Source organism: Sphingopyxis sp. GW821-FHT10B01, assembly GCF_059415685.1.
Window position 1 is genome coordinate 224,983 of record NZ_JBWKNS010000007.1, and the last position, 100,151, is coordinate 325,133.

The 100,151-nt window shown below is 63.0% G+C and carries 95 protein-coding genes, 6 tRNA genes and 1 pseudogene (1 of these 102 running past the window's edge); 60 read left to right on the forward strand and 42 right to left on the reverse strand.

The window, feature by feature from the left end:
• Positions 1-59: the beginning of an MFS transporter gene (locus AC07NV_RS20220; RefSeq protein ID WP_495168190.1), read on the reverse strand. It extends 1,183 nt beyond the left edge of the window; the window shows 59 of its 1,242 coding nt (coding positions 1-59); its start codon is at positions 57-59; its stop codon lies off the left edge, out of view.
• Positions 60-155: 96 nt separating this feature from the next.
• On the opposite strand from AC07NV_RS20220, the gene AC07NV_RS20225 reads away from it, so the two are divergent.
• The 5 genes from AC07NV_RS20225 to AC07NV_RS20245 all read left to right on the forward strand — a co-directional run bounded on the left by AC07NV_RS20225 (position 156) and on the right by AC07NV_RS20245 (position 4,059).
• Positions 156-920, forward strand: coding sequence for an AraC family transcriptional regulator (locus AC07NV_RS20225; RefSeq protein WP_495168191.1), 765 nt, complete (start codon positions 156-158; stop codon positions 918-920).
• Between the two features lie 141 nt (positions 921-1,061).
• The gene (locus tag AC07NV_RS20230) at positions 1,062-1,706 is read left to right on the forward strand and encodes a PepSY-associated TM helix domain-containing protein (protein ID WP_495168192.1); all 645 of its coding nucleotides are present in this window, start codon (positions 1,062-1,064) and stop codon (positions 1,704-1,706) included.
• Positions 1,707-1,716: 10 nt separating this feature from the next.
• Entirely contained in the window at positions 1,717-2,247 is a 531-nt protein-coding gene (locus AC07NV_RS20235) for a DUF2271 domain-containing protein (protein WP_495168193.1), read from the forward strand.
• A gap of 19 nt (positions 2,248-2,266) precedes the next feature.
• Complete coding sequence (locus AC07NV_RS20240) at positions 2,267-3,100, forward strand: DUF4198 domain-containing protein (protein WP_495168194.1); 834 nt, start codon at positions 2,267-2,269, stop codon at positions 3,098-3,100.
• Between the two features lie 26 nt (positions 3,101-3,126).
• Complete coding sequence (locus AC07NV_RS20245; RefSeq protein WP_495168195.1) at positions 3,127-4,059, forward strand: FAD:protein FMN transferase; 933 nt, start codon at positions 3,127-3,129, stop codon at positions 4,057-4,059.
• On the opposite strand, the gene AC07NV_RS20250 is transcribed toward AC07NV_RS20245, so the two are convergent.
• The 5 genes from AC07NV_RS20250 to AC07NV_RS20270 form a co-directional block, all read right to left on the reverse strand.
• Positions 4,056-4,739 (reverse strand): Fe2+-dependent dioxygenase, encoded by a 684-nt coding sequence (locus AC07NV_RS20250; protein ID WP_495168196.1) that lies wholly within the window; start codon positions 4,737-4,739, stop codon positions 4,056-4,058. The two genes, AC07NV_RS20245 and AC07NV_RS20250, sit on opposite strands and share 4 nt — an antisense overlap.
• Before the next feature lie 69 nt (positions 4,740-4,808).
• Complete coding sequence (locus tag AC07NV_RS20255; RefSeq protein ID WP_495168197.1) at positions 4,809-5,576, reverse strand: tetratricopeptide repeat protein; 768 nt, start codon at positions 5,574-5,576, stop codon at positions 4,809-4,811.
• A 6-nt stretch (positions 5,577-5,582) separates the two neighbouring features.
• Positions 5,583-8,072, reverse strand: a complete 2,490-nt coding sequence (locus AC07NV_RS20260) for a TonB-dependent receptor (RefSeq protein WP_495168198.1) — start codon at positions 8,070-8,072, stop codon at positions 5,583-5,585.
• Between the two features lie 130 nt (positions 8,073-8,202).
• Positions 8,203-8,925, reverse strand: coding sequence for an energy transducer TonB (locus tag AC07NV_RS20265; RefSeq protein WP_495168199.1), 723 nt, complete (start codon positions 8,923-8,925; stop codon positions 8,203-8,205).
• Positions 8,926-8,971: 46 nt separating this feature from the next.
• On the reverse strand, positions 8,972-9,841 hold the full coding sequence (locus AC07NV_RS20270) for an alpha/beta fold hydrolase (protein WP_495168200.1): 870 nt from the start codon (positions 9,839-9,841) through the stop codon (positions 8,972-8,974).
• A 105-nt stretch (positions 9,842-9,946) separates the two neighbouring features.
• Between AC07NV_RS20270 and AC07NV_RS20275 the strand changes: the two genes are divergently transcribed.
• The gene (locus AC07NV_RS20275; RefSeq protein WP_495168201.1) at positions 9,947-10,738 is read left to right on the forward strand and encodes an SDR family oxidoreductase; all 792 of its coding nucleotides are present in this window, start codon (positions 9,947-9,949) and stop codon (positions 10,736-10,738) included.
• Between the two features lie 60 nt (positions 10,739-10,798).
• Here AC07NV_RS20275 and AC07NV_RS20280 read toward each other — a convergent pair.
• Positions 10,799-10,873, reverse strand: a tRNA-Val gene (locus tag AC07NV_RS20280).
• A gap of 71 nt (positions 10,874-10,944) precedes the next feature.
• Positions 10,945-11,322, reverse strand: a complete 378-nt coding sequence (gene cpdR / locus AC07NV_RS20285; protein WP_294036215.1) for a cell cycle two-component system response regulator CpdR — start codon at positions 11,320-11,322, stop codon at positions 10,945-10,947.
• Positions 11,323-11,462: 140 nt separating this feature from the next.
• Here cpdR and AC07NV_RS20290 point away from each other — a divergent pair, with 140 nt between their 5' ends.
• Entirely contained in the window at positions 11,463-12,338 is an 876-nt protein-coding gene (locus tag AC07NV_RS20290) for an N-formylglutamate amidohydrolase (RefSeq protein ID WP_495168202.1), read from the forward strand.
• Between the two features lie 183 nt (positions 12,339-12,521).
• Here AC07NV_RS20290 and AC07NV_RS20295 read toward each other — a convergent pair.
• Both AC07NV_RS20295 and AC07NV_RS20300 read right to left on the reverse strand, forming a co-directional pair.
• A tRNA-Pro gene (locus AC07NV_RS20295) sits at positions 12,522-12,598 on the reverse strand.
• Positions 12,599-12,705: 107 nt separating this feature from the next.
• Positions 12,706-13,134: a JAB domain-containing protein gene (locus tag AC07NV_RS20300; protein WP_495168203.1), complete on the reverse strand. Its 429-nt coding sequence runs from the start codon at positions 13,132-13,134 to the stop codon at positions 12,706-12,708.
• Between the two features lie 142 nt (positions 13,135-13,276).
• Between AC07NV_RS20300 and thyA the strand changes: the two genes are divergently transcribed.
• The 4 genes from thyA (at position 13,277) to AC07NV_RS20320 (ending at position 17,920) form a co-directional block, all read left to right on the forward strand.
• Positions 13,277-14,212: a thymidylate synthase gene (thyA, locus tag AC07NV_RS20305; protein WP_495168204.1), complete on the forward strand. Its 936-nt coding sequence runs from the start codon at positions 13,277-13,279 to the stop codon at positions 14,210-14,212.
• Between the two features lie 93 nt (positions 14,213-14,305).
• A complete protein-coding gene (locus AC07NV_RS20310; protein ID WP_495168205.1) occupies positions 14,306-15,601 on the forward strand; it encodes a 3-methyl-2-oxobutanoate dehydrogenase (2-methylpropanoyl-transferring) subunit alpha in 1,296 nt (431 codons plus the stop codon).
• Between the two features lie 32 nt (positions 15,602-15,633).
• Entirely contained in the window at positions 15,634-16,638 is a 1,005-nt protein-coding gene (locus AC07NV_RS20315; protein ID WP_495168280.1) for an alpha-ketoacid dehydrogenase subunit beta, read from the forward strand.
• A 4-nt stretch (positions 16,639-16,642) separates the two neighbouring features.
• On the forward strand, positions 16,643-17,920 hold the full coding sequence (locus AC07NV_RS20320) for a dihydrolipoamide acetyltransferase family protein (RefSeq protein ID WP_495168206.1): 1,278 nt from the start codon (positions 16,643-16,645) through the stop codon (positions 17,918-17,920).
• 76 nt (positions 17,921-17,996) lie between these two features.
• Here the strand turns inward: AC07NV_RS20320 and AC07NV_RS20325 are convergent, their stop codons facing one another.
• The 4 genes from AC07NV_RS20325 to AC07NV_RS20340 form a co-directional block, all read right to left on the reverse strand.
• Entirely contained in the window at positions 17,997-23,108 is a 5,112-nt protein-coding gene (locus AC07NV_RS20325; protein ID WP_495168207.1) for a hypothetical protein, read from the reverse strand.
• 67 nt (positions 23,109-23,175) lie between these two features.
• Positions 23,176-24,267: a hypothetical protein gene (locus tag AC07NV_RS20330; RefSeq protein ID WP_495168208.1), complete on the reverse strand. Its 1,092-nt coding sequence runs from the start codon at positions 24,265-24,267 to the stop codon at positions 23,176-23,178.
• A gap of 75 nt (positions 24,268-24,342) precedes the next feature.
• On the reverse strand, positions 24,343-24,807 hold the full coding sequence (locus AC07NV_RS20335) for a hypothetical protein (RefSeq protein WP_495168209.1): 465 nt from the start codon (positions 24,805-24,807) through the stop codon (positions 24,343-24,345).
• An 11-nt stretch (positions 24,808-24,818) separates the two neighbouring features.
• Positions 24,819-25,820 (reverse strand): hypothetical protein, encoded by a 1,002-nt coding sequence (locus AC07NV_RS20340; protein ID WP_495168210.1) that lies wholly within the window; start codon positions 25,818-25,820, stop codon positions 24,819-24,821.
• A 168-nt stretch (positions 25,821-25,988) separates the two neighbouring features.
• Between AC07NV_RS20340 and AC07NV_RS20345 the strand changes: the two genes are divergently transcribed.
• Positions 25,989-27,215, forward strand: a complete 1,227-nt coding sequence (locus AC07NV_RS20345) for an AI-2E family transporter (RefSeq protein WP_495168211.1) — start codon at positions 25,989-25,991, stop codon at positions 27,213-27,215.
• 43 nt (positions 27,216-27,258) lie between these two features.
• Positions 27,259-27,335 (forward strand) — tRNA-Asp (locus AC07NV_RS20350).
• Between the two features lie 80 nt (positions 27,336-27,415).
• Here the strand turns inward: AC07NV_RS20350 and AC07NV_RS20355 are convergent.
• The 4 genes from AC07NV_RS20355 to AC07NV_RS20370 all read right to left on the reverse strand — a co-directional run bounded on the left by AC07NV_RS20355 (position 27,416) and on the right by AC07NV_RS20370 (position 29,112).
• On the reverse strand, positions 27,416-27,646 hold the full coding sequence (locus AC07NV_RS20355; RefSeq protein WP_495168212.1) for a DUF2842 domain-containing protein: 231 nt from the start codon (positions 27,644-27,646) through the stop codon (positions 27,416-27,418).
• Positions 27,643-28,236, reverse strand: a complete 594-nt coding sequence (locus AC07NV_RS20360) for a 5-formyltetrahydrofolate cyclo-ligase (protein ID WP_495168213.1) — start codon at positions 28,234-28,236, stop codon at positions 27,643-27,645. The genes AC07NV_RS20355 and AC07NV_RS20360 overlap by 4 nt, the downstream gene beginning before the upstream one ends.
• A 233-nt stretch (positions 28,237-28,469) precedes the next feature.
• Positions 28,470-28,913: a cell division protein ZapA gene (locus tag AC07NV_RS20365; RefSeq protein WP_495168214.1), complete on the reverse strand. Its 444-nt coding sequence runs from the start codon at positions 28,911-28,913 to the stop codon at positions 28,470-28,472.
• Positions 28,906-29,112, reverse strand: a complete 207-nt coding sequence (locus AC07NV_RS20370; protein WP_495168215.1) for a hypothetical protein — start codon at positions 29,110-29,112, stop codon at positions 28,906-28,908. The genes AC07NV_RS20365 and AC07NV_RS20370 overlap by 8 nt, the downstream gene beginning before the upstream one ends.
• A gap of 168 nt (positions 29,113-29,280) precedes the next feature.
• Here AC07NV_RS20370 and tkt point away from each other — a divergent pair, with 168 nt between their 5' ends.
• From tkt to AC07NV_RS20395, 5 genes are all read left to right on the forward strand, one after another.
• Complete coding sequence (tkt, locus tag AC07NV_RS20375) at positions 29,281-31,248, forward strand: transketolase (protein ID WP_495168216.1); 1,968 nt, start codon at positions 29,281-29,283, stop codon at positions 31,246-31,248.
• Between the two features lie 36 nt (positions 31,249-31,284).
• Positions 31,285-32,292 carry a type I glyceraldehyde-3-phosphate dehydrogenase gene (gene gap / locus AC07NV_RS20380; RefSeq protein ID WP_495168217.1) on the forward strand — a complete coding sequence of 336 codons (1,008 nt, stop codon included), beginning with the start codon at positions 31,285-31,287 and terminating at the stop codon, positions 32,290-32,292.
• 16 nt (positions 32,293-32,308) lie between these two features.
• Positions 32,309-33,505, forward strand: coding sequence for a phosphoglycerate kinase (locus tag AC07NV_RS20385; RefSeq protein ID WP_495168218.1), 1,197 nt, complete (start codon positions 32,309-32,311; stop codon positions 33,503-33,505).
• A 76-nt stretch (positions 33,506-33,581) separates the two neighbouring features.
• The gene (locus AC07NV_RS20390; protein WP_495168219.1) at positions 33,582-34,472 is read left to right on the forward strand and encodes a fructose bisphosphate aldolase; all 891 of its coding nucleotides are present in this window, start codon (positions 33,582-33,584) and stop codon (positions 34,470-34,472) included.
• Positions 34,473-34,475: 3 nt separating this feature from the next.
• A complete protein-coding gene (locus AC07NV_RS20395; RefSeq protein ID WP_495168220.1) occupies positions 34,476-35,132 on the forward strand; it encodes an O-methyltransferase in 657 nt (218 codons plus the stop codon).
• Here the strand turns inward: AC07NV_RS20395 and AC07NV_RS20400 are convergent.
• On the reverse strand, positions 35,129-35,530 hold the full coding sequence (locus AC07NV_RS20400; RefSeq protein ID WP_495168221.1) for a hypothetical protein: 402 nt from the start codon (positions 35,528-35,530) through the stop codon (positions 35,129-35,131). The genes AC07NV_RS20395 and AC07NV_RS20400 overlap by 4 nt on opposite strands.
• A gap of 35 nt (positions 35,531-35,565) precedes the next feature.
• Between AC07NV_RS20400 and thiE the strand changes: the two genes are divergently transcribed.
• From thiE to AC07NV_RS20420, 4 genes are all read left to right on the forward strand, one after another.
• Positions 35,566-36,204, forward strand: a complete 639-nt coding sequence (gene thiE / locus AC07NV_RS20405) for a thiamine phosphate synthase (protein ID WP_495168222.1) — start codon at positions 35,566-35,568, stop codon at positions 36,202-36,204.
• A 298-nt stretch (positions 36,205-36,502) separates the two neighbouring features.
• Positions 36,503-38,461: an OPT family oligopeptide transporter gene (locus AC07NV_RS20410; RefSeq protein WP_495168223.1), complete on the forward strand. Its 1,959-nt coding sequence runs from the start codon at positions 36,503-36,505 to the stop codon at positions 38,459-38,461.
• Positions 38,462-38,569: 108 nt separating this feature from the next.
• Entirely contained in the window at positions 38,570-39,133 is a 564-nt protein-coding gene (gene efp, locus AC07NV_RS20415) for an elongation factor P (protein WP_495168224.1), read from the forward strand.
• Positions 39,134-39,229: 96 nt separating this feature from the next.
• The gene (locus AC07NV_RS20420) at positions 39,230-40,048 is read left to right on the forward strand and encodes an inositol monophosphatase family protein (protein ID WP_495168225.1); all 819 of its coding nucleotides are present in this window, start codon (positions 39,230-39,232) and stop codon (positions 40,046-40,048) included.
• Between the two features lie 39 nt (positions 40,049-40,087).
• On the opposite strand, the gene AC07NV_RS20425 is transcribed toward AC07NV_RS20420, so the two are convergent.
• Positions 40,088-40,570 (reverse strand): YbjN domain-containing protein, encoded by a 483-nt coding sequence (locus AC07NV_RS20425; protein ID WP_495168226.1) that lies wholly within the window; start codon positions 40,568-40,570, stop codon positions 40,088-40,090.
• A 227-nt stretch (positions 40,571-40,797) separates the two neighbouring features.
• On the opposite strand from AC07NV_RS20425, the gene AC07NV_RS20430 reads away from it, so the two are divergent.
• The 20 genes from AC07NV_RS20430 to AC07NV_RS20525 are packed head-to-tail and all read left to right on the forward strand — an operon-like array spanning position 40,798 to position 59,220.
• Positions 40,798-41,172: an NADH-quinone oxidoreductase subunit A gene (locus AC07NV_RS20430; protein ID WP_062180201.1), complete on the forward strand. Its 375-nt coding sequence runs from the start codon at positions 40,798-40,800 to the stop codon at positions 41,170-41,172.
• Positions 41,169-41,723: a NuoB/complex I 20 kDa subunit family protein gene (locus tag AC07NV_RS20435; protein ID WP_058537972.1), complete on the forward strand. Its 555-nt coding sequence runs from the start codon at positions 41,169-41,171 to the stop codon at positions 41,721-41,723. The genes AC07NV_RS20430 and AC07NV_RS20435 overlap by 4 nt, the downstream gene beginning before the upstream one ends.
• Positions 41,723-42,628 (forward strand): NADH-quinone oxidoreductase subunit C, encoded by a 906-nt coding sequence (locus AC07NV_RS20440; RefSeq protein WP_495168227.1) that lies wholly within the window; start codon positions 41,723-41,725, stop codon positions 42,626-42,628. The genes AC07NV_RS20435 and AC07NV_RS20440 overlap by 1 nt, the downstream gene beginning before the upstream one ends.
• Positions 42,625-43,881, forward strand: coding sequence for an NADH-quinone oxidoreductase subunit D (locus tag AC07NV_RS20445; RefSeq protein WP_495168228.1), 1,257 nt, complete (start codon positions 42,625-42,627; stop codon positions 43,879-43,881). Before AC07NV_RS20440 ends, AC07NV_RS20445 begins: the two co-directional genes overlap by 4 nt.
• A gap of 23 nt (positions 43,882-43,904) precedes the next feature.
• Positions 43,905-44,210 (forward strand): nuclear transport factor 2 family protein, encoded by a 306-nt coding sequence (locus AC07NV_RS20450; protein ID WP_495168281.1) that lies wholly within the window; start codon positions 43,905-43,907, stop codon positions 44,208-44,210.
• The gene (locus tag AC07NV_RS20455) at positions 44,210-44,878 is read left to right on the forward strand and encodes a complex I 24 kDa subunit family protein (RefSeq protein WP_495168229.1); all 669 of its coding nucleotides are present in this window, start codon (positions 44,210-44,212) and stop codon (positions 44,876-44,878) included. Before AC07NV_RS20450 ends, AC07NV_RS20455 begins: the two co-directional genes overlap by 1 nt.
• Before the next feature lie 3 nt (positions 44,879-44,881).
• Positions 44,882-46,171: an NADH-quinone oxidoreductase subunit NuoF gene (nuoF, locus tag AC07NV_RS20460; protein WP_495168230.1), complete on the forward strand. Its 1,290-nt coding sequence runs from the start codon at positions 44,882-44,884 to the stop codon at positions 46,169-46,171.
• Positions 46,171-48,183: an NADH-quinone oxidoreductase subunit NuoG gene (gene nuoG, locus AC07NV_RS20465; protein WP_495168231.1), complete on the forward strand. Its 2,013-nt coding sequence runs from the start codon at positions 46,171-46,173 to the stop codon at positions 48,181-48,183. The genes nuoF and nuoG overlap by 1 nt, the downstream gene beginning before the upstream one ends.
• Entirely contained in the window at positions 48,180-48,317 is a 138-nt protein-coding gene (locus AC07NV_RS20470) for a hypothetical protein (RefSeq protein ID WP_495168232.1), read from the forward strand. Before nuoG ends, AC07NV_RS20470 begins: the two co-directional genes overlap by 4 nt.
• Entirely contained in the window at positions 48,314-49,363 is a 1,050-nt protein-coding gene (nuoH, locus tag AC07NV_RS20475) for an NADH-quinone oxidoreductase subunit NuoH (RefSeq protein WP_495168233.1), read from the forward strand. Before AC07NV_RS20470 ends, nuoH begins: the two co-directional genes overlap by 4 nt.
• Complete coding sequence (gene nuoI / locus AC07NV_RS20480; RefSeq protein ID WP_037510831.1) at positions 49,360-49,848, forward strand: NADH-quinone oxidoreductase subunit NuoI; 489 nt, start codon at positions 49,360-49,362, stop codon at positions 49,846-49,848. The genes nuoH and nuoI overlap by 4 nt, the downstream gene beginning before the upstream one ends.
• 12 nt (positions 49,849-49,860) lie before the next feature.
• Positions 49,861-50,472 carry an NADH-quinone oxidoreductase subunit J gene (locus AC07NV_RS20485; protein ID WP_495168234.1) on the forward strand — a complete coding sequence of 204 codons (612 nt, stop codon included), beginning with the start codon at positions 49,861-49,863 and terminating at the stop codon, positions 50,470-50,472.
• On the forward strand, positions 50,469-50,774 hold the full coding sequence (gene nuoK, locus AC07NV_RS20490; RefSeq protein ID WP_495168235.1) for an NADH-quinone oxidoreductase subunit NuoK: 306 nt from the start codon (positions 50,469-50,471) through the stop codon (positions 50,772-50,774). The genes AC07NV_RS20485 and nuoK overlap by 4 nt, the downstream gene beginning before the upstream one ends.
• A 4-nt stretch (positions 50,775-50,778) precedes the next feature.
• Positions 50,779-52,821, forward strand: coding sequence for an NADH-quinone oxidoreductase subunit L (nuoL, locus tag AC07NV_RS20495; RefSeq protein ID WP_495168236.1), 2,043 nt, complete (start codon positions 50,779-50,781; stop codon positions 52,819-52,821).
• Complete coding sequence (locus tag AC07NV_RS20500) at positions 52,818-54,371, forward strand: NADH-quinone oxidoreductase subunit M (RefSeq protein WP_495168237.1); 1,554 nt, start codon at positions 52,818-52,820, stop codon at positions 54,369-54,371. The genes nuoL and AC07NV_RS20500 overlap by 4 nt, the downstream gene beginning before the upstream one ends.
• A complete protein-coding gene (gene nuoN, locus AC07NV_RS20505; RefSeq protein ID WP_495168238.1) occupies positions 54,368-55,801 on the forward strand; it encodes an NADH-quinone oxidoreductase subunit NuoN in 1,434 nt (477 codons plus the stop codon). Before AC07NV_RS20500 ends, nuoN begins: the two co-directional genes overlap by 4 nt.
• 17 nt (positions 55,802-55,818) lie before the next feature.
• A complete protein-coding gene (locus AC07NV_RS20510) occupies positions 55,819-56,526 on the forward strand; it encodes a biotin--[acetyl-CoA-carboxylase] ligase (protein ID WP_495168282.1) in 708 nt (235 codons plus the stop codon).
• Positions 56,527-56,528: 2 nt separating this feature from the next.
• Positions 56,529-57,314 (forward strand): type III pantothenate kinase, encoded by a 786-nt coding sequence (locus tag AC07NV_RS20515; protein ID WP_495168239.1) that lies wholly within the window; start codon positions 56,529-56,531, stop codon positions 57,312-57,314.
• Positions 57,311-58,945, forward strand: a complete 1,635-nt coding sequence (locus AC07NV_RS20520) for a ribonuclease J (protein WP_495168240.1) — start codon at positions 57,311-57,313, stop codon at positions 58,943-58,945. Before AC07NV_RS20515 ends, AC07NV_RS20520 begins: the two co-directional genes overlap by 4 nt.
• Before the next feature lie 14 nt (positions 58,946-58,959).
• Entirely contained in the window at positions 58,960-59,220 is a 261-nt protein-coding gene (locus AC07NV_RS20525) for a DUF1467 family protein (RefSeq protein WP_495168241.1), read from the forward strand.
• A 445-nt stretch (positions 59,221-59,665) separates the two neighbouring features.
• On the opposite strand, the gene AC07NV_RS20530 is transcribed toward AC07NV_RS20525, so the two are convergent.
• Positions 59,666-61,876 carry a coiled-coil domain-containing protein gene (locus tag AC07NV_RS20530; RefSeq protein ID WP_495168242.1) on the reverse strand — a complete coding sequence of 737 codons (2,211 nt, stop codon included), beginning with the start codon at positions 61,874-61,876 and terminating at the stop codon, positions 59,666-59,668.
• Between the two features lie 215 nt (positions 61,877-62,091).
• Between AC07NV_RS20530 and AC07NV_RS20535 the strand changes: the two genes are divergently transcribed.
• Together AC07NV_RS20535 and AC07NV_RS20540 are read left to right on the forward strand one after the other, a co-directional pair.
• Entirely contained in the window at positions 62,092-62,388 is a 297-nt protein-coding gene (locus tag AC07NV_RS20535) for an Hpt domain-containing protein (protein WP_495168243.1), read from the forward strand.
• A gap of 189 nt (positions 62,389-62,577) precedes the next feature.
• Positions 62,578-63,897, forward strand: a complete 1,320-nt coding sequence (locus AC07NV_RS20540; protein WP_495168244.1) for a tetratricopeptide repeat protein — start codon at positions 62,578-62,580, stop codon at positions 63,895-63,897.
• 72 nt (positions 63,898-63,969) lie between these two features.
• On the opposite strand, the gene AC07NV_RS20545 is transcribed toward AC07NV_RS20540, so the two are convergent.
• Entirely contained in the window at positions 63,970-64,443 is a 474-nt protein-coding gene (locus tag AC07NV_RS20545) for an Lrp/AsnC family transcriptional regulator (protein WP_192645538.1), read from the reverse strand.
• A gap of 199 nt (positions 64,444-64,642) precedes the next feature.
• On the opposite strand from AC07NV_RS20545, the gene AC07NV_RS20550 reads away from it, so the two are divergent.
• From AC07NV_RS20550 to AC07NV_RS20565, 4 genes are all read left to right on the forward strand, one after another.
• Positions 64,643-66,268: a histidine kinase dimerization/phospho-acceptor domain-containing protein gene (locus AC07NV_RS20550; protein ID WP_495168245.1), complete on the forward strand. Its 1,626-nt coding sequence runs from the start codon at positions 64,643-64,645 to the stop codon at positions 66,266-66,268.
• 29 nt (positions 66,269-66,297) lie between these two features.
• On the forward strand, positions 66,298-67,311 hold the full coding sequence (locus AC07NV_RS20555; protein ID WP_495168246.1) for a polysaccharide deacetylase family protein: 1,014 nt from the start codon (positions 66,298-66,300) through the stop codon (positions 67,309-67,311).
• A 66-nt stretch (positions 67,312-67,377) separates the two neighbouring features.
• Positions 67,378-67,453: transfer RNA gene (locus tag AC07NV_RS20560), tRNA-Ile, on the forward strand.
• A 70-nt stretch (positions 67,454-67,523) separates the two neighbouring features.
• Positions 67,524-68,999 carry a M20 family peptidase gene (locus AC07NV_RS20565; RefSeq protein WP_495168247.1) on the forward strand — a complete coding sequence of 492 codons (1,476 nt, stop codon included), beginning with the start codon at positions 67,524-67,526 and terminating at the stop codon, positions 68,997-68,999.
• A 42-nt stretch (positions 69,000-69,041) separates the two neighbouring features.
• On the opposite strand, the gene AC07NV_RS20570 is transcribed toward AC07NV_RS20565, so the two are convergent.
• From AC07NV_RS20570 to AC07NV_RS20580, 3 genes are all read right to left on the reverse strand, one after another.
• Positions 69,042-69,118, reverse strand: a tRNA-Pro gene (locus tag AC07NV_RS20570).
• A 16-nt stretch (positions 69,119-69,134) separates the two neighbouring features.
• A complete protein-coding gene (locus AC07NV_RS20575) occupies positions 69,135-69,560 on the reverse strand; it encodes a hypothetical protein (RefSeq protein WP_495168248.1) in 426 nt (141 codons plus the stop codon).
• A 157-nt stretch (positions 69,561-69,717) separates the two neighbouring features.
• Positions 69,718-71,127, reverse strand: coding sequence for a M28 family peptidase (locus AC07NV_RS20580; RefSeq protein ID WP_495168249.1), 1,410 nt, complete (start codon positions 71,125-71,127; stop codon positions 69,718-69,720).
• A 139-nt stretch (positions 71,128-71,266) separates the two neighbouring features.
• Here AC07NV_RS20580 and ettA point away from each other — a divergent pair, with 139 nt between their 5' ends.
• Both ettA and AC07NV_RS20590 read left to right on the forward strand, forming a co-directional pair.
• The gene (ettA, locus tag AC07NV_RS20585) at positions 71,267-72,946 is read left to right on the forward strand and encodes an energy-dependent translational throttle protein EttA (protein ID WP_495168250.1); all 1,680 of its coding nucleotides are present in this window, start codon (positions 71,267-71,269) and stop codon (positions 72,944-72,946) included.
• A 5-nt stretch (positions 72,947-72,951) separates the two neighbouring features.
• Positions 72,952-73,401, forward strand: coding sequence for a PaaI family thioesterase (locus AC07NV_RS20590; RefSeq protein WP_495168251.1), 450 nt, complete (start codon positions 72,952-72,954; stop codon positions 73,399-73,401).
• On the opposite strand, the gene AC07NV_RS20595 is transcribed toward AC07NV_RS20590, so the two are convergent.
• From AC07NV_RS20595 to AC07NV_RS20605, 3 genes are all read right to left on the reverse strand, one after another.
• Entirely contained in the window at positions 73,398-74,099 is a 702-nt protein-coding gene (locus AC07NV_RS20595; RefSeq protein WP_495168252.1) for a DUF899 family protein, read from the reverse strand. The genes AC07NV_RS20590 and AC07NV_RS20595 overlap by 4 nt on opposite strands.
• A gap of 99 nt (positions 74,100-74,198) precedes the next feature.
• The gene (locus tag AC07NV_RS20600) at positions 74,199-74,783 is read right to left on the reverse strand and encodes a hypothetical protein (protein ID WP_495168253.1); all 585 of its coding nucleotides are present in this window, start codon (positions 74,781-74,783) and stop codon (positions 74,199-74,201) included.
• A gap of 13 nt (positions 74,784-74,796) precedes the next feature.
• Positions 74,797-75,435, reverse strand: coding sequence for a carbonic anhydrase (locus tag AC07NV_RS20605; protein WP_495168254.1), 639 nt, complete (start codon positions 75,433-75,435; stop codon positions 74,797-74,799).
• A gap of 62 nt (positions 75,436-75,497) precedes the next feature.
• Here AC07NV_RS20605 and lipA point away from each other — a divergent pair, with 62 nt between their 5' ends.
• Both lipA and AC07NV_RS20615 read left to right on the forward strand, forming a co-directional pair.
• Positions 75,498-76,442: a lipoyl synthase gene (gene lipA, locus AC07NV_RS20610; RefSeq protein ID WP_495168255.1), complete on the forward strand. Its 945-nt coding sequence runs from the start codon at positions 75,498-75,500 to the stop codon at positions 76,440-76,442.
• Positions 76,443-76,450: 8 nt separating this feature from the next.
• The gene (locus tag AC07NV_RS20615) at positions 76,451-76,930 is read left to right on the forward strand and encodes a type II toxin-antitoxin system RatA family toxin (RefSeq protein WP_495168256.1); all 480 of its coding nucleotides are present in this window, start codon (positions 76,451-76,453) and stop codon (positions 76,928-76,930) included.
• Here the strand turns inward: AC07NV_RS20615 and AC07NV_RS20620 are convergent.
• Together AC07NV_RS20620 and AC07NV_RS20625 are read right to left on the reverse strand one after the other, a co-directional pair.
• The gene (locus tag AC07NV_RS20620; protein ID WP_495168257.1) at positions 76,873-77,430 is read right to left on the reverse strand and encodes a CinA family protein; all 558 of its coding nucleotides are present in this window, start codon (positions 77,428-77,430) and stop codon (positions 76,873-76,875) included. The genes AC07NV_RS20615 and AC07NV_RS20620 overlap by 58 nt on opposite strands.
• A 2-nt stretch (positions 77,431-77,432) precedes the next feature.
• Entirely contained in the window at positions 77,433-78,611 is a 1,179-nt protein-coding gene (locus AC07NV_RS20625) for a bifunctional 2-C-methyl-D-erythritol 4-phosphate cytidylyltransferase/2-C-methyl-D-erythritol 2,4-cyclodiphosphate synthase (protein WP_495168258.1), read from the reverse strand.
• Positions 78,612-78,705: 94 nt separating this feature from the next.
• On the opposite strand from AC07NV_RS20625, the gene dusB reads away from it, so the two are divergent.
• The 7 genes and pseudogenes from dusB to hflX all read left to right on the forward strand — a co-directional run bounded on the left by dusB (position 78,706) and on the right by hflX (position 87,928).
• Positions 78,706-79,704 carry a tRNA dihydrouridine synthase DusB gene (gene dusB, locus AC07NV_RS20630; RefSeq protein ID WP_495168259.1) on the forward strand — a complete coding sequence of 333 codons (999 nt, stop codon included), beginning with the start codon at positions 78,706-78,708 and terminating at the stop codon, positions 79,702-79,704.
• The gene (locus AC07NV_RS20635; protein WP_495168260.1) at positions 79,701-80,792 is read left to right on the forward strand and encodes a two-component system sensor histidine kinase NtrB; all 1,092 of its coding nucleotides are present in this window, start codon (positions 79,701-79,703) and stop codon (positions 80,790-80,792) included. The genes dusB and AC07NV_RS20635 overlap by 4 nt, the downstream gene beginning before the upstream one ends.
• Positions 80,789-82,207 carry a sigma 54-interacting transcriptional regulator gene (locus AC07NV_RS20640; protein ID WP_495168261.1) on the forward strand — a complete coding sequence of 473 codons (1,419 nt, stop codon included), beginning with the start codon at positions 80,789-80,791 and terminating at the stop codon, positions 82,205-82,207. The genes AC07NV_RS20635 and AC07NV_RS20640 overlap by 4 nt, the downstream gene beginning before the upstream one ends.
• A gap of 30 nt (positions 82,208-82,237) precedes the next feature.
• Positions 82,238-84,592, forward strand: a complete 2,355-nt coding sequence (locus AC07NV_RS20645) for a sensor histidine kinase (protein ID WP_495168262.1) — start codon at positions 82,238-82,240, stop codon at positions 84,590-84,592.
• The gene (gene ntrX / locus AC07NV_RS20650) at positions 84,582-85,961 is read left to right on the forward strand and encodes a nitrogen assimilation response regulator NtrX (RefSeq protein ID WP_495168263.1); all 1,380 of its coding nucleotides are present in this window, start codon (positions 84,582-84,584) and stop codon (positions 85,959-85,961) included. The genes AC07NV_RS20645 and ntrX overlap by 11 nt, the downstream gene beginning before the upstream one ends.
• 93 nt (positions 85,962-86,054) lie before the next feature.
• Positions 86,055-86,579, forward strand: a pseudogene (gene hfq / locus AC07NV_RS20655) (RNA chaperone Hfq); the annotation flags it as partial.
• A gap of 59 nt (positions 86,580-86,638) precedes the next feature.
• Entirely contained in the window at positions 86,639-87,928 is a 1,290-nt protein-coding gene (gene hflX, locus AC07NV_RS20660; RefSeq protein WP_495168264.1) for a GTPase HflX, read from the forward strand.
• Here hflX and mazG read toward each other — a convergent pair.
• The 10 genes from mazG to AC07NV_RS20710 form a co-directional block, all read right to left on the reverse strand.
• Complete coding sequence (mazG, locus tag AC07NV_RS20665) at positions 87,906-88,679, reverse strand: nucleoside triphosphate pyrophosphohydrolase (protein WP_495168265.1); 774 nt, start codon at positions 88,677-88,679, stop codon at positions 87,906-87,908. The two genes, hflX and mazG, sit on opposite strands and share 23 nt — an antisense overlap.
• A 75-nt stretch (positions 88,680-88,754) precedes the next feature.
• A complete protein-coding gene (locus tag AC07NV_RS20670; RefSeq protein ID WP_495168266.1) occupies positions 88,755-88,931 on the reverse strand; it encodes a hypothetical protein in 177 nt (58 codons plus the stop codon).
• Positions 88,928-89,692 carry an MBL fold metallo-hydrolase gene (locus AC07NV_RS20675; protein ID WP_495168267.1) on the reverse strand — a complete coding sequence of 255 codons (765 nt, stop codon included), beginning with the start codon at positions 89,690-89,692 and terminating at the stop codon, positions 88,928-88,930. Before AC07NV_RS20675 ends, AC07NV_RS20670 begins: the two co-directional genes overlap by 4 nt.
• A gap of 13 nt (positions 89,693-89,705) precedes the next feature.
• A complete protein-coding gene (locus AC07NV_RS20680; RefSeq protein WP_495168268.1) occupies positions 89,706-90,482 on the reverse strand; it encodes a TatD family hydrolase in 777 nt (258 codons plus the stop codon).
• A complete protein-coding gene (metG, locus tag AC07NV_RS20685) occupies positions 90,482-92,068 on the reverse strand; it encodes a methionine--tRNA ligase (protein WP_495168269.1) in 1,587 nt (528 codons plus the stop codon). Before metG ends, AC07NV_RS20680 begins: the two co-directional genes overlap by 1 nt.
• 38 nt (positions 92,069-92,106) lie before the next feature.
• Positions 92,107-93,087, reverse strand: coding sequence for a DNA polymerase III subunit delta' (locus AC07NV_RS20690; protein WP_495168270.1), 981 nt, complete (start codon positions 93,085-93,087; stop codon positions 92,107-92,109).
• Complete coding sequence (tmk, locus tag AC07NV_RS20695) at positions 93,084-93,704, reverse strand: dTMP kinase (protein WP_495168271.1); 621 nt, start codon at positions 93,702-93,704, stop codon at positions 93,084-93,086. Before tmk ends, AC07NV_RS20690 begins: the two co-directional genes overlap by 4 nt.
• Complete coding sequence (locus AC07NV_RS20700) at positions 93,701-94,885, reverse strand: D-alanyl-D-alanine carboxypeptidase family protein (RefSeq protein ID WP_495168272.1); 1,185 nt, start codon at positions 94,883-94,885, stop codon at positions 93,701-93,703. The genes tmk and AC07NV_RS20700 overlap by 4 nt, the downstream gene beginning before the upstream one ends.
• Positions 94,886-94,935: 50 nt before the next feature.
• Positions 94,936-95,949: a septal ring lytic transglycosylase RlpA family protein gene (locus AC07NV_RS20705; RefSeq protein ID WP_495168273.1), complete on the reverse strand. Its 1,014-nt coding sequence runs from the start codon at positions 95,947-95,949 to the stop codon at positions 94,936-94,938.
• Positions 95,933-96,928: a lytic murein transglycosylase gene (locus AC07NV_RS20710; RefSeq protein ID WP_495168283.1), complete on the reverse strand. Its 996-nt coding sequence runs from the start codon at positions 96,926-96,928 to the stop codon at positions 95,933-95,935. The genes AC07NV_RS20705 and AC07NV_RS20710 overlap by 17 nt, the downstream gene beginning before the upstream one ends.
• Before the next feature lie 213 nt (positions 96,929-97,141).
• Between AC07NV_RS20710 and AC07NV_RS20715 the strand changes: the two genes are divergently transcribed.
• Positions 97,142-97,231, forward strand: a tRNA-Ser gene (locus AC07NV_RS20715).
• Positions 97,232-97,761: 530 nt separating this feature from the next.
• Here AC07NV_RS20715 and AC07NV_RS20720 read toward each other — a convergent pair.
• The gene (locus AC07NV_RS20720; protein ID WP_495168274.1) at positions 97,762-98,298 is read right to left on the reverse strand and encodes a hypothetical protein; all 537 of its coding nucleotides are present in this window, start codon (positions 98,296-98,298) and stop codon (positions 97,762-97,764) included.
• Between the two features lie 8 nt (positions 98,299-98,306).
• Positions 98,307-100,151, reverse strand: a 1,845-nt coding sequence (locus tag AC07NV_RS20725) for a hypothetical protein (protein ID WP_495168275.1), incomplete at its 5' end; no start/stop codon positions are given.

Below are 100,151 nucleotides of genomic sequence, written 5' to 3' on the forward strand. Positions count from 1 at the left end.
GGCGCGGCGGGAGGAAGGATGTCGGGGGAGGCGGTCAGGCTGGCGGTGGCATCGGTCATTGCAGGGGCTTTCGGTTTTCTGGAAGCAGGCCTCTAGCAGGGGCCCATTTTTCCCGCTTTGTTGTATGAGCCAATCATTTCTGCGATTGGGACATCATGGAATTTTATCCCGACGAGAATGATCATGTGGCCCGGCCGCTCGTTGCGATCGGTCACGACTATCCCGACTCGTTCGAACTGGCCGAGCATCGGCACCGCCGCAGTCAGTTTCTCTATGCTGCGACCGGCGTGATGGCGGTAAGCACGCCAACGGGCGCGTGGGTCGCGCCGCCCGAGCGTGCCGTCTGGATTCCCGGCGGCACGCCGCATTCGGTGCGCATGGTGGGTGCGGTGCAGACCCGCAGCGTTCTCGTTGAACCGGGCGAATGTCGCGTGCTTGCAGCCGAGTGTCAGGTCGTCGGTGTGTCGCCGTTACTTCGCCAGCTGCTTTCTGCCGCAGCCCATGTGCTGCCCGAATATGATGTCACCGGCCGCGACGGCCTGGTCATGCATCTGCTGATGGCGGAAATCGACATTGCGCCGCTGATCCCGCTAGCGGTTCCTTTCCCGTCGCATCCTGTGCTCGCCAAGCGATGTCACGCGTTTCTCGAACGGCCCGATGCTGCCGCGACGATTGACGAGTGGGCGAATGCCATGGGGATTAATCGCCGCAGTTTCACCCGGCTTTTCCGGCGCGAAACGGCGATGAGCTTTGCTGAATGGCGTCAGCAGGCCTGCCTGTCGGTCGCGCTTCCAAAACTCGCGGCGGGAGAGCCGGTGACGTCGATCGCCTATGATCTCGGCTATGACGGCCCAGGCAATTTTTCGACGATGTTCAAGCGCGTACTTGGCGTTCCGCCGAGCCGCTATCGGTTGCCGTGATATGCTCGAGATCGAGGGTGGCTGGTGGCAATGGACCACCTTGGCACGGTGTTATTCCTCCAGCAGCAATGCCAGAATGATATTGTAATTGCGAATCGTTCTCGATAATGCCCGTCGACCTTTCCTTTTCAGAATTTTCCTATGCATGCACCAATTCCCTCGCGACCGGCGACCAAGAAGAGCCGGAAAGCCTTTTGGCTGAAGCAGCTCCACATGTGGCACTGGATGAGTTCGGCCGTCAGCCTGATCGGGCTGCTGTTGTTCGCGATCACCGGCTTCACGCTCAACCATGCCGCCGACATCGAAGGCTCGCCTGCCGTCACCCAAAAGTCGGCGCAAATGCCGTCCGCGCTGCTCGCGAGTCTCAAAAAGGCTGCGCCGCCCGCTGAAAAGGCACCGCTGCCGCGCGCCGTGGCTGACTGGGTCGAGGAGAGTTTTCCGGTCAAGGCGTCGGCCGATGCCGAATGGTCGGCAGACGAAGTCTATCTTCCCGCGCCGCGTCCGGGCGGCGATGCGTGGGTCGCGATCGATCTCGCAACCGGAGCGGCGTCGAGCGAGGTCACCAGCCGTGGCTGGATTTCCTATCTCAACGATCTCCACAAAGGGCGCAATTCGGGCGGCGAATGGAGCCTGTTTATCGACATCTTCTCCTTCGCCTGCCTTGTCTTCGCGATCACCGGCCTGTTCCTGCTCCAGCTTCACTCCGCGAAGCGCAAGAGCACCTGGCCACTCGTCGGCATGGGGCTCGCGATTCCCGCTGCCATCGCCGTCATCTTCATTCATTAGGGAGACCATCATGCAGCTTTCCACCCCTGCGCGCATCCTCGGCGGCACAATCGGCCTTGGCGCGGTGCTCGCTGCGCCCGCAATCGCTGCGGATCCCGGCACGATGGACGTGACGATCAACATTCCGCGGCTGAAGGTCGCCGAATATCACAAACCCTATGTCGCGATCTGGGTCGAGAAGGCGGGCGGCACGGCAAAGACCGTTGCAGTCTGGTACGACTATGACATGAAGGCGAACGAAGGCACCAAGTGGCTTCGCGACGTGCGCCAGTGGTGGCGCGCGGCGGGCCGCTCGATGACCTTCCCCGCCAACGGCATCACCGGTGCGACCCGCGCGCCCGGCGCGCACAAGGTTTCCTTCTCACGCGCGCAGCTCGGCGCGGCGGCGCCCGGTCAGTACACGCTGGTGATCGAGGCGGCGCGCGAGGTCGGCGGCCGTGAACTTCTGCGTATTCCGTTTACCTGGCCTGCGAAGGCCGGGGCAGGCGGCCGCGCTGCCGGAACGACTGAACTGGGGGCCGTTTCGGTCGCCTTCCGCTGAGCTTGAAAAGGACAGGACTATGAAAAAGCGAATTTGGGGTTTCGCCGCGACGGCTGCGCTTGCGGCGCTGGTCTCTGTTCCGGCTTCGGCGCATCGTCAGTGGATGCTGCCATCGTCGACGGTGCTGTCGGGAGACGATGTATGGGTCACCGTCGACGCGGCGGTGTCGAACGACCTTTTCTATTTCGAGCATCAGCCGATGCGTCTCGACGCATTGAAGGCATGGGCACCCGATGGCACCGAAGCCATGATCGAGAACAACGCGACCGGACGCTATCGCAGCACCTTCGACGTCCATCTGACGCAGAAGGGCACGTGGCGGATCGCGTCGGTGTCCGATGGCGTGATGGGCAGCTATGACCTCGGCGGCAAGACCGAGCGTCTGCCGCGCGGCACGACGACGGCCAATCTCGCCGAGCGCATCCCTGCAGGCGCGACCAACGTGAAGACGGCCGAATCGAACAACCGCAACGAGATTTTCGTGACCGTCGGCGAACCGACGAACACGCTGTTCAAGCCCACCGGCAAGGGGATCGAGCTGGTTCCGGTCACCCATCCGAACGATCTGATTTCGGGTGAAGCCGCGACCTTCCAGTTCCTGCTCGACGGCAAGCCGGCGGCAGGCCTGCCGGTCACGGTGATCCCCGGCGGCATCCGCTATCGCGACCAGCTGGGGCAGGTCGACCTCAAGACCGGTGCTGACGGCAAGGTCGAGATCAAGTGGCCCGAGCCCGGCATGTACTGGCTGAATGTGACGACACCGCAAACCGAACGCGCAGAAGGCGCGCCCGAGCCCGCAACACCGCAGCGCCGTGCGAGCTATGTCACGACGCTGGAAGTGCTCGCGCCCTGACCGACCGCGTCCTGATCCCCCGTGCGTTGACGCCCGCCGCTTTCGCCGGGCGCGACCCGGGGGCGACGATCGAATCCTTCTCCGGCGAAAGCATGGGGACCGGCTGGACGTTGCAGGCGACCGCGCCGCGCGTGGCGGTCGTGCACGGCGTTCAGGCGTCGCTCGATCTGGTCGTGGCGCAGATGAGCCAGTGGGAAGCGGATTCGGATCTCTCGCGCCTCAACCGGTCGGCACCCGGCGTCTGGCATGACGTGCCGGGCGAATTCGCGCAGGTGGTGGAGGTCGCGCTCGAAATCGCGCGTGCGAGCGGCGGTGCTTTCGATCCGGGACTTGGCCGGCTGACCGAAGCATGGGGCTTCGGCGGCATGGGCCCCGTCCGGCATATATCTGAAATAGCTGACGCCATCGTAAGCCGGACGATCGAGTGCGACGCGGCGACGCGGCGCATCCGGCGCAGCGAGGGCGCTGCACTCGATCTGTCGGGGATCGCCAAAGGCTATGGCGTCGACCTCGCGGCCGAATGGCTGCTCGCAAACGATGTGCGGCATTTTCTGCTCGAAGTGGGCGGCGAACTGCGCGGCGAGGGGATCCGCCCCGACGGACAGCCATGGTGGGTCGATGTCGAGATGCCGCCAACGTCGTCGGTCCCCGTTTGGCGCATCGCGCTGCATGACCTGTCGGTTGCCACATCGGGCAATTATCGTCGTGGCTTCAGTGCGGGTGGGCAGCATTATTCGCACAGCTTCGATCCCGCGACCGGTCGCCCGATCGTTAGCGGTGTATCGTCGGTGACGGTGATTCACCGCGACTGTATCAGAGCCGACGGCTGGGCGACCGCGCTCACCGTGTTGGGGCCTGCGGATGCGATTACGCTGGCCGATGCCGAGGGGCTCGCGGCTTGCGTGATAGCGGGCGACAGGGAGCATCTATCGCGCGCGTGGCGCGACATGCTGAACTAGCTGTCGGCCCAGCGGCGCAGGAGATTATGGTAGGTACCCGTAAGCTCGATCACCGAGCGATCGGTGCCCCCGAGTTGGCCGGTCAGGCGCTGGATCGATTGATCGAGGCCGAGGAGGAGCCGCCGCGCTTCGGTGTCGCGAACCATCGACTGAAGCCAGAAGAAGGACGCCACTCGCGTCCCGCGCGTCACCGGCGTCACATGATGCAGGCTCGACGAAGGATAGACCACCGCGTGGCCCGCAGGCAGCCTGACTTGCTGGGTGCCGAAATGATCCTCCACGACCAGCACACCGCCGTCATAGGTGTCGGGATCTTCCAGGAAGACCGTGATCGACAGGTCGCTGCGCAACCGGAAGTCCGACCCGCGCTGAATTCTGATCGCGTTGTCGACATGGGTGCCGAATGTCTGTCCTTCGCCATATCGGTTGAAGAGCGGCGGATAGACTTTGAGCGGCAGCGCCGCAGCAAAGAACAAGGGCGAATTACCCAGTGCCTTCAGGATGATCGCACCTGCCTCACGCGCCGCGACCGAGCCTTCGGGAAGCTGCTCATTCTTTTTCACCAGTGCCGACTGCGAACCCGATGTCGCGTTGCCGTCGATCCATTCTGCAGCATCGATGATTTTCCGGATGTTCGCAACGGCATCGGCATCGAGCAAATCGGGAATGGAAATCATCATGGGTTATCACCTCGGGGCAAAGGCTCGACAAAGGAAAGGACAATGTGCTGCCACAGTCGGCAGATGCAATCAAACCGGCGCTGTCGCCGCCTGTCGTCCTGCGTCCAATGCTGCGATGCCCTCGGTCCGGAGGCGCTCGTCGCCTGACGCGGCGAGCCACGCGGCCGCCTTGTCCATAAATGCCGGAGTAGCCGTTTCGCCCACGCGGGCCAGCCAGAGTAACGCCTCGTCGATGTCGCCGGCATCGACGAGCATGCGCGCGTGATTGAAACGGCCGCGAAAATCGCCGCCCTCGGCGGCGGCGCGGTAATGATCGGCGGCAACACCCATGTCGCGATCGACGACCCAGCCATCTTCGTAGAAACTGCCGACGAAGTTGGTGGCCTTGGCATTGTTCTGCGCCGCCGCCTGCCGGAGCAGCGCCAGCGCGGCGGGCTTGTCCTCGGGCACGCCCTCGCCCAGCGCGAGGAGGGTCGCATAATTATACTGGGCCCAGTCGAGCCCCATACCGGCAGCGATCCGGAACCATTCGGCGGCGCGTGCCTTGTCGACATCGACGCCCCAGCCTTGATCGTAACAGCGACCGATCATGTTGATCGCCATCGCATGACCCTGTTCGGCGGCCTTGCCGAACCAGCCGATGGCCTTTTGCGGATCGCGCGCGACGCCGTCGCCGTCGAGTAGCATCTGGCCCAAGGCTGCCTGTGCGTCGGCGAACCCCGCCTCGGCGGCGAGGCGGATCACGACGGGGCGCTCGGCATGGCCGGGGGAAAGCAGCGCGGATATTTCATCCGCGCTCATCGCTTTCAGCCGGTCCATGTCGAGCGTCGTCATCATGCGGGTCTAGTATTTGAAGTTGAGCGTCGCAATCGCAGAACGTCCCGGCGCGATGCTGGCATAGTGAGCGGTATAGGCCTGGTTGAAATAGACCTTGTTGGTCAGGTTATTGACGTTGACCGACAGGTCGAGCTGATCGTTGATCTGATAGCCGACCCGCGCATCGAAGCGCCAATAGCCCGGAATACTGCGATACATCACTTTGGTTGCCGGATTGACAGTCACGACGCCCGCGGCATTCTGGGTGGCCGAGCGATTGTCCGAATATCCGCCGAAGACGCGGCTGGTGTAAAATGCGCCGCCGCCAAGGGTCAGTCCCTTCACCGGTTCGACATTGCTCCAGATGGTGAAGCTGTTCTTCGCTGTTTGCGGGAACTGTTTGCCATTGTTGACCGACGGGACGAGCACAACCTTGGCCGCTTGCGCGCCAACGGCCGGTGCGGTGAGGGCGGTAAAGCCGCCATCGACAATCTCTGCATCCAGATAGGAATAGCCCCCAAAGACGGTCCAGCCGGGAATGATGGTTCCATTGAAACCAAGCTCGATGCCCTTGATCCGGCGTTCGCCAATAAACTGGACGGTGTTGACGTCGCTGGTTACGCGGGCGTTCTGCGTCTCGGTCTGGAACGCTGCGGCGGTCAGCGACAGACGCGAACCGAAAAGATCGGCCTTGGCTCCCAGTTCATAAGACTTTGTCTTTTCGACCTTGAGTGCGTTCAGCAGGTCAATCGCCGCAGGGGTGTTGGTCGTCCCGAGGCCGTTGCCTTCCTGGCCTTCGCCAACGAGGCTGTTCGGGGGCGTCGCCGACGTCGCATAGGATGCGTACAGGCTGATATTCGACACCGGCTTGTAGATGATGCCGGCTTGATAATTAACGATGTCGTCCTTTCGGCTGAGCGAAAATGTGCTCGTTGTCGTTGCTGCCTGACCGGGGGTGACGGTCGATTTGAAGCTGTCGAAACGGATGCCGAGATTCAGGATCAGCGCATCGCTGAGGGTGATCGAGTCGAAGGCATACACTGCCTTGGTGGTCGAATTGTTGCGTGTTTCCTGAATTGGCAGCGTCTTGGTGATCGAGCCCACGGCGGCGTAATTGCCATCGACATAATTGACCCACGAATCATTGGGATTCGGATTGAACAGGCTGGTGCAGTTGAAGGTGGCGACCTGAACATTGTTGCAAGCCGTCGCGGATACCGGCGGCGTCGCAACGGGCGTTGCGAAGTTTCGGGTTGTGACGTTGAAGCTGCCGCGACGCGCCTTTTCGGAAGACAGTTCGATGCCGGTAGCAAAACTGTGTTCGATCCCGCCTGTGTTGAATTTTCCGAACAGGTCGGTCTGGTTTGTCATGCTGGTGGTATAGCCATAGCGCGTGTTGGCGCGGCGCCACACATAGCCGCCGCCCGCCGTGATATTTGCGGGCGCCGATGCTGCCGCATTGCCGAAGACATTGCCCTGCTGGTCGTCGGGCTGCGTAAAAATATAGGCCTGGTTCGAATAATTATAGCGCGACGTGTTCCGGATTTTGATGCCGTTGCCGAAATCATGGTCGAAACGAAGCGTCAGCTGATCGGTCTTGCTGTCGCGGAAGTCCCGGTTGACGAGGCCGTAGAAGGTGTTGCGATCGACCGTTCCGGTCGTGCCACCGCGCGTTGTGCCCTTGCCGATCAGCGGTTCGGAATAGACTTTGTCGCCGAGCGGGGCGTTGCCGATGGTGTAGAAATAGGGAATGCCGCTGTCGGGCAGCTCATCGGTGTCGAGATGATAGTAGGACGCCGTCAGCTTGGTCGGTCCGTCGACGCCGATGGTCAGCGACGGCGCGATGCCCCAACGCTTCTGGTAGATCGCATCGCGTCCGGCGACATCCTGATCGTGCCACATGCCGTTGATGCGCAGCGCGACATTGTTGCCGATCACATAGTTCACATCACCGGTGATGCGCTTGTAATTGTCGGTTCCGACCGTGACCGAACCGCCGACGAAGTTCTCGTTGCGGGGCAGCTTTGAAACGATGTTCAGCGAACCGCCGGCGCTGCCGCGGCCGCCGAGGGTCGAATCCGACCCGCGGACGACCTGAATCTGTTCGATTGCGAACACTTCGCGACTCTGCGCGCCAATATCGCGGACGCCGTCGAGATAGGTGCTTCCCTGGCTGTCGAAACCGCGGATGAAAGGGCGGTCGCCGATCGGGTTGCCGCCTTCGGCTGCGCCGAACGTGATTCCGGGGACGGTCCGCAGCGCTTCGACCAGTGTTGCCGATCCGGTTTCCTTGATCACTTGCTTGTCGACGACGACGATCGAACGCGGGGTGTCGATTAGCGGAGCGACAGCCTTGGGGGTGTCGATCTGGACCTGCTGGCCGTTGACGACGATCGTGTCGCGCTCCTGATCCGCGCTGGACGAATCTTCGCCGGTTTCGGCTGCCATCGCAGGCGCGGTCGCGATAAATCCGACGCAGGAGAGCGCAAGAAACGAAGCGGACGTCGATGATTTCACGGTAAACCCCCTTTTTGTTCGGTCGACGGGCGCCGCTATTGAGAGTTGTTCTCACTGTCAACAGTTATTGAGAATCGTTCGCGATATTGTCGTAATTGCCTTCATGATTCCGTGTGAAGCGCAAATCGCCTTATCGACGCCGTTCGAGCCACCAGCTCTGGCGCCAGCCATATTGGCTCGAAATCGCGTCGCCCGCAGCATTGGTCGCGGGTTTGAAACGGAAGCGCTCCTCGATCAGCGTGCAGGTCGTCCGGTCGAGCGATACGTCGCCGCTCGATCGGGTCACGCGGCATCCGCTGACCCGCCCGGTTGCCTCGATGGTGAAGCGCACTTCGACCTCGCCGCCCGCCTTCGCCCGGCTCGCTTCCCGCGGATAGTCACGGTCACGGATCGCGCCGCTGCGCCAGGCGGCCTTGGTGCCGCCGCCGGTGCCATTGCCTGTCCCGCCCGCACCCGTTCCGTTACCGCGGCCGCCCGCCCCCGATCCGGGACCCGGATTGGGGGCGGCGCCGGCTGACATGTCTTGTCCAGCCCCCGGACGCGGCGCGGCCGCGACAGGAGGAACGACGGGTGGCAGCTTGGGCACGGGCGCGGTGATGGCCGCGGCCTTGGCATGCTTGTTCGCCGCCGATGCCTTGCCTGCGGCCTTCTCGCTGGGAGTCTTGGAAGGGACGACCCGCTCGGGCGTCGGCGGTGCGGGCATCGCGATCGCCGAAATGGCTTCGCCGGCCTTGCGCACGACCGAGAGATCGAGGCCGCTGGCCAGACCGACCCCCACGGCAACGACCGCGATCAGCGCTCCGCCGCCCGACAAGGCGCGCTGCCGTACCGAAATCTGCCCCGTGTAGGTCATTGCGCCGCCTCTTGCCCGCGCACAGCCGCGCGGAGCTGCCGCCTGTTTAGAGGAATTCGTCTAGCGTGGACATGAACCGGTCGAACTGGTCGTGGTGCAGCCAGTGGCCGGCGTTTTCGAACTCGATGACCTTGGCGGTGTTGAAATGCTCGATACGCCCGTCCTTCTCGGGATTCGAGGCCCAGCTATCTGCGCCATAGAGGAGCAGGGTGGGGCAGGTGATGGCGCCCCACAGCGCCGCAATGTCATCGCGCGGCATGTCGAAAGCGGGCCACACGTTGAGGTAATTGTCGAACTTCCAGCTCCACGTGCCGTCTTCGTTGCGGCTGATGCCATGGACGGTGAGGTGGCGGGCCTGTGGCTCGGTCAGATAGCTGTTCTCGCCCATCATGCGGGCGAGCGCATCGTCGAGCGTTGCGTAACGGCGCGGAGTGCGCCCCGCAGCCTGGCGCTTGTCGTCGATCCATTTGCGAAAGCGTTCGGCATAGGGCGTCTTCGTGCGTTCGGCGATTACCTTGGGCGACGGCCCGAGTCCCTCGATCGCGACAAGCTTGCGGACATTCTCGGGATAGAGGCCGGTGTAGCGCAGCGCGATATTGCCCCCCATCGAATGCGCGACGATCGAGATCGGACCGAGGTCGAGCTGGTGAATCAGCTGGGCGAGATCATAGACAAAGCCGTCCATCGCGTAATTGCCGTCGGGGGACCATGCGCTGTCGCCATGGCCGCGCAGATCGGGGGCGATGATATGATAGCGATCGCGAAGCTTTTCGGCGACCCAGTCCCAGTTGCGGCAATGGTCACGGCCGCCGTGGACGAGCAGCAGGGGCGGCGCGCCGCGATTGCCCCAGTCGACATAGTGCAGCTTGAGCCGCTGCGAGATGAAGCTGTTCGAGGTGGGGCCGGCACTTGCCATCGGTTCGTCCTTGCTGTCTGTTCCAGTTTCAAAAGGCGACTGGTTCCGATCCGTCAACCCCGCATCGGTGCCATTGGTCGGCTGGCATGAACGAGGGAGAGAAGCATGACGACATTTCGCGATAACCTGCTGGCGGGCAAGACGGCCTTTGTCGCCGGCGGTACGAGCGGCATCAATCTTGGCATCGCCAAGCGGTTTGCCGAGCTCGGTGCGAAAGTGGCGGTGGTGGGGCGCGATCCCGAAAAGGCGGCGCGAGCCGCGACTGAAATCGGCAAGGGCGCGATCGGCCTGTCGGCAGATGTTCGCGATTATGCGGCGATCCGCGCGGCGATGGAGCAGGTGGCGGGCGCGCTCGGCCCGATGGACATCGTCATCTCGGGCGCGGCCGGAAACTTCCTCGCCCCGGCGTTGGGTATGTCGGCCAATGCGTTTCGCACCGTTATCGATATCGACCTCAACGGTACCTTCAACGTGTTCCGCGGTTGCCACGATCTGCTGAACCGTCCCGGTGCGTCGCTGATCGCAATCACTGCCGGGCAGGCGGTCAATGCCTCGGCGTTGCAGGCACATGCCTGCGCTGCGAAGGCCGGGATCAACCAGCTGATTCGCGTCCTCGCGCTCGAATGGGGGCCCGAGGTGCGGGTGAACGGGATTTCGCCGGGGCCGATCGCCGATACCGAGGGCATGAAGCGCCTCGCGCCCGATGCCGAGACACGGCAGTCGCATTATGACCGGATCGCGATGAAGCGGTGGGGCAAGGTCGAGGAGGTTGCCGAATCGGCGGTGTTCCTCTGCTCACCCGCTGCGGGCTATATTACCGGGACGATTCTCGACTGCGACGGCGGCAGCCAGATCGGCGATGCGTCGCGCGGCGATGTGGCACGCGGAATGGCTTGATTGCGCCGCTATGGCCGACAGCAAAAACGCCGCCAACCCGTAGGGTGGCGGCGTTTTTAATGGTGGGCGTGGCAAGGATTGAACTTGCGACCCCTGCGATGTCAACACAGTGCTCTACCACTGAGCTACACGCCCATCCCTTGGGGTGACGCGGCCCCTAATATCCCCGGCGCGGCTTGGCAAGCCCTTCGCGTACGTCGTTGTCGTTATTGTTGGCTCGACCGGTCGGCGCGGCCGAACATATTGTCGACTTCGCGCACCAGATCCTTGAGGTGGAAGGGCTTCGACAACAGCTTCGCCTGCGGCACATTTTCCTCGGCGCGCAGCGATACGGCGGCAAAACCGGTGATGAACATGACCTGCGTCTGCGGTGCGACCTTCGCCGTGTGCTGCGCGAGTTCGATTCCGTCCATCTCGGGCATGACGATATCCGACAGCAAAAGATCGAAGGTTCCCGAATCGATATAGGGCACGGCGGCGGTGCCGCGATCGACCGCGGTCACGTGATAGCCGGCGCTGGTCAGCGCCCGCGCGAGATACTCGCGCATCACGTCATCATCTTCGGCCAGCAAAATACGAATCATGCTGAAATCTGTCCTCTGGTCCTTCGATGCGGCCGGTTCCGGTCGACTGCACCCTCTGCAAAGCCCTGCATAGCGTCAGAGATTTAACAAATTGACGCGGGACGCTGGATTCGTCCTGCTTTTTTTGCCACCCGTCTTTTATGCCGTCCCGCACCATCCCGCCCGCCGCCATCGCTGTCAACCGGCCGGCGTCGAGCGGACCGGTGATCGTGTCGGTGCCGCACGCCGGGCGCCTCTATCCACCGGAAATACTGGCGGCGTCGCGGGTCGACCAGCAATATCTGGAACGGCTCGAGGATGGGTGGTGCGACCTGATCGCCGCGGGAGCTCACGACGCAGGAGCAACCGTCGTTCAGGCGCTGTGGGCGCGCGCTGTCGCCGACTGCAATCGCGGAGAAGGCCAGATGGCGCCAAGCGAAGTCGCCTTGCCGTTGCGCGCGCAATTCTCTGCACCGGGACGCAAGGAACGGGCAGGGCTGGGCGTGGTGCCGACACGACTCGCCGATTGCGGCCCGCTGTGGAAGCGGCCGATCGACCACGCCGGCTTGCACTGGCGGCTCGAATCGTTTCACCGACCCTATCACGCCGCGTTGACAGGCGAATTGGCCGCGGCGCGCGACCGCTTCGGCCATGCGATATTGATCGACTTGCATTCGATGCCGTCGATTCCCCCGGGCCAGCCGGGGCACGGCGCGCGAATCATCGTCGGCGACCGGTTTGGCGGAACCGCCGGTGAATGGCTGGTCGATCTGGTTGTTGCTTCGGCCGAGCGATTGGGGGAGCCGGTGTCGCGCAACCAGCCCTATGCCGGCGGCCATATCATTCGGACGCACGGGCGACCGGCCGAGGGGACTCATGCGGTTCAAATCGAAATCGACCGCAGCCTCTACCTGACACCGGATCGTTTGCCCGATACCGGGCGCATCGCGCGGCTTGCGCGCTGGTTTTCCGGGCTCGTCATGGACGCGAGCAAGGCGCGGCCCGACGCTGAAATATTTCCGCAAGCTGCCGAATAAAAAACCACCCCGTACCGAAGTACGAGGTGGCCAGGGTCCAGGGAGGACGCGCCCGCGCCAAAGATGACGGGGCACTGACCGCGGTGGAAAGGGGGAAAACCACGGCGGTGTAGAATGGATTTAAGACGTTGTGCGCCGACTTACAAGTCGAGACGGTGCAGAATCTGCAATATATAAAGAAATTGGTCGGGGAGAGAGGATTCGAACCTCCGGCCCCTGCCTCCCGAAGACAGTGCTCTACCAGGCTGAGCTACTCCCCGACCGATCTGCGCGCCGACCGGGGTCGCCGCGAAGGCAGGGCGGTCCTCTAGACGCGCAATCTGCGAACTTCAAGCGGCAATCGGCACATCGAACATGATTGTCCGGACTACAGCATTTGGGCAGTCCGGAAGCTGAAATGACCGCTCGCAACGAAAATCTGATGATCAACCAGTTCGATGCCCATAGTCCGCAGGAAATACGCGGCTTCGTGCGTTGTGCGTATGTCGGCATCGCTCGGCCGTGCAACGCTCGACGGATGGTTGTGCGCTATCACGACTGCGGCGATGCGACCGCTCAGCAGGCCGCGCCAGCAGTGCGAGGGGATGACGCAGCGGCCTGTACCGTCGCCATCGACGCGTTCGAACCGGGCCAATCTTTCAAACGCATCGAATCCGGCAAGCAGCAGCGTTTCGCGCTCGTCGTCGAACAGCGGGCGCAGCAACTGGCGCGCAACGGCGTCCTCGGATTGGCATGGCACGAATCCGGCCAGCGCAGAAGGATCGGGCGCTTTGCCAGCGGGTTCGAACAGGGTCATCGCCGGGCCCATGCGCCGGGAGGGTGTGATTTCCAACGTCGGACTGCCCCGCATCGGAGGCTTTGTGACGCCATCCCTGCTGGTCCCTTGTCCGCGCGCGGCGCGGGGCCTAGCAACGACGTGCAAAAACCGGGAGTGAGTCTTGCCTGATTCCATCCATTATGAACTGCAATATCTCGACCTGATGCGCCGCATCTGGGTAGAGGGGGACAAACGTGTCGATCGCACTGGGGTCGGGACGCGGTCGCTGTTTGGCGAGACGATGCGATTCTCGCTGCAGGACGATGCGATCCCGTTGCTCACGACCAAGCGAGTCTATTGGAAAACGGCGCTCCGCGAACTTCTGTGGTTCCTGACCGGCAACACCAACATCCGGCCGCTCGTCGCGCAGGGGGTCAAGATCTGGACCGACTGGCCGCTCGATAAATATCGCCGCGAGACCGGCGACACGATCAGCGCTGAGGCGTTCGAGGCGCGGATCATTGCTGACGAGGTTTTCGCGTTACAGTGGGGCGACCTTGGCCCGGTATACGGCCATCAATGGGTGAACTGGCCGCGGTACGAGCCGGCCGGCGAGGGGCTCTTTCGCCGCGCCGCGCAGGGGCACAATCAGATCACGGCACTGATCGAATCGCTGCGCAACAATCCCGGGTCGCGCCGCCATATTTTTACGGCCTGGAATGTCGCCGATCTCGACCGCATGGCACTGCCGCCGTGCCACATGACCTATCAATTTCATGTCCGTAGCGACGGCGGTTTATCATGCCTGCTGTTCCAGCGCTCGTGCGATCTCGGGCTGGGCTTTGCCTTCAATATTTTCGAAGCGGCGCTGCTGACGCGCCTGATTGCACAGCAATGTGACCTTCGTGCACACGAACTGGTGTGGACGGGCGGCGACGTCCACCTCTACCTCAACCACGCGGATCTGGTCGAAGAACAGTTGTCGCGCGCGCCGGGAGGCAGCCCAAAGCTGCGTATCCTGCGACAGCCTGACAGCATTTTCGACTATAAGTTCGAGGATTTCGCGGTCGAGGATTATGTGCCGCAAGCGCATATTTCCGCGCCCGTCGCGGTCTGATGGCTGCCGTTGCATTCGTATGGTGACCGTAATAATATGTCGCCACGTTGAAATATAACTAGGCGCGATTCGCGTCTTCAAAGGGATGAAGAGATGACCGAAACGGATCGGCGCCCGGCGAGCAATTTGCCGCCGCTGTCGCTTCATATCCCCGAACCGCGCTATCGCCCTGGCGATACGCCCGATTTTGGCGATATTGACGTTCCCGCTGTCGATGCGACCCCGCGCCCGAGCGAAGCCACGAAGCCGGATGCGATGCGCGACCTTTGTTACGGCCTTGTCCGCGTGCTCGATTTCGACGGGCAGGCGAAGGGTCCGTGGGATCCGAAGCTCTCGCCCGAGCGGTTGCGGACGATGCTTCGTTACATGATGCTCGTTCGCGCGTTCGACGACCGCATGTTCCGGGCGCAGCGCCAAGGCAAGACCAGCTTTTATATGAAGTGCACCGGCGAGGAAGCGACGTCGGTCGCCTCGACATTGGCACTCGATCGCGGCGACATGTGCTTCCCCAGCTATCGCCAGCAGGGCATCCTGATCGCGCGCGACTATCCGCTGATCCAGATGATGAACCAGATCTATTCGAACCGGGGCGATCACTTGATGGGCCGTCAGCTGCCGATCATGTATTCGGCGCCCGAGCATGGCTTCTTCAGCGTGTCGGGCAACCTCGCGACCCAATATCCGCAGGCGGTAGGCTGGGCGATGGCGTCGGCGTCGAAGGGCGACAGCCGGATCGCGACCGTATGGTGCGGCGAAGGTTCGTCGGCCGAAGGCGACTTCCATTCGGCGCTGACCTTCGCGACCGTTTACAATGCGCCGGTGATCTTCAACGTCGTGAACAACCAGTGGGCGATTTCGAGCTTCTCGGGCTTTGCCGGCGGCGAGCGCACGACCTTCGCGGCACGTGCGGTGGGTTACGGCATCGCGGGCCTGCGCATCGACGGCAACGATCCGCTCGCGGTCTATGCCGCGACACAGTGGGCCGCCGATCGCGCCCGCACGAACAATGGCCCGACGCTGATCGAGCATTTCACCTATCGGAGCGAAGGTCACAGCACGTCGGACGATCCGACCGCCTATCGCCCCGCCGAAGAGCCGACGATCTGGCCGTTCGGCGACCCGATCGACCGCCTCCGCCAGCATCTTGAAGTGCTCGGCGAATGGGATAGCGAGCGCCACGAAGCGCAAGCCAAGGAGCTCGACGATCTGGTCAAGACGACCCAGAAACAGTCGGAGAAACTCGGCATCTTGGGCCACGGCATGCACCAGCCGTTCGAAACGATGTTCGACGATGTGTTCGAAGAGCTGCCCTGGCATCTCAAGGAACAATGCGAACAGATGCTCGCCGAGCAAGAGGCCAAGTTCGGCCCCAACTGGAAGCCCGAATGATGAGCGCCGATACCCAAACCGCCACCAAGACGATGAACATGATCGAGGCGATCAACAGCGCCATGGACGTCATGCTCGAGCGTGACTCGAACATGGTCGTGATGGGCGAGGATGTCGGCTTTTTCGGCGGCGTGTTCCGCGCCACTGCGGGCTTGCAGAAAAAGCATGGCAAGACGCGCGTGTTCGACACGCCAATCAATGAATGCGGCATCATCGGCGTCGCGGTTGGCATGGGTGCGTACGGCCTCCGCCCGGTTCCCGAGATCCAGTTTGCCGACTATATCTATCCCGGGCTCGACCAGCTCGTCAGCGAGGCGGCGCGCCTGCGCTATCGCTCGGCGGGCGATTTCATCTGCCCGATGACGGTGCGGACCCCGTTCGGCGGCGGCATCTTCGGCGGCCAGACGCATAGCCAGTCGCCCGAAAGCATCATGACCCACATCTGCGGCGTGAAGACGGTGATCCCGTCGAACCCCTATGATGCCAAGGGCCTGTTGATCGCGGCGATCGAGGATAACGACCCCGTCGTCTTCCTCGAACCCAAGCGCATCTATAACGGCCCGTTCAGTGGCTATTACGACCGCCCGGTCGAACCCTGGTCGAAGCATGACGCGAGCACAGTGCCCGAGGGGCATTACCGCATCGAACTCGGCAAGGCTGCGACGGTGCGTCCGGGCGAAGCGCTCACCATCCTCGCCTATGGCACGATGGTCCATGTCACCAAGACGATCGTCGAGGAAATGGGTATCGACGCCGAGATCATCGACCTGCGCACTTTGCTGCCGCTCGATATCGAGGCGATCGAAACGTCGGTGAAGAAGACTGGCCGCTGCCTGATCATCCACGAAGCGACGCGCACCTCGGGCTTCGGCGCCGAACTCGCCGCGCTGGTGCAGGAACGCTGCTTCTATCACCTCGAGGCGCCGGTCGAGCGCGTGACCGGCTTCGACACGCCTTATCCGCATAGCCTCGAATGGGCCTATTTCCCCGGCCCGGTGCGCATCGCGACCGCGCTGACCAAGATTTTGAAGGACTGACGCCATGGCCCGTTATTCATTCCGTCTGCCTGACATCGGCGAAGGCATTGCCGAGGCCGAAATCGTCGCCTGGCACGTCAAGATCGGCGAGCGCGTCGAGGAAGACGCGCAGCTTGCCGACATGATGACCGACAAGGCGACCGTCGAAATGGAATCGCCCGTTTCGGGGATCGTCGTCGAACTGGCGGGCGAGGTCGGGGACTTGATCCCGATCGGCTCGACGCTGGCAGTGATCGAAACCGACGAAGAGGGTTCGGTCGACGCACCGCCGGCTGATACGCCGGCCGAACAACAGATTGTGGCGGAAACGCCGGGCGCCGAGGAAATCTCCGTCGCCGAGGTTGCAGCGCCGGCCGCGGCTCCCGCACCGACGCCTGCACCTGCACCTGCACCTGCGCCGGTCGCGGCCGCCAGTCATGGCCGCGCCGTCCTCGCATCGCCCGCGGTTCGCGCGCGCGCCAGGGATCTGGGCGTCGATCTGGGTCAGGTGCACGCCGAAGGCGACCGTATTCGCCACGCCGATCTCGACGCCTTCCTCCGTTACAGCGGCGGGCAGGGATATAACGCGCCGGGTGCTTCGCGCGCGCGCGCCGACGAGCCGATCAAGGTCATCGGCATGCGCCGCAAGATCGCCGAGAATATGGCGGCGTCGAAGCGTGCGATCCCGCACTTCACCTATGTCGAGGAAATGGACGTCACCGCGCTCGAAGAGATGCGTGCCGACCTCAACGCCAATCGCGGCGGCCGTCCGAAGTTGACGATGCTGCCGTTCCTGATCGTCGCGATCTGCCGCACCATCCCGCAATTCCCGATGATCAACGCGCGATATGACGACGAAGGCGGTGTGGTGACGCGGTACGGCGCGGTGCATCTGGGTATGGCGACGCAGACCGATGCGGGGCTAATGGTCCCGGTGATCCGCGACGCGCAGGACAAAAATGTCTGGCAGCTCGCCAGCGAGATCACGCGCCTTGCCGAAGCCGCGCGCACCGGCAAGGCGAAGGTCGAGGAACTGACCGGCGGCACGCTGACCGTTACCTCGCTCGGCCCGCTCGGCGGGATCGCGACGACGCCGGTGATCAACCGTCCCGAAGTCGCGATCATCGGCCCGAACAAGATCGTCGAACGTCCGGTTTTCGACGGCGACGAGATTCGCCGGGCAAAGCTGATGAACCTGTCGATCAGCTGCGACCACCGCGTCGTCGATGGCTGGGATGCGGCGAGCTATGTTCAGGCGCTCAAGAAGTTGGTCGAAACGCCGGTTCTGCTGTTCGCAGACTGATTGCGAGGCTGTAGCGGCGAAGGAATCCGGGGCAGTGGACGTTGCCCCGGATTCCTTCGCTACGTGCGCCAGCCGGTTATAGCCCCAGCCCCGCGAAACTCGTCTGGTCGAACTTCAGCTTGAAGGTCACATAGGCGCCCGAACGCGAGAAGCGCGCTTCCTCGAAATCGCGGTCGTGGAAGCCCGCGAAATTATAGCCGAAGGTGATATTCGCGTTCGTCATCGGGGCCAGCGTCACCGTCGGGCCGCCCGCCCAGCTGACCGTATCGGCGTCGGTGCCCACGCGGACGGTGCCCGACGCACCGACATCGACATGCTCGCCAAGGTTGAAGCGGAAGTCGGCGCCGATCAGGTTCGACCAGCCCTTGACGTCATCGACGCCAAAACGGTCGAAATTGTAACGCGTGCCCCAGAAGAAGCCGATTTCGGCGCGCTCGTTCCAGCCTTCGCCGAACCCGCGGTCGCCGAGCGGGGTCCAGTTGACCGACAGGCTGTTGAGGAGGCGGCGGCTCGTCGCGTCGCCGTCGATTGTCAGCGACGGACCACCGATCGGACCGGCCTGACCCGCGACCGCGTCGCGGACCTTGTCCGAACGGAACTCGCTCTTGTTGAGCCACGAAATCTGCGAATCGGCGGGGCGGTGCGCCCAGCTCATTTCGAAGTTGATCACTTCAGTTGTCGGCGCGGCGCCGGCTCCACTCGCCTTGGCGTAAGTGAAGAGTGCGCCGAGCGCGCGGCCTTCGCCGAGCTGGCGGAGGCCGCCGAGCGTCAGGCCGTAACGATTGGCAATTTCGCCATCGCGATATTCGGCGCGGCCGGTCAGCGTCCAGCGGTCGGCGCGATAGGTCGCGCCGGTACTGATCGCCAGGAAATCCTCGGTCAGCGTGCCATTGCCGCCGAGAAAACCGCCTGAGGCGACCGGCTGGTCGACATTGAGCACGTCGCGCGCGCTGATGCCGCCGATGGTGCGGTTGCCATCGACCGACACATCAACCGACCAGCGTTCGCCGAGCTTCAGCGACTGTGACAAGCCATAGGCAGCAAAGCTGCGCGGGCCATATTCGCCAATTTCCTGCTGGTTCGCGGTGGCGAGAAGGCGCGCGCCCGACCAAGGCGTCAGGTCAAAACCCAGCCGCGCGGTGCGCGCCTTGATCGTATCGCCGTCAGCGATCTCGTAGCTGCCGACCAGATTGACGTCGCGGTTGATCGCGTAGCGCGCGCCCAGGCGGTGACGGGTCGGGAAATCGATGCTCGCATCCTTGCTGCCCAGCGCGAATTCGGTCTGCGCGTCGAGTTCGAGCCGCTTGTTGAACAGCCTTTGTGTGGCGCCCAGCTGCACGATGTTCGAGCGGTTGCGCGTTCCGTCGCTCAATCGGTCATCGGCGTGAGTCAGCCCGGCGCGCGCCACGCTGGTGCCATTGTCATATTCGACGAGCGTACGGGCGGCACGGCGGCGGGCATTGGTGTCGAGATAGTCTTCCTGCCAGGCGCTGCCGGTCACCGACAGATTGCGGCTGGCTTTCACACGCGCATCGAAACCGAATTTGCGCGTGCCATTCTCGCCGCTGTTGAGCTGGCCGGTGCCGAAGCCCGCCTCGCGTTCGCGTACATAAGCGAGGAAGTCGGCATTGCTGCTGTGATGCTCGGCCTCGATCAGCCATGCCTTCGCAGTACCGTCGGCGGTCGTGCTGCCGTTGGTCGCCTTGGCATCGCTGACCGCGAGCTCGGCCCGCACTTCGGTCTCGATGGTGGGGCGGTAGCGTGCATCGATACCGCCGAGGTTGGTCTTGGCGTTGCCATCCTCATCATGGATGAAGGTCGCGCCGACGCGCAATTTCTCGTCGTTCGACTGATAGCTCACGCGGCCGCCGGCGTTGAGCACGCGCTGGCCGACGCCGTCGACCTCATATTCGGCGACGATGAACTGCGGGTCGAGGTTTGACGAGCGGCTGAGCACTGGCTCGCGGAAGCGGATCGTGCCCGACAGATAGTCGATGTCGTAATCGACGTGGCGCGACAGGCTGACGCTGTCGACGATGCGCTCGCTGTGCAGCCGGTCGCGCGTTTCGATGACGATCCGCTCGCTGTTCGGGAGGATGTCCTTCGCGCCGAGCTGGTACGGGCCGGTCAGGCCGTTACCCTGGATTTCGTCGCGGCGGAAACGGTAGGGTGTGTCGGCGACGAACGCCGTTGCGGCGACATTACGACCACGATACTCGGCCTTGCCACCGTTGAGCGCGCGCTGATAGCGAGCGAGCTCGGGCTCCGAAATGCCGGTCTCGATATCGCCGAACATCGCATAGAATTGCGGGCGTTCAAGGCGGAGATAGAGTTTACGCACCGATGCGGCGTCGGTGCGCGTCTCGTTACGGTCGGCGTAGATGGTGTAATAGGCGCGCGGATCGATCACGCCGCCAAAGCGTGCATCGTCCTTGTCCTTGTCGCTGTCATACGCCAGCGTCATCAGCCATTTGCCGAGTACACGGCCCTTTGCGTAGAGCGCGAGGCGCGCGTCGGCGTTCAGGTCGTCGAGCGTCTCCGCCGCCGGCTCCATCCGGTCGTCGAGCATATTATAGCCGAGCGTTCCCGCGGCAAAGCCGACCACGGTCCACGGGCGATTGCCCGGATCGAGCCAGGTTTCGATCGTCTGCTTGCGCGTCACCTTGTCGTCGCGGAAGGTGAAATCCATCGCGAGCGTGCCCGACGCAGTGGTCGGCTCGAGCTCGATATAGGCGATGCCGTCGTCGCCATCGATCTTCCATACCGGCTGCGCACGCTCGAGGCCGGCGAGCTGGCGGGCCTGCTGCGCATCGGCTTCGACGGCGGGATAGTATGGGGCAGGGACACTGAAATCCCCCGTCAGGCCGGCGCGGATCGGCTTGCCGTCGCGGTCGGTCAGGCGCACCGCGATCACCGGACGCGTGACGCCGTCAGCAACGAGAACCGATTTTTCGCGGATAAGCGACGCGCGCATTGGGGTGATCGAGTAATGGATGTTGCGTTCGAGCGTTTCGACGAGGTTTCCGCCCGCATCCTTCACTTCGGCGACGAGGCGGTTTTCGCCTTCGCGAATTTCGAGCCCGCGCCACAGGCTGACCGCGACGCCGCCGTCAGCCGACTTGCTGACGCCTTCGAAGGTCAGAGCGTCGGCGGATTTGCCATTCACCCGCAGCGATACCGTCTGTCCGGGCGCGTGTTTGATTGCAGCGCGGATCGCCTTGGAGCGCGGATTGTGGTCGCTGTCGGGAAAGAGCCATCCGATGCCTGGCGTTTGCCCCGCAAGCCAGTCGCGACCAGCGCCCGCAGCCTCGGGGTCGCTCATCACTTTGGGCGTTTCGATGACGGCACTGTTCGGCGCTGCGCGTGGCGCGCTGGAAACGGCGCGGAAATCGGCGCGCTTCAGCGCACCACCGCGGCCTTCGACGAAGCGCGAGATTGCGCTGCCGGCGCTCTGCGTCGAGCGAGCACAATCGATAGCTTCGCGGTCGAGCGGCAAGGTCGACGGATCGATCTGCACAACATGCAGGCCGGGGCGCACGCCTTCGAAATGATAGCGGCCATCCTCGTCGGTGACGGTGTAGCTGCCGTCCTGTAACATTACGCGCACGCCAGCGATGCCGTCGGCCTTGCCCGGATCGACGCTGCAACCGCCATCGGTGATGCGGCCGATGATCGTCATCCGGTCGCCGAGCTGGTCGCGTTTGATCGCGATCGTCGCTTCGGCGATATTGCTCGTCGATCCGCGATTGTCGGTGGCGGTGGCGCGGTTGAGCGCGTTGCCGGGCTGTGCCGATACGATGACCTCGGCCAGATAGGTGAGCAGGGCCGAGCGCGACGCGGCGACGCTAGGCAGCGTGACGGCGAACTCGCGGCCAGTAGCCAAGACAACGGCGTCGACGCGTACGCCATCGACGCGCACGGTGTCGGCGCGCAGGCGCATGCCGGCGGGCAGCACGTCGCGCACCGTCACCGCGCCGGTGTTGCGGCGCGTGTCGCGGTTCGCGACCTCGATACGATATTGGATGACGTCGCCAGGCACCGCGACCTGCGTCGAGGTCGTCTTGCGCAGGATCAGCGGCAGGCCCGGCTGGTCGACCGGAATGTCGACGCGGACGGGCGCCGGACTGTTCAGCGTGAAGGCATTGCTATAGCTGGCGCCGGTGATCGTGAAGGGCAGGCCATCGTCGGGGCGGCGGAGGCCCGCGAGATCGGCGGCGCTCGATTTCGACGGCGCGGTGTAGGGCGCGGGCGGCGCGACGACGAGGCGATAGGTCCCCGGCGCGACGAATGGAAAGCGGTAATCGCCCGGCGGGAAGTTGTAGGTCGTACCGCCTGCGTCGGTGACGCCCTGACCGGTGACGACGCTCGAAGGATAGGCCGAAATGCCGTCATCGCCGAACACCTGCGCGGGCTGACCGGTCGCGGCGTCGACGATCGTCACGCGGCTGCCGGCAACGGGCGCGCCGTCGCCGCTGTCGAACACGATGCCGAACGGGTCGACGAGAAAGTTGATCGTTGCAAGCGCGACAAGGCTGGCGCTGGCCTGATCGGTGACGCGCAGTGTCAGCGGCGCACCGGGATTGACCGACAGACGGCAATCGCCTTGGGCCACAGCAGGCGGAACGCCGATCGTGTTGATGATGCCCACAAATTCGCCGCTGTTGTTTGCGGTCTCGGTCAATATGATTTGTTCACGGTCGCCATTTTCGAGTTCGAGGACGACGGGCAGAGTGTCGCGCTGCTGCGGATCGGTGTTCGCCGATGCGAGCGTTACCCCGACGACAAGCACTTCGCCGGCACGGAAATTGTCGGTGCTTTGCAGCGACGCTGGGGCGGTGGAGATGCCTTCATAGACGCCGCTTAGCGGGATTGCGCTGGTTGCGTTGCCTGAACCGCGAGCCGCCGCGCGCGCCTCCGGTCGGCTGCACTGGGTTGGCGCCAACGGCACCGATTTGTCGCCGCCGCCGTTGGTGAGCCGGTACGTCGTAATCGTCGGCCGCTCGGGCGGACGCGCCGTCACAGTCACATCGACGCGGTTCGACAGCGCCTGACCGGGTTGCCCGTCGTGCGTCCACTGCGCCGAGGCAATGTTCGTGATCACCTGCGCGCGCGCCGGAGGGATCGCAGGCAGCAACGCTGCTGCGACCAAGGCGGTCACAAGGCCGGAAATTTTGGTGTGCAGTGCCATATCAGCTTGAAAGAGGGCAGCGAGAGGCGGTTCTTGGGCCGCACCCGCTGCTCCCTTCTTTACTCGATCAGTTGACGGTCGCGCGGAAGACGAGCGTGCTTGACGTGCCAGCGGCGATCGAAGCGATCATCCCCGACACGTTCGGCGCCGAGTAGCTGCCGCCCGCGGTGCCGTTGAAGTCGCACGTGCCGCTGGGCATGGAACCCGTATAAGTGCCGCCGAGCAGGATCGAACCCGGGACGAAGGTCAACTGGCCGGGAACCGCGTCGTTGATCGCCACCGAGGTCGCTGCGGCGCCGCCGCTGTTGGCGACGGCGATGCAATATTCGACCACTGCACCGGGGATCAATTTCGGATTCGTCGTATTGTTGAACGGATCCGAGATGACACGGCTGCTCTTGGCGACCGCGAGGGTTGCCGTCTGCACCGTATAATCGTCGTTGTCGCTATGCGAGCCGTCGCGCGCGATATCGCCGGCGACGCCCGCGATATCGGCAAAGACGGTGTCCTTGCCCGCCGTGTTCGCGCCCAAGGTTTCGGTGATGGCTGCGCCTTGCGTGCCGGCAAGTCCGCCTTCGCGAGCCGTCGCGCGCAAGGTCACGCCGGCGACTGCCCCGTTGACCACGGCCGGGATCGCGAGCGTCGTCGGGATATCGGCGACGACGAACAGGCGGATCGCCGTATCGACAACAAGTTCGTCGACATAGGCGGTGATCAGCGTGTCACCTGCATCCCAACTGCCGATGGTGCCCGTCACGGTGTTGTCGCGATAGATGCGGATGTTGTTCACATTGAACGTGTCGCCGCCGCCGTGCGCGGCGGTGCCGCCCACGATCTGCGTTGCCACAAGTGCGAAGTCGAGCACTTCGTTCGAGCTGTTGGTCAGCTGAAATGTCGTGACGGCGTTTGCCTGTCCGGGGACGACGCTGGTCGTGACCGTGCCGACTTCTTCGACAAGCAGGTTAATCTTGCGGTCGACGATGAAACTGTTCGCCGCCTGCTGCTGTGCCTGTGTGACACCACCGACCTGATAGTCGACGGTAGCGGTATTCGTGATCGTGGTGCCCGCGGTCGTTCCGGCGGCAAATGCCGGCGTGGCGGCGACGCTCGAAAGCGTCGCCAGACCGATGACACCCATATAAGTCAGCTTGCTGGTCATAGCTGAGCTCCTGGGCTTTATGTTGGTTGCCGTTTCCCCACCGCTGGCAACCGTTAAGCGGTTTAATTCATTCGATTATTTAACAACTCCCCGAAACATGAGCTTGCCCGTTCCGCCGACCGGGATCGGTTTCTGGAAAGCCCAGCGGACGTGCGTGACGTCTGCAGGCTGCGCCGCACGGCGCGTGCCGTCGGTCATCCGAACGGAGAGGTCGGAAAGCAGTCCCCACTGCTTGCCGCCGTCGACTGAAACCAGAGGGCGCGTGTCGCCGGCGTCTGCGAAGCGGACTGCGGCAGGCATCGGGTTGGTAATCACGAATTTATCCGCCGGCTGTGCGCCGGCATTGCGATAGTTGAGCACGAAAACCAGCCGGTCGCCGGGAACGACGACCTTCGGCTCTTCGAGCAAGATGCGTTGCTTGCCCTGGGCGTCGGTCGATACACGTTCGACGAACACATTGTTGTCGAGCGCGACCTGGTTTGCGGCGAGCGCCTGGCCCGGCGCAATCATGGCGAGCAACAGGAAGAGAACGGTGCGCATGCGCATCTCCATCATTTGATCGTGGTACGGAAGGTGACGGTGCGGGTCTGGCCGCCGGCAACGGTGCCGAGTGCGACATTGATCCGTGTGCCATTGTAATCGCCGGCATCGGCGTCTGGCGCGTCGGACAGGCCGCTGCCGCCGAGCGTGATCGAGCCGGGGAAATAGATGGTGTCCGCGGGAATATTGTCGGTGATCGCAAGACCGCTGACCGACCCGCTGCCCGCGACCGTCGCGACGATCGTATAGGTGATCGTTGCGCCCGGGATCGGGTCCGCCGTGTTCAGCGAATTGGTGACGATGGCCGATTTGACGAGCGTGACAGTCGCCGCGGACACGACAAACGCGCCGGTATCCTGCCCGTCGGCCCCCGTCGAGCCGACGACAGCGTCGCCGCCGCCTTCGCCCTGGCCGGCAAAGCTGTAGCCGGGCGTACCAGTACCCGTCTTTGCCGCGGCAACGAGGCTGACGATACCGCGGTTGCCGTCGACAACCGTTCCCGGCGTCGTGGCGACGACAAAAACGATGATGGCTGCATCGGGGTTGAGCGTCGGATCGTTCGCGCCCGGCGTATAGAGTGTGTCGGTGCTGGCATCGAAAAGGCCGTCGCCATTGTCGAGATAGATCTGCGTGACGACGGGGTCGTAATTGTCGCCGCCTGCATTTGCGATCGTGCTGAGGCCGAAGGCTTCAACGCCGTTGCCGTTGTTGGTGACCGAGAAGGTCAGGACCTGCCCCGTTGCGCCCGGCGTCGTCGGAACGTCGGCGGGGTTGCTCGAGTCAACGGTGACGTCGAGCAATTCGTCGACGAGCAGGTCGACGCGGTTCGAATCGATCGTCGTTGGACCGCCGCCCGTGTCATAGCTGGCGCTTGCGGTGTTGCTGATCGTCGAGCCGGCACGCGTCCCTGCGGCTTGAGCCTGCGCCGGCAGCGCGAGCGCGGCCAGCAGGGCGAGTGCTGAACAAGAGGGAAGAAGCTGATGCTTCGCGCCCCCCACAGGCGCTTTCATCATTACTGTGACTCCGAATAGGTTGGTCCTTGGAGCCCTCAGTCGTCGATAAAGGGTAATTTCTGGTTAAAAAGCAGGAAGAAGGACGGATTTTGACCCAGATGGGGACAGACGCGGCCCTATGTTCGTCGCAAACGGGGCGACTGGCGCAAAAAGTAAAGCGCGCGTAAGATGAGGCGGTTAACGAGGAGAGCAGGGGTGGCGGACGACAGGGGGAGCAAAGATACGCGCCCGCCGCGGACCAATCCGCTGCACCAGATCGAGATCGACGATTTCCGGCGCGACCGGCTCCTCGCCGCGCTTGCGCTCATCCTCGGCGCCTCTTTTTGCCTCGGATTGCCTTTTGCGTTGCAGGCAGGCGCGGAGTTCTTTCTGCCGCTGACCGCCGCGATCGTCATCGCGATTGCGCTTGTTCCGCTGCTCGAATGGCTCGAGCGACGCGGAGTGCCATCGGCACTGGCGGCCTTCCTTGCGCTGGCAGCCTTCCTCGCGATTATCAACGCGGCGCTGGCGATCATCGTCGTGCCAGCGACGGGCTGGTTCGCGCGGCTCCCCGATTCGATTCCGCGCATCCAGAGCAATCTGGCGCCGCTGATCGATTTTTATTCAACCCTGCAACGCTTTGTCGACCGCACATTGATGTCGGTTGCAAGCGGAACCGAGGCGACGGCGCAGGCGGTGGCGGCGACGGCGCCGACCTCGGTTGTCGATTATTTCATTACATCGGCACCTGCGGCAGCGATCCAGCTCTTCTTCGCGGTGCTCGTCATCTTCTTCTTCCTCGCCGGCTGGACGCGACTGCGCAAAGGTACGATTCGGCGGCGCGGCAGTTTCGACGGCGCGATGCAGACTGCACGCGTGATCCAGAATGTCGTCGATGCCACCGCCGACTATCTGGCGACGATCACGATGATCAACGCGATTCTCGGTCTGACTGTCTCCCTGCTGCTCTGGGCGCTGGGGATGCCGTCGCCGTTCATGTGGGGCGGAATCGTCAGCATCTGCAATTTCGTTCCCTATCTGGGGCCGATTGTTGCCGCGGTGCTGTTGGGACTCGGCGGGCTGATGACCTTCGACGCAGTTGGTATCGCGCTGCTGCCCGCGCTGATCTTCATCGGCGTCCATCTCGTCGAGGCGAATCTCATCACCCCGCTGGTGCTTGGCAAGCGGCTGACGATCAATCCGCTGCTGATTCTCGTGTCCCTAAGCTTTTGGGGATGGGTGTGGGGGACGCCGGGCGCACTGCTCGCGGTGCCCTTGCTGCTGATTTTGCAGACGGTGCTTGCGTCGACCGGGACGCCCGATCTGGCGGGTTTCCTGTTCGAGCACGGGACGCTGACGACGACCGACGAGGTGCGCGATCGATTAAATCGCACGCATGAGGAAAGCGACGGTTGACAGGCCGGAGCGCGCCGCATATTGGCGCTGCTCCCAAGCACACGCGGGTGTAGCTCAGTTGGTTAGAGTGCCGGCCTGTCACGCCGGAGGTCGCGGGTTCGAGCCCCGTCACTCGCGCCATTCCTTCCATTTTCGGACGGAATGGCCACCGCGTCTTGGGACCATTCCATCGCTGGAATATTGGAAAATGGCGCGGCGCTTCAGCCGCGCCATTTCCCCAATTCCATCCACCGCAACAGCGGCTTCAGCGGCATGATCCAGACGATCCCCGCGACCAGATAGAAAATCGCCTGCACCAGCACCGGCCAGGTTCCGACCCAAGGCGAGACGCTGACGACGATCACCGTCCACACCGCGATCAGCGTCAGGATCAGGAACATGCCGGCGGGTTTGCGCCAGCTCGGTTGGGGGTCGATGGGGTGCTGGCTCACAGGCGGTCTCCACAGAGGATGAATTCTTGTTCGGTCAATATCGCGTCGAGCGCGATGTCGGTCGATTCGCGCGGGGCTGCGTCGATTTCCTGCACCGACCAGCCGATGCCGATCCGCAAGGCATCGGGATGCGCCGCGAAATAGCGATCATAATGGCCACCGCCCTGACCGATTCGGCCGCCTTGGCGATCGAATCCGACGAGCGGACAGAAGATGAGGTGGGGAACGGCCAGTTCGGCATCGCCGGCCGGCTGCTGCGTGCTCCACGGCCCTTTTGCCAGGGCGTCGCCTGGGCGCCAGCGCCGGAAATCCATTTCGGCGACGCGGCGCGCGTGATGGGGCAGGGCGAGCGCACCCGCTTCGGCGATCGGCGCGAACATCGGAATGACATCGGGCTCATCGCCCCATGCAACATAGGCGCCGATCGTGGCGTGATCGGCGAGAAGGTCGGAAAGCGGCGCGGGGAGCGCACGGAAGGCTGCCAGTTGTGCCATGCCGTCGAGATTCGCGGCAAAATGGCGACGCCGAAAACGCAGCCTTTCGCGCAATTTCCGCTTTTGCTGGACCAGATCGGCGGACAAGTCGGTCATCGCCTCCCTCTGAGACTTGGGATCTGGACTGGTTCAATCGGTTGGCGGGACCGCCGAGGTCGTTTGCTGGAAGATCCTCTGACGCCAGTAACGTCAGGTGGGGACCATGTACGTCGGACCAGGGTCCGGGCAGGGACAGCCCCCTAGGATGATGTATCGCCTCAGGGATTTTCGCAAAAGCTCGTGCCGGGCAGTACCCGCCGCCCCCTATGTAGGGTGGCGAGCTGGCTCGCTCAAGGGATTTGCTCGACTTTCGCGGCGAGCGCTTCGATCCGTTCGGCGATTTGCAGCAGGGCGCGGTCGTTCGAGGGCTTTGTGGAAGGCGCAGCGGGTGCCGTCTGACGCGCCGCCTCAAGGTCCTTGAGCGCGGCCTGCTCGCGGGCAATCGCGCCGCGCAGTTCGTCGCGCGCCGCCGCTTCGCGGCTTTCGGCGAGCGCCACGGCGGCGCGAAGCGAATCGGATTGGGGCTCGGACCTTTCGACCTTGCCCTTCGCATCTTGCGCATCGTCGGCGAGCATCAGCGCGGCGAAGAGGAGCTGGCGAACCTCGGTCCCGCCCGCCATTTCGCGGGCCTTTTCATCGACGATAGCGGCGAGCTGGAGCAGTTGCGACTCCTGCCCGTCGGCGCAATGCAGATCATAGGGGCGCCCCGCGATGGTCAGTTTGACATCAGCCACGGTCGGCCTCCGCAATCAGCCGGTCGAGTTCACCGATCACCGCGGTAACTTCGGCTTTCAGCGCCGATTGGTCGGGCGTGGGAGAGGCCACGGCCTCAGGTGGCCGGTTTGCGCGGTCGGTCAGGGCCTTTTCGATGCGGCTAAGCGCGCGTTCGATACGGCCGATGGCCAGGCTGGATTCGTCGAGATCGAGTTCCATGGCGATGGGTTAGCAGCGCGAGGGAGGGGGTGCAATTGCCCTGTCGGTCCAAAATGCGCGGATTTTCCTTCACGGGCGGTTGACTCCTGCCCCCACCACCGCAAAGGGCTGTCCGCATCCGATCCAGACGCTACGTCCGGCGTCTACCCAGCCATTTCCGGGGGACCAATGACATTGCCTGAACGCCAGCTCGCCAACGCAATCCGCGCGCTTGCGATGGATGCCGTACAGGCCGCAAACAGCGGCCATCCGGGGATGCCGATGGGCATGGCCGATGTCGCCACCGTCCTGTATTCGGACTATCTGAAGTTCGACCCGACCGACCCCAAATGGGCCGATCGCGACCGATTCGTTCTCTCGGCGGGCCATGGCTCGATGCTTGCTTATGCAACACTGCACCTCGCGGGCTATGCGCGCCCGACGTTGGGCGACATTCGCAATTTCCGCCAGCTGCACAGCCCGTGCGCCGGCCATCCGGAGAATTTCGAGCTCGAAGGCGTCGAGACGACGACCGGACCGCTGGGGCAGGGGCTTGCGACCTCGGTTGGCATGGCGATCGCCGAACGCCACCTCAATGCGCTCTATGGCAACGATCTGGTCGATCACCGCACTTGGGTGATCGCGGGCGACGGCTGCCTGATGGAAGGCATCAACCACGAAGCGATCGGTCTGGCGGGCCATCTCGGCCTTGGCCGCCTCACCGTGCTGTGGGACGACAACAAGATCACCATCGACGGCTCGACCGATTTGTCGACAAGCGAAGACATTCCGGCGCGCTATGCGGCGACCGGCTGGCACGTCGAAAGCTGCGACGGGCATGACCCCGCCGACATCCGCCGCGCGATCGACGCCGCGCTCGCCGATCCGCGCCCGTCGCTGATCGCGTGCCGCACGATCATCGGCTTCGGTGCGCCGAACAAGCAGGGCACGTCGGCGACGCATGGCGCGCCGCTTGGTGCCGACGAGATTGCCGCCGCGCGCAAGGAACTCGGCTGGACTGCCGAACCGTTCGTCATTCCGGCCGATGTCGCTTCGGCGTGGGCCGCCTTCGGCGAAAAGGGCAAGGCGCTTCATGTCGAATGGAGCACTCGCCTTGCAAGCAACGAAAAGAAAAAGGAATTTGAAGCTCGGTTGAGCGGCAAGGTCGTTCCCGGCGATGCCTTCAAGGCCTATCTCGACGGTCTCGTCGCCGAGCCACCGAAAGTCGCGACGCGCAAGGCGTCGGAGAACACGCTCGGCGCGCTGACGGCCGATATCGCGGCGCTTATCGGTGGCAGCGCCGATCTGACCGGTTCGAACAACACCAAAACTTCGTCGACCAAGCCGTTGACAAAAAATGATTATTCTGGCCGCTATATCTATTATGGCATCCGCGAATTCGGGATGGCCGCGGCTATGAACGGCATGGCGCTTCATGGCGGCGTGGTGCCCTACGGCGGCACTTTCCTTGTGTTCGCCGACTATTGCCGCGCTGCGATCCGCCTGTCGGCGCTCCAGCAGCAGCGCGTTGTCTATGTGATGACGCACGACAGTATCGGCCTTGGCGAAGATGGCCCGACGCACCAGCCGATCGAGCATCTCCAGTCGCTGCGAGCGATGCCTAATCTGCTCGTTCTGCGCCCCGCCGACGCGGTCGAGACCGCCGAATGCTGGGCGCTTGCGCTGGCGCAGGAAAACCGGCCTTCGCTGCTCGCGCTGACGCGTCAGAACCTCCCGCCGCTGCGTCATGACGTCACCGAAAATCTTTGTCTGAAAGGTGGTTACCGCCTTCGCGATGCCGCCGCGGCGCGCAAGGTCGTGCTTGTCGCAACCGGCTCGGAAGTATCGCTCGCGATGGATGTCGCCGACAAGCTCGAAGCGGCTGGGCATGGCGCCGATGTCGTTTCGATGGTGTCGACCGAACTGTTCGACGAACAGAGTGCGACCTATCAGGCCGATATCCTGCCCGACGACGCGCTGGTCGTTTCGATCGAGGCAGGCACGACTTTCGGTTGGGAACGCTATACCGGTCGTCACGGTCTGCGCTTCGGTATCGACAGCTTCGGCGCTTCGGCGCCGATCGACGACCTCTACGCGCATTTCGGTCTGACCGCCGATGCGATTACCCCCCAGATTCTGGCAAAGCTCGGCAACTAAGGACCAGCTGGCCCCACGCAGAAAGGATTTTTCGACATGGCAGTGAAGGTTGCAATCAACGGTTTCGGGCGCATCGGCCGCAATGTGGCGCGCGCCATTCTGGAACGTACCGACCATGATCTCGAACTGGTGTCGATCAACGACCTGGGCGATGCCAAGGCGAATGCCCGCCTGCTGCGCCATGACTCGGTGCATGGCGCCTTCAACGGCACCGTCGAAATCGACGGCAACGACTTGATCATCAACGGCAAGCGCATTCAGGTGACCGCCGAGCGCGATCCCGCCGCGCTGCCGCATGCCGCGAACGGCATCGACATCGTGATGGAATGCACCGGCTTCTTCACCAACAAGGCCGGCGGCCAGAAGCATCTCGACGCCGGCGCCAAGCGCGTGCTGATCTCGGCACCCGCCAAGGAAGTCGACCTGACCGTCGTTTACGGCGTCAACGACGACAAGATCACCGCCGATCACCTGATCATCTCGAACGCGTCGTGCACCACCAACTGCCTCGCACCCTTTGCCAAGGTGCTGCATGAAGCGATCGGTATCGAGCGCGGCCTGATGACCACGATCCACGCCTATACCAACGATCAGAAAATCCTCGACCAGATCCACGACGATCCGCGCCGCGCTCGCGCCGCCGCAATGTCGATGATCCCGACCTCGACCGGTGCCGCGGTGGCCGTCGGCCTGGTCCTGCCCGAACTCAAGGGCAAGCTCGACGGGTCGTCGATCCGCGTTCCGACCCCGAATGTGTCGGTGGTGGACCTGACCTTCACGCCGCTCCGCGACACCACCAAGGAAGAAGTCAACGCGTTGCTCAAGGCTGCGGCCGAAGGCCCGCTGAAGGGCGTGCTTGGCTACACCGACGAGCCGCTGGTTTCGATCGACTTCAACCATAATGCGGCCAGCTCGACCATCGACAGCCTCGAAACCGCGGTGATCGACGGCAAGCTGGTGCGCGTGCTCAGCTGGTACGACAATGAATGGGGCTTCTCGAACCGCATGATCGACACCGCGGGCGTGATCGCCAAGTTCCTCTGATTTAAAGGAAACGTCGATGACCGCTTTCAAAACCCTCGACGATATCGGTGACGTCACCGGCAAGCGCGTGCTCGTGCGTGTCGACCTGAACGTCCCGATGTTCGAAGGCGCGGTCAGCGACGTGACGCGGATTCGGGCCGCGATGCCGACGATCCGCGAATTGTCGGACAAGGGCGCCATCGTCCTGCTTCTCGCGCATTTCGGGCGCCCGAAAGGCGCGAAGAACCCGACCCAGTCGCTCAGCCTGGTGATGGGCGGCCTGGAAGATGTGCTCGGCCATTCGGTGATGTTTATCCCCGAATGCGTCGGTGAGGGCGCCAAGGCGGGCATAGCAGTGCTCGCTGCGGGGGATGTCGCGGTCCTCGAAAACACCCGCTTCAACCCCGGCGAGGAAACGAACGATCCGGCCTTTGCCGATGCACTGGCCGAGATCGGCGACCTGTACGTCAACGACGCCTTTTCGGCGGCACACCGTGCGCATGGTTCGACCGAAGGCATCGCGCGCCGTCTGCCCGCTTATGCCGGCCGCGCGATGGAGGCCGAACTCAAGGCGCTCGACGCCGCGCTCGGCAACCCGTCGCATCCGGTCGCCGCGGTCGTTGGCGGCGCCAAGGTGTCGAGCAAGATCGACGTGCTGCGCAACCTTGTCAGCAAGGTCGATCATCTGATCATCGGTGGCGGTATGGCGAACACCTTTCTCGCCGCGCGCGGGGTCGATGTCGGCAAGTCGCTGTGCGAGCATGACCTGGTCGACACGGCCAACGCGATCTTCGACGCCGCAGACAGCGCGGGCTGCACGATCCACCTGCCGTATGACGTCGTGGTGGCAAAACAGTTCGCCCCGAACCCGCCGACGCGCACGGTGAATGTGCATGAGGTGGCCGCCGACGAAATGATCCTCGATATCGGCCCCGCGGCGACCGAAGCGCTTGCCGATGTGCTCAAAAATTGCCGCACTTTGGTGTGGAACGGCCCGCTCGGCGCGTTCGAGACCGCGCCGTTCGACACCGCTACGGTCGCGCTGGCGAAGACGGCTGCCGCACTGACCCGCGAGGGATCGCTGATCTCGGTCGCGGGCGGTGGCGATACCGTTGCGGCGCTCAACCATGCCGGGGTCGCGGCCGACTTCACGTTCGTTTCGACCGCCGGCGGGGCCTTCCTCGAATGGATGGAAGGCAAGCCGTTGCCGGGTGTAGACGCACTCAAAGCCTGAATTTCACTGCATTGCGTCCCGCTTGCAGGGTCGCTATGCGCGCCGCCACATACGTATGCAAACCATCGGAGACGTTATGACGACCGCCAACGCCGCAATGCTCGAACAGATTAAATCGGGGCAGGGCTTTATTGCCGCGCTCGACCAGAGCGGCGGTTCGACGCCCAAGGCATTGAAGGGCTATGGCATCGGCGAGGACGCCTTTTCGAACGATGAGGAAATGTTCGGCTTGATCCACGCGATGCGCAGCCGCATCGTCACCGCGCCTTGTTTCAATGGCGAGAAGGTGATCGGTGCGATCCTGTTCGAACGCACGATGGACGGCGATGCAGACGGCAAACCCGTCCCCGCATTGCTCTGGGAGCGCGGCGTCGTACCGTTCCTGAAGGTCGACAAGGGGCTCGAAGACGAAGCCGACGGTGCCCAGTTGATGAAGGCCAACCCCGGCCTCGACGAATTGTGCGAGCGCGCGGTCGCCAAGGGCGTGTTCGGCACCAAGATGCGCAGCGTCGTCAACCTCGCCAACCCGGCGGGTGTCAAGGCAATCGTCGAACAGCAGTTCGCCGAAGCGAAGCGCATCGCGGCGCACGGCCTGGTGCCGATCATCGAGCCCGAAGTGAACATCAAGAGCGCCGAGCGCGATGGCGCCGACCGCTTGCTGCTCCAGGAAATCACCGCCGCACTCGAAAGCTGGGACGGCGCGCCCGTCATGCTCAAGCTGTCGATCCCGGCCGAAGCCAATCTGTTTGCGCCGCTGGTCGATCACCCCAAGGTGCTACGCGTCGTCGCGCTGTCGGGTGGTTTTGCGCGTCCCGAGGCCTGCGCCGAGCTCGCAAAGAACCGCGGCATGATCGCGAGCTTCAGCCGCGCGCTGCTCGAAGATCTCCGCCACCCGATGAGCGACGACGAGTTCAACGCGTCGCTCGGCGGCGCGATCAGCGAAATTCACGCGGCCTCTGTGGCCTAGGTGATGGGAGAGCGGTGGCAAGCCGTCGACGATTATATCGCCGCCAAATTGCTCGGCGACGATGACGTGCTTGCCGCCACCCTTGCCAACAACGCCGCGCGGGGTCTGCCGCCGATCGATGTGTCGGCCGCACAAGGCAAAATGCTGTTCCTTCTCGCGCAGATCGCCGGTGCGCGGCGGATTCTGGAAATCGGGACGCTCGGCGGTTATTCGACGATCTGGCTTGCTCGTTCGCTGCCCGAAGGCGGCGAACTGGTGACGCTCGAACTCGAAACCCATCATGCAGCGGTTGCGCGCGAAAATCTCGAGCGCGCCGGGGTTTCGGGCAGGGTCGACATTCGCACCGGCCCGGCGGCGGCCAGCCTCGCCGCCATGACCAACGAAGCGCCGTTCGACTTCGTCTTCATCGATGCCGACAAGCAGAGCAATTCGCTTTACGTCGCCGAAGCCATCCGGCTTGGACGGCCCGGGACGACGATTATCGTCGACAATGTCGTGCGCGAAGGCGGGGTGCTGGATGCGGACAGCGATGACGAGCGCATCGTCGGAACGCGCGCGCTGTTCGACATGCTCGCCGCCGATCCGCGACTCGATGCGACCGCAGTCCAGACCGTCGGTGCGAAAAAATGGGACGGTTTCGTTCTCGCGCGGGTGCGTTAATATCCGCCCGCGAAGCGAAGCGAGAAGCGATAATCGGCGGGTTTGATCGTCACATCGGTGCGCTTTTCGGGACGGACCGATTCGAGCGTGATGCTGCCGTCGGCGATCGGGGTCGATTCGCCCAGCGTCACTTCGAACGGCTGTTTTTCGCCGTTACCGCGAATCCATACCATTTTCACGCGCACGCGGCCCGCCCAGATGCAGCGTGCGTTCATCGGGCAGCGACTGTCCTCCAGCACCTCTACCGGCTGGACGATCGGGCCGTCGACAAAGGCTTTCTGGCCCAGTGCAACGTTACTTCCATCCTGTAGCGGTGCCTGCTGGCCCGTCGCGGCGCAGGCCGACAGAGCGAAGGTGGCGGCGAGCGCGGGGACGATGAGGCGATGTCTGTTCAGCATTTGCCCGTCTCTGGCCCTGCCGCTATGAACGCGCCATGAAAACACCAACCTGCCAACTTTACCTGATTTCGCCGCTCGATGTCAGCGGCAACTTCCCTGACCTGTTGACCCAAGCGCTTGACGCCGGTCCGGTCGCGGCTTTCCAGTTTCGCGTCAAGGATCTCGAACAGCATGAGGCGGCGCGGCTCGCCGAGCCGCTGCAGGCGATCTGTGCCGCGCGCGACGTGGCGTTCATCGTCAACGATGATGTCGCGCTCGCGAAGCGGCTGGAGGCCGATGGTGTGCATCTGGGACAGGGTGACGGCGATCCGCGTGAGGCACGCCGTGAGCTTGGACCGCTGGCGCAGATCGGCGTCACCTGTCACGCGAGCCGGCATATGGCGATGGAAGCGGGCGAGGCGGGGGCTGACTATGTTGCTTTTGGTGCCTTTTTCCCGACGACGACCAAGGCCGTCGAACATCATGCCGAACCGGAGATTCTGCAATGGTGGCAGGGTATGTTCGAACTGCCCTGCGTCGCGATTGGTGGGATCACGCCCGAGAATGCGCGAACGCTTGTCGATGCGGGGGCGGACTTTCTGGCCGTGTCGAGTGGGGTTTGGGCGCATCCCGAGGGACCGGCGGCAGCGGTGCAGGCATTCAGTGCGATTCTCGGAAATCAGCCTCCGGGATAATCGCGCGCCGATGCTTTCGGCGCGTTGCCGACGGGTGCAGGTGGCGCGGCATCCTTGCGCCAACCGAACAGGCCAGCGCAAGGCGCCCCGCGTTGAGGCCGCTTGGCGCCGCCGCGCAAGGGCGGGGCCGTTGGCTCGGAAAAGTCGATATTCATCATGCCGACCGGTATGACAGCCGCAGCGGCCTCCATATTGGATCGATGCGTCAAATCGGCTTCGGTTCGTCGCCTTTTGGCTTGCAGCCTTTTGACTTGCACTGGGCCCGGTGTATCGCAACACAGCGGGCGGGGAGAAGTTTATGACCGAAATCACCACAGCAGCGGCCCGCGGGCGCGAACTGACGCTTCGCGCGATCCTGCTCGGCGGCTTGCTCACGCTGATGTTCACCGCGGCGAACGTCTATCTGGGGCTGAAGGTCGGGCTGACCTTTGCGACCTCGATTCCCGCGGCGGTGATTTCGATGGCGCTGCTGCGCTACATGGCCGGGTCGACGATCCTCGAGAATAATATCGTCCAGACGATAGCGAGCGCCGCGGGCACGCTGGCGGCGATCATCTTCGTGCTGCCGGGCCTCGTCATGGTCGGCTATTGGCAGGGCTTCCCGATGATCGAGACCACCGCGATCACGATGCTCGGCGGCATATTGGGTGTGCTCTTTTCGGTGCCGCTGCGCCGTGCGCTCGTCGTCGATTCGGACCTCCCTTATCCCGAAGGCCGCGCCGCCGCCGAAGTGCTGCAGGTCGGTGCCGCGAGCGCCGAGGGCGCAGAGGAAAATCGCGCCGGGCTTTCGGCATTGATGTGGAACAGCATTGTGGCGGCGGGATTTACGCTGCTCACCCAGATGAAGCTTGCCGGCGCCGAGGTTGCACGCTGGTTTGCCGTCGGTAGCGGCGCGACGGGGATCTCGGGCGGCCTCGCCTTTGCGCTGTTCGGCGTCGGGCATCTCGTCGGCCTGTCGGTCGGCATGGCGCAGCTCGTCGGCATGATCACCGGCTGGTGGGTGCTGCTGCCCATCCTGACGCAGGGCGGGGCGGGCGATGCCGAGACGCTGGCGAACACGGTATTTCGCGCCGACGTGCGCTTCTTTGGTGCAGGCGTAATTGCGGTTGCTGCAATCTGGACGCTGATCAGGATTGCCGGTCCGGTGGTCGGCGGTATCCGTTCGGCGATGGCAGCAAGCCGCGCGCGGCAGGGTGGGGCGACACTCGCGATCGAAGAACAGGATATGTCGATCAACTGGGTGTTCGGCGGATCGCTGGCGCTGATGCTGCCTATCGGCTGGCTGCTCTGGACGGTGCTTGCGGGCGGGCCGCTGGCGGGATCGTCGATGATCCTGATCGCGGGCGCGATCCTGTTCATCATCGTGGTCGGGCTGATGATTGCATCGGTCACCGGCTATATGGCGGGCCTGATCGGCGCATCGAACTCGCCGGTATCGGGGATCGGCATCCTGGCGATCATCGCTTCGTCGCTGCTGCTCCTTGGTCTTCTTGGTCGCGGAGGCGGTGAGGAAGAAATTGCCGCGATGGTCGCCTATGCGTTGATCGTTACGGGCCTTGTGTTCGGCATCGCGACCATTTCGAACGATAATCTTCAGGATCTGAAAACGGGCCAGCTCGTCGGCGCGACGCCGTGGAAACAGCAGGTTGCGCTGATCATCGGCGTGATCTTCGGTTCGATCATCGTTCCGCCGGTGCTGAATGTTCTCAACGAGACGCTCGGTTTTGTCGGGGCGCCGGGGGCAGGGCCGAACGCGCTCGCCGCGCCGCAGGCGGGGCTGATCTCGTCGCTCGCGCAGGGCGTGCTTGGTGGTAACCTCAACTGGACGATGCTGGGTTATGGCGGGCTGGCTGGTGTCGGCTTCATCATCGTCGACGCTATGCTCGGCCGCGCGGGCAAGCTGCGGCTTCCGCCTCTGGCCATCGGTATCGGGGTCTATCTGCCGATGGCGGTGATCCTGCCCGTCGTGATCGGCGCGGTCGGTGGCTGGTTCTATGACCGCTGGGCGGCGAGGCGGCCGAACGCCAGCTTTGCGCACCGCATGGGCGTGCTCACCGCGACGGGCATGATCGTCGGCGAAAGCCTGTTCGGGGTGCTGTATGCGGGCATCGTTGCGGGCAGCGGCAGCGATTCTCCCCTTGCGGTCGTTGGCGACGGCTACGCACCTTATGCGCCGTGGGTCGGATTCATCCTGTTCGCAGGGCTGGTCTGGCTCAGCTACAAGCGCACGCGCCGGCTGGTCGACGCCACGCCCTGATGCTGCGGCTTGCCCTTCGGCGTCGGCACGGCTAAAGGCGCGCACCTGATACCTGCGCCCGTGCGGCGCCGGTTTGCTCTTTCCATCCTTGAACTGTGAGTGTGCGCGATGAAAATCACCGGCGTTGAAATCCGTCCCGGCAATATTATCGAATTTGAAAAGGGGATCTGGAAGGTCACCAAGATCCAGCACACCCAGCCGGGCAAGGGCGGCGCCTATATGCAGGTCGAAGCCAAGAATCTGATCGACGGTCGCAAGCTGAACAACCGTTTTCGCAGCGCCGACACGGTCGAAAAGGTCCGCCTCGACACCAAGGATTTCCAGTTCCTGTACGCCGAGGGCGACGACCTCGTGTTCATGGACAAGGACACCTACGAGCAGATCAACATCTCGAAGGATGTCGTCGGCGAAGCGCATGAATTTCTGCAGGACGGCATGGACGTCGTGCTCGAGCTTTGGGAAGAACGCCCGATCTCGGTCGAACTGCCCGAAACGATCGAAGCCCTGATCGTCGAAGCCGACGCGGTGGTGAAGGGGCAGACCGCCTCGTCATCGTACAAGCCCGCGATCCTCGACAATGGGGTGCGCGTGATGGTGCCGCCGCACATCACCAGCGGGACCCGCATCGTCGTGCATGTGTACGACCGCGAATATGTCCGCCGTGCGGACTGAGTAACATCGCCCCCGCGAAGGCGGGGGCCGCTAGCGTTTTACATTGCCGACAGCGACCTCCGCCTTCGCGGGGGCGACGCGTTGAAGGAAACGAAAATGGCCCTATCCGGCATCATCACCGTCATGGAACGCGCCGCGCGTAAGGCCGGCACGAAATTGCGCCGCGATTTCGGCGAAGTCGAGCATCTGCAGGTTTCGCAAAAAGGTCCCGCCGACTTCGTGTCGAAGGCCGACCAGGCTGCGGAACGCACGCTGTATGACGAACTGGGTCGCGACCGTCCGGGCTGGGGCTTCGTACTCGAAGAAGGCGGGATCATCGAAGGCGAGCCGGGCAAGCCGCGCTTCATCATCGATCCGCTCGATGGCACCTCGAACTTCCTTCACGCGATTCCGCATTTCGCTATCTCGATCGCGGTGCAGGAACCGAAGCCGGGCGGCGGTTGGGGCGATATCACGTCGTGCCTGATCTACCAGCCGGTCACCGACGAAAGCTATTGGGCCGAACGCGGCCGCGGTGCATGGCTGCACGATCGGCGCCTGCGCGTTGCTTCGCGCCGTCACCTCAACGAATGCCTGATTTCGACCGGCATTCCGTACATGGGCCATGGCAATATGGCGCAGTGGAGCCGCATTTTCGGTGCGGTCGCACCCGAAGTTGCCGGTATCCGCCGCTTCGGCGCCGCCAGCCTCGACCTCGCGTGGGTTGCCGCGGGGCGTTATGACGGTTTCTGGGAAAGCGACCTCAAGATCTGGGACGTCGCCGCGGGGATGTTGCTCGTGCGCGAAGCCGGCGGTTTCGTCAGCGATTTCCGCGGCGGCGACCGTGCGATCGACCGCAGCGAGTTCATCGCCGGCAGCGCCGCGGTGCATTCGAAGTTGCAAAAACTGGTGGCGGGCGCTCTTCGCAACGCCTGACCGTTGAGCGCCCTCCCCATGGCGGGGAGGGCGGCAACCTCATTTCTCGAAGACATACTCGCGGAAGCTGTCCATCAGCGACGCCCAGGTGTTGAAGGTCTCGCCGACATTTTCGCGCGGGATGCCGGCGAAATCGAGATCGACGTCCATTTCGAGCACTGGATCACCCTCGTCGTCCTTGTACGCGCGGGCAAAGCGCTTTTCCTTGTTCCACTTGTTGAGCCTGTCGAGCGAGACGCCTTTCGCGTCGCTGAAGCCCATATAATATTGCAGCGTCTTGCACTTCTTGCCCTCATCGCAATTCATGAAGAGGACGAGGAATTTGAGGCCGCCGCGATTGCTCTCGATATAGGGGTCATCGCCCGGCTTGGCGACGATCGTCGCCGGCCAGCCCTGCGACTCGACGATCGCCTTGATCGTCGCGGGATTCGCCGCATTGATCATTTCGGCGTGCGCTGGCGCTACCGAGAAAAACGTTGCGGCTCCCAAGGCCAGGGCGGCGCGAGCGGTAATAGGTCCCATGAAAACTCCTCAAATCGAAACGACGACGAAAAACGCAGCGAAACGACCCACTTTCGTCGGCGTATCACAGGGATAGGGCCCGTCACCAGCGCCGTTTATGCTTTTGGTCACACGGGTTACGAAATTCCTGCCCGCAGAGGTTGCGAGGCGCGGCGCGCTGGCCTAAAGCGCCCGCAACAAGGGTGCTCAGACACCCCAATAGATGAACAACAGAACTGCGAGCTCCCATGGTCGATCTGACGCAATATTTGCCGATTCTGATCTTTCTGGTCGTCGCCGTCGGCCTGTCGTCCGCCTTCGTGTTCCTTCCGATGGGCGTCGCGCGGCTGACCGGGGCGCACAAGCCCGATCCGGCGAAACTGACCGAATATGAATGCGGCTTCCCGGCCTTCGAGGACGCGCGCAGCCAGTTCGACGTGCGCTTCTACCTCGTCGCCATTCTCTTCATCATCTTCGACCTCGAAGCCGCCTTCCTCTTTCCCTGGGCCGTGAGCCTGAAGGAGATCGGCTGGGCCGGTTGGGCGACGATGATGATTTTCCTCGCCGAACTGACCCTCGGCCTTGTCTATGCATGGAAGAAAGGGGCGTTGGACTGGGAATGAGCAGCTCGATCATCCTGCCGCCCGGCCAGATGCCGGTTGCCCCGGGGACGAACCCCGATATGGCATTTTTCGACGACCTCAACAGCGAGGTCGGTGACAAGGGCTTTCTCGTCACCTCGACCGAGGATCTGTTCAACTGGGCGCGCACCGGCTCGCTGTGGTGGATGACCTTTGGCCTCGCATGCTGCGCGGTCGAAATGATCCACGTCAACATGCCGCGCTATGACATGGAGCGTTTCGGTGCCGCGCCGCGCGCTAGTCCGCGCCAGTCGGACGTGATGATCGTCGCGGGCACGTTGTGCAACAAGATGGCGCCTGCGCTGCGCCGGGTTTACGACCAGATGTCGAACCCGAAATACGTCATCTCGATGGGTAGCTGCGCCAATGGCGGCGGCTATTATCACTACAGCTATTCGGTGGTGCGCGGTTGCGACCGTATCGTACCCGTGGACATCTATGTCCCCGGTTGCCCGCCGACCGCCGAGGCTTTGCTTTACGGGGTGATGCAGTTGCAGCGGAAGATCCGCCGTACCGGGACGATCGAACGCTGATGGCCCATTCTGCTCCTCTCGTTGCGCCGCAGCCAGCGCTCGCTGCTGCGCTCACCAAGCTGCTTGGCACCGATCTTCTCGCGCATGTTTTTACCGTCGACGAAGACAGCATCACCGTCGACCGCGAAGCCATCGCAGGGGTGATGATCAGCCTGCGCGACAATCTCGAGTATCAGCAGCTGATGGAGATCGCCGGAGTCGACTATCCGGACCGCGCGGAGCGATTCGAGGTGGTCTATCATCTGCTCAGCGTCACGAGGAATCACCGTCTGCGCGTCCGCGTATCGACCGACGAGGCGACGCCGGTGCCGACGATCGTTCCTGTATGGCCGAACGCCGGCTGGCTCGAGCGCGAAGTGTTCGACATGTACGGCGTCCTGTTCAGCGGCAACACCGACCTGCGCCGCATCCTGACCGACTATGGTTTTCAGGGGCATCCGCAGCGCAAGGACTTCCCGCTGACCGGCTATACCGAGCTGCGCTATTCCGAAGAGGACAAGCGCGTCGTGTACGAGCCGGTGAAGCTCGCGCAGGATTTTCGCAATTTCGACTTCATGTCGCCATGGGAAGGCGCCGACTATGTCCTGCCTGGCGACGAAAAAGCCGGCGGAACGGGCGAAGCTCCGGGCAAGGGTGCGCCGACGCCGATGACCGCCGCGCAGGTGAAGGCGGCCGACGACAAGGCCGAAAAGAAATCGCCTCCGCCGACCCCTAAAACGACCGAAAAGCCGGCGCAGACTGGCGCGGGCGAAAAAGTGAACCAGAAGGCCGCAAAGACCAGCCGCGATGGCGCCAGCGCCAAATCCGCGACCAAGCCGGCCAAGACGCCCGCGACGACCAAGGCCGAAAAGGCGCCGCCGAAGGCGCGCGCGCCGCGCAAGCCTAAAGCAGGAGGCGACGCATGACCGACTCTCCGAACGTCCAGCATTATGGCGGTGACCTGTTCGAAGGCTATCCGGTCGACACGGCGAACACCGCAGGCGATCAGGCTGTCACCAATTACACGATCAACTTCGGCCCGCAGCATCCGGCGGCGCACGGCGTTCTGCGCCTCGTGCTCGAGCTCGACGGCGAGATTATCGAGCGCGTCGATCCGCACGTCGGTCTACTCCACCGCGGCACCGAAAAGCTGATCGAGTATAAGACTTATCTGCAGGCTTTGCCCTATTTCGACCGGCTCGACTATTGCTCGCCGCTCGCGATGGAGCACTCGTACGTGCTGGCCATCGAGAAGCTGCTCGACCTCGAAGTCCCGGCCCGCGCGCAATATCTGCGCACCCTGTTCGCCGAGCTGACGCGCATCTGCAATCACATGCTCAACATCGGTTCGCACGTCATGGACGTCGGCGCGATGACCCCGAACCTGTGGGTGTTCGAGCTGCGCGAAGATTGCCTCAACTTCTTCGAGCGCGCCTCGGGTGCACGCATGCACAGCGCCTATTTCCGTCCGGGCGGCGTCCATCAGGATGTGCCTGAAAGGCTGCTCTACGACATCGGCGAATGGGTCGAAAAGCGCCTGCCGAAGCTGTTTGGCGACGCGATGAGCCTCGTCATCGATAATCGCATCTTCAAGCAGCGCAACGTCGACATCGCGACGGTGAGCAAGGAAGATGCGCTGGCGTGGGGCTTTTCGGGCCCGATGATCCGCGGCAGCGGCATCGCCTGGGATCTGCGCAAGTCGCAGCCCTATGATGCCTATGCGGCGATGGAGTTCGACATTCCCGTTGGCACACGCGGCGATTGCTACGACCGCTTCATGGTGCGTGTCGAGGAGGTCTATCAGTCGGCGAAGATCATCAAGCAGTGCCTGCGCGACATGCCCACCGGCCCGATCGCCAGCCTCGACCGCAAGGTCGTCCCGCCCAAGCGCGGCGAGATGAAGCAGTCGATGGAATCGCTGATCCATCACTTCAAGCTTTATACTGAGGGCTTCCACGTCCCCGCCGGCGAAGTTTACGTCGCGACCGAGAGCCCCAAGGGTGAATTCGGGGTCTATCTGGTCAGTGACGGCAGCAACAAGCCGTACCGCTGCAAGATCCGCCCGACGGCGTTTTCGCACCTGCAGGCGATGGACATGATGTCGAAGGGGCACATGCTTGCGGATACCACCGCGATCATCGGCGCCATCGATGTGGTGTTCGGGGAGTGTGACCGGTGACAAAGCTGGAAATCGCCGAAACGATGATCGCGCATTACAACGCGCAGGACGCCGACGCCTATGTCGCGCTGATGACCGACGATGCGGCCGAAGCCGGCTATCGCGGTGCGGTCGTCCGCGACGGCAAGGAAGGCGTGCGCGCGGGATTGAAGGCGATGTTCGCCGAATTCCCGCAGAATCGCGCCGAGATCCTGTCGGGCTATACGCTCGGCGACTTTGCCGTCCTGCACGAAAAGGTCGCCCGTTCGCCGGACGCCGATCCATTCGAGGTTATGACCATCTACAGTTTTGAAGGCGACCGAGTGTCGCGTGTGGAGTTTGTCCGCTAATGGCCGACGCACCCCAAATCCCCGATGAAGCCGAAACCCGCGCGCGCTGGGGCGCTTTTGCATGGACGGCCGAAAATGCCGAAAAGGCGAAGGCGGTCATCGCGCGCTACCCTGCGGGGCGCCAGCGCTCGGCGGTGATGCCGCTGCTCGACCTCGCGCAACGTCAGGTCGGCGCCGAGACGCAGACGCAGGGCTGGCTGCCCGTGCCGGTGATCGAATATGTCGCCGCCGCGCTCGATATGCCCTTCATTCGCGCCTATGAGGTCGCGACCTTCTACACGATGTACAATCTCGTGCCGGTCGGCCGCTATCATGTGCAGGTGTGCGGCACGACGCCGTGCCTGCTGCGCGGGTCCGACGATGTAATGGCAGCCTGCAAGAACCGCGGCATGACCAAGGGCAAGACCACGCCCGACGGCCTGTTCACGCTGACCGAAGTCGAGTGCATGGGCACGTGCACCAACGCGCCGATGGTCCAGATCAACGACGATAATTACGAAGATCTCGACTACGACAGCACGACGCGCATCCTCGATGCGCTCGCCGCGGGCGAGAATCCCAAGGCGGGAACGCAGCTTCCCAATCGTCATACGAGCGAGCCCGAGGGCGAGCCGACGACGCTGAAGGCGATGGTCAAGGCCAACCACGACTATCGGAAGGAGTGGTAAGCCATGCTCGCCGACAAGGATCGCATCTTCACCAATATCTACGGGTTCCAGCCGTGGAACCTGAAATCCGCGCAGGCGCGCGGTGATTGGGACAATACCAAAGCACTGATGGCCGCGGGGCAGGACGCGATTATCGAGACCGTCAAGGCGTCGGGTCTGCGCGGCCGCGGCGGCGCTGGTTTCCCGACCGGCCTGAAATGGTCGTTCATGCCGAAGGAACCGCGCGCTGACCGCCCGAGCTTCCTCGTCATCAACGCCGACGAATCCGAACCGGGTTCGTGCAAGGACCGCGAAATCATCCGCCACGATCCACACAAGCTAATTGAGGGTGCGCTGATTGCCGGCTTCGCGATGCGTGCACGCGCGGCGTATATTTACATCCGCGGCGAATTCATCCGCGAGGCCGAAACGCTCTTCGCCGCTGTGCAGGAAGCCTACGACGCCGGCCTGCTCGGCAAGAATGCCGCGAAATCGGGTTACGACTTCGACGTCTTCGTCCACCGCGGCGCCGGCGCATATATCTGCGGTGAAGAAACCGCGATGATCGAAAGCCTCGAGGGCAAGAAGGGCCAGCCGCGCCTGAAACCGCCGTTCCCGGCGGGTGCAGGCCTCTATGGCTGCCCGACGACGGTGAACAATGTCGAAAGCATTGCGGTCGTCCCGACGATCCTGCGCCGCGGCGCGCCGTGGTTTTCGAGCTTCGGGCGCGAGAATAACAAGGGCACCAAGCTCTTCCAGATCAGCGGCCATGTGAACACACCGTGCGTCGTCGAGGAAGAGATGAGCATCACCTTCCGTGAGTTGATCGAAAAGCATTGCGGCGGCATTCGCGGCGGCTGGGACAATCTCCTCGCCGTGATCCCCGGCGGTTCGTCGGTTCCGCTCGTTCCGGCGGCCGAAATCATGGACTGCCCGATGGATTTTGACGGCCTCAAAGCCGTCGGCTCGGGCCTCGGTACGGCTGCTGCGATCGTCATGGACAAGTCGACAGACGTCGTTCAGGCGATCAGCCGCATCAGCTATTTCTACAAGCATGAAAGCTGCGGCCAATGCACCCCGTGCCGCGAAGGCACCGGCTGGATGTGGCGCGTTATGGAGCGGCTGCGCACCGGCGACGCCGACATTAGCGAAATCGACACGTTGTACGACGTCACCAAGCAGGTCGAAGGGCATACCATCTGCGCGCTCGGCGATGCAGCGGCTTGGCCGATCCAGGGCCTGATCAAGCATTTCCGCCCCGAAATCGAACGCCGCATTCGCGAGAATGGCGACGCGCTGGAGGCAGCCGAATAATGCCTAAAGTTACCGTAGATGGTGTAGAGCTCGACGTCCCGCAGGGCGCGACCGTTCTGCAGGCGTGCGAAATCGCGGGGAAGGAAATTCCGCGTTTCTGCTACCACGAACGCCTATCGATCGCCGGCAATTGCCGCATGTGCCTCGTCGAAGTGTCGCCCGGCCCGCCGAAGCCGCAGGCTTCGTGCGCGCTGCCGACCGCCGAAGGGCAGGTGATCAAGACCGATAGCCCGATGGTCAAGAAGGCGCGCGAGGGGGTGATGGAGTTCCTGCTCATCAATCACCCGCTCGACTGCCCGATCTGCGATCAGGGCGGCGAGTGTGACTTGCAGGACCAGTCGGTCGCCTATGGCCGTGGCGCCACGCGCTATGACGAGAATAAGCGCGCGGTCACCGAAAAATATATGGGTCCGATCGTCAAGACGGTGATGACCCGCTGCATCCAGTGCACGCGCTGTGTCCGCTTTGCGGAGGAAGTCGCGGGCGTGGAAGATGTCGGCGCGATTTATCGCGGCGAGAATATGCAGATCACGTCGTACCTCGAACGCGCGGTAGGCAGCGAATTGTCGGGCAATATCGTCGATCTCTGCCCGGTCGGCGCGCTGACCAGCAAACCCTATGCGTTCGAAGCGCGTCCGTGGGAGCTGACCAAGACGCTTGGCATCGACATGATGGACGCGATCGGCACCAATGTCCGCATCGACGCGCGCGGCCGTCAGGTCCTGCGCGTGCTGCCGCGCGTCAACGACGATGTGAACGAGGAATGGGCGAGCGACAAGACGCGGCACCATGTCGACGGCCTCGTCCGTCGCCGCCTCGACCAGCCCTATGTTCGCGTGAACGGCGCGCTTCAGCCCGCCAGCTGGGCCGAGGCCTTTGCCGCCATTGCAGCGGTCAAGGCCGGTTCGTCGGTTGCTGCAATCGCGGGCGACCTCGCCGATTGCGAGACGATGTTCGCGGCGAAATCGCTGGTGAATGCGCTCGGCGGCACCCTGCTCGAAGGACGCCAGACCGGCCTCGACTATGACGTCACCAGCCTGTCGGCGGTGAATTTCAACACCGGCATCGCCGAGGCTGAAAATGCCGACGTGATCCTGCTCGTCGGCACCAACCTTCGCTGGGAAGCGCCGCTGATCAACACGCGTATCCGCAAGGCGGTGTGGAAGAAGGGCGCAAAGGTCTTCGCGATCGGCCCCGAAACCGACCTGACGTACAAGGCCGAGTGGCTGGGCGACGACGCTTCGCTCGTTTCGAAGCTGCCAGCGCATGTTCTCGACGCGCTCAAGGGCGCCGAACGGCCGATGCTGATCTTCGGCGGCGGCGCTTTGTCGGTGCCCGGCGTCCACGGCGCGGGCCTTGCGCTCGCCAAGTCGGTGAATGCGGTCAAGGACGGCTGGAACGGCTATAATGTCGTCCATTTCTCGGCCGCGCGCATGGGGTCGCTGATGCTGGGCTATGGCCTGCCTAGCGGCATCAAGGACGTCATTGCGGCGAAGCCGAAGCTCGCTTTCTTCCTCGGCGCCGACGAGGTCGATTTCGCGGCGCTTCCCGACACGTTCAAGGTCTATGTCGGCCATCATGGTGACAAGGGCGCGCATGCGGCCGACGTTATCCTGCCGGCAGCGGCGTGGACCGAAAAGGACTTCACCACGGTCAATACCGAGGGCCGCGTCCAGCGCAGCGAAAAGGCGGTGTTCGCACCTGGCGACGCGCGCGAGGACTGGAGCATTTTCCGGGCTTTGGCCGATGCATTGGGTGTGTCAGTCGGCTTCGACAGCTTCGCGCAATGCCGTGCGGCGATGATCGCGGCAGTGCCCGCGCTCGGCGTCGAAGGGCTTGCCGATTATGGCTGGTCGGTTCCGAAGCTGGCTGCAAAGCCCGAGGCCCGTGCGATCCCGTCGCCGATCAAAGATTTCTACCTCACCAACGCCATCTGTCGCGCGTCGCCGACGATGCAGCGCTGCTCGGAAGAGCTGGTCCATGGCGTCGATTTTGCGGAGGCCGCGGAATGAACCCGGTACATGCCATTGCTGGCGTCCTGATGGCGGGGATGGGCTTTGCCGTCTGGCGCGGATTCAACCCGCGCAAGTCGGAAAAGCCCGGGCCGCATAATGGCTGGCGGAACCAGGACGGGGCGCGGAAATGACCGAGACTTTCATCTCCTGGGGCATGTCACCCGACTGGGCATGGGGTGTCGCGACGATCGCGGGCATCCTGCTGATCGCACTGCCGCTGATGCTCAGCGTCGCGATGATCATCTATGCCGACCGCAAGATCTGGGCGGCGATTGCGCTGCGCCGTGGTCCGAACGTCGTCGGCCCCTTTGGACTGCTGCAGAGCTTCGCCGACGGCCTGAAAGTGTTCCTGCAGGAAACGATCATCCCGACGGGCGCAAACCGCGGGCTGTTCCTGATCGCGCCGATCATCACCTTCACGGTGGCGCTGCTCGCGTGGGCGGTGATCCCGTTCAATTCGGGCGCGGTGCTCGCCGACATCAATGTCGGACTGCTCTACATCCTCGCGATCTCGTCGCTCGGCGTGTATGGTGTGATCCTGTCCGGCTGGGCTTCGAACTCCAAATATCCTTTCTTTTCTGCGATGCGCGCATCGGCGCAGATGATTTCCTATGAAGTGTCAATCGGGTTCATCCTGATCGGCGTCGTGCTCTTCGCCGACAGCTTCAACATGAACGAGATCGTCAAAGCGCAGCAGGGGCACGGGCTTGGTATCGTCAACGCCTTCGGCTTCAACCTGCTGCTCTTCCCGCTCGCAGTGATGTTCCTGATCTCGTCGCTCGCCGAAACCGCGCGCGCGCCGTTCGATCTGACCGAAGCCGAAAGCGAGCTGGTCGCGGGGTATCAGACCGAATATTCGTCGATGGCGTTCGCACTTTTCTGGCTCGGCGAATATGCCAACGTCCTCTTGATGTGCACGCTCAACGCCGTGCTGTTCTGGGGTGGCTGGCTGCCGCCGCTGAATATCGACCTGATCCCGTGGTTCGATATCCCGGGCTGGGTATGGCTGTTCGGCAAGATCCTGTTCTTCTTCTTCGTCTTCAGCTGGGTCAAGGCGACCGTTCCGCGCTACCGCTATGACCAACTGATGCGGCTGGGCTGGAAAGTCTTTCTCCCGATTTCGCTGATCTGGATCTTCCTGATCTCCGGCTATCTGATGCTGACGAGGTACTCATGAGCACCATCGCCCACCTGATCAAAAGCTTCACCTTGTGGGAGTTTGTGAAGGCGCACGCCCTCACGCTGAAATATTTCTTCAAGCCGAAGGCGACGATCAACTATCCGTTCGAAAAGAACCCGCTGAGCCCGCGTTTCCGCGGCGAGCATGCGTTGCGCCGTTATCCGAATGGCGAGGAACGCTGCATCGCGTGCAAGTTGTGCGAAGCGGTGTGCCCGGCGCAGGCGATCACGATCGAAGCCGAGCCGCGCGAAGACGGTTCGCGCCGCACGACGCGCTACGACATCGACATGACCAAATGCATTTATTGCGGCTTCTGTCAGGAAGCGTGCCCGGTCGATGCGGTGGTCGAGGGACCGAACTTCGAATTCGCGACCGAAACGCGCGAAGAACTGCTTTATGACAAGGCCAAACTGCTCGCCAATGGCGACAAATGGGAACGCGCGATCGCGGCAAATCTTGCCGCTGACGCGCCCTATCGGTAAGGGCGCGCGCACATGATTCAACTCTTCGCCTTTTACCTGTTCGCGACCCTCGTCATTGCGTCGGCAGCGATGGTCATTTTCGCGCGCAACCCGGTCCACAGCGTCATGTGGCTGATCCTCGCCTTCTTCAACGCGGCGGGACTGATGCTGCTTGCGGGGGCCGAGTTCATCGCAATGCTGCTCGTCATCGTCTATGTCGGCGCGGTCGCGGTCCTGTTCCTGTTCGTCGTGATGATGCTCAACATCGATTTCGCCGAGCTGCGCGCCGGTTTCGTGCGCTATCTGCCGCTCGGCGCGCTCGTCGCGATCATCCTCGTTGCCGAACTGATCTTCGCCGTCGGCGCGTGGAGTGCTGGCGGGATCGATCTGGCTGCGCGCGCCGCGCCGGCGGTAACCGACAAGAGCAATATCCAGCAGATCGGCGAACTGCTCTACACGCGCTATATCTTCCTGTTCGAGGCGGCGGGCATCGTCCTGCTCGTCGCGATGATCGGCGCGATCGTGCTGACGCATCGCCAGCGTGGCGGGGTGCGCACCCAGAATATCTCGGCGCAGAACCAGCGCCGTCCGCAGGACGCGACGCGGCTTGTCGATCCGGGCGTCGGGCAGGGGATGGAATTGTGATTTCGGTCGGCCACTATCTTGCCGTTTCGGCGGTGCTCTTCACGCTCGGCGTGCTTGGCATCTTCATCAACCGCAAGAATATCATCGTCATCCTGATGTCCGTCGAACTCATTTTGCTGGCGGTGAACGTCAATCTCGTCGCCTTCAGCGCCGCGCTCGGCGATCTCGTCGGACAGGTCTTTGCGATGTTCGTGTTGACGGTGGCCGCAGGTGAAGCCGCGATCGGGCTCGCTATCATCGTTATTTATTTCCGCGGCCGCGGCACCATTGCCGTCGACGATGCCAACCGGATGAAGGGGTAAGCCGGTGATCCAGGCGATCGTTTTTCTGCCGCTCTTGGCGGCACTTATCGCAGGGCTCGGCCAGCGGGCCATCGGTCCCTTTGCGTCGAAAATCCTGACCACGGGCGCGCTGTTCACCAGCTGCGCGCTCAGCTGGCCGATCTTCCTGTCGTTCGTGACGGGCAGCGGCGAAGCGACCGTGACTCCGGTGTTGCACTGGGTTTCGTCGGGTGCGCTCCAGTTCAACTGGGAATTGCGCGTCGATACGCTGACCGCGGTGATGCTCGTCGTGATCACGACAGTGTCGGCTCTCGTCCACCTCTATAGCTGGGGCTATATGGAGGAAGACCCGGATCAGCCGCGCTTCTTCGCCTATCTCTCGCTCTTCACCTTCGCGATGCTGATGCTCGTGACCGCGAACAACCTCGTCCAGATGTTCTTCGGCTGGGAAGGCGTCGGTCTCGCGTCGTATCTCCTCATCGGTTTCTGGTACAAGAAACCGAGCGCCAACGCCGCCGCGATCAAGGCATTCGTCGTCAACCGCGTCGGCGACCTTGGCTTCATGCTCGGCATCTTCGGTACCTTCCTCGTCTTCGGCACCGTCTCGATCCCCGAGATCCTTGCTGCTGCGCCAGGCATGGCGGGTTCGACCATCAGCTTCATGGGGATGCGTCTCGACACGATGACGATCCTCTGCTTGCTGCTGTTCATCGGTGCGATGGGCAAGTCGGCGCAGCTCGGGCTGCACACCTGGCTTCCCGACGCGATGGAAGGCCCGACCCCGGTGTCGGCGCTGATCCATGCCGCGACGATGGTTACTGCGGGCGTCTTCATGGTCTGTCGTCTGTCACCCATGTTCGAAACCGCACCGGTCGCACAGGGCGTTGTGATGTTCGTCGGCGCCGCGACCTGTTTCTTTGCTGCAACCGTCGCGACGACCCAGTGGGACATCAAGCGCGTCATCGCCTATTCGACCTGCTCGCAGCTCGGCTACATGTTCTTCGCCGCCGGCGCCGGCGCTTATGGCGCCGCGATGTTCCATCTGTTCACGCACGCCTTTTTCAAGGCGCTGCTGTTCCTCGGTGCCGGTTCGGTCATCCACGCGATGCATCATGAACAGGACATGCGCTATTATGGCGCGCTGCGGAAACAGATCCCGATCACCTATTGGGCGATGATGCTCGGCACGCTGGCGATCACGGGTGTCGGTATCGCAGGCGTCGCAGGCTTTGCCGGCTTCTATTCGAAGGACGGCATCCTCGAGGCTGCTTTTGCGAGCGGCGGCGGCGGCGTGGTGGCCTTCTGGGTCGGCATTTTCGTGGCGTTCCTCACCAGCTTCTATTCGTGGCGCCTCGTGTTCCTGACCTTCTATGGCAAGGCGCGCTGGGAACAGAGCGAGCATATCCAGCACGCGGTTCACGATGGTCACGGCCATGACGATCATGCGCACGCGGCGCACGACGATCATCATCACCATGACGCACACAGCGACGGCACTGCGGGCTATCATCCGCACGAAAGCCCGATCACGATGCTGATCCCGCTGGTCGTGCTGTCGGTCGGTGCCGTGTTTGCGGGCATCGCCTTCCACCACCAGTTCATCTACCCCGAAGAGGGGATGGCGTTCTGGAACGGCAGCCTCGCGTTCGACGCGCATCTGATGCACGCCGCGCATGAAGTGCCCTTGTGGGTGAAGTGGACGCCGTTCACGGTGATGGCGATCGGCCTGTTCCTCGCGTGGAACAGCTATATCCGCAACACCAGTCTGCCGGCGCGCTTCGTGGCGCAGTTCAAGCTGCTCCACCAGTTCCTGTACAATAAATGGTATTTCGACGAGCTCTATAACATCCTTTTCGTGAAGCCCGCCTTCGCGATCGGCCGCTTCTTCTGGAAGCGCGGGGATGAAGGCACCATCGACCGCTTCGGTCCCGATGGCGCCGCGGCGCTCGTTGCTGGGGGGACCCGTCTCGCGGTCCGGCTGCAATCGGGTTATGTTTATGGATATGCGTTTGTGATGCTGCTCGGTCTTGTCGGCCTCGCCAGCTGGGCCATGGTGAATTTCCTGTGAGCGGTTTCCCGATCCTTTCGCTGATGCTGGCGGTCCCTGCGATCGCTGCCATCGTCTGCCTGTTCGCGGGCGACAAGACGGCGCGCTGGGTTGCTCTCGGCGCGACGCTGGCGACTTTCGTCCTCGGCTGTGTCTTGTGGGCGCAGTTCGATATCGGCGGTGCGCAGTGGCAGTTCACCGAACGCGCCGACCTGTTCGGCCGTTTCCAGTGGGCGCTCGGCATCGACGGCATGGCGCTGATGCTCATCATGCTCAGCGTCTTCCTGATGCCGCTCTGCATCCTGGCAAGCTGGGACGCGATCAAACAGCGCGTCGGGCTGTACATGGCGATGTTCCTGATCATGGAAGTCATCATGATCGGCGTGTTCTGCGCGCAGGATCTGTTGCTGTTCTACATCTTCTTCGAAGCCGGCCTGATCCCGATGTATTTCATCATCGGCATCTGGGGCGGCGCGAACCGCAAATATGCGGCGTTCAAATTCTTCCTCTACACGCTGCTCGGTTCGGTGCTGATGCTCATCGCGATGATCGCAATGATCGCAGAGGCCGGAACGACCGATATCCCGACGCTGCTGAACTATGATTTCCCGGTTCAGATGCAGACGTGGCTGTGGCTCGCCTTCTTCGCCAGCCTTGCGGTCAAGATGCCGATGTGGCCTGTCCACACCTGGCTTCCCGACGCGCACGTGCAGGCACCGACGGCAGGCTCGATGATCCTTGCCGGCGTGCTGCTGAAGCTTGGGGCTTATGGCTTCATCCGCTTCATGATGCCGATGTTCCCCGATGCCTCGGCGCAGCTGATGTGGATCGTCTTCGGTCTGTCGATGGTCGCGGTGGTCTATACCAGCCTTGTCGCGCTGGTGCAGAGCGACATGAAGAAGCTGATCGCTTATTCGTCGGTCGCGCACATGGCGATCGTCACCGCGGGCCTGTTCGCGTTCAACCAACAGGGCATCGAAGGCGCACTGATCATCATGCTCAGCCATGGTGTCGTGTCGGCCGCGCTCTTCTTCTGCGTCGGTGTGATCTATGACCGGCTCCACACGCGCGAGATCGACCGTTACGGCGGCCTCGCGGTGAACATGCCGGCCTATGCCCTCTTCTTCATGCTGTTCACGATGGCGTCGATCGGCCTGCCGGGGACCAGCGGTTTCGTCGGCGAATTCCTGAGCCTCGCGGGCATCTATGAGGCCTCGAGCTGGGTCGCCTTCGTCTGCACCACCGGGATCATCCTCGGCGCCGCGTATATGCTCTATCTCTATCGCCGCGTTGTATTCGGCGAACTCACCAAGGACGATGTAAAGGCGATGCCCGATCTCAACCGCCGCGAATGGGCAGTCCTCGCGCCTCTGGCCGCTGTGGCGCTGTGGATGGGCGTTTATCCCGAAAGCTTCCTCGCGCCGATGCGCGGTGACGTGACCACGGTTGTCGCACGCCTCGCTCCGGCGAAGCCGGCAGGAGACGCGCATCTCGCCGCCGGTAAGCCGAAGCCTGCCAAGGCACATGGTGAAACCGCCCACGGATCGAGCCATGCGGGAGGCATCCAATGACCGCCGACCTGATGCTCATCTGGCCCGAACTGATCCTAACGATCGGCGGGCTCATTACGCTGATGCTCGGGACCTTCTTCGGTGACCGCAATGTCGGCCTCTATCAGCTCAGCTCGCTGCTGACGCTTGCCGCCGCCGCGGCGGCGGTTGTGGCGCTGTTCGGCGTCGATGCGACCGTCTTCTCGGGCACGCTGTCGGTCGATAGTTTCGGCGGTTTCGCCAAGCTGCTGATCTATGCTGCGAGTTTCATCTGCATCATCATCGCGCCGCGTTTCTTTAACGGCGGCATGCGCGCCGAATATCCGACCCTGATCCTGTTCGCCGCACTTGGCATGGGCATCATGGCCTCGTCGCGCGACCTGATGACGCTTTATGTCGGGCTCGAACTCAACAGCCTCGCGGCCTATGTGCTCGCCAGCTTCATGCGGACCGACGAGCGGTCGACCGAAGCCGGCCTCAAATATTTCGTTCTTGGCGCGCTGGCGTCGGGCATGCTGCTCTATGGTATCTCGCTGCTTTACGGCTTCACCGGCACCACCGATTTCTCGGGGATCGCAAAGGTGATGGGCGGCGAGCTCAACATCGGGCTGATCTTCGGTATCGTGTTCGTGCTGGCGGGCCTTGGCTTCAAGATCAGCGCCGTGCCGTTCCACATGTGGACCCCCGACGTCTATGAAGGCGCACCGACCCCGGTGACGACCTTCTTTGCGACGGCCCCGAAGGTGGCGGCGATGGCGTTGATGACGCGCGTCGTGATCGATGCGATGGGCCCCGCAGTCGGCGCGTGGCAGCAGATCATCATCTTCCTCGCGCTTGCTTCGATCATCCTCGGCGCGGTCGGTGCGATCGGGCAGAAGAACATCAAGCGCCTGCTCGCTTATTCGTCGATCAACAATGTCGGCTTCATGCTCATCGGCCTTGCTGCGGGAACGCAGCAGGGGGTTGAGGGCGTGCTGACCTATCTGCTCGTCTATATGGTGACGACGCTCGGCGCTTTCCTTGTCGTGCTGCAATTGCGCGACCCCGAAGGCAATCCGGTCGAAAGCATCCCCGCGATGGCGGGATTGTCGCAACGCCGCCCCGGCCTTGCGGCTGCGATGGCGGTGTTCCTGTTCAGCCTCGCCGGCATCCCGCCGCTGTTCGGCTTCTGGCCGAAATATCTGGTGTTCGAGGCGGCCGTGAACGCGAACCTCGTGCCGCTTGCGGTTGCGGGCATCGTCGCATCGGTGATCGGCGCTTTCTATTATATCGCGATCATCAAGACGATGTACTTCGACGATAAGTCGGACACCGAAATCCCGGCGGGCGGCGGCGTGATCGTCGAGGATGCGGTGATCACCGCCAGCGCGCTCTGGCTCTCGGTCATCGGCTATCTCTTCATCCCTGTGCTGGCGGTCGTTTCGGCCAGCGCCGCAGCGGTGCTGTTCTGATACCGCCGATAGAGCGGATCGCGCAGACAGGTTCGACCAACGCCGACCTGCTGGCGCGGCTGGCAGGCGGCGAGCATGTCGGTGAGGGGCATTGGCTGGTCGCCGACCGCCAGACCGCCGGGCGCGGGCGGCTGGGCCGCGCGTGGGGCGACGGGTACGGCAATTTCATGGGGTCGACGGTGGTGCACCTGACCGCGGGCGATCCGTCGCCGGCGGGCCTGTCGCTCGTCGCCGGCGTCGCGCTGGCGAAAGCCGTCGCGACGCTGGCGCCCGGTGTCGACGCCCGGCTGAAATGGCCGAACGACCTGCTGATCGAGGGCGTCAAATGCACCGGCATCCTGCTCGAACGCGCAGGCGACAGCATCGTCATCGGCATGGGGGTCAATCTGATCTCGGCACCCGAATTGCCCGATCGCCCAACCGTCTGTTTTGCCGACAAGGGCGTGGTCATCGACCGTGATCGCTTTGCTGAAGTGCTGGCGATCGCGTTGACCGATGCGCTGTGGACGTGGCGGCACGAAGGGATCGACCGGATCACGGCCGCCTGGACGGCGCAGGCGCACCCGATCGGGACGCCGCTGCGCGTGTCCGAGCAGGGGATCGATGGAACATTCGACGGCCTCGCACCCGACGGGGCGCTGCGCTTGCGCCGCGACGGGGGAGAGGTCATGCTGATCCACGCGGGCGATGTCGAACTGCAACGCCCCGTGACGGAAGGAAATTGACCGTGCTGCTCGCGATCGATGTCGGCAACACCAATGCCAAATTCGCGCTGTTCCGGGATACCGAACTGCTGGCGCGCTGGCGCATCGCGACCGACGACCGCCGGACCGCCGACGAATATATGGTATGGCTCGACCAGCTGATGCGGATCGAGGGGCACGACCGTACCGGTGTCGAAGCGGTGATCATTTCGACCGTCGTGCCGCGTGCGCTCCACAATCTTCAGCTGCTTGCGGTCAAATATTTCGGCGTCGACGCGCTGGTCGCGGGCCGTGCGCCGGTGACGTGGGGCATTGCGCTGAAAGTCGACGAGCCGCAGTCGGTCGGCGCCGACCGCGCGGTCAACGCCATTTCGGCGCAGGCGGTCGAGCCGGGCAAGGACAAGCTCGTCATCAGCTTCGGCACCGCGACGACGCTCGACCATATCGGCCCCGACGGCGCCTATCTGGGCGGCATCATCGCGCCGGGCGTCAATCTCTCGCTCGAAGCGCTCGTCGCCGCCGCCGCCAAGCTGCCGCGTATCGCGATCGAAGCGCCGGCAACGAACAGCGTTATCGGGCGTACCACCGAAAGCCAGATGCTGATCGGCGTCTATTGGGGCTATGTATCCATGATGGAAGGCCTAATAGGGCGTATGAAATCCGAAATCGGCAAACCTCTCACCGTCATCGCGACGGGCGGCCTCGCGACGCTTTTTCAGGAACAAGCGCATCTGTTCGACCGGATCGAGCCCGATCTGACGCTGAACGGCCTGATGCACCTCTATAACCAACGGAGTGCAAACGCATGACCGTTCCCGGCAAGGAGTTGCTCTTCCTCGCGCTCGGCGGATCGGGCGAGATCGGCATGAACGCCAATCTTTATGGCTGCGACGGCAAATGGATCATGCTCGATCTCGGCGTGACCTTTGGCACGCATGACTATCCCGGCATCGACATCATCATGCCCGACCTCGAATTTATCGAGGACCGCAAGAAGGATCTGCTCGGTATCGTGCTGACCCACGGGCACGAGGATCATATCGGTGCGTTGCCCTACCTCGCCGCCGAACTGGGCGTGCCGCTCTATGCCAACCGTTTCACCGCGGGGCTGATCGCCGGCAAGCTGATCGAGGAGGGATTGGAAAAGCAGGTCAAGGTTCATGTCGTCGATATCGACGCCAAGTTCCAGCTCGGCCCGTTCGGTATCCGTTTCCTGCCGCTCGCGCACTCGATCCTCGAGATGAGTGCGGCCGTGATCGACACTCCCTATGGCCGCGTGTTTCACACCGGCGACTGGAAGCTCGACGACGATCCGGTACTGGGAACCCCGTCGTCGGCGGCGGCGCTCACGGCGCTTGGTGACGAAGGGATCGATGTGCTGGTCGGCGATTCGACCAACGCATTCAATCCCGAGGCGTCGGGCAGCGAAGGCGGGCTGTTCGATGGCCTGTTGACTGCTGTCGGCGCGGCAAAGGGAAGGGTGATCGTCACGACCTTCGCCTCCAACGCCGCGCGGCTGAAGACGCTTGGCGAAGTCGCGAAGGCGACGGGGCGCACCCTGTGCGTCGCAGGTCGCTCGCTCGACCGGATTCTCGGCGTCGCGCGCTCGGTCGGTTACCTCAAGGATTTTCCGCCGACGGTCGATTTCGACGAAGCAATGCGGCTTCCGCGGAACAAGGTCATGGTGATCGCGACCGGGGGGCAGGGCGAACCCCGTGCCGCGCTGGCGCGCATGGCCGCCGATGGCCACCAGATCAAGCTCGAAGCGGGCGATACGGTCGTTTTCTCGTCGAAGCAAATCCCGGGCAACGAGGTCGCAATCGGGCGGATCATGAACCAGCTCGCGGCAAAGGATGTGCTGACGGTTACCGAGAAGCAGGCGCATATCCATGTCAGCGGCCATCCCGGGCAGCCCGAACTGGCTGCGCTTTACGGCTGGCTGCGGCCCAAGCTTGTCGTGCCCGTGCATGGCGAGATCCGCCACATGCACGAACAGGCGCGTTTTGCGCTCGAACGCGGCGTGCCGGATGCCCTGATCCAGGAGAATGGTGACCTCGTCCGCTTGGCGCCCGGACCTGCGAAGATCATCGAGCGCGTTCATTCGGGCCGCCTGATCCTCGACGGCGACGTGATCCTGCCCGCCGATGGCGAGACGATCAACGAACGGCGCAAGCTCGCGCTGAACGGTCACATCACCGTTGCCGTCATCTTTACCGGCAAGCGCTTTGCCGAGGCCGCCGTGAGCTATCGGGGCGTCCCGGTCGAGGATGAGCGCGAAATCTTCATCGACGAGATGCGCGAAGCCGCCGGGAAAGCCGCGACCGCTCCCACCAAGGAGCAGGAGAAAATGCGCGAGGCCATCCGGCTCAGCGTGCGGCGTGTCGCAACCGACTGGACGGGAAAAAAGCCTGTCGTTGATGTCATGCTTGTCCAGATCTGAACGGATAATCGAAAATGAAATGGACCTCGGCGCTCGCCATCTATCTGCTGTTCTGGGCGTTCAGCGCCTTTTTTGTGCTGCCCTTCCATGGACGACGGTCCAGCGATGACGCAACGCCGCTGGTGCGGGGACAAGAACCCGGCGCACCCGCAGTCGTTCGCCCCAAGCGCATCCTGTTGCAGATGACGATCGCCGCGACGATCACTTTCGCTCTCTATTACATCGCTTATGTGAACGGCTGGGCCGACCCCGACGTGCTGAGCGGGCGGACCTAACCCCACTGGTGCGGTAATATTCCAAAGTTCAGGAAAGTTCAGCCCTCTGCATCGCCCGATTTGGGCCTCGCGGCGGGCTGGACGCGCCTGATCCCCCCCCCACCATGGCTGCATCCGCAAGCGGGGCAGCGAACGCCATTATCTACCAAATGAAAGAGCCGAAATGAAGGCTGACACAGCAGGATAATGTAGGAAAGGCCTATTTGAAGGCGGTGCCAGTTTAGGGGTGGGAAGCGGTCGTCCCGTACCTCGGCGAAGGCCGGGGTCCAGTGCGTCGGACCGCTAGCGTCGCTGTAATAGGCTCTCGACCCCGGCCTTCGCCGGGGTGCGGCAATTATCGGTCATAAGACGCATTCGTCATCCCGGATCAAGTCCGGGATAACGAGAAAGGAAGGCCCGCAATCGGTCGAAAGCCGCCCTAGCAATCCGTTATTTCAAACGCCGCCTACCCCCTCAACCGATCGATCGCCTGCGCCAGCGCGACATACAGCTTGCCGATATCCGACGACAGCAGGGTGACGCTGATCGCCGATCCGTCGCGTGCGCCGATGAGCAGGCGCAGCATTGCCTCGAAGTCGTGGATGAACTGATTTACCGAAGCGTGGAAACCATCGTCGGCCTGGTAGAGGCGCAGGATTTCCTTGGCCTCGCTATTTTCGACCAGTTTGACCGCGCGCCGCGCGAACACGCCGCGGTCGCCCTTCAGATATGCGTCCCACGCGGTGTCGCTGACTTCGCTCGACAGGATCTTGGTGACGTCGATCGCCGTCGATTTCAGCGCCTCGGTGAGCAGCCCAACCTGCTTAGCGAGCGAATCGCGATCCGACGCAGCGATGGCCTGTTCGGCTTCACTCACGCGCTGCTCGACGCTCGCGCTGGTGTCCATGATCGTGATCAGCTGACGCATCAGCCTATCTGCGGCACCATTGGCGGCGGCGACCGCACGCGCCGAGGCGTCCTCGATCGCGTTCAATTGCGCCATGATCTCGTTCTTGAAGGCGGAGTCGATTGCACCGGTCGCGGTCGCTCGCATTGCATCGCGCGCGCCCGACACCAGCGTCTCGAGCGTGAGGCGCGCCTCGTCAGCGGCGGAGTCTGCGGTCGCTCGAACTTCGCCCAACGTCGCAATCATGCGGGCGCCGCCCTGCTCGGCAAATTCGTCGGCGCCGTCGCGCAGTTTGGTAAGTGCCGCCTCGGCGTCGGCAAGCGACGTATTGATGCGATCGACCAGCGCCTGCTGGCTTGCCGCATGACCGGTCATTTGCTCTTCGTTCGATTTGAGCGTCGTCTGGACAGCGTTGACGTGCGACATCGTCGACTGCGCAACCAGTTCGGAGGCATCGAGCATCGGGCGGAGCTGCGCCAGCGCGGTCTGCGTCGTCTTGCCGTGCAGGGTGATGCGGTCGAGCGCATGCGGGAGCGTTTCGTCGAGTTCGCGCGTCACAGCGTCGAGTGCCAGCAACAGCGATTCGGCATGGGTGATGAGCTGGTGCGCCGAAGCGTTGCCCGTCTGCACTTCCTGCATGAAGGCGCCAAGCTGCGCCTTGGTGTCGTTGATCGCGCGGCCGATGACCCCGGTGCTCGCGCTCACGCTGACGTCGAGAACCTCAAGTTGCTCGCCGACCTCGGTGACGTGCGCGGTGATTCGCGAGGCAAGCGCATCGCTGGCATCGGCATGCTCCGCGAGCTGTGCGCCCATGGCGTCGCCCGCATCGCGTGCAGCAGCCAGTTTCGAGTCCATCTGGGCCGCGGCGGCATCGACGCCTTCGCGAAACTGCCGCCAGCTGTCGCCCATCTGGCCCGTCATGGCCGCGACGGTCAACGCCATGTCGTCGCGTGCCGACGCGGCAGCGCTGGTCATATCGGCAAGCGCGGCTTTCTGCGCGCCGGCGACCTGGGTGGAGGCCGCGAGCAGCTCCGATTCAGTTTCCTTCGTCTGTTCCTGCAACGCGACGATGGCTTCGAGCATGGTCGCGGTTGATTCGGTTCCGGCCTGGGCCGCCTTCGCCGCTTCCTCACCGAGGGCTGCGAGCCTGGCTTCGAGATTTGCGCCCTGCTGATGCGCGACGAGCCCGGCTTCGCGGAAATTGACCGCCAGCCGTTGCGCGACATCGTCGATGCGTGGCAGGCCGGCGAGAAGCCCGTCCATTCGCTGCAATGCGACATCGCCGGACCGCGCGAGCTGATCGTGGGCATTGGCAATGATCGATGCGTTGCCAGCGAGCTTGTCGCTGCTCTCATTGAGCCGCATTACGGCATCGAGGCCGAGCTGCTGGACGGTCCTCGCCTGCTCGCCGAGTTGCTTTTGCGCATCGGCGAGATGCAGCCCCAACGAATGCATCGACTGGTTCAAAGCCATATTCTCTTCGCGAAGCGCCGTCGCAACACGGGCAAAGCGCGCCTGTTCGGACCGGCCCGAACGCAGCAAGGCCATCCACAGCACCGCCAACAGCGTTAGCGGCATCGCGATTGTCGCGACCAGCCCGGGCCAATCGGTCAGGGCGGGGCCACGCGCAAAGCCATCGGTCGCGACCGTCAGTGCAAATCCGGTCCAGCCGACCGCGAGAAGAAGGAGCAGGGCCGGTGCGATCCGGCGGTTCCCTGTGGACGGGGCATGCGGCGCTTCGTCGATCTCTCCCGGAGCGAGTGAGGACATGTCGAGCCAATTCCGTTCAGCAGGCGCCTCGCTGCCGGGCGCAAGCACAGTTTCAGGCGCAGCCACCTCTGCCGGTGCTACGCTGTCGGTTGCCTGGATTTCCGCGGAATCCCGCCACAATCCAACGATTTTTTTTTCCCCCGTCATCCCGACATCTTAGCATCAAATGGCCGCCATGAAACGGAAACTTAACCACAAGCTGCCAATCCTGTGGAATGTCTTTCGACAGTGGCCCCCTCGACCGTTATCTCAGCGCTGCGTTCGGTGACGATCCGGCGATGGCGATGGATCTGCGCGGCGCCTTTACCGGCGGCGCGCGCGAGCTTGCCGATCTGATGCGCCGCGCACGATGCGACGCGAACTGGGAGATGGCGGCGCTTCGTTTGAAGGGACTCTCGGCGACCTTTGGCATTATCCCGCTGATCGAGCTGGCCGAGGAGGCGATGGCCGGTGCGCCGGGCGATCCAGCCGTGTTGCGTCAGATCAACCAGGCCATCGACAACATCGCCTGACCGGACCCACCGCCGACCCGCGGGCATGGCGGTAACCCGGGTTCAATTCCGGTTCAGCCGCTTTCTTCCAATCAAATATCGATACCGGCTGTCTTGCCTTGGCAACGCGACGGGTTTAGCCGCGTTTGTGACGCGCGGCCGAACCTGTATGCGTAGGGGAAGGCGGCCGAGTTCAGAGGAGAGATTTCAATGTTCAACCGTTTTCGCTCGATGCCCGCAACGGCGATGGCTGCCGTGCTGGGCTGCGCGCTGATGGCGACCGCGGCTCCGGCTGCCGCCCAGAAGAAAGAAAAGCCGAAAAAGGAAGAAGCGGCCAAGGGCAAAGGCCTGTCCGCCAGCAAGGCATTCGGTCCTGCGCTCAAGAAAATGACCGATGCGAGTGCCGCGAAGGACGCCGCGACGTTGCAGGCGGCTTTGGCCGAGGGGCAGGCGAGTGCAACCTCGCCCGACGACAAATATCTCATCGGTTTTTACCAGCTTCAGCTCGGCATTCTGAACAAGGATCAGGCCGCGCAGGGGCAGGGACTCGACGTGATGCTGGATTCGGGGCTGACGCCGCCGGAAAATCTCGCCGTCTACAGCTTCTTCTCGGGCAACTTTGCTTATGCGGCGAAGGATTATCCGAAGGCGATCAAGCGGCTGGAAGCCGCGCGCGCGGCGGGTTCGACCGAGCCCAATGTGCCGGTGCTGCTGATGGATAGCTATTTGAGCTCGGGGCAGATCGATCAGGGCATCACGATCGCCAAGGCCGGCATCGAGGCCAGCCGTGCGGCCGGGCAGCGTCCGTCGGATGAGCTTTATGTCCGTCCGATCAAGGCTCTGCAGGCCGCCAAGCGGAACGACGAAATGCTCAGCCTGATGACTTTGCGTTTGCGCGACTTCAGTGTGCCGACGGTCTGGCGTCAGACTTTGTTCTCTGTTCTTCAGGCCGCCCCGAATGTGGGGACACCGAAAGAACAGGAATCTGTCACGCTCGATGTTATGCGCCTGATGCGTGCGGCAGGCGCCATGACGGAACGCCTTGAGTATGACGAATATAGCGCTCTTGCGGCCAGCGACGGTCTGCCGGGCGAAGCCGTCGCGGTCATTGTAGAAGGCGAGCGGAAGGGGGTATTCACCAATACCGACGCGAAGCTGCAGCCCCGCCGCGATGATCAGAAGGCGCGTGCAGGCAATGAAGCATCGACCATCGTGGCATATGCCAAGCAGCCTTCGACGCTGACCAACCCCAAGACGGCGGGCGCGACCGGCGATGCGCTGGTCGGCTATGGCCACTACGCCGAAGCGATTCCGCTCTATCAGGCAGCGGCCAAGGGCGCAGCGGACAAGGATATGTGGACGTACCGGCTCGGTGTCGCCCAGGCGTTGTCGGGCGACAAGGCCGCCGCCAAGGCTAGCTTTGCCCTGGTGACCGGCCCCCGCAAGCGGTTGGCCGACCTCTGGGTGGTCAAGCTGGATACGCCCGCAGCGGCTCCGGCGGCCGCCCCGGCGGCTCCCGCGACCAACTGATCATCCCTCGCATACGAGAAAAGGGCGTCATCCGTTCAGGATGGCGCCCTTTCTTATGTCTGGCCCGAATTCTCAGGGCTCGACGGGAATTCCTGCCAGCTGCTTGGCGGTGCGAATCGTCAGCGACGTTTTCACGCTGGTGACGTTCGGTGCGGAGGTGAGGTGCGCAGTCAGGAACGATTGGAAGCTTTGCAGGTCGCGTGCGACCACCTTCAGCAAAAAGTCGATCTCGCCGTTGAGCATATAGCATTCGCGGACCTCGGCGAGTCCGCCGACATAATCCTCGAACGCTTTCAGGTCGGATTCGGCCTGGCTGCGCAGGCTGACCATTGCAAAGACGGTAATGCCATAGCCGAGCTTCGCGGCGTCGAGATCGGCATGATAGGATCGGATGACCCCCGATTCTTCGAGCGCCCGCACCCGGCGCAGGCAGGGAGGGGCTGTTAGCCCCACCATCTGTGCCAGTTCGACATTCGTCATCCGCCCGTTTTTTTGCAGTTCGCCCAGTATCTGCAAATCAATCTGATCGAATTTCTGACTCGCCATCATTGAAACATCCGTTTTCCAAAGCTGCGATGACCATAATAATATTTCAGGCGATTGCAATTGTCCCACAATGCGACGTGGAAGGTTAAGGCACTTTCATGACCGGATGATTCACGCTAGCCGGTAAGCATACGGTAACCAACGACTGAGGGTGTGGGGCTGACTTCGCGTGACTGCTGACTCGATGATTGCGACCATCTTGCGCCAAGCGCCTGCGGACCGCCGTGCGAGCATTACAGCGTGGCGGCAACTCTCCGATATTCTGGCGCAGCGCGGCAATCAACTGGGTGACGACGATATTCGCCGCAGTCTGCATGCGTTGGCCGTGTTGCGGCCACGGGTCCCCGAATCCGTCCGCCGTGACTGCGCGCGGGCGATCGCCCGCCACGGCCGTTTCGCCCCGCTGGTCGCGTTGTACGCCAACGATGTTCCGGCGGTCTCGGCCATCATGCTGCGTGACGCGCGGCTCGCCGAAACCGACTGGCTGGCACTGCTGCCTGCGACCAGCGCGATGGCGCGATCGGTGCTGGCGGGGCGGACCGATTTGCCGCGCGGTGTCTATCGCGCGCTTGCAAGCCTTGGCAGTGCATCGGTTGCCTTGCCTCAGCCCGAAGCGGTGATCGAAGAAATGGCCGCTGAAGAGGACGCGTTCGCGCCTCGGGAAGAGGTGCACGAGGTCGCCCCGGAGGGCGGCCCGAGCCAGATCAGCGAACTTGTCCGGCGGATCGACAAATATCAGTCTGCCCGCAGCCAGCCGGTCGCCTCGCGCACGCCGCGCGCCGCCTTCCTGTTCGAGACCAATCCCGACGGCGTGATCCATTGGGTCGATGGTGTGACCCGCGGCGCGGTGATCGGCCTCTCGATCGCCGAGGCAGCCTTTGGCGGCGAACCCGGCACCGATGGCGTCGCCGCCGGCGCGTTTCGCCAGCGCGCCGAGATCATCAACGCCCGCATGTTGCTGGAAGGTATGCCCGCCGAGGCCGGTGAATGGCGTTTTTCCGCGCTACCCTGGTTCGATCCGGCAACCGGACAGTTTCGCGGTTATCGCGCGAGCGCCCGCCGGCCGCAGCGCAATGAAATGCCGTACGGCCGACCGGTGGCTGAAGATTCGGGCGACTCGATCCGCCAGCTGATTCACGAGCTTCGCAGCCCGCTGAATGCCATTTCCGGTTTCGCGCAGATTATCTCGGGACAGATGTTCGGGCCCGTCAGCCACAGCTATCGCTCTATGGCCGAAACGATCGTCGCCGACGCCGCTTCGGTTCAGGCGATCATTGACGATCTGGAAACCGCGGCGCGGAACGGGCCTGCCGGTGCGAACGAGGCGACGGACGAGGTTGTCGACATCGGCGCGGTCGTGACGCAGGTCGAAAGCGACCTCGCCGCGTTGCTCGCCGATCAGCGCGTCGACCTCAGCATCTCGCGCGTCGGCGGACCGTTCATGGGCCTCGTCAGCGATGCCAATGTCCGGCGGATGATCGGCCGCTTGTTGACCGCGCTCGTCGATGTGTCGGAGCCGGGCGCCATCTTGGTGGGACAGCTGGTTACCGAGTCGCGGCACGACGACATGCTGCAATTGCGCATCGTCCGCCCCGCGACTATCCGCTTTGCGACCGCCGCGGATCTGCTCGACCCGGGTTTCAGCCCCGAAGGCGAAGCGCCCGGCGCCGCGGTGCTCAGCCTCGGCTTTTCGCTGCGTCTTGTCGACAGCCTCGCGCGCGGCACCGGCGGACGGCTCGATATCGGGCATAACGCCTTGACCTTGCACCTGCCCTCCGCCAACTCGAAGGCTGAAGTCGAGCTGGAAGCCCAGCAAGGCGAATAGGCCATACGGGCCGGGGCGAAGGGGAGCATGTGCAGCCTGCGGGCAATTTCTTTGCATATCCGGCGGCGTCGGAGCTGATCGAACTTGAAGCGGGCGAGCATCCGCGCTTCTGGGTCACCATCGATACCGAAGAGGATTTTGACTGGACGGCGCCCTTTGCGCGCACCGGTTTTGGCCTGGCGTCGGTCCCCGCGCTCGCCGAATGCCAGAGCTATTTCGAACGCGCCGGCGTGAGGCCCATCTATCTCGTCGACTGGCCGATCGTCGCCGACGACCGCGCCGTTGCGATTCTGGGTGCGGCGCAGGATGCGGACCTTTGCGAGGTCGGGGCACAGCTTCATCCATGGGTAAACCCGCCGCACGACGAGGATGTGAGCGCGTGCAACAGCTACACGGGCAACCTTCCCATCGATCTGCAACGCGCAAAAATGACGGCGCTGCGCGATGCGATTCGCGATCGTTTTGGTTCCGCGCCGACCGTCTATCGCGCCGGGCGCTATGGTTTGGGCCCGGACACGGCGGGGATGCTCGCCGAGCTGGGATTCCGCTGCGACACATCGGTTCGCTCGGGCTTCGATTATCGCGGGGGCCATGGCCCCGATTATCGCGCCGCGCCGCTGCATCCATGGTGGGTTGACACGGTGCACGGCGCGGTACTCGAAATGCCCGTCACGACGGTCTTTGGCGGGCTGTTCGGGCGCGCAGGAGGCTGGCTCTATCACCGTACTTCGTCGAACAGTCACGCGGCGCTCGCACGGCTCGGTCTTGCCGAACGGATCGCGCTCACGCCTGAAGGTATTCCGGCCGAGCGGGCGTGCAAGGCAATCGATATCGCGATCGAGCAGCGCTTGCCCGTGCTCAATTTTTCCTTTCATTCGCCGTCCCTGCAACCCGGCAATACGCCCTATGTCCGCAGCGATGCCGATCTCGCCCTCTTTTATCGGTGGTGGGACGTGGTGCTGGGACATTTGGCCCGCCGCGGCGTCGAAGCGATAACCGCGGCACAGATATTGGCGATGGCCGAAAGCAGGACAGTCGGCTGAGCGTTGGCGCTTGCCAATGCGCCGCAGCCTCCGCTATCGCCCGCACACCCCACCGGGATAAAAGGGGGGCCTGTAGCTCAACGGTTAGAGCTGGCCGCTCATAACGGCTAGGTTGCGGGTTCGAGTCCTGCCGGGCCCACCATTTTCCCAAAGCATTTCCCTTGCAAATCGAAACCGATAGCGGTCCACTGCTCCAGAAGAAGGAGAGGGACATGGGGAAGCGGCGGACGATCTTGATCGGGGGGCTTGCGATTATAGCAGTTGTGGCGGGAACTGTGGCGGTACGGACCGTCACCTTTGCGCCAAAAGATATTGCCGACGGTAGCGACATCCGGCTCGCTGCGGCGCCAATCTATGATCTGGACGCTGCCGTTGCGCATCTGAGCGCCGCGACGCAGATCAAGACGATCTCGCATCAGGATCCGGCGGAGAATGATGTCGCCGAATGGGATCGGCTGCATAGCTGGCTCGCGGCGACCTATCCAGCCACGCACCGCGCGATGACGCGCGCCATTCTGCCGAACCGTACGCTCATCTATCATTGGCCTGGCAGCGACGCATCGCTCGCGCCGATCATCGTCATGGCGCATCAGGACGTTGTGCCGGTGACTGAAGGAACCGAAGGCGACTGGAAATACCCGCCCTTTGCCGGGACGATCGCTGAAAAGGCAGTGTGGGGGCGCGGCACTGTCGACGACAAGGGCTCGCTGATCGGCCTGTTCGAGGCGATCGAGGCGCTGGCCGCAAATGGGTTCCAGCCCAAGCGCGGCATCTACCTGGTGTCGGGGCATGACGAGGAAGCGGGCGGTTCGGGCGCCGTCGCGGCCGCTGCCAAATTGAAGGCGCAGGGCGTGCGCGCCCTATATACGCTCGACGAAGGCAGCGTGGTGCTGCGCGATACCCCGGTGATCAACGGGCCGGCGATCCTGATCGGGGTTGCCGAAAAGGGCTATGCGACGCTCAAGGTCACAGCCAACGCCCCCGGCGGGCATAGCTCGATGCCACCCGCCGAAACCGGTGTGACCACGCTGGCGCGCGCGGTGCTTGCCATCACCGATAGCCCGTTCCCGATCGAAATGCGCGGTCCCGGGGCGGCGATGGTCGAGGCGCTAGCCGCGCACAAGGGCGGGACGACGAAGCTGGCGGTCGCGAACCAGTGGCTGCTCGGTTCGGTGCTGAAAAAGCAGCTATCGGCATCGCCCTCGTCCGCCGCAGCTTTCCACACGACCATCGCCCCGACGATGCTGCAAGGAAGCCCCAAGGAGAATGTGCTGCCGCAATCGGCCACTGCGCTGATCAACTATCGTATCGCGCCGTGGAACAGCTCGGCCGACGTCATGGCGCGGGCGAAGGCTGCGGTTGGCGGTGCGCCCGTCGAACTTAGCTGGGTCAAGCCGCCGAACGAACCGTCACGCGTCTCGTCGAGCAGTTCGCAGGGGTGGAAATATGTTGTAGCCGCCGCGCGCGCCGATGCGCCCGATGCCGTCGTTGCGCCCTATCTGGTCGTCGGGGCAACCGACAGCCGCAGCATGGAGCCGATTTCGCAGGACGTTTACCGCTTCATGCCAATGCACTTCACGCTCAAGGAAACCGCGATGATCCATGGCACCAACGAGCATATGACGATTGATAGCTTCAAGCGGATGATCGACTTTTACGCGCGCCTGATCGCAACGTCGGCCGGATAGCTTGGGTCGGATAATCCCGAACCAGCTGATTCGGGAAGTTAGTGGTCGGGGAGACAGGATTCGAACCTGCGACATCCTGCTCCCAAAGCAGGCGCGCTACCGGGCTGCGCTACTCCCCGACTACTGCTCCGCGCCTTAGACAGGGCGGGGGCGCAAGTCTATCCCGCCGATGCGCCTTTGACGAAAAAGACAGGCAAAGAAAAAGGCGGCCTTCCCGAAGGAAGACCGCCCGTTTCTCGTTTCAGTCAATGCCCCGAGGGGCTGTGACTTACTTCTTTGCTTCTGCCGGAGCAGCAGCAGCCTTGGCGTCTGCAGCCGGAGCAGCAGCGGCATCAGCCGGAGCAGCAGCGGTTGCAGCAGCGTCGGCCGGAGCAGCAGCTTCGGCACCAGCGGCAGCAGCGTCTGCACCAGCAGCAGCGGCTTCAGCGCCAGCAGCGGCGGCGTCGGCGCCTTCTTCAGCAACAGCTTCAGCAGCCGGAGCTTCCGTGGTGGCTTCTTCAGCCGCCTTTTCACCGCAAGCGGCGAGGGCGAACATGCTGGCAGCAACGGCGATAGCAGCAAATTTCTTCATGATGTCTGGGCTCCCTAAAATGCCTTAACGCGTCGGGGAAACTTTCCCGTTCCGCGAGCGGCGGGATTTAGCCGTTCCGCATGAATCGTCAACAAAAATAATTGAGATGGTCAGCGCCCGCGGAAATCTGTCATTTCTCCGTAACACTTACGGAAGCTCACTAACCTCGCTGTTGGCGAGAATCGCCAGAACCGCCGTCCAAACCACCACATTCTGTCGCAATTGGACAGGATCGATCTTGTCGAGCGTGTCGTCCGGCGTGTGATGCAGGTCGAAATAGCGTGTGCCGTCCTGGGCCAGGTCGATGGCCGGGACACCGGCTTGAACCAGCGCGCCGATATCGGCGCCACCGCCGGCGGGCTGCTTACCGCGCACGACACCAAAGGGCATCACCGCGGCGGCGATCCGGTCGGACAAGGCTTTGGCGCTGTCGGGCAGTTTGAAATCGATACGCCAGACGCGATCGGCGCCGAAGTCCGATTCCAGCGCGACGGCATGCCTTTCATTCCCGTGCGCATCGAAATAGGCCTTGCCGCCGAATACTCCGACTTCCTCGGCCCCCGCCCACAGGATGCGGATTGTCCGCCGTGGCTGGCCTTTCATCATCACATATTTGGCGGCCGCGGTGATGATTCCGCAACCCGCTGCGTCGTCGATCGCCCCGGTACCAAGGTCCCAGCTATCGAGATGACACGCAACAATCACCGGACTGGCGGCCGGGTCGCTACCGGGAACTTCGGCAATGACGTTGCCCGACGTCTGCTGCCCCATATTGCGCGGGGTGAGGAGCAATTTCATCCGCAGCGCTTCGGGAACGCCGCCATCACCGCCCGATGGTCGCATCGCCTGTGCACGGTCCCATTGGCGAACGAGCTGGTCGGCGTCGGGATTTGACAGCGCCCCTGCGGGAATCGGTTTCACCCCGGGCTCGAAATTGGTTACTCCGGTATGCGGGTTTCGATGATTGTCGGTTCCGATCGAGCGGATGACGATCGCCATCGCACCTTTTTTCGCCGCGATATTGGGGCCGGTGAAGCGGCCACGGCCATGAGTGCCGTACCCGCTGCCGTCCTGCGTTGGCGTCATTTTGTGATCGATGAAGACGATCTTGCCTTTGACCGCCCCATCGGGCGCGGCCTGCAATGCATCGAAGCTGGCGAAATATGCAATATCACCCTCTATTCCCTTCGGGCCCGTCGATGCGCTGTTACCCAGCGCCGCGATCGCCAGCTTCTGGGGGTGAAAGGGGCCGGTCAACGATGCCTGCTCCTCACCACGAATCCAGGTCGGCATCTGGAATTTTTCTTCGCGGACGTTCTGGAATGCCATTTCCTGAAGCCGCCGGACGGCCCAGATTCGCGCTGCGGCTTCGGCTTCGGTTGCCGCCTGCCGTGGTCCGATTTCAGTGGTGAGGTCTTCGACGATCCGCCAGGCGAGGTCCTGACTGCGCTGTGCCAGCTCCACCGCTGTGGGTTCGGAGGGCACGGCAGCCGCGGAGCTGGCGATGGCAGCGACGGACATGGTGACGAGGCGAGCGGTGCGACCGATGATTTTCATATCCGCGATCCTAGAGGAGCCGCTGCCTGCGGCAAGCGTCGATTGCCCCGATCATTGCCAAGCCCTCGCCCATTCGCTAACCGGCGCGCAACATCTCTCCCGGCCGCGCGCGCGGCCCAGCCCATACCGGAGCATATCCATGGCCGCCCAATATAGTTTCGTGATGAAGGGTCTGAACAAGACCTACCCCGGCGCGCAAAAGCCGACGCTGAAGGATCTGAGCCTGCAATTCTATCCCGATGCCAAGATCGGCATCGTCGGCCCCAACGGCACGGGTAAATCGACGCTGATGAAGATCATGGCGGGAATCGACAAGGAATTCACGGGCGAAGCCTGGGCGGGCGACGGCATCACCGTCGGCTACCTTGCGCAGGAACCGCTCCTTGATCCGACCAAGACGGTCAAGGAAAACGTCATGGACGGCGTCCGCGGCGTTGCCGACATGATGGATCGTTTCAACGAGATCAGCACGTTGATGGCCGATCCGCCCGAAGATGCCGATTTCGAGGCGCTCATGGAGGAAATGGGCACGCTTCAGGAAAAGATCGACGCCGTCGACGGCTGGACGCTCGACAACCAGCTCGAAATCGCGATGGAGGCTCTCCGCTGCCCGCCGGGCGACGCGAGCGTTGAAAGCCTCTCAGGCGGTGAAAAGCGCCGCATCGCGCTCACCCGCCTGTTGCTCGAAAAGCCCTCGATCCTGCTGCTCGACGAACCGACCAACCACCTCGATGCCGAAAGCGTCGCGTGGCTTGAAAAGCATCTGGTCGACTATCCAGGCAACGTCATCCTCGTCACCCACGACCGCTACTTCCTCGACAATGTCGTGAACTGGATCCTCGAACTCGATCGCGGCCGCTATTTTGTCTACGAAGGCAATTATTCGACCTACCTCGAAAAGAAGGGCAAGCGCCTCGAACAGGAATCGCGCGAGGATGCCGGTCGCCAGAAGGCGATCAAGGACGAACTCGAGTGGATCCGGCAGTCGCCGAAGGCCCGTCAGGCCAAATCGAAAGCGCGTATCAAAAGCTTCGACCAGCTGGTCGAGGCGCAGGAAAAGCGCATCCCGGGCAAGGCACAGATCGTCATCCAGGTTCCCCAGCGCCTCGGCGGCAAGGTGATCGAGGTCGAGAATATCTCGAAGGCCTTTGGCGACAAATTGCTCTTTGAAAATCTGTCCTTCTCGCTCCCGCCGGGCGGGATCGTCGGGGTCATCGGTCCCAACGGCGCGGGTAAATCGACCCTGTTCAAACTGATCACCGGCCAGGAAACCCCTGACAGCGGCAAGGTGACGATCGGCGAGACCGTCCATTTGGGTTTCGTCGACCAGAGCCGCGATGACCTGAAACCTGACAATAATGTCTGGCAGGAAATTTCAGGCGGCGCCGAAATGATGAACATCGGCAAGCACGAAATGCAGACGCGCGCCTATGTCGGCGCCTTCAACTTCAAGGGCGTCGACCAGCAGAAGAAGGTCGGCCAGCTCTCGGGCGGCGAACGCAACCGCGTGCATATGGCCAAGATGCTGAAGCAGGGCGGAAACGTCCTGCTGCTCGACGAACCAACCAACGATCTCGACACCGAAACGCTCGCCGCGCTCGAAGAAGCGCTCGAAAATTTCGCGGGCTGCGCCGTGGTCATCAGCCACGATCGCTTCTTCCTCGATCGCCTCGCGACGCATATCCTGGCGTTCGAGGGCGACAGCCATGTCGAATGGTTCGAAGGCAATTTCGAATCCTATGAAGAGGACAAGATCCGCCGCCTCGGCGACGATGCGACGCGTCCGCATGCGACCTCGTACAAGAAGCTGACGCGCTGACCGATATGACGGGGGAAGGGCAGCCGCCAATTTCGTCGAACGCGATCCGCTTGGATGCGGATGCGCTCAATGCGTTCATGGCGGAGGCCTTCCCCCATTCGCCCCCCGGGTCGCGGGGCCATGTCGTTTCGACAAGGCCGGGCCATATTCAGGCGCAGCTGGATCCGAACGAGAATGCGCTGCGTCCGGGTGGCCTGATTTCCGGCCCGACGCAAATGGGCTTTGCCGATATGGCCGCCTATGCGCTCGTCCTCGCGCATATCGGACCCGTCGCGATGGCGGTAACGAGCGCGCTCAACTACCAGTTCCTGCGCCCGTGCCGGCCCGGCCCGCTGTTCGCCGACGCGCATATGCTGCGCCTGGGCAAGCGGCTTGCGGTGATGGACATCCGGATCTGGACCGATGATGCCGACAAGCCGGTCGGGCAGGCGAATGTGACCTACGCCATCCCTTAATATTCGAGCGACGGATACCAGTCGATCCCGCGCCCGCCCGGGGTGAGGTCGAGGATATTCCAGAGCGCGGCGATATCGGGGGCGTCGCGCGGGTCCTGGCCCGGATCGGCCATGCTGGCGGTCATCTCGCTCTTCCAGAACAGCCGGATACCGCTACCGTTCCGCTTGAAGACCGCCAGCGCCGGATTTTCGCTCGCATCGGCATTGAGCAGCGCGAAATCCCGCATATAATTGTCGTCGATTGTCTGGACGAAATCGAGCGCCTGCCAGCCACGCTCCTGCGCGAAGGCGTTTTGGCGCACGACGGGACTGCGGCCGATTATCTTGAGTGCGACCCGCTGCTTGATGTCATTTGCGTTGCCGTTCACCGCCCCAAGCCAGTTGGTGCACATCGGGCAGGGGCGTTCGCGCTCGGGGCCGTACATCCAGAAATAGCTGACCAGCGTATCATGATCGCCAAACAGGTCGGCGAGCCTCAGTTCGGTGCCATTCGCGTCCTTGAACCGATAATCCTTCATCAGTGGTCCCGGCGGCAGCTGACGCCGCTGCTCGGCGACACGCGTGATCCGCCGCCGCAGGTCGATTTCCTCGGCGAGAAGCGATTTGCGGGCCTTGGTGTAAGATTCATCTTCGCCGGGGAAGGCACGACGACGGGAAGCAAGCGCCGGCGCAGCCGACAGGGTTTGGCGAAGGGCCATCCAATTCTCCTTTTTGGGAGAACGTGCCATTAACGCCATTGTTGCAGAAGCGTTTCACGGCTGCCCGCAGGTGCGGCTCATTTCGTCGCGTAGGCAGGCTCAAGCGACGGCAGGCGGGACTTCCCACAGGATCAACTTGGTCGCGTGAACATTTTCACGTGCTTTTGCGGCATCGAGCTGTGTCAGCTTCACGCCGCCTTTCAGGGCGCCCATTTCGATCATCGCGTCGATGACGACGACAGCGCCCGCGCCAACGTCGATTTCCAGTTCGGCCGGGCGGGCGAGTTTGGCCTTCGCGGTCGCGACATGGAGTTGGTAAGTGCCCGGTGCGACATCGGCCATCAACATCTGGCCCGATTTGATCTGGCCTTTTGCTGTGCCGCCAAGGCTTATGTCCATGCCCTGTAGCGCCGCGACGAAGCCCCGGCGGGTTACATAGATGCGGGCCTTGCCTTCGGGCGCCCGCATCGTTCGCGCGTCGGCGATCGCGGCGGTGTCGGCCTTGGCGCCGCCCTTGTTGCTCGACAGCGCCCAGATGCAAAAGACGACGATACCGCCGATCAGCAGGACCGAGAGGATGAGCAAGCTACCGGGCGACAGGACGCTGGCGAGCGACGGCCCCAGAAAGGCGCCAATGATGGCCGCCACAAAAATGAGGGTCAGCCACATCGTGTTCTTGCTCATAACGCTCTCCTGTTCAGGCGGGCAGAAATTCTCCCGTCGCTTCGTCCAATAAGTGCAGCACACCATCGCTGATTGCGAAGAATGCGCCGCGCAGCCGCAAGGTTCCGCGCCGTTCCTTTTCCTGAATGCAGGGAAAAGTTCTGAGATTGTCAAGGCTTACGCGAACCGCTGCGAGTTCCATCGCACGGCCGGCTTCGCGGTTGTCGATATCGGCATAGTCGCCGCGAACCTGCTCGCTGGCGTCGTCGAGCATCGCGATCCAGTCCGCGATAAACCCGCCGCGGCCCGGCTCGGCGCCGACCATCGACCGGTGGAGCGCGGCGTGGCAACCGCCGCACAGGCCGTGGCCCATCACGACGATTTCCTCGACGTGAAGAAATTGCACCGCGAATTCGAGCGCGGCAGAGACGCCGTGACGTCCGGGCGTCGTCTCGAACGGTGGCACCAATGCCGCGACATTGCGTACGACGAAAATTTCGCCCGGATTGGTGTCGAAAATCTGCGACGGTTCGGATCGGCTGTCGGAGCAGGCGATGATCATCACCTTGGGCGACTGCCCTTCCGCCAGTTGTTCCCAGCGTTCGCGCTGCTGTTGCCAACCGCCGCTACGGAAACGCCGGTAACCCTCAATCATATCTGCAAAGTGAGTCATGGACGCGCCTTAGCATAGGTAGAGAGGTTGAGAAGAGGCGCGTGCACGACTATGTGAGCGCCATGAACGCTCCAGCCTCACCCGCCCCCCAGTCCGAAACGACTCCCAGCCAGCGCCAGCGCAAGCCCGACTGGATTCGCGTCAAGGCGCCGACCAGCCCCGGTTATGCGGAAACGCGCAAGCTGATGCGCGAGCTGAATCTCAACACGGTCTGCGAAGAAGCGGCTTGCCCGAACATCGGCGAATGCTGGACGAAAAAGCATGCGACGGTGATGATACTTGGCGACACCTGCACGCGCGCCTGTGCTTTCTGCAATGTCAAAACCGGAATGCCGCGCGCCGTCGATCTGCTCGAGCCTGAACACACCGCGATCGCCGCGGCGAAGATGGGGCTGAGCCATATCGTCATCACTTCGGTTGACCGCGACGATTTGCCCGATGGCGGGGCCAGCCAGTTCGTGAAAGTCATTCAGGCGTTGCGCCGCGAAACGCCGCAAACGACGATCGAAATCTTGACGCCCGATTTCCGCAACAAGCCCGAAAGCGCGATTGCCGCCATCGTCGATGCGCGGCCCGACGTTTACAACCACAACCTCGAAACCGTGCCGCGGCTCTATCCGACGATCCGCCCCGGTGCGCGCTATTATGCGTCGCTGCGCCTGCTCGAAAGCGTGAAACGCCGCGATCCGTCGATCTTCACCAAATCGGGCGTCATGCTCGGCCTCGGCGAGGAACGGATGGAAGTTCATCAGGTGATGGACGATATGCGCAGCGCCGACATCGATTTCATGACGATGGGCCAGTATCTCCAGCCGACGCCGAAGCACGCCAAGGTTATCGACTTCGTGACGCCGCAGGCGTTCGACGCCTATGCGCAAATCGCGCGTGCCAAGGGCTTTTTGCAGGTCGCCTCATCGCCGTTGACCCGGTCGAGCTATCACGCCGGTGACGATTTCGAGCGGATGCGCGCGGCGCGCGAAGCCAAGCTGGCACGCAAGGCAGGCTGACGGCCACTTTGCCAAGGCACCACGAAACCCGGGTCCTCCCGTACAGCGACGAGCAGATGTTCGCGCTCGTGACCGATATCGAGCGCTATCCCGAGTTTTTGCCATGGGTTATCGCGCTGCGCCTTCGCGGCGATAGCGAGCATGAAACCGTTGCCGACATGATCGTCGGCTTCAAGGGGCTGCGCGAGAGTTTTTCCTGCCGCGTCCACAAAGAACAGCCGCGCCAGGTCACCGTCAGCTATATCGACGGGCCGATGAAGCATCTCAACAATGAATGGCAGTTCCAACCGGTGGAAGGCGGCGGATGCCGCGTCGACTTCCTCGTCGATTTCTCGTTCCGCAGCCGGATGTTCGAAACGCTTGCCGGGCAGATGTTCGACAAGGCGCTGCGCAAGATGATCACCGCGTTCGAAACACGCGCCGACGAACTTTACGGAGCCGGGAGCGCGATGTCTTCCGACGGACGCAGTTCGTCCTTGTCGGGCTGAAGCAGGTCGAGCGCGAACAGGGTCGCATGATGGCGGATCGCCGCACGGTCGGTCGACTCGAACTGGACACGCTGGGTGAAATAATCGTCGGAATTCTGCGCGCGCAACGCGCGCGCGAACACGACCTGGCCGACCGGTTTTTTCTCCGATCCGCCACCCGGACCCGCAATGCCGGTTATCGCGACCGCGACGTCGGCGTCGCTGTTCGCCAAAGCACCCGCCGCCATCGCCCACGCCGTTGCCAGCGACACTTCGCCAAAGGTCTCGAGGATTTCGCTGCTGACATCGAGCTGGGACTGCTTCGCATGCCCCGAATAGGTGATGAAGCCGGCCGAAAAGACATCGGAGCTGCCGGCAATATCGGTGAGCGCGGCGCTGACCATGCCGCCGGTGCAGCTTTCGGCGACCGCGACCTTGCGACCCGCGGCACGGTTGTTAGCGAGCACGCTCGTCGCAAGATCGTCGCGCGCGGCGAGGCGCGATTCATTGTCAGGCAGCACGATCAATTCTCCGGAAGTTGTATGGTCGCGACGGCCTGGGCAGCGATTCCCTCGCGACGGCCGGTGAAGCCCAGCCGCTCTGTGGTAGTGGCCTTCACACTAACCCGCTCGACCGGAATCGCAAGGATTTCGGCAATACGCGCCCGGATGGCCGCACGGTGCGGGCCGATTTTTGGCGCTTCGGCGATGATGGTAAGGTCAACATGGTCGATACGCCCTTGTCGTGCCGACACGCGGTCGGCCGCAAAACCCAGAAAGCGGTGCGAAGCGGCGCCGCGCCATTGGGGATCGGTCGGCGGAAAATGGTCGCCGATGTCGCCATCGCCCAGCGCGCCGAGGATCGCATCGGTGAGGGCGTGAAGCCCGACATCGGCATCGCTATGACCTTCAAGTCCATGACTATGCGCGATTTCTATCCCGCCGATCCACAGCGGCTTGTCGGTCACAAGTCGATGGACATCATATCCCATGCCCACTGCGGTTCGTGTCATCGTCCCGATCCCCAAAAGCCCGGACAGGATGGGCATATCCTCGGCATATGTCAGTTTGTGGAGGCGCGCATCGCCCGCCACGGTCGCGACAGATACGCCCAGCCGGCGGACAAGCTGCGCATCGTCGGTGGCTGCGGCCTCGATTGCCTCGGCATGCGCGCGGCGCAATGTGCCAAGATGAAACGCCTGCGGCGTCTGAACCCGCGCCAGCGCGCTCCGGTCGACGACTTCGCCTGCCAGGTTGGCGGCTTGCTCGACCAATGTGTCGGGAACGGGCAATGTCGGGATGACCGCCTGGGCAGTGGCCAGCGCGGCGATCAAGCGATCGATCACCTCCGCTGTCACGCCAGGGCGCGCGGCGTCATGAACGAGCACAAATGTATCGTCACCCCGATCGACGAGAACCGCGAGCGCGTTGGCGACGGATTGCTGCCGCTCTGTGCCCGGATCGGCCGCAATCCAGCCGTCGGGAAAGCTGCCGACCGCCGCCACGACGTCACCATTCGCCACGAGCACGCCGCCATCGATCGCGGGATGGGCGGCGAAACTGTCGAGGCTCCAGCGCAGCACCGGCTTTTCGCCCAACATCGCCAGTTGTTTCGGAACCTCGAAGCCGGCACGCGTTCCTTGGCCGCCTGCGAGCAGGACGACCGCCACGCGCGGCGAAACAGGAGGGGCAGACTCGATCATCGTCCGCGCGGTTAGCGCAGCCGCGGCTTGCGGGAAAGCCGCTTAGCGTGTACGGGCGCTGCTTAATTTTTAGGCAATCGACGAAGGTTTCACCATGGCGCCGCTACGGCCCATCCAGATCGGCAACATCACCATCGCGGATCCCGTGATCCTCGCGCCGATGACGGGTGTCACCGATCTACCGTTCCGCAAGCTTGTGCGCCGCTTTGGCTCGGGCCTCAACGTCACCGAAATGATCGCGAGCCAAGCCGCGATCCGCGAGACGCGCCAGTCGATCCAGAAAGCGGCATGGGATCCGGTCGAAGAGCCGGTGTCGATGCAGCTTGTCGGCTGCACGCCTTATGAAATGGGCGAGGCGGCCAGGCTCAACGAAGACCGCGGTGCGGCGATCATCGACATCAACATGGGTTGCCCGGTGCGCAAGGTCACCAACGGCGACGCCGGGTCCGCGCTGATGCGCGACCTGAAGCTCGCCGCCGCGCTGATCGAATCCTGCGTCAAGGCGGTGAAGGTGCCGGTGACCGTGAAGATGCGCATGGGCTGGTGCCATGACAGCCTGAACGCCCCCGAACTCGCGCATATCGCCGAAGATCTCGGGGCGAAGCTGGTTACCGTCCATGGACGCACGCGCAACCAGATGTATCGTGGCGAGGCCGATTGGGCGTTCGTTCGCGGCGTCAAGGAGGCGGTGTCGATCCCCGTCATCGTCAACGGCGACATTTGCTCGGCGGAGGATGCCCGCACCGCGCTTGCGCAAAGCGGCGCCGATGGCGTCATGATCGGTCGCGGCGCTTATGGTCGTCCCTGGCTGCTCGGCCAGGTGATGGCAGCGCTGCGCGGCGAGGGCGATCGCCCCGATCCGGGCATCGATGAACAATATGACGTCATTACATCGCATTATCGCGCGATGATCGAGCATTATGGCGAGATCACCGGTGTCAACATGGCGCGCAAGCATCTCGGCTGGTATGTCAAAAGCCTGCACGGTTCGGCCGAATTCCGCAACAAGGTCAACCAGATCCCGAGCAGCCGCGACGTGCTCGACGCGCTCGAGCGATTTTACACACCGTTCCTGAGTAAGGCGGCAGCGTGACCGCCCTCACGTCGAGCATCCCGAGCTTCGACCATGACGAACTGATCCAGTCGCATCCCATCCCCACGCTGCTGATCGATGGCGGCGGGGTGGTGTTGTTCGTCAACGCCGCCGCCGAACAACTCTGTAACGTCAGCCGCTCGGCTATGGTCGGGCGCGTCATCTATGACGTTATCCAGATGGACCGCAGCTATCGCCAGCGGATGAGCGACCACGAAACCTCGGCGCTTTTTGCCCATCGCGCGGAGATTTCGGTCGGCGGTCGCAAGTCGATCTATGTCGACATGCAAATGGTCCCCTATGGTCACAGTGGCCACCGCATCCTCGCGCTGGTGCCATCGCAAAGCGATGCCGAACTGATGGGCGGCGCGATCGGCCGTTCGGGCCGCGCGGCGGGGGCGGCGGCGTCGATGCTGGCGCACGAGATCAAAAACCCGCTCGCAGGGATCAAGGGCGCCGCCCAATTGCTGGCACGGAAAACCGATACGGGCGGCGAACGCTTCACGACATTGATCTGCGCCGAGGTCGACCGGATCGCGACGCTGATCGACCAGATGGAACATTTTTCGCGCGGTCAGCCGATCGCCTGCGGACCGATCAACCTGTACCAGCCGATCCACCAGGCGCTGGAAACCGCACGCGCGCGACAGTTTCCGGGAGTCCGCTTTGCGGAAGATTTCGATCCGTCGCTGCCGCTGGTATACGGGAACCATGACGCCATGGTGCAGATATTGCTGAACCTGCTGACCAACGGCTGCGAGGCTCTGGGCGGGCGCGATGATGGCGTTGTCCGGCTGACGACCGCCTATCGCCACGGCTTGTCGATCGACAATGGCGACGGGCGCGGACGCATCCCGTTGCCGATCGAGGTCAGCGTTAGCGACAACGGTCCCGGCGTTCCCGCCGACATTCGCGGCGACTTGTTCGACCCGTTCGTGACCACGAAGCGCGAGGGGCGGGGGCTGGGGCTTGCGCTCGTCGCCAAGCTGGCACGCGATATGGGCGGCACGGTTCAGCATATTCGCGACGGTGAATGGACGCGCTTCAGGGTCCACCTGCCGGTCGCGCAAAAGGGACGATCGGCATGAGCAAGGGCAAGACGATCCTGCTGGTCGAGGACGATCCCGCCATCGCGATGATCATTCGCGAAACACTCGTTGGAGAATGCAGTCATTTCGCTTCGGTCGGTAGCCTTGCCGAACGCAACGCATGGCTGGTCGGCAATCGCCCCGATCTTATCATCACCGATGTTGTCCTTCCCGATGGCGATGGAATCGACTCGCTGTCAGGTGGCGGTGTGGATTCTGCCACTCCGGTGATCGTGCTGTCGGCGCAGAATACCCTCGACACCGCAGTGCGAGCGACCGGTATCGGCAGCTATGATTACCTGCCCAAACCTTTCGACCTCGACGAACTGACCGCCAGCGTGCGCGCCGCGTTACAGCGCCGCGCGGAACCTGCTGCAAGAAATGCGGTGACGCAGGCCGACAGTCACGGTCTTATTGGCCGCGCGCCCGCGATGCAGGTCGTCTACCGCACGATCGCGCGTCTCGCGTCGAACGATCTTGCTGTCCTGATCCTGGGCGAATCGGGGACCGGCAAGGAGGTCGTCGCGCGCGCGGTCCATGCAACCGGACTTCGCCGTACCGGGCCTTTCGTGGCGATCAACATGGCCGCGATCCCGCGCGAGCTGATTGAGGCCGAACTATTCGGGCATGAAAAAGGCGCCTTTACGGGCGCCCACAGCCGCAATGCCGGACGTTTCGAACAGGCCGCGGGTGGCACCCTGTTCCTCGACGAGATCGGCGACATGCCGCTTGAGGCACAGACGCGCCTGCTGCGCGTGCTGCAGAGCAACGAATATTCGACCGTCGGCGGTAGTCAGGCGCTGCGCGCCGATGTGCGCGTCATCGCCGCGACCCACCGCGACATGCGCACGCTTGTTGCGGATGGACGGTTCCGCGAAGATCTTTTCTATCGCCTGAACGTCATTCCCGTGACGTTGCCGCCGCTGCGCGACCGGCGCAGCGACATCGCCGCGCTCGTCCGCCATTTCGTCGAAGCGGGACGGAGTTCGGGCCTGCCCGACCGGGAGTTCGCGCCGGCGGCGATGCAGTGGCTTGAACGCTATGACTGGCCGGGCAATGTCCGCGAACTGGGCAATGTCGTTCAGCGGCTTGCAGTGCTGTCGCGCGACACCGTCGTCACGGTGCGTGACGTCGAAACGGTCCTGCATGAAAGCGGCGAGGGCGGAGGTGCGGTCGAGCCCGCGGTGCTGATCGCGAGGGCGGTCGACGATTGGGCCCGCGAACAAATGGCGGCTACTACGAGCTCTGATGACATTCACGAAAAGCTGGAAACCATCGTCGAAGCGGCACTTTTTCGCCGCGTCCTGCGCGATGTCCGCGGCAATCAGCTGGAAGCGGCGCGGCGTCTTGGCATCAACCGCAACACGCTTCGCAAGCGGCTCGGGCAGCTCCATATCGACCCCACCCATCCCTGACCGATCTGGATAGTCCCAAAATCTGCTCGATTGGACGACGTAAACGCAGTTTGTGTGTTTTCTATGCAACAGGTTTGTCGTAACGCAGCAACAATGGCGCGCTCCGCTCCCTTGGCTTTTGACATCGATTCCGGCGAACAGGAAGTGCGTTCGGGCTTCTGGCGCTTTGCTGCGCCTGAGTATTACACGCTGGCGCTGATCGTCAGCGTCGGTGTCGCGACGTATATTTTCGTCACGGGCGATGCGCAGAGCGAACGGTTGCTTACGCCTGCGCTGGTGGCGGCGATCATGGTCGCCAACCTTGTCCCTGCCATGGCGTTGATCGTGCTGATTGGCAGCCGCGTTGCGCGGGCCCGCGCTGTGCGGTCGATGGCGGGCGGCAACGGCCGGCTGCATGTACGCCTCGTTGCGTTGTTTTCGCTCATTGCTGCTGTCCCGACGATGCTGGTCGTTATCTTCGCCTCGCTGCTTTTTCAGTTCGGGGTCGATTTCTGGTATTCCGACCGTTCGCGAGGGATGTTTGAAAATGCGGCGAACCTTGCGCAGGCCTTTTATGAGGACAGCCAGCAGTCAGTGGGCAACAATACGGTCGCGATGGCAACCGACCTGGGCCGGTATCTGGACCGTTTGCCGATCGACAGCAGCTCGTTTTCAGACGCCTATCTACAACAGGTCGTTGTCCGCGAACTGAATGAATCGGCAATTATTGAAATCGGCGCCGACGGCATTGCACGCACGCCGGTTATGATCGACCCGGACAATCGGGCGGCGGAAGCCCGGATTTCACCGGCAATGGTGGCAAGGCTGAACGCGGGCGAGGATGTCGTAGTGACTCGCCGGAGCGACCGCATCGAAGCGGCGACGCGTGTCCCCGGGCGGAAAAATGCCTATCTCTACGCCTCGCGCGACGCCAACGCGTTGGGCTTGCAGCAGTTCGAGCGCGCCAGCACGGTGCTTGCCGATTATAACGCGCTGTTCGAGCGGTCGCAGCTTTTGCAACTGCAATTCAACGGTGCCCTTTATCTCGGTTCGCTGTTGTTGCTGGCGCTCGCCGTCGTGGGCGCGATTGTTGTCGCCGATCGGATCGTGCGGCCGCTCGGTACTCTTGTGGGAGCGGCGAGAACCGCCGCCGGCGGCGATCTGTCCGTTCGCGTGACGCCTTCGACGCGTAACGACGAAATTACGGTTCTGACGCTGGCTTTCAATCGTATGACCGAGCAGTTGCAGGGGCAGACGGGTGCGCTTGTAAGCGTGAACGAACAGCTCGAAGCGCGGCGCAGCTTTATCGAGGCGGTGCTGAGCGGGGTGTCGTCGGCCGTGATATCGGTCGACGCCGACCGGCGCATCCTGCTTGCTAATGCTGCGGCGGAGCGTCTGATCTGCCAGTCTTCAGAATGCCTCACGGGTCAGCGGCTCGACGATGTGGCCCCCGAACTGGCGCGCCTGCTGATCAGCGACGAGCGCGAAGCGATTGTTCAACTCTCGCGAAAAGATGCCGAACCGGCAACGCTCGCAGCAAAGGCGGTTGCGCAGGGAGACGGCTTTGTTCTGAGCTTCGAGGATATCACCCAGCAGTTGCTCGATCAACGGCGTGCTGCCTGGTCCGACGTGGCGCGGCGTATCGCGCATGAAATCAAGAACCCGCTTACTCCGATCCAGCTTGCGGCGGAACGGCTCCAGCGCCGTTTTGGCGACAAGATTGAGGGCGATACCGCGACCTTCCGCAAGCTAACCGACACGGTCATCCGCCAGGTTCACGACATGCGGCGGATGGTCGATGAATTTTCCAGCTTCGCCCGGATGCCCAAGCCGACATTCGGGGTCGAGGATGTTCGCGATATCCTGCGACAGGCGGTTTTCCTGTTCGAAGTCGCGAAGCCCGACATTGTCTTTACCGTCAAAATCCCGGATGAGGTCGAACCGCTCGTTTGTGATCGACGCCTCTTGTCACAAGCATTTACCAATATTGTAAAAAATGCGGTCGAAGCCATTGAAGAGAAGAGTAAAAATTTGGATTCGACGCCGGTCGGCCATATCGACGCAGCGCTTGAAATGGATTCTGGTGGTGAAATGATAGTCCGGGTCGCCGACGACGGTATCGGGCTCCCGGAAGCTCGCGACACGATCGCCGAACCTTATATGACGACACGCCAGGGCGGAACGGGACTTGGCCTCGCGATCGTCAAGAAGATCGTCGAGCAACATTATGGCGAATTGGAGTTTTCGGACAACCCGGCGGGGCAGGGGACGTGCGTTACGCTGACGCTGCATCCCGATCGGCTCCGACCTTTGGCCGGAAAGGGCGGGGAAGACGGCATGGGACAGGGTGAATCGGTTCCGGGACGTGTCCGGAACCGGCAGGACAGAGAAGATTATGGCGCTTGATATTCTGATCGTCGACGACGAACGTGACATTTGCGACCTCGTCGCTGGCGTCATGGAAGACGAGGGCTATGAGGCGCGAACTGCGTCTGACAGTGATTCCGCGCTGGAAGCAATCCGCCAGCGGCGGCCGTCGCTCGCGCTGATCGACGTCTGGTTGCAGGGGTCGCGGCTCGACGGACTCGGGCTGGTCGAAGCGATCAAGGCGTTCGATCCAACACTGCCGATCATCGTCATCTCGGGCCATGGTGGGCTCGACACCGCGGTGGCGGCGATCCGCCGCGGGGCGTTCGACTTCATCGAAAAGCCGTTCGAGGCTTCGCGCTTGCTTCACCTCGTCGCCCGCGCGACCGAAAACGAGCGTCTGAAATTCGAATATGAACAGTTACGAGAAAAGGCTGGCCCGTCGGATGAACTGACCGGAACGAGCGCCGCTATCAACAACGTCCGCGCAACGCTGAAGCGCGTGGCCGGCACGGGAAGCCGCGTGTTGATCACCGGTGCGCCCGGCGTTGGCAAGGAAGTCGCCGCGCGCGTCCTGCATGGATGGAGCGGGCGTCAGACTGCACCTTTCCGCGTCATTTCATCGGCGCGCATGGATCCCGAAACGGTCGAAACCGAATTGTTCGGTTCCGAAGCCGAGGATGGATCGATCCGCGTCGGCCTGCTCGAACAGGCGCACGGCGGCACGCTGTTTCTTGACGAGGTCGCCGACATGCCGTTGACAACGCAAGGTAAGATCCTGCGTGTCCTGACCGATCAGAGCTTTACCCGCGTTGGCGGGCGAACGATGATCCGCGTCGATGTCCGCATTATTTCTGGGTCCGCGCGCGATCTGATGACCGAGATTGCGGAGAACCGCTTTCGCGAGGATCTCTATTACCGGCTCAACGTCGTGCCGGTGCATATCCCGCCGCTGCGCGAGCGGCGCGACGATATTGCCAGTCTTTGCGATCATTATATCCGCCGTTACGCCGCCGATCGACGCGTCGCGCCGCCCGAAATCAGCTCGGAGGCAATGGCGGCGCTTCAGGCGCATGAATGGCCCGGCAACGTCCGTGAACTGCGGAACGTGATCGAGCGAGTGATGATCCTCGCCCCCAGCGACCGTCTGACGCGGATCGATGCCGATATGCTGCCCGCGGAACTGGTGCGTGGCGGAACCGATATCCTTCCCAATTCGGAATCGATCACCGCGATCCCGTTGAAAGAGGCGCGGGAGAATTTCGAACGCGAATATCTGCGCATCCAGATCAATCGGTTTTCGGGCAATATTTCGCGCACGGCGACCTTTATAGGCATGGAGCGCTCGGCCCTGCACCGCAAACTGAAACTTTTGGGCCTTACTGAGAGTTCAGAGGGCGAAGGATAGCGGCTTTGCGCTAGACGTCTCGAGACCTTTGCCGCATATTGTAGTGGAGGCAAGGTCTCGAAAGCCGGAAAACCGGCACCATACCCGCGGTTTTACCGCCAAAAACAGGAGGCAAATGTGTCCGATAAAAATCAGAATCTCCAGGATATTTTCCTGAACGCTCTCCGCAAAAGCAAAACTCCGGTGACCATGTTTCTGGTCAAGGGTGTCAAGCTGCAGGGCATCATCACCTGGTTCGATAATTTCTCGTTGCTTCTTCGCCGCGATGGGCAATCGCAGCTGGTGTACAAGCATGCGATCTCGACCGTGATGCCATCGCACGACTTCGACCTGTCGCTGCTTGGCGGCAATCTGCGCGATGCGCCGGCAAGCAAGGGGAAGGCGTTGCAGGATGTTTTCCTCAATGCCGTGCGCAAGTCGGACGAGTCGGTAACGATGTTCCTCGTCAATGGCGTGATGTTGCAGGGCGATATCGTTGCATTCGACCTGTTCTGCATGTTGCTCGAACGTGAGCGTCAGGTGCAGCTCGTCTACAAGCATGCCATTTCGACCGTTCAGCCAAACGGCCCGATCAACCTGACCGACAGCGAGCCGGACAGCGAAGCGGACAACGCCTGATCGACCCGATAATCGACAATGAAGACGAGGTAACGCGCGGCGCCGCCGCACTCATCGTCGTGCCTGAATGGCACAGCCAGCGGCTCGCGCGGGACCTTGATGCACGCGCGGAGGAGGCGCGCGGGCTTGCCGTTGCGATCGGGCTCGACGTGGTCGCGGTGCACACACTCCGCTTGCGTCAGACACGTGCAGCGACGTTGCTCGGCGTCGGGCAGATCGACACGATCACGCCTGATATAGCTGCGAAAAACGTCCAGCTGGTCGTCGTCGACGCGGCGCTCAGCCCGATCCAGCAGCGCAATCTCGAGACCGCATTCGGCACCAAGGTGATCGATCGCACCGGCCTGATCCTCGAAATCTTTGGCGAGCGCGCAGCGACGGCCGAAGGGCGGCTGCAGGTCGAGTTGGCGCATCTCGACTATCAGGCGGGGCGGCTGGTGCGGAGTTGGACCCACCTCGAACGCCAGCGCGGCGGCTTCGGTTTTCTCGGCGGTCCCGGCGAGACGCAGATCGAGGCCGACCGGCGCATGATCCGCAATCGCATGGCCCGAATCCGGCGCAGCCTGGAAGATGCGCGCCGGACACGTCAGCTCCAGCGGTCGAAGCGCCAGCGGGCACCTTGGCTCGTGGTGGCGCTTGTCGGCTATACCAACGCCGGAAAATCGACCTTCTTCAACCGCTTGACGGGAAGTGACGTCATGGCGGAAGATATGCTTTTCGCGACGCTGGACCCGACAATGCGCGAAATCCGGCTACCCGGAATCGACAAGGCGATCCTGTCGGATACGGTGGGTTTCGTATCCGATCTGCCGACCGAACTCGTGGCTGCGTTCCGCGCGACGCTCGAGGAAGTGACGACCGCCGACTTGATCGTCCATGTTCGCGACATCGCGCATCCCGACAGCGAAGCGCAATATGATGATGTGCGTGTTATCCTCGGTTCGTTGGGTGTCAACGGTCCGCAGGGCGACGGGGAGGGCGATGCGCCCTTGGCGATCCCGCAGATCGAAATCTGGAACAAGATCGATACCGCTGATGCCGATCGCCGGGCGGACATCGAGGAGATGGCCGCCCGGCGCTCCGACGTCGCGGTAATCTCGGCGATAACGGGTGAGGGCGTCGAGGCGGCGCGCATTCTCATGGCGTCGCAACTGACGGCGCTACACCAGATTCGGCGGATCTATCTGACCTATAGCGAGGGTGAAGCGGCGGCGTGGCTTCACGCGCGGGGCGAGGTGCTGGCGGACGAGCCGCAGGCAGAGGGGCATGTCCTCACGGTGCGGCTCGATCCGGCGGACAGCGCGCGCTTCGAACGGCTATGGCCAACTACGGACGTTCCGACGCCTTGACCGCCAGCCAGTGGCTTTCCTGCGCATCGAGTGACAGGCCGGCCAGGCTCCCGCCAGCACGATCTTCCATCGCCGCAAAACGCCGCGCAAATTTGGCATTGGCGTCGCGCAAGGCGGCTTCGGCATCGACGCCAAGGTGCCGAGCGTAGTTCACCACGGCAAGCAACAGATCGCCGACCTCTTCATGTCTTTCGGCATCGTTCGTTGCGGCCGCGACTTCGGCGAGTTCCTCGGCAATCTTGCCACGCGGCCCGTCGACGTCGGGCCAGTCGAAACCGACGCGCGCGGCACGGCCTTGCAGCTTTTGCGCGCGGAGCAATGCAGGCAATGACACGGCGACGCCCGCCAGCGCGCCAACTGGACCGTTGACCGAGCGTTCGGCCGCCTTGATCTGTTCCCATTGCCGGCGAACATCGACCGTCTTGCCGTCACCGAAGATATGCGGGTGGCGGCGCTCCATCTTGTCGCTGATCGCATTGGCGACATCGTCGAAACCGAACAGGCCACCGTCGGTTGCAATCTGGCTGTGAAAGACAACTTGGAGCAACAGATCGCCAAGTTCGTCGCAAATCACGGCAGGATCGCCGCCAGCAATCGCGTCGGCGACTTCGTAGGCTTCTTCGATCGTATAGGGCGCGATGGTCGAGAAATCCTGCGCCAGATCCCATTCACAGCCGCCGTCGGGATTGCGCAGTTGCGCCATGATGGCGAGCAGGCGGTCGATGGGGGATTGGGCTACCGTCTCGGTCATATCATTATCCGATAATATATATTATGTTAAATTCAAATCGACCTGAGAAGGGAAAGCCCTCGCAGAGCCCCCTTGCTATGCCACCGCCTGCCATATCCGGATGACCAGAAAAACCAGTCCGAAGATTGCTGCCCATGCGAGTGCCATCTTGAGCCAATCTGCTACGGGAAGCCGCCGTGCAAGCAGCGAGCTCACCACGAGCGTGAACGCGCCGGCGAACCAGAGCATCTGGACGGCCGTATCTCCAGTCATAGCTGCACCTCCAACCCGTCATATCCCGGTTCGACGCCCGGCGGCAATTCCGTCGCAAGGTCGTCATAATCCATCGTATTGTCCATATGCGTGATGATGGCCCGTGGATTGCCGACCTTGGCGAGCCCTTCGAGCGACATGGCGAGGTGCGGATGCGTTGGATGCGGATAGCGGCGTAGCGCGTCGATGACGAACAGGTCGACGCCTTGAAAAAACTCGACCATTTCGTCAGTAAACTTTGAAAAATCAGTCGCATAAGCGATTTTGTGCGCACCGTCGCTGAAGATCAGCCCGGTGGCCTTGATCGGCCCATGTGGCATTTCGATCGCCGACACCTCGATCGGGCCGATCGACTGGTGATCGTGCAGATCGATCGGATCGACCGATGCCGGATAGCCGGCATTCCCGGCGAAAGCATAAGTGAAGCGCCATTTCAGGATGTCGAGCACATGGTCGCGTGCATAAACGGGCACCGCGGACCGGCGCAGATGCATCACCTGGCGCAGATCGTCGAGCCCGTGCGTATGGTCGGCATGCTCATGTGTCCAGATCACGGCATCGATCTCGCCCACCCCGGCGTCGAGCAGTTGCAGCCGCATATCGGGACTGGTGTCGACCAGTATCCGAAAGCCGCCGAGCGACACCATGATCGAAGCGCGGCTGCGCAGGTTGCGCGGATTGTCGGGATCGCACTGCCCCCAATCGTTGCCGATCCGGGGAACGCCCGACGACGTCCCCGAGCCCAGGATTCTGAGCTTCATACAGCGTGCGACGTCATGGCGTTGCCTTATTGAAAAGCGCATAGAAATTTGCGCTTGTTGCTGCGGCAAGCGCGTCCCTGTCATCACCACGCAGGTCGGCGAGATAAGCCAGTGTGTCGGCGACAAATGCCGGCTCACCGGTTTTGCCGCGATGCGGGATGGGGGCGAGAAAAGGGGAATCGGTTTCAATCAGCAGCCGATCCTGCGGCAGCCATTTGGCGGTCGCCTGCAGGTCGGCGGCGTTTTTGAACGTCACGATTCCCGAGATCGAGATGAACAGCCCGAGGTCGAGCGCCTTGCGCGCGAAATCGTCGCTCGCGGTGAAGCAATGGATCACCCCGGGGAATATGGCCTTCCCCATTTCTTCGCCGAGCAGCCCCAGCGTGTCGTCCTCGGCGTCGCGGGTGTGGACGATGATCGGCAGGCCCGTCTGCTGCGAGGCGTGGATATGGCGGCGGAAACTATCCTGCTGCCGCGCGCGATCGCTCTTGTCATAATAATAGTCGAGCCCGGTCTCGCCGATCCCGATGACACGTGGGTGCGCGGCGCGTTCGACCAGTTTGGCGGTGTCGACGTCGGGGTGATGGTCGGCATCGTGCGGGTGGATGCCGACGCTGGCCCACACGTCGTCATTGGCTTCGGCCGCCGCGAGCACGTCGTCCCACTCGCTTTCGCGGGTCGCGATGTTGAGCATCGCGGTGACGCCGCGTGCGCGTGCGCGCGCCAGCACCTCGCCCTGCTGCTCGGCGAGGCCCTTGTAGTTGAGGTGGCAGTGCGAATCGACGAGCATCAGGCCTCCCCTTCCCCCCCATTATCCTCGGCAGGCAGCTCGAGGCGCGGGAAAAGCGGGGTTGGCTGGCCGAGCACGAAGCCGCTGTCGGCGAGCTTCGGGAACCAGTCTGCGTCGGCAAGCGCCGCGAAATCGCGCCCGCCTGGTGCGATGCCCATCTGGTCGAGCAGATTGTCGGCGGCGGTGGGAACGACCGGACGGATCGCAATCGCCAGATCGCGGACGACCGTGAAGAGTGTCATCAGCACCGCCGTCATCCGGTCGGGATCGGTCTTCTTCAGCGCCCAGGGCGCCTGTTCGTCGACATATTGGTTGCAAGCAAACACGGCTCGCATCCACGCTTCGATGCCCACCGAGAAATTCAGATTCCCGAACTCGCGCGGCAATTCATCCTGGGTCGCGATTGCCACCCTGGCCGCCAGTTCCTTGTCGGCGTCAGCGGAAACAAACTTCCCAAGTTTGCCGTCCAGATTCTTGAAAATCATCGACAAACTACGCTGTGCCAGATTACCGAAGCTGTTCGCCAGATCGGCGTTCGCGGTGCGCACGATCGCCTCGGCCGAATAGGTACCATCCTGCCCGAAGCTGACTTCGCGCAGCAGATAATAGCGCAGCGGATCGACGCCGAACTGGTCGGCGAGCGCCATGGGGTCGACGACATTGCCGAGCGACTTCGACATCTTCTCGCCGCGGTTGAGGAGGAAGCCATGGCCGAACACCTGTTTGGGCAGCGGCAAACCGGCACTCATCAGGAAGGCCGGCCAGTAAACCGTATGAAAACGAACGATATCCTTGCCGATCATATGAATGTTCGCCGGCCAGAATGTACCGAAATCGCTATTCGGGTCGGGATAGCCCAGCCCCGACAGATAGGTGGTCAACGCATCGACCCACACATACATGACATGCCCCGGCGATCCCGGCACCGGTACGCCCCAGTCGAAACTGGTGCGCGAGACGCTGAGGTCCTTGAGGCCACCCTCGACGAAACGCAGGACTTCGTTGCGGCGGCTGTCGGGCCGAATGAAATCGGGCTGATCGCTATAAAGCGTGAGCAGTTTATCCTGATAGTTGGAAAGCTTGAAGAACCAGCTTTCCTCGACGGTCCACTCAACCGGCGTGCCCTGCGGCGAGAGGCGGATATCCCCCTCCCCGTCGGTCAATTCGCTTTCGTCATAATAGGCTTCGTCGCGAACCGAATACCAACCCTCGTAGCGGTCGAGATAAAGGTCGCCATTGGCTTCCATCGCCTTCCAGATCGCCTGCGACGCGGCATGATGGCCCGCATCGGACGTGCGCATGAAATTATCATAGCTGATATTCAGCTTGGCATACATCTCACGGAAATATCCCGACATTTCATCGGCGAGGTCGATCGTCGCGCGCCCCTGATCGCGCGCCGTCTGGAACATCTTCAATCCATGTTCGTCGGTTCCGGTGATCAGCCGCACGTCGCGGCCGCGCGCGCGCTGGAAACGGGCCATGACATCGGTCGCGATCGCTTCATAAGCATGGCCGATATGCGGACGGCCATTGGGATAGCTGATCGCGGTGGTGATATAGAAAGGTTCGGTGTTTTCGGACATGCGCGCGCCTTAGCCGCTGGCGCGCGCGAGGGAAAGCGTCAGCGTGCGGCTGGATCCGGACGCGGTGCGAGTTCGGCGAGGCAGTTGCCGATTTCGAAACCCACCATCGCTCCGTCATAGGATCCGCGGATCGCATCGCGGACGGTGCGCTGGACACGGTCCCATTGCGCAAGGATCGGGGCGATTTCCGCCACGGGGCGTTCGCGCGCAAGCCGGGCGAGCAGTCCGGGAACGATGTCGATCACCAGTTCGAGCCGCGCGCGATTGCTCGTGCCACCGACCTCGCGCGCGAGCGCCTCGCGCAGCCGGTTTTCGGGATCGCCCGAGCTCGCAATCGCGAGCAGCTTCTTTTCCGTCGTCGCAACATCGCTGTCGATCAGCGCGAGCGCCTTGCCCGGCACGCCTCCCGAAGCGGCAACGATCGCGCGCACCTCCGCCATTTCGAGCATCGGGCGCAATTCGTGCAGCCACGCCGTCATGGCGTCATGCTCAACGGGTTGAAAACGCAAGGTTCTGCATCGTGAACGGATAGTCGGCAACAAACGTCCGGGCGAATGGCTGACGAGCAGGAACAGCGTCTTCGCCGGGGGTTCCTCGAGCGTCTTGAGCAGCGCGTTGGCGCCGTCGGTCTCGAGATCGTCGACCGCATCGACGATAATCACGCGCCAGTCGCCGAGCGATAGCGACAGGTGCAGGCGGCGGATCATCTGCCGCACCTGTTCGATCGTGACGTTGCGCGCGAGATCCTTGGTCTTATCCTTGGGCTGGCGTGCGAGGCGAAGGATCTCGGGATGGTTGCCGGCATCGACAAGGCGGCCCGCTGCCTCGTTGCCGGCATCGTCCAGCGTCACCGGCTGCCTGTCGCCCCCGCGGTCGTGGGTGACGAGAAAGCGCGCGACCCGTTCTGCGAACGCGCCCTTCCCCATTCCCTGCGGGCCCGCGAGCAACCAGGCGTGATGAAGACGGCCGCCTTGCCATGCTTCCAGAAACGCCTTTTCGGCGTCGTGATGGCCGATCATCGCAGCCACTCCTGAAGTTCGGTGAGGATCGTTGCAGTGACCTTGTCGGTTGATGCGTCGGCGTCGATGATCCGCCAACGTGCCGGTTCGGCTTTGGCCATTTCGACGAAACGCGCGGCAAGGCGCGCCTGATAATCAGCGGGTTTGTTCCCCATACGATCGCTGCCGCCCCGTTCGATCAGCCGTCGCCTGGCTTCATTCGCGCTGACGGTCAGCAGGAAGGTGCGATCGGGCAGCAACCCCTCCGAACCGAAGCCGTGGAGCGTAAGGAGATCGGCATCGGTGATACCGCCCCCGCCCCCCTGATAGGCGCGACTCGAATCGACGAAGCGGTCGCAAAGCACCCATGCACCGCGCGCCAGCGCGGGGCGGATCGTCCGCGCGACATGATCGGCGCGCGCCGCGGCAAAGAGCAGGGCCTCGCTACGCGCATCCCAGCGGTCGTCGCTACCCTCCATCAACAGCGCGCGGATCGCCTCGGCACCGCTGCTGCCTCCGGGTTCGCGTGTCGCGACGGTTTCGATGCCCCGCACTTGCAACGCGTCAGCGAGCGCACGGATTTGCGTCGATTTGCCGACCCCTTCGCCGCCCTCGAGCGTGATAAAGCGCCCGATCACAGTCCGGTCAGCCGGTAAAAGCCCGTGCGCGCGCGTGCCCACCAGCCGCCCTCGTTAACATTGGCTGCGGCGATCAGCGGCGTTGTTTGCGGCGGCAATCCGTCGGGCGTGACAACAAGGTCGGCGACCGGCGTGCCGCGAGTGAGCGGCGCGGCGACGGGAGTTCGGGTGCGCATCACCGCGCGATAGCCGCCGCTATACCCCTTGGGAACCGTCATCCGCACGGCAAGACCCGCTTCGGTGGCGACAGCGGGAACGGCGCCCTTCCGGACGTCGACGCGGCCGAGGCTGGCACCGGCGGGAACGAGTTCCCTGCCCTCCCATTCCTCGAAACCCCATTTCATCAATCGCTCGGCCTCATCGCGCCGCGCCTTTTCGCTGTTCATGCCCGCGACGACCATGATCAGGCGGCGGCCTTTCCGCTTCGCCGAGCCCAGGAAGCAATAGCCCGCTTCGGCGGTGTGGCCCGTTTTCAGGCCGTCGGCACCCTCGAAGCGCCCGAGAATGGGGTTGCGATTGGGCTGGACGATCGGCTTGCCCTCGGGCGATTTGCCATGTTGGAGCCTGGGCAGAGAGAAATAGCGGCCATAGCCATCGGGATGGTCGCGGATCAGCCGGTCGGCGAGCGTGACGAGGTCGGCCGCGCTCACCTTGGTGACCCCGCCATCGGGCCAACCGTTTGGCGTACCGAACCGGCTCGACGCCATACCAATTCTGGTAGCTACAGCATTCATTCGTTTGACGAATGCGTCTTCGCTGCCGTCGATTCCTACTGCGAGAACCGCCGCGGCGTCATTGCCCGAAACGGTGATCAGTCCCTTGAGCAGTTCGTCGACCGAGACCTTTTCGTTCGGACGCAGGAACATCGTCGAGCCGCCCGTGCTGCCGTTCCATTTCTTCCACGTCGCTTCGCTGACGGTGAATTGCTTGTCGCGTGCAAGTTCGCCCTTTTTAATCAGGTCCAGAACCACATAGGCGGTCATCACCTTCGCCATCGAGGCCGGTGCGAAGCGTTTGTCCGCGCCGCGCGAAAAGAGAATGGCCCCCGAATCGAGGTCCTTGAGCATCACGATCGGAGCTTGCGTGACGTAGAGCGGGCGGCTGACAGGCGCGCTTTTGGGGCGAGCATCGCCCGCGGACGACGCCGGAAAGGCAAGCGTCAGCGCCAACATGGTCGCCATTGCCGCGCTGCCTTTCGCCAGGATATGGAGCTTTCCCACGCGCCCGATCTTCAGCGGTCGCGCTGGACCACCGCGTCGCGGAAGCCCTTGGCCTTTGCCTTGCCGAGTGCACCACTGGCTTCGGCTTCGCTGGCAAAGGGACCGATGCGAACGCGCCAGAGATTGCCTGCCTTCGCGACATGGCCCCCGACCGACTTGGCGGCGGCATTGGCGCGGGTCTCGTTGCTGAATGCGCCGACTTGAACGACATATTTGCCGGCGACAGCGGGCTTGGGCGTCGTTGCTGCCGGTTTCGAAGCGGGCGCCGGTTTCGCTGTCGGCGCGGGTTTGGGCGCCGCTTTCGTCGTGCCGGGACCTTCAACGACAAAACGGTCGTCCCCCGGCTTCGCTGTTCCCGACGCGATGGGGGCTGCGGGTTGGGCGGCAACCGGGGCGGCCGCAACCGCGGCCTTTGGAACCGGCAGGCCCTTTGCCTTGGTGCGCAGAATGCTCAACAAGGATTCCGGCGTCGCGATCCGCTCGGGAACCGCTTTTCCGGCGCGAAGCTGCGCGCGTTCGGCAAGGGGCGGGTTCGTGCGGCGGACGCGTACGGCAGAAACGGCGTCGGTGAGGCCCAATTGCTCGGCCGCGCCGCGCGACAGGTCGATCAGGCGGTCGCCGACCATCGGTCCGCGGTCGTTCACGCGCACGAGGATCGTCCGCCCGGTATCGAGCGCGGTCACCTCGACATAGCTTGGCAATGGCAGCGTCTTGTGCGCCGCCGTAACGCCCGCGGGGTCAAAGATTTCGCCATTGGCGGTCGGCTGTCCGGCGAGTTCCTCGCCATACCAGCTCGCATAGCCGACATCGTCATAATCAGGGATATCGGCGGGCGTGTAGGTCACTCCGCCGACGGTGTAGGGATCGCCGATCTTTACCGGGACGTCTGCCACGCCTGCTACCGTCGATGTCGGTGCGGGGTTGGCTGTCGGCCGTCCCTCGCGCTTGCCATCCAAACCACCACAACCGGCCAGCATCAACGCCGCTCCGGCCATCAAGCCCCCGCCCTTAACGATCGATTTCATCCGCCAGCAACCCCACAGACAGTGCGTAAAAATTGGAACAATTATAGTCCAATATCGCACGATAATTACCAGTCAGCAAATAAGCCGTCCGACCGGGGCCATCGGGTTCGAGAAGCGTTGCCTGAATATTGCCGTCGGGCCAGCGGCCGCCGATCGGCGCGATCCCGTCGGCGCGCCATTCGGCCATCGAGCGCCAGCGACTGTGGCGGTCGAAAACGCGCGGGCAGCGGGTCGGCGCGAGGTTGCTCGCGACGCGGGCGCGGTTGAAGCCGGCGGGCACGCTGACCGCGACCCCCCATGGCTGACCGGCGCGCCAGCCGGCACGGCGGAGGTAGGAGCCGATCGATTCGATCGCGTCGGCCTCGCTCGACCAGATGCGCGCGACACCGTCGCCGTCGCCGTCCTCGGCAACCTGCAGATAGACCGAAGGCAGGAATTGCGGATAGCCAAAGGCGCCGGCCCAGCTGCCTTTCAGCGCGCTGCGCGGAACGCCCCGTTCGACCATCACCATCGTGGCGATCAGTTCGGGTTCGAACAGGCTGCGTCGCCGCCCTTCATAGGCCAGCGTCGCGAGCGCCTCGGGAAGGTCGAAATTGCCCGTCACCTGACCATATGCGGTTTCGTGGCCGTAAATGGCGATCATGATGCTCGTCGGAACGCCGGTGCGCGCTTCGATCCGCGACAGGAGCGAGAGCAGCCGGTCGTGGACGCGGCGGCCCCCGCCGATCCGCGCGGCATCGACATGCCTGGCTTTATAGGGGGCGAAGGCCGGGATCGGTGTGTTCGGGGTCGGCGGACTGCCAAGATTGTCGCGATCGAGCGCGATGACGCGAGGGTTGTAACTCAGCCCCGCCGTCACCCGGTCGAACGTCGTCCGCGACACGCCGCGCGCCTGCGCTTTCGGCCACAGCGACTGGACATAGGCGTCGAAGCTGGAATCGGTGCTTTGCGCATGAAGCGGCGCCGAGGCGGTGAGCATCCAGGCCGACAAGAAAGCGATGGCAAACTTGAAAAGGCGTCCGATTCTGAAACGTATAGCGTGCATGATGTCCCCACTCATAGGGCGTGTCTCGCACAGATGCGAGCGGCTTGGCTAGGCTGCGGCGGGACAAGGCGAGTCATTCGTGCGGCGGGCCGAGCGTGCAAGGTTTCGCTTGCCGCCGAACGTCGGCACGCTATGGCGACGCCGTGCGGACAGGTGGCCGAGTGGTTTAAGGCAGCGGTCTTGAAAACCGCCGTGGGTGCAAGCTCACCGTGGGTTCGAATCCCACCCTGTCCGCCAAATCCCAATCCCGATATTTTGCGGAGCCGTTTCGGCACGTCAGCTTTTTGCCAATGTGGGACGGAAGATTGTGGGTGCACCGATCGACCACTGCGCCCAGCTTGCCGCCATCCTAGCCGTAGGCTGTCGCGCGCGATTCCGTTTTGCGGGCACCTCCTTTCGGTGCGAAGAGCCCTGGCCCGGCAAGCATGAACGTCGCGAAGATTGCGCATAGCGGGCGCCGTGCCAAGGCGTCCGCCCCGTAAGCTTAAAGCGACAAAAGATACGGACGTGCGTGTCGAAACTGTCTCCTTTGTCGCTTTAAGAGCCGCCCCGAAAACGGCCTGTCCTCTCAAAGCCGAGGGTGCCGCAGACGCGTGACCATGCACGCGGAGACGCGAAGAACGCGGAGGGAGCAGAGAGCGCGCCATGGCGAGGAGGCTAAAGCACGCCGATTTTGTACGACAGAGGTGTTTGCGACGGCGGTGCAATTTAGGAGTTTATGCACCTGCCACCGTAATTCACTCCTCTGTCACCATAACTTCAGACCGCTATTCCACACCGAGCAGCATCCGGTAGAAGTCGCCATATGCAGGGCCACCAGCAAGGAGGGTGCAGCGATCAAGGGTTTGGCGTTGCAGCTCCGATCCTGATTGATCGACCGCAATGCACGCGCCCAGATATTTTGCGGTCTCAGCAAGCGCCGCGAGCAAGCTCGCTCCATCCTGCGCGCACTTCCATATCGTGTGATCTGGGCCCGTAATATCGCGCACCGTGACCTCCCCAGAGCGAGCCTCTAAAGTCAAGTAATCGGCTTCCACCTCACCTATGGTGTAGCCGTATGAGGCTCGCTCGGGGACATCGAGGAAGCGGACCATTCCCACCTCCACACTGCTGGCATCATAGCGCGCAAAAAGATCATGCAGCGCGGAGTCCCGGAGGCTGTTGCCCTGCTCGGTCGCGCGCTCCCTCATATCAAAGTAGCCAATGAATCGTGCAGCTCCTTCGCGGCTGAGCCCTTCTCCCAATAGGGATTCCACATCGGGCTTCGCTGCTTGAAGGGCATTCCTAAATGACAATGCGTCCATCTGATGTCCTACTGATTGGGATGCAGCGCTTTATACCAAGCGTGGTGGATTTTTTCAGGGAGCGGTGTCGCGATCGGCCCCTGACCTATGTGGTGATGAACAAGCTTATTACCGGAAAACCCCGAATGCGAGGGAAATTCTTTTACCCAAGTGTCGTTCACAACAGGTGAATAGCCTTTTCGTATAAGAAACAGGTTGTCGGCATCGAAATATTCTGGATTCGACTTCGCCATCTCGCGCCAAAACCAAGGTCCATTGCGCGGGAATCCCGCCGCATTGAGCCCCGAACCAGCAGGAGCAAGGCGCATATCTATCTCAACGCCAGCCTTCATATAGCTTTCGGGGACGAGGCTGACTCGTGCTGCTCCACCCGCAGCAGTTTCTGCGGCAGGCCCCATTAGCTCATAGCCGAGAATGCTCAAGCCGCCATTCTCTGTTACGATTCCGTTGCTGCCGAGAATGCTGAGGCGCCCATTATCGTGAACGACGCCATAGTCGCCGAAAACGCTGAAGCGTTTTCCGGCTTTCACAATGCCGTAATCACCACCAAAACTGAAGCGTCCGCCCCCAAATTCGACCCCATATTTGCCCAGAATATTATAGGCGCCGGATTTCCTGCTTATGACGCCATCAAATACGCTCCAGTCGCCATTGTCGTAGCTGAACAATGAGCCAATCTTGAGCTGGTTATCGCCAGAGGTGATTCCTGCCCAGCTCAGCAACGTCGTCGCTGCAGTTCCGGCTGCGCCGAGAACACCATACCAGTAACTCGAATTTTCATCGAGTTGCTGAAGCGCCCTTTCTTTTTCTGCGGCTGACCGGTCGCTGTCTTCAATATGGCGAGCACCAGCTTCTTGCCATTCTTGCACTTCAGCAATCGAAGCTGGCGTTTTCGGCACGAAACCTATTTTTCTCAAGTCATAGGGCTCTATGATGCCGCTACCGGAAACCCCAGCCGTCACGTCAAAACGGGCGGCCTCGGCGTCCGCAGCCGCGACCCCCTTGGCGCGCTCCTCTTCGCTCCGGGGCGTTTTGCTTGCGGTGACGACAATTATGTCTTCGATAACTTCACCGGCCGTCGGCGTATCTTGAGCGGCCGGTGGATCCCAGAAGCCATCAGGGATAAGATTGGTAGGCTGTCCAATTCGGCTTATCGCGTCTCCTGCGACACGGCCTAGGATTCCGCCGATGATATCGGGCAACGCCGCCAGCAGATTATCCCCAAAGCTGTTGCCGCCCAAGGCGCTGCGCGTCGCAGCGTTGGCGATGCCGGCGGCGGTGCTTGATCCGAACTCGCGCCCGAAGCTGCCCGGCTTGCCGCCGATCTTGCCGCCGACGAGCTCGCCGATCCCCGCACCGATGCCCGCCGCCGCGACGCCCGCGAAGTCGAACTTGCTCTGCAGGCCCGTTGCGACGCCGATGCCCTGGCTGAGCGCACTGCTGACCAGCCCGCGACCGGCTGCGGCAACCGCGCCGCTGCCGAACAAGGCCTTTTCACCAAATACGCCGCCTTCACCCAGCGCGCCGCCGACCGCGCCGCCCAGCGCCGCGAGGCCGACGCCCTTCCAGTTGAACTTGTCCTGGATGCCGCTCGCCACGCCAAATGCCTGGCTCGCGATCGACCCCGCCGCTCCGGCAATCGCCCCGCCGAGGATGGCCGCGCCAGCAGTTGCCTTGCCCAGCAGCGCGCCCGCAAGATTGGCCGCCGCCCCCTTGGTCGCGATCGTCACCGCGACCGCGATCGCGACCATCAAGATCTGCCCGAAGACGCCGCACTTACCGCCCTTCTTTGTCGGCTTGGGGGTGGTCGGCGACAGGTCGCCGAGCGCGCGATTGGGGTCGTAGACGCGGAA

Bases quoted from the DNA above. Each gene is read 5' to 3' on its own strand.
- AC07NV_RS20325 (WP_495168207.1), bottom strand. From the start codon at position 23,108: ATGGCACTGCACACCAAAATTTCCGGCCTTGTGACCGCCTTGGTCGCA.
- AC07NV_RS20385 (WP_495168218.1), top strand. From the start codon at position 32,309: ATGACCGCTTTCAAAACCCTCGACGATATCGGTGACGTCACCGGCAAG.
- AC07NV_RS20485 (WP_495168234.1), top strand. From the start codon at position 49,861: ATGATTCAACTCTTCGCCTTTTACCTGTTCGCGACCCTCGTCATTGCG.
- AC07NV_RS20340 (WP_495168210.1), bottom strand. From the start codon at position 25,820: ATGATGAAAGCGCCTGTGGGGGGCGCGAAGCATCAGCTTCTTCCCTCT.
- AC07NV_RS20335 (WP_495168209.1), bottom strand. From the start codon at position 24,807: ATGCGCACCGTTCTCTTCCTGTTGCTCGCCATGATTGCGCCGGGCCAG.
- tkt (WP_495168216.1), top strand. From the start codon at position 29,281: ATGACATTGCCTGAACGCCAGCTCGCCAACGCAATCCGCGCGCTTGCG.
- AC07NV_RS20370 (WP_495168215.1), bottom strand. From the start codon at position 29,112: ATGGAACTCGATCTCGACGAATCCAGCCTGGCCATCGGCCGTATCGAA.
- lipA (WP_495168255.1), top strand. From the start codon at position 75,498: ATGAACGCTCCAGCCTCACCCGCCCCCCAGTCCGAAACGACTCCCAGC.
- AC07NV_RS20675 (WP_495168267.1), bottom strand. From the start codon at position 89,692: ATGAAGCTCAGAATCCTGGGCTCGGGGACGTCGTCGGGCGTTCCCCGG.
- AC07NV_RS20580 (WP_495168249.1), bottom strand. From the start codon at position 71,127: ATGAAAATCATCGGTCGCACCGCTCGCCTCGTCACCATGTCCGTCGCT.
- ntrX (WP_495168263.1), top strand. From the start codon at position 84,582: ATGGCGCTTGATATTCTGATCGTCGACGACGAACGTGACATTTGCGAC.
- AC07NV_RS20605 (WP_495168254.1), bottom strand. From the start codon at position 75,435: ATGACTCACTTTGCAGATATGATTGAGGGTTACCGGCGTTTCCGTAGC.
- AC07NV_RS20680 (WP_495168268.1), bottom strand. From the start codon at position 90,482: ATGCTCGTCGATTCGCACTGCCACCTCAACTACAAGGGCCTCGCCGAG.
- AC07NV_RS20625 (WP_495168258.1), bottom strand. From the start codon at position 78,611: ATGATCGAGTCTGCCCCTCCTGTTTCGCCGCGCGTGGCGGTCGTCCTG.
- AC07NV_RS20525 (WP_495168241.1), top strand. From the start codon at position 58,960: ATGAAATGGACCTCGGCGCTCGCCATCTATCTGCTGTTCTGGGCGTTC.
- nuoI (WP_037510831.1), top strand. From the start codon at position 49,360: ATGAGCACCATCGCCCACCTGATCAAAAGCTTCACCTTGTGGGAGTTT.
- AC07NV_RS20700 (WP_495168272.1), bottom strand. From the start codon at position 94,885: ATGGCGACCATGTTGGCGCTGACGCTTGCCTTTCCGGCGTCGTCCGCG.
- AC07NV_RS20545 (WP_192645538.1), bottom strand. From the start codon at position 64,443: ATGGCGAGTCAGAAATTCGATCAGATTGATTTGCAGATACTGGGCGAA.
- AC07NV_RS20300 (WP_495168203.1), bottom strand. From the start codon at position 13,134: ATGACCCTGTTCGAACCCGCTGGCAAAGCGCCCGATCCTTCTGCGCTG.
- AC07NV_RS20400 (WP_495168221.1), bottom strand. From the start codon at position 35,530: ATGCTGAACAGACATCGCCTCATCGTCCCCGCGCTCGCCGCCACCTTC.
- AC07NV_RS20395 (WP_495168220.1), top strand. From the start codon at position 34,476: ATGGGAGAGCGGTGGCAAGCCGTCGACGATTATATCGCCGCCAAATTG.
- AC07NV_RS20410 (WP_495168223.1), top strand. From the start codon at position 36,503: ATGACCGAAATCACCACAGCAGCGGCCCGCGGGCGCGAACTGACGCTT.
- AC07NV_RS20530 (WP_495168242.1), bottom strand. From the start codon at position 61,876: ATGTCCTCACTCGCTCCGGGAGAGATCGACGAAGCGCCGCATGCCCCG.
- AC07NV_RS20595 (WP_495168252.1), bottom strand. From the start codon at position 74,099: ATGGCCCTTCGCCAAACCCTGTCGGCTGCGCCGGCGCTTGCTTCCCGT.
- AC07NV_RS20265 (WP_495168199.1), bottom strand. From the start codon at position 8,925: ATGACCTACACGGGGCAGATTTCGGTACGGCAGCGCGCCTTGTCGGGC.
- gap (WP_495168217.1), top strand. From the start codon at position 31,285: ATGGCAGTGAAGGTTGCAATCAACGGTTTCGGGCGCATCGGCCGCAAT.
- AC07NV_RS20430 (WP_062180201.1), top strand. From the start codon at position 40,798: ATGGTCGATCTGACGCAATATTTGCCGATTCTGATCTTTCTGGTCGTC.
- nuoH (WP_495168233.1), top strand. From the start codon at position 48,314: ATGACCGAGACTTTCATCTCCTGGGGCATGTCACCCGACTGGGCATGG.
- AC07NV_RS20320 (WP_495168206.1), top strand. From the start codon at position 16,643: ATGGCCCGTTATTCATTCCGTCTGCCTGACATCGGCGAAGGCATTGCC.
- AC07NV_RS20290 (WP_495168202.1), top strand. From the start codon at position 11,463: ATGCCGTCCCGCACCATCCCGCCCGCCGCCATCGCTGTCAACCGGCCG.
- AC07NV_RS20450 (WP_495168281.1), top strand. From the start codon at position 43,905: ATGATCGCGCATTACAACGCGCAGGACGCCGACGCCTATGTCGCGCTG.
- AC07NV_RS20455 (WP_495168229.1), top strand. From the start codon at position 44,210: ATGGCCGACGCACCCCAAATCCCCGATGAAGCCGAAACCCGCGCGCGC.
- AC07NV_RS20640 (WP_495168261.1), top strand. From the start codon at position 80,789: ATGAGCAAGGGCAAGACGATCCTGCTGGTCGAGGACGATCCCGCCATC.
- AC07NV_RS20315 (WP_495168280.1), top strand. From the start codon at position 15,634: ATGAACATGATCGAGGCGATCAACAGCGCCATGGACGTCATGCTCGAG.
- AC07NV_RS20690 (WP_495168270.1), bottom strand. From the start codon at position 93,087: ATGATCGGCCATCACGACGCCGAAAAGGCGTTTCTGGAAGCATGGCAA.
- nuoG (WP_495168231.1), top strand. From the start codon at position 46,171: ATGCCTAAAGTTACCGTAGATGGTGTAGAGCTCGACGTCCCGCAGGGC.
- nuoF (WP_495168230.1), top strand. From the start codon at position 44,882: ATGCTCGCCGACAAGGATCGCATCTTCACCAATATCTACGGGTTCCAG.
- AC07NV_RS20535 (WP_495168243.1), top strand. From the start codon at position 62,092: ATGTCTTTCGACAGTGGCCCCCTCGACCGTTATCTCAGCGCTGCGTTC.
- AC07NV_RS20250 (WP_495168196.1), bottom strand. From the start codon at position 4,739: ATGATGATTTCCATTCCCGATTTGCTCGATGCCGATGCCGTTGCGAAC.
- AC07NV_RS20235 (WP_495168193.1), top strand. From the start codon at position 1,717: ATGCAGCTTTCCACCCCTGCGCGCATCCTCGGCGGCACAATCGGCCTT.
- AC07NV_RS20705 (WP_495168273.1), bottom strand. From the start codon at position 95,949: ATGAAATCGATCGTTAAGGGCGGGGGCTTGATGGCCGGAGCGGCGTTG.
- AC07NV_RS20470 (WP_495168232.1), top strand. From the start codon at position 48,180: ATGAACCCGGTACATGCCATTGCTGGCGTCCTGATGGCGGGGATGGGC.
- AC07NV_RS20270 (WP_495168200.1), bottom strand. From the start codon at position 9,841: ATGGCAAGTGCCGGCCCCACCTCGAACAGCTTCATCTCGCAGCGGCTC.
- AC07NV_RS20600 (WP_495168253.1), bottom strand. From the start codon at position 74,783: ATGAGCAAGAACACGATGTGGCTGACCCTCATTTTTGTGGCGGCCATC.
- AC07NV_RS20330 (WP_495168208.1), bottom strand. From the start codon at position 24,267: ATGACCAGCAAGCTGACTTATATGGGTGTCATCGGTCTGGCGACGCTT.
- AC07NV_RS20445 (WP_495168228.1), top strand. From the start codon at position 42,625: ATGACCGACTCTCCGAACGTCCAGCATTATGGCGGTGACCTGTTCGAA.
- AC07NV_RS20710 (WP_495168283.1), bottom strand. From the start codon at position 96,928: ATGCTCACCGCCTCGGCGCCGCTTCATGCGCAAAGCACCGATTCCAGC.
- dusB (WP_495168259.1), top strand. From the start codon at position 78,706: ATGGCGCCGCTACGGCCCATCCAGATCGGCAACATCACCATCGCGGAT.
- AC07NV_RS20720 (WP_495168274.1), bottom strand. From the start codon at position 98,298: ATGGACGCATTGTCATTTAGGAATGCCCTTCAAGCAGCGAAGCCCGAT.
- AC07NV_RS20520 (WP_495168240.1), top strand. From the start codon at position 57,311: ATGACCGTTCCCGGCAAGGAGTTGCTCTTCCTCGCGCTCGGCGGATCG.
- AC07NV_RS20345 (WP_495168211.1), top strand. From the start codon at position 25,989: ATGAGGCGGTTAACGAGGAGAGCAGGGGTGGCGGACGACAGGGGGAGC.
- AC07NV_RS20565 (WP_495168247.1), top strand. From the start codon at position 67,524: ATGGGGAAGCGGCGGACGATCTTGATCGGGGGGCTTGCGATTATAGCA.
- AC07NV_RS20240 (WP_495168194.1), top strand. From the start codon at position 2,267: ATGAAAAAGCGAATTTGGGGTTTCGCCGCGACGGCTGCGCTTGCGGCG.
- AC07NV_RS20310 (WP_495168205.1), top strand. From the start codon at position 14,306: ATGACCGAAACGGATCGGCGCCCGGCGAGCAATTTGCCGCCGCTGTCG.
- AC07NV_RS20670 (WP_495168266.1), bottom strand. From the start codon at position 88,931: ATGACTGGAGATACGGCCGTCCAGATGCTCTGGTTCGCCGGCGCGTTC.
- AC07NV_RS20225 (WP_495168191.1), top strand. From the start codon at position 156: ATGGAATTTTATCCCGACGAGAATGATCATGTGGCCCGGCCGCTCGTT.
- AC07NV_RS20255 (WP_495168197.1), bottom strand. From the start codon at position 5,576: ATGATGACGACGCTCGACATGGACCGGCTGAAAGCGATGAGCGCGGAT.
- AC07NV_RS20440 (WP_495168227.1), top strand. From the start codon at position 41,723: ATGGCCCATTCTGCTCCTCTCGTTGCGCCGCAGCCAGCGCTCGCTGCT.
- nuoN (WP_495168238.1), top strand. From the start codon at position 54,368: ATGACCGCCGACCTGATGCTCATCTGGCCCGAACTGATCCTAACGATC.
- mazG (WP_495168265.1), bottom strand. From the start codon at position 88,679: ATGACCGAGACGGTAGCCCAATCCCCCATCGACCGCCTGCTCGCCATC.
- AC07NV_RS20435 (WP_058537972.1), top strand. From the start codon at position 41,169: ATGAGCAGCTCGATCATCCTGCCGCCCGGCCAGATGCCGGTTGCCCCG.
- AC07NV_RS20230 (WP_495168192.1), top strand. From the start codon at position 1,062: ATGCATGCACCAATTCCCTCGCGACCGGCGACCAAGAAGAGCCGGAAA.
- ettA (WP_495168250.1), top strand. From the start codon at position 71,267: ATGGCCGCCCAATATAGTTTCGTGATGAAGGGTCTGAACAAGACCTAC.
- efp (WP_495168224.1), top strand. From the start codon at position 38,570: ATGAAAATCACCGGCGTTGAAATCCGTCCCGGCAATATTATCGAATTT.
- AC07NV_RS20420 (WP_495168225.1), top strand. From the start codon at position 39,230: ATGGCCCTATCCGGCATCATCACCGTCATGGAACGCGCCGCGCGTAAG.
- thiE (WP_495168222.1), top strand. From the start codon at position 35,566: ATGAAAACACCAACCTGCCAACTTTACCTGATTTCGCCGCTCGATGTC.
- metG (WP_495168269.1), bottom strand. From the start codon at position 92,068: ATGTCCGAAAACACCGAACCTTTCTATATCACCACCGCGATCAGCTAT.
- cpdR (WP_294036215.1), bottom strand. From the start codon at position 11,322: ATGATTCGTATTTTGCTGGCCGAAGATGATGACGTGATGCGCGAGTAT.
- AC07NV_RS20275 (WP_495168201.1), top strand. From the start codon at position 9,947: ATGACGACATTTCGCGATAACCTGCTGGCGGGCAAGACGGCCTTTGTC.
- AC07NV_RS20360 (WP_495168213.1), bottom strand. From the start codon at position 28,236: ATGACCGACTTGTCCGCCGATCTGGTCCAGCAAAAGCGGAAATTGCGC.
- AC07NV_RS20540 (WP_495168244.1), top strand. From the start codon at position 62,578: ATGTTCAACCGTTTTCGCTCGATGCCCGCAACGGCGATGGCTGCCGTG.
- AC07NV_RS20390 (WP_495168219.1), top strand. From the start codon at position 33,582: ATGACGACCGCCAACGCCGCAATGCTCGAACAGATTAAATCGGGGCAG.
- AC07NV_RS20425 (WP_495168226.1), bottom strand. From the start codon at position 40,570: ATGGGACCTATTACCGCTCGCGCCGCCCTGGCCTTGGGAGCCGCAACG.
- AC07NV_RS20590 (WP_495168251.1), top strand. From the start codon at position 72,952: ATGACGGGGGAAGGGCAGCCGCCAATTTCGTCGAACGCGATCCGCTTG.